Source organism: Candidatus Symbiopectobacterium sp. NZEC151 (assembly GCF_025962655.1).
Lineage (GTDB): Bacteria > Pseudomonadota > Gammaproteobacteria > Enterobacterales > Enterobacteriaceae > Symbiopectobacterium.
In genome coordinates this window covers 403,352-518,694 of the sequence record NZ_JAGFPE010000002.1, presented here as the reverse complement: position 1 = coordinate 518,694, position 115,343 = coordinate 403,352, and the positions used below count along the sequence as shown (strand labels likewise).

At 53.7% G+C, this 115,343-nt stretch carries 107 protein-coding genes, 4 tRNA genes and 2 pseudogenes (2 of these 113 running past the window's edge); 70 read left to right on the top strand and 43 right to left on the bottom strand.

The window, feature by feature from the left end; all coding sequences use genetic code 11:
* The 5 genes from J5067_RS10435 to J5067_RS10415 all read left to right on the top strand — a co-directional run.
* On the top strand, positions 1-487 hold the 3' portion of the coding sequence (locus J5067_RS10435) for an ABC transporter ATP-binding protein (RefSeq protein WP_264644289.1). It extends 299 nt beyond the left edge of the window; the window shows 487 of its 786 coding nt (coding positions 300-786); its start codon lies beyond the left edge, outside the window; it ends in the stop codon at positions 485-487.
* A gap of 198 nt (positions 488-685) precedes the next feature.
* A complete protein-coding gene (gene hutH / locus J5067_RS10430; protein ID WP_264651060.1) occupies positions 686-2,230 on the top strand; it encodes a histidine ammonia-lyase in 1,545 nt (514 codons plus the stop codon).
* Between the two features lie 45 nt (positions 2,231-2,275).
* Positions 2,276-3,964: a urocanate hydratase gene (gene hutU, locus J5067_RS10425; RefSeq protein WP_264651059.1), complete on the top strand. Its 1,689-nt coding sequence runs from the start codon at positions 2,276-2,278 to the stop codon at positions 3,962-3,964.
* Positions 3,965-3,987: 23 nt separating this feature from the next.
* On the top strand, positions 3,988-5,100 hold the full coding sequence (hisC, locus tag J5067_RS10420; protein ID WP_264651058.1) for a histidinol-phosphate transaminase: 1,113 nt from the start codon (positions 3,988-3,990) through the stop codon (positions 5,098-5,100).
* A 41-nt stretch (positions 5,101-5,141) separates the two neighbouring features.
* Positions 5,142-6,224 (top strand): iron-containing alcohol dehydrogenase family protein, encoded by a 1,083-nt coding sequence (locus J5067_RS10415; protein WP_264651057.1) that lies wholly within the window; start codon positions 5,142-5,144, stop codon positions 6,222-6,224.
* Positions 6,225-6,258: 34 nt separating this feature from the next.
* On the opposite strand, the gene J5067_RS10410 is transcribed toward J5067_RS10415, so the two are convergent.
* On the bottom strand, positions 6,259-6,894 hold the full coding sequence (locus J5067_RS10410; RefSeq protein ID WP_264644294.1) for a two component system response regulator: 636 nt from the start codon (positions 6,892-6,894) through the stop codon (positions 6,259-6,261).
* Positions 6,895-6,924: 30 nt separating this feature from the next.
* A complete protein-coding gene (locus J5067_RS10405) occupies positions 6,925-9,687 on the bottom strand; it encodes a two component system sensor kinase (RefSeq protein WP_264644295.1) in 2,763 nt (920 codons plus the stop codon).
* 179 nt (positions 9,688-9,866) lie between these two features.
* Between J5067_RS10405 and J5067_RS10400 the strand changes: the two genes are divergently transcribed.
* The 27 genes from J5067_RS10400 (at position 9,867) to J5067_RS10270 (ending at position 29,423) form a co-directional block, all read left to right on the top strand.
* Complete coding sequence (locus tag J5067_RS10400) at positions 9,867-10,319, top strand: pathogenicity island protein (protein ID WP_264644296.1); 453 nt, start codon at positions 9,867-9,869, stop codon at positions 10,317-10,319.
* On the top strand, positions 10,306-11,781 hold the full coding sequence (locus J5067_RS10395; RefSeq protein ID WP_264644297.1) for an EscC/YscC/HrcC family type III secretion system outer membrane ring protein: 1,476 nt from the start codon (positions 10,306-10,308) through the stop codon (positions 11,779-11,781). Before J5067_RS10400 ends, J5067_RS10395 begins: the two co-directional genes overlap by 14 nt.
* A 7-nt stretch (positions 11,782-11,788) precedes the next feature.
* Positions 11,789-12,976: a type III secretion system inner membrane ring subunit SctD gene (gene sctD / locus J5067_RS10390; RefSeq protein ID WP_264644298.1), complete on the top strand. Its 1,188-nt coding sequence runs from the start codon at positions 11,789-11,791 to the stop codon at positions 12,974-12,976.
* Between the two features lie 11 nt (positions 12,977-12,987).
* The gene (locus tag J5067_RS10385; RefSeq protein ID WP_264628848.1) at positions 12,988-13,230 is read left to right on the top strand and encodes an EscE/YscE/SsaE family type III secretion system needle protein co-chaperone; all 243 of its coding nucleotides are present in this window, start codon (positions 12,988-12,990) and stop codon (positions 13,228-13,230) included.
* Positions 13,231-13,287: 57 nt separating this feature from the next.
* The gene (locus tag J5067_RS10380; protein ID WP_264628847.1) at positions 13,288-13,551 is read left to right on the top strand and encodes a hypothetical protein; all 264 of its coding nucleotides are present in this window, start codon (positions 13,288-13,290) and stop codon (positions 13,549-13,551) included.
* 40 nt (positions 13,552-13,591) lie between these two features.
* A complete protein-coding gene (locus J5067_RS10375; RefSeq protein ID WP_264644299.1) occupies positions 13,592-14,194 on the top strand; it encodes a hypothetical protein in 603 nt (200 codons plus the stop codon).
* A complete protein-coding gene (gene sscA / locus J5067_RS10370; RefSeq protein WP_264644300.1) occupies positions 14,191-14,655 on the top strand; it encodes a CesD/SycD/LcrH family type III secretion system chaperone SscA in 465 nt (154 codons plus the stop codon). Before J5067_RS10375 ends, sscA begins: the two co-directional genes overlap by 4 nt.
* Positions 14,648-16,087 (top strand): type III secretion system translocon subunit SctE, encoded by a 1,440-nt coding sequence (gene sctE / locus J5067_RS10365; RefSeq protein ID WP_264651056.1) that lies wholly within the window; start codon positions 14,648-14,650, stop codon positions 16,085-16,087. Before sscA ends, sctE begins: the two co-directional genes overlap by 8 nt.
* A 9-nt stretch (positions 16,088-16,096) precedes the next feature.
* Complete coding sequence (locus tag J5067_RS10360) at positions 16,097-16,774, top strand: type III secretion system effector protein (protein ID WP_264651055.1); 678 nt, start codon at positions 16,097-16,099, stop codon at positions 16,772-16,774.
* Positions 16,774-17,208 (top strand): secreted effector protein, encoded by a 435-nt coding sequence (locus J5067_RS10355; RefSeq protein ID WP_264651054.1) that lies wholly within the window; start codon positions 16,774-16,776, stop codon positions 17,206-17,208. The genes J5067_RS10360 and J5067_RS10355 overlap by 1 nt, the downstream gene beginning before the upstream one ends.
* Before the next feature lie 115 nt (positions 17,209-17,323).
* Entirely contained in the window at positions 17,324-17,539 is a 216-nt protein-coding gene (gene sctF / locus J5067_RS10350; protein ID WP_264628777.1) for a type III secretion system needle filament subunit SctF, read from the top strand.
* Complete coding sequence (locus J5067_RS10345; protein ID WP_264651053.1) at positions 17,536-17,787, top strand: EscG/YscG/SsaH family type III secretion system needle protein co-chaperone; 252 nt, start codon at positions 17,536-17,538, stop codon at positions 17,785-17,787. The genes sctF and J5067_RS10345 overlap by 4 nt, the downstream gene beginning before the upstream one ends.
* Positions 17,788-17,830: 43 nt before the next feature.
* Positions 17,831-18,100, top strand: coding sequence for a type III secretion system inner rod subunit SctI (gene sctI, locus J5067_RS10340; RefSeq protein WP_264651052.1), 270 nt, complete (start codon positions 17,831-17,833; stop codon positions 18,098-18,100).
* On the top strand, positions 18,097-18,849 hold the full coding sequence (gene ssaJ, locus J5067_RS10335; protein WP_264651051.1) for an EscJ/YscJ/HrcJ family type III secretion inner membrane ring protein SsaJ: 753 nt from the start codon (positions 18,097-18,099) through the stop codon (positions 18,847-18,849). The genes sctI and ssaJ overlap by 4 nt, the downstream gene beginning before the upstream one ends.
* Positions 18,804-19,418, top strand: a complete 615-nt coding sequence (locus J5067_RS10330; protein WP_264651050.1) for a type III secretion system domain-containing protein — start codon at positions 18,804-18,806, stop codon at positions 19,416-19,418. Before ssaJ ends, J5067_RS10330 begins: the two co-directional genes overlap by 46 nt.
* The gene (locus tag J5067_RS10325; protein WP_264644308.1) at positions 19,394-20,092 is read left to right on the top strand and encodes an HrpE/YscL family type III secretion apparatus protein; all 699 of its coding nucleotides are present in this window, start codon (positions 19,394-19,396) and stop codon (positions 20,090-20,092) included. The genes J5067_RS10330 and J5067_RS10325 overlap by 25 nt, the downstream gene beginning before the upstream one ends.
* Positions 20,079-21,083, top strand: coding sequence for a SepL/TyeA/HrpJ family type III secretion system gatekeeper (locus J5067_RS10320; protein WP_264644309.1), 1,005 nt, complete (start codon positions 20,079-20,081; stop codon positions 21,081-21,083). The genes J5067_RS10325 and J5067_RS10320 overlap by 14 nt, the downstream gene beginning before the upstream one ends.
* 56 nt (positions 21,084-21,139) lie before the next feature.
* Positions 21,140-21,508, top strand: a complete 369-nt coding sequence (locus J5067_RS10315; RefSeq protein ID WP_264644310.1) for a type III secretion system protein SsaM — start codon at positions 21,140-21,142, stop codon at positions 21,506-21,508.
* The gene (locus J5067_RS10310) at positions 21,508-23,553 is read left to right on the top strand and encodes an EscV/YscV/HrcV family type III secretion system export apparatus protein (protein ID WP_264651109.1); all 2,046 of its coding nucleotides are present in this window, start codon (positions 21,508-21,510) and stop codon (positions 23,551-23,553) included. Before J5067_RS10315 ends, J5067_RS10310 begins: the two co-directional genes overlap by 1 nt.
* A 10-nt stretch (positions 23,554-23,563) precedes the next feature.
* Positions 23,564-24,865, top strand: a complete 1,302-nt coding sequence (locus tag J5067_RS10305) for a FliI/YscN family ATPase (protein ID WP_264651108.1) — start codon at positions 23,564-23,566, stop codon at positions 24,863-24,865.
* Positions 24,814-25,245 (top strand): hypothetical protein, encoded by a 432-nt coding sequence (locus J5067_RS10300; protein WP_264628017.1) that lies wholly within the window; start codon positions 24,814-24,816, stop codon positions 25,243-25,245. The genes J5067_RS10305 and J5067_RS10300 overlap by 52 nt, the downstream gene beginning before the upstream one ends.
* Before the next feature lie 10 nt (positions 25,246-25,255).
* Positions 25,256-25,657: a hypothetical protein gene (locus J5067_RS10295; RefSeq protein ID WP_264628018.1), complete on the top strand. Its 402-nt coding sequence runs from the start codon at positions 25,256-25,258 to the stop codon at positions 25,655-25,657.
* Entirely contained in the window at positions 25,605-26,582 is a 978-nt protein-coding gene (locus J5067_RS10290) for a YscQ/HrcQ family type III secretion apparatus protein (RefSeq protein ID WP_264628019.1), read from the top strand. Before J5067_RS10295 ends, J5067_RS10290 begins: the two co-directional genes overlap by 53 nt.
* 94 nt (positions 26,583-26,676) lie before the next feature.
* Positions 26,677-27,324 (top strand): type III secretion system export apparatus subunit SctR, encoded by a 648-nt coding sequence (gene sctR / locus J5067_RS10285; RefSeq protein ID WP_264644314.1) that lies wholly within the window; start codon positions 26,677-26,679, stop codon positions 27,322-27,324.
* Positions 27,321-27,587 carry an EscS/YscS/HrcS family type III secretion system export apparatus protein gene (locus J5067_RS10280; RefSeq protein WP_264651049.1) on the top strand — a complete coding sequence of 89 codons (267 nt, stop codon included), beginning with the start codon at positions 27,321-27,323 and terminating at the stop codon, positions 27,585-27,587. The genes sctR and J5067_RS10280 overlap by 4 nt, the downstream gene beginning before the upstream one ends.
* Positions 27,584-28,357 carry an EscT/YscT/HrcT family type III secretion system export apparatus protein gene (locus J5067_RS10275; RefSeq protein ID WP_264651048.1) on the top strand — a complete coding sequence of 258 codons (774 nt, stop codon included), beginning with the start codon at positions 27,584-27,586 and terminating at the stop codon, positions 28,355-28,357. The genes J5067_RS10280 and J5067_RS10275 overlap by 4 nt, the downstream gene beginning before the upstream one ends.
* Positions 28,350-29,423, top strand: a complete 1,074-nt coding sequence (locus J5067_RS10270) for an EscU/YscU/HrcU family type III secretion system export apparatus switch protein (RefSeq protein WP_264651047.1) — start codon at positions 28,350-28,352, stop codon at positions 29,421-29,423. The genes J5067_RS10275 and J5067_RS10270 overlap by 8 nt, the downstream gene beginning before the upstream one ends.
* A gap of 100 nt (positions 29,424-29,523) precedes the next feature.
* On the opposite strand, the gene J5067_RS10265 is transcribed toward J5067_RS10270, so the two are convergent.
* The 3 genes from J5067_RS10265 to murP all read right to left on the bottom strand — a co-directional run bounded on the left by J5067_RS10265 (position 29,524) and on the right by murP (position 33,729).
* A complete protein-coding gene (locus tag J5067_RS10265) occupies positions 29,524-29,856 on the bottom strand; it encodes a hypothetical protein (protein ID WP_264651046.1) in 333 nt (110 codons plus the stop codon).
* Positions 29,857-29,939: 83 nt separating this feature from the next.
* Entirely contained in the window at positions 29,940-31,589 is a 1,650-nt protein-coding gene (locus tag J5067_RS10260; protein ID WP_319802387.1) for a methyl-accepting chemotaxis protein, read from the bottom strand.
* Between the two features lie 688 nt (positions 31,590-32,277).
* Positions 32,278-33,729 (bottom strand): PTS N-acetylmuramic acid transporter subunit IIBC, encoded by a 1,452-nt coding sequence (gene murP, locus J5067_RS10255; RefSeq protein WP_264651044.1) that lies wholly within the window; start codon positions 33,727-33,729, stop codon positions 32,278-32,280.
* A gap of 136 nt (positions 33,730-33,865) precedes the next feature.
* Here murP and J5067_RS10250 point away from each other — a divergent pair, with 136 nt between their 5' ends.
* Together J5067_RS10250 and J5067_RS10245 are read left to right on the top strand one after the other, a co-directional pair.
* Entirely contained in the window at positions 33,866-34,804 is a 939-nt protein-coding gene (locus J5067_RS10250; RefSeq protein ID WP_264627560.1) for a cation diffusion facilitator family transporter, read from the top strand.
* Between the two features lie 173 nt (positions 34,805-34,977).
* Complete coding sequence (locus J5067_RS10245; protein ID WP_264627557.1) at positions 34,978-35,349, top strand: hypothetical protein; 372 nt, start codon at positions 34,978-34,980, stop codon at positions 35,347-35,349.
* Positions 35,350-35,415: 66 nt separating this feature from the next.
* Here J5067_RS10245 and J5067_RS10240 read toward each other — a convergent pair whose 3' ends face one another.
* Complete coding sequence (locus J5067_RS10240; protein WP_264627558.1) at positions 35,416-36,024, bottom strand: ATP-dependent Clp protease proteolytic subunit; 609 nt, start codon at positions 36,022-36,024, stop codon at positions 35,416-35,418.
* A gap of 91 nt (positions 36,025-36,115) precedes the next feature.
* Positions 36,116-36,271: pseudogene (locus J5067_RS10235) on the bottom strand (ethyl tert-butyl ether degradation protein EthD); the annotation flags it as partial.
* 670 nt (positions 36,272-36,941) lie between these two features.
* On the opposite strand from J5067_RS10235, the gene J5067_RS10230 reads away from it, so the two are divergent.
* Complete coding sequence (locus J5067_RS10230; RefSeq protein WP_264627559.1) at positions 36,942-38,669, top strand: ABC transporter ATP-binding protein; 1,728 nt, start codon at positions 36,942-36,944, stop codon at positions 38,667-38,669.
* An 84-nt stretch (positions 38,670-38,753) separates the two neighbouring features.
* Here J5067_RS10230 and J5067_RS10225 read toward each other — a convergent pair whose 3' ends face one another.
* Positions 38,754-39,521, bottom strand: a complete 768-nt coding sequence (locus tag J5067_RS10225; protein WP_264651043.1) for a helix-turn-helix domain-containing protein — start codon at positions 39,519-39,521, stop codon at positions 38,754-38,756.
* 102 nt (positions 39,522-39,623) lie between these two features.
* Here J5067_RS10225 and J5067_RS10220 point away from each other — a divergent pair, with 102 nt between their 5' ends.
* Positions 39,624-40,787: an MFS transporter gene (locus J5067_RS10220; protein ID WP_264651107.1), complete on the top strand. Its 1,164-nt coding sequence runs from the start codon at positions 39,624-39,626 to the stop codon at positions 40,785-40,787.
* Here J5067_RS10220 and J5067_RS23290 read toward each other — a convergent pair.
* The 3 genes and pseudogenes from J5067_RS23290 to J5067_RS10210 form a co-directional block, all read right to left on the bottom strand.
* Entirely contained in the window at positions 40,759-40,938 is a 180-nt protein-coding gene (locus J5067_RS23290) for a type II toxin-antitoxin system CcdA family antitoxin (RefSeq protein WP_369076101.1), read from the bottom strand. The two genes, J5067_RS10220 and J5067_RS23290, sit on opposite strands and share 29 nt — an antisense overlap.
* A gap of 127 nt (positions 40,939-41,065) precedes the next feature.
* Positions 41,066-41,476, bottom strand: a pseudogene (locus J5067_RS10215) (tyrosine-type recombinase/integrase); the annotation flags it as partial.
* Positions 41,477-41,647: 171 nt separating this feature from the next.
* Positions 41,648-41,723 (bottom strand) — tRNA-Phe (locus tag J5067_RS10210).
* A gap of 647 nt (positions 41,724-42,370) precedes the next feature.
* Here J5067_RS10210 and J5067_RS10205 point away from each other — a divergent pair.
* A complete protein-coding gene (locus tag J5067_RS10205; protein WP_264651042.1) occupies positions 42,371-44,524 on the top strand; it encodes an ornithine decarboxylase in 2,154 nt (717 codons plus the stop codon).
* A gap of 52 nt (positions 44,525-44,576) precedes the next feature.
* Here the strand turns inward: J5067_RS10205 and ansP are convergent, their stop codons facing one another.
* Positions 44,577-46,043, bottom strand: coding sequence for an L-asparagine permease (gene ansP, locus J5067_RS10200; RefSeq protein ID WP_264644328.1), 1,467 nt, complete (start codon positions 46,041-46,043; stop codon positions 44,577-44,579).
* A gap of 333 nt (positions 46,044-46,376) precedes the next feature.
* On the opposite strand from ansP, the gene J5067_RS10195 reads away from it, so the two are divergent.
* Positions 46,377-47,414 carry an alpha/beta fold hydrolase gene (locus J5067_RS10195; protein WP_264651041.1) on the top strand — a complete coding sequence of 346 codons (1,038 nt, stop codon included), beginning with the start codon at positions 46,377-46,379 and terminating at the stop codon, positions 47,412-47,414.
* A gap of 52 nt (positions 47,415-47,466) precedes the next feature.
* Here J5067_RS10195 and mltC read toward each other — a convergent pair whose 3' ends face one another.
* From mltC to mutY, 3 genes are all read right to left on the bottom strand, one after another.
* Positions 47,467-48,540 (bottom strand): membrane-bound lytic murein transglycosylase MltC, encoded by a 1,074-nt coding sequence (mltC, locus tag J5067_RS10190; protein ID WP_264644330.1) that lies wholly within the window; start codon positions 48,538-48,540, stop codon positions 47,467-47,469.
* A 90-nt stretch (positions 48,541-48,630) separates the two neighbouring features.
* Complete coding sequence (locus J5067_RS10185; protein ID WP_264644331.1) at positions 48,631-48,903, bottom strand: oxidative damage protection protein; 273 nt, start codon at positions 48,901-48,903, stop codon at positions 48,631-48,633.
* A 29-nt stretch (positions 48,904-48,932) separates the two neighbouring features.
* The gene (gene mutY / locus J5067_RS10180; protein WP_264651040.1) at positions 48,933-50,015 is read right to left on the bottom strand and encodes an A/G-specific adenine glycosylase; all 1,083 of its coding nucleotides are present in this window, start codon (positions 50,013-50,015) and stop codon (positions 48,933-48,935) included.
* Positions 50,016-50,184: 169 nt separating this feature from the next.
* Between mutY and trmB the strand changes: the two genes are divergently transcribed.
* The 5 genes from trmB to J5067_RS10155 all read left to right on the top strand — a co-directional run bounded on the left by trmB (position 50,185) and on the right by J5067_RS10155 (position 55,535).
* Positions 50,185-50,904 (top strand): tRNA (guanosine(46)-N7)-methyltransferase TrmB, encoded by a 720-nt coding sequence (gene trmB / locus J5067_RS10175; protein ID WP_264651039.1) that lies wholly within the window; start codon positions 50,185-50,187, stop codon positions 50,902-50,904.
* Positions 50,904-51,251 carry a YggL family protein gene (locus J5067_RS10170; RefSeq protein ID WP_264651038.1) on the top strand — a complete coding sequence of 116 codons (348 nt, stop codon included), beginning with the start codon at positions 50,904-50,906 and terminating at the stop codon, positions 51,249-51,251. The genes trmB and J5067_RS10170 overlap by 1 nt, the downstream gene beginning before the upstream one ends.
* A gap of 24 nt (positions 51,252-51,275) precedes the next feature.
* Positions 51,276-51,989, top strand: a complete 714-nt coding sequence (locus tag J5067_RS10165) for a DUF2884 domain-containing protein (protein ID WP_264644335.1) — start codon at positions 51,276-51,278, stop codon at positions 51,987-51,989.
* A gap of 365 nt (positions 51,990-52,354) precedes the next feature.
* Complete coding sequence (gene katE / locus J5067_RS10160; protein WP_264651037.1) at positions 52,355-54,628, top strand: catalase HPII; 2,274 nt, start codon at positions 52,355-52,357, stop codon at positions 54,626-54,628.
* Between the two features lie 31 nt (positions 54,629-54,659).
* Entirely contained in the window at positions 54,660-55,535 is an 876-nt protein-coding gene (locus J5067_RS10155) for an SDR family oxidoreductase (RefSeq protein ID WP_264644337.1), read from the top strand.
* A 51-nt stretch (positions 55,536-55,586) separates the two neighbouring features.
* On the opposite strand, the gene J5067_RS10150 is transcribed toward J5067_RS10155, so the two are convergent.
* The 5 genes from J5067_RS10150 to J5067_RS10130 all read right to left on the bottom strand — a co-directional run bounded on the left by J5067_RS10150 (position 55,587) and on the right by J5067_RS10130 (position 59,160).
* Positions 55,587-56,627, bottom strand: coding sequence for an NADP(H)-dependent aldo-keto reductase (locus J5067_RS10150; protein ID WP_264644338.1), 1,041 nt, complete (start codon positions 56,625-56,627; stop codon positions 55,587-55,589).
* Positions 56,628-56,757: 130 nt separating this feature from the next.
* Positions 56,758-56,976, bottom strand: a complete 219-nt coding sequence (locus J5067_RS10145; protein WP_264644339.1) for a YgdI/YgdR family lipoprotein — start codon at positions 56,974-56,976, stop codon at positions 56,758-56,760.
* Positions 56,977-57,170: 194 nt separating this feature from the next.
* The gene (locus J5067_RS10140; protein WP_264644340.1) at positions 57,171-57,887 is read right to left on the bottom strand and encodes a TerC family protein; all 717 of its coding nucleotides are present in this window, start codon (positions 57,885-57,887) and stop codon (positions 57,171-57,173) included.
* A 95-nt stretch (positions 57,888-57,982) separates the two neighbouring features.
* Positions 57,983-58,663 carry a DNA mismatch repair endonuclease MutH gene (gene mutH, locus J5067_RS10135; RefSeq protein ID WP_264651036.1) on the bottom strand — a complete coding sequence of 227 codons (681 nt, stop codon included), beginning with the start codon at positions 58,661-58,663 and terminating at the stop codon, positions 57,983-57,985.
* Between the two features lie 194 nt (positions 58,664-58,857).
* On the bottom strand, positions 58,858-59,160 hold the full coding sequence (locus J5067_RS10130) for a hypothetical protein (protein WP_264651035.1): 303 nt from the start codon (positions 59,158-59,160) through the stop codon (positions 58,858-58,860).
* A gap of 207 nt (positions 59,161-59,367) precedes the next feature.
* On the opposite strand from J5067_RS10130, the gene rppH reads away from it, so the two are divergent.
* From rppH to recD, 12 genes are all read left to right on the top strand, one after another.
* Positions 59,368-59,895, top strand: a complete 528-nt coding sequence (gene rppH / locus J5067_RS10125) for an RNA pyrophosphohydrolase (protein ID WP_264644343.1) — start codon at positions 59,368-59,370, stop codon at positions 59,893-59,895.
* Positions 59,896-59,907: 12 nt separating this feature from the next.
* Positions 59,908-62,154: a phosphoenolpyruvate--protein phosphotransferase gene (gene ptsP, locus J5067_RS10120; protein ID WP_264644344.1), complete on the top strand. Its 2,247-nt coding sequence runs from the start codon at positions 59,908-59,910 to the stop codon at positions 62,152-62,154.
* A gap of 214 nt (positions 62,155-62,368) precedes the next feature.
* Entirely contained in the window at positions 62,369-63,226 is an 858-nt protein-coding gene (lgt, locus tag J5067_RS10115) for a prolipoprotein diacylglyceryl transferase (RefSeq protein WP_264644345.1), read from the top strand.
* An 89-nt stretch (positions 63,227-63,315) separates the two neighbouring features.
* Complete coding sequence (thyA, locus tag J5067_RS10110; RefSeq protein ID WP_264651034.1) at positions 63,316-64,110, top strand: thymidylate synthase; 795 nt, start codon at positions 63,316-63,318, stop codon at positions 64,108-64,110.
* Between the two features lie 240 nt (positions 64,111-64,350).
* Positions 64,351-64,845 carry a prepilin peptidase-dependent protein gene (locus tag J5067_RS10105; RefSeq protein ID WP_264644347.1) on the top strand — a complete coding sequence of 165 codons (495 nt, stop codon included), beginning with the start codon at positions 64,351-64,353 and terminating at the stop codon, positions 64,843-64,845.
* The gene (locus J5067_RS10100) at positions 64,803-65,408 is read left to right on the top strand and encodes a prepilin peptidase-dependent protein (protein ID WP_264644348.1); all 606 of its coding nucleotides are present in this window, start codon (positions 64,803-64,805) and stop codon (positions 65,406-65,408) included. Before J5067_RS10105 ends, J5067_RS10100 begins: the two co-directional genes overlap by 43 nt.
* On the top strand, positions 65,405-65,857 hold the full coding sequence (locus J5067_RS10095; RefSeq protein WP_264644349.1) for a YgdB family protein: 453 nt from the start codon (positions 65,405-65,407) through the stop codon (positions 65,855-65,857). Before J5067_RS10100 ends, J5067_RS10095 begins: the two co-directional genes overlap by 4 nt.
* Positions 65,850-66,266 (top strand): prepilin-type N-terminal cleavage/methylation domain-containing protein, encoded by a 417-nt coding sequence (locus tag J5067_RS10090; RefSeq protein ID WP_264651033.1) that lies wholly within the window; start codon positions 65,850-65,852, stop codon positions 66,264-66,266. The genes J5067_RS10095 and J5067_RS10090 overlap by 8 nt, the downstream gene beginning before the upstream one ends.
* A 44-nt stretch (positions 66,267-66,310) precedes the next feature.
* Complete coding sequence (gene recC / locus J5067_RS10085; protein ID WP_264651032.1) at positions 66,311-69,703, top strand: exodeoxyribonuclease V subunit gamma; 3,393 nt, start codon at positions 66,311-66,313, stop codon at positions 69,701-69,703.
* A gap of 62 nt (positions 69,704-69,765) precedes the next feature.
* On the top strand, positions 69,766-72,765 hold the full coding sequence (gene ptrA / locus J5067_RS10080; protein WP_264651031.1) for a pitrilysin: 3,000 nt from the start codon (positions 69,766-69,768) through the stop codon (positions 72,763-72,765).
* Positions 72,762-76,373, top strand: a complete 3,612-nt coding sequence (recB, locus tag J5067_RS10075) for an exodeoxyribonuclease V subunit beta (RefSeq protein WP_264651030.1) — start codon at positions 72,762-72,764, stop codon at positions 76,371-76,373. The genes ptrA and recB overlap by 4 nt, the downstream gene beginning before the upstream one ends.
* A complete protein-coding gene (gene recD, locus J5067_RS10070) occupies positions 76,370-78,223 on the top strand; it encodes an exodeoxyribonuclease V subunit alpha (protein WP_264651029.1) in 1,854 nt (617 codons plus the stop codon). The genes recB and recD overlap by 4 nt, the downstream gene beginning before the upstream one ends.
* A 4-nt stretch (positions 78,224-78,227) precedes the next feature.
* Here recD and J5067_RS10065 read toward each other — a convergent pair whose 3' ends face one another.
* From J5067_RS10065 to argA, 3 genes are all read right to left on the bottom strand, one after another.
* Entirely contained in the window at positions 78,228-78,794 is a 567-nt protein-coding gene (locus J5067_RS10065) for a carbapenem biosynthesis protein CpmH (RefSeq protein ID WP_264644355.1), read from the bottom strand.
* Positions 78,784-79,650 (bottom strand): formylglycine-generating enzyme family protein, encoded by an 867-nt coding sequence (locus tag J5067_RS10060; protein ID WP_264651028.1) that lies wholly within the window; start codon positions 79,648-79,650, stop codon positions 78,784-78,786. Before J5067_RS10060 ends, J5067_RS10065 begins: the two co-directional genes overlap by 11 nt.
* Before the next feature lie 180 nt (positions 79,651-79,830).
* Complete coding sequence (gene argA / locus J5067_RS10055; RefSeq protein WP_222158421.1) at positions 79,831-81,156, bottom strand: amino-acid N-acetyltransferase; 1,326 nt, start codon at positions 81,154-81,156, stop codon at positions 79,831-79,833.
* Positions 81,157-81,573: 417 nt separating this feature from the next.
* Here argA and amiC point away from each other — a divergent pair, with 417 nt between their 5' ends.
* Positions 81,574-82,818 (top strand): N-acetylmuramoyl-L-alanine amidase AmiC, encoded by a 1,245-nt coding sequence (gene amiC, locus J5067_RS10050; protein ID WP_264651027.1) that lies wholly within the window; start codon positions 81,574-81,576, stop codon positions 82,816-82,818.
* Positions 82,819-82,901: 83 nt separating this feature from the next.
* Here the strand turns inward: amiC and J5067_RS10045 are convergent.
* The 3 genes from J5067_RS10045 to J5067_RS10035 form a co-directional block, all read right to left on the bottom strand.
* Positions 82,902-82,978: transfer RNA gene (locus tag J5067_RS10045), tRNA-Met, on the bottom strand.
* Between the two features lie 46 nt (positions 82,979-83,024).
* A tRNA-Met gene (locus J5067_RS10040) sits at positions 83,025-83,101 on the bottom strand.
* Between the two features lie 48 nt (positions 83,102-83,149).
* Positions 83,150-83,226, bottom strand: a tRNA-Met gene (locus tag J5067_RS10035).
* Between the two features lie 214 nt (positions 83,227-83,440).
* Between J5067_RS10035 and mltA the strand changes: the two genes are divergently transcribed.
* Both mltA and J5067_RS10025 read left to right on the top strand, forming a co-directional pair.
* Positions 83,441-84,571, top strand: a complete 1,131-nt coding sequence (gene mltA / locus J5067_RS10030) for a murein transglycosylase A (RefSeq protein WP_264651026.1) — start codon at positions 83,441-83,443, stop codon at positions 84,569-84,571.
* 262 nt (positions 84,572-84,833) lie between these two features.
* Entirely contained in the window at positions 84,834-85,550 is a 717-nt protein-coding gene (locus tag J5067_RS10025) for an oligogalacturonate-specific porin KdgM family protein (RefSeq protein ID WP_264644786.1), read from the top strand.
* Positions 85,551-85,619: 69 nt separating this feature from the next.
* On the opposite strand, the gene J5067_RS10020 is transcribed toward J5067_RS10025, so the two are convergent.
* The 8 genes from J5067_RS10020 to J5067_RS09985 are packed head-to-tail and all read right to left on the bottom strand — an operon-like array spanning position 85,620 to position 94,597.
* Positions 85,620-86,537 carry a 4-hydroxy-tetrahydrodipicolinate synthase gene (locus tag J5067_RS10020; RefSeq protein ID WP_264644787.1) on the bottom strand — a complete coding sequence of 306 codons (918 nt, stop codon included), beginning with the start codon at positions 86,535-86,537 and terminating at the stop codon, positions 85,620-85,622.
* A 5-nt stretch (positions 86,538-86,542) separates the two neighbouring features.
* Positions 86,543-87,292: a TetR/AcrR family transcriptional regulator gene (locus tag J5067_RS10015; protein ID WP_264644788.1), complete on the bottom strand. Its 750-nt coding sequence runs from the start codon at positions 87,290-87,292 to the stop codon at positions 86,543-86,545.
* Between the two features lie 15 nt (positions 87,293-87,307).
* On the bottom strand, positions 87,308-88,504 hold the full coding sequence (locus J5067_RS10010; RefSeq protein WP_264644789.1) for a M20 aminoacylase family protein: 1,197 nt from the start codon (positions 88,502-88,504) through the stop codon (positions 87,308-87,310).
* A 9-nt stretch (positions 88,505-88,513) separates the two neighbouring features.
* On the bottom strand, positions 88,514-89,293 hold the full coding sequence (locus tag J5067_RS10005; RefSeq protein WP_264651025.1) for an SDR family oxidoreductase: 780 nt from the start codon (positions 89,291-89,293) through the stop codon (positions 88,514-88,516).
* A complete protein-coding gene (locus tag J5067_RS10000) occupies positions 89,290-91,017 on the bottom strand; it encodes an ABC transporter ATP-binding protein (protein ID WP_264651024.1) in 1,728 nt (575 codons plus the stop codon). The genes J5067_RS10005 and J5067_RS10000 overlap by 4 nt, the downstream gene beginning before the upstream one ends.
* Complete coding sequence (locus J5067_RS09995; protein WP_264644792.1) at positions 91,014-91,901, bottom strand: ABC transporter permease; 888 nt, start codon at positions 91,899-91,901, stop codon at positions 91,014-91,016. The genes J5067_RS10000 and J5067_RS09995 overlap by 4 nt, the downstream gene beginning before the upstream one ends.
* Positions 91,902-91,950: 49 nt before the next feature.
* Complete coding sequence (locus J5067_RS09990; protein ID WP_264644793.1) at positions 91,951-92,937, bottom strand: ABC transporter permease; 987 nt, start codon at positions 92,935-92,937, stop codon at positions 91,951-91,953.
* Between the two features lie 55 nt (positions 92,938-92,992).
* Positions 92,993-94,597: an ABC transporter substrate-binding protein gene (locus J5067_RS09985; RefSeq protein ID WP_264651023.1), complete on the bottom strand. Its 1,605-nt coding sequence runs from the start codon at positions 94,595-94,597 to the stop codon at positions 92,993-92,995.
* A 573-nt stretch (positions 94,598-95,170) separates the two neighbouring features.
* On the opposite strand from J5067_RS09985, the gene J5067_RS09980 reads away from it, so the two are divergent.
* Positions 95,171-97,423: a molybdopterin-dependent oxidoreductase gene (locus J5067_RS09980; protein ID WP_264651022.1), complete on the top strand. Its 2,253-nt coding sequence runs from the start codon at positions 95,171-95,173 to the stop codon at positions 97,421-97,423.
* Between the two features lie 90 nt (positions 97,424-97,513).
* Positions 97,514-98,335, top strand: coding sequence for a tRNA cyclic N6-threonylcarbamoyladenosine(37) synthase TcdA (gene tcdA, locus J5067_RS09975; protein WP_264644796.1), 822 nt, complete (start codon positions 97,514-97,516; stop codon positions 98,333-98,335).
* Between the two features lie 142 nt (positions 98,336-98,477).
* On the opposite strand, the gene csdE is transcribed toward tcdA, so the two are convergent.
* On the bottom strand, positions 98,478-98,930 hold the full coding sequence (gene csdE, locus J5067_RS09970; protein WP_264651106.1) for a cysteine desulfurase sulfur acceptor subunit CsdE: 453 nt from the start codon (positions 98,928-98,930) through the stop codon (positions 98,478-98,480).
* A gap of 43 nt (positions 98,931-98,973) precedes the next feature.
* Positions 98,974-100,179 carry a cysteine desulfurase CsdA gene (csdA, locus tag J5067_RS09965; protein ID WP_264651021.1) on the bottom strand — a complete coding sequence of 402 codons (1,206 nt, stop codon included), beginning with the start codon at positions 100,177-100,179 and terminating at the stop codon, positions 98,974-98,976.
* A gap of 173 nt (positions 100,180-100,352) precedes the next feature.
* On the opposite strand from csdA, the gene J5067_RS09960 reads away from it, so the two are divergent.
* The 4 genes from J5067_RS09960 (at position 100,353) to rlmM (ending at position 103,502) form a co-directional block, all read left to right on the top strand.
* Positions 100,353-100,574: a YgdI/YgdR family lipoprotein gene (locus J5067_RS09960; RefSeq protein WP_222158408.1), complete on the top strand. Its 222-nt coding sequence runs from the start codon at positions 100,353-100,355 to the stop codon at positions 100,572-100,574.
* A 467-nt stretch (positions 100,575-101,041) separates the two neighbouring features.
* On the top strand, positions 101,042-101,965 hold the full coding sequence (locus J5067_RS09955) for a transcriptional regulator GcvA (RefSeq protein WP_264651020.1): 924 nt from the start codon (positions 101,042-101,044) through the stop codon (positions 101,963-101,965).
* Between the two features lie 48 nt (positions 101,966-102,013).
* Positions 102,014-102,409: a DUF423 domain-containing protein gene (locus J5067_RS09950; RefSeq protein ID WP_264644799.1), complete on the top strand. Its 396-nt coding sequence runs from the start codon at positions 102,014-102,016 to the stop codon at positions 102,407-102,409.
* Complete coding sequence (gene rlmM / locus J5067_RS09945) at positions 102,402-103,502, top strand: 23S rRNA (cytidine(2498)-2'-O)-methyltransferase RlmM (RefSeq protein ID WP_264644800.1); 1,101 nt, start codon at positions 102,402-102,404, stop codon at positions 103,500-103,502. The genes J5067_RS09950 and rlmM overlap by 8 nt, the downstream gene beginning before the upstream one ends.
* Positions 103,503-103,668: 166 nt before the next feature.
* Here rlmM and xni read toward each other — a convergent pair whose 3' ends face one another.
* From xni to queF, 3 genes are all read right to left on the bottom strand, one after another.
* Positions 103,669-104,430 carry a flap endonuclease Xni gene (xni, locus tag J5067_RS09940; protein WP_264651019.1) on the bottom strand — a complete coding sequence of 254 codons (762 nt, stop codon included), beginning with the start codon at positions 104,428-104,430 and terminating at the stop codon, positions 103,669-103,671.
* A 66-nt stretch (positions 104,431-104,496) separates the two neighbouring features.
* Positions 104,497-105,861 carry a nucleotide 5'-monophosphate nucleosidase PpnN gene (gene ppnN / locus J5067_RS09935; protein ID WP_264651018.1) on the bottom strand — a complete coding sequence of 455 codons (1,365 nt, stop codon included), beginning with the start codon at positions 105,859-105,861 and terminating at the stop codon, positions 104,497-104,499.
* Between the two features lie 174 nt (positions 105,862-106,035).
* On the bottom strand, positions 106,036-106,887 hold the full coding sequence (gene queF / locus J5067_RS09930; RefSeq protein ID WP_264644803.1) for an NADPH-dependent 7-cyano-7-deazaguanine reductase QueF: 852 nt from the start codon (positions 106,885-106,887) through the stop codon (positions 106,036-106,038).
* A 68-nt stretch (positions 106,888-106,955) separates the two neighbouring features.
* Between queF and syd the strand changes: the two genes are divergently transcribed.
* The 6 genes from syd to J5067_RS09900 all read left to right on the top strand — a co-directional run bounded on the left by syd (position 106,956) and on the right by J5067_RS09900 (position 110,563).
* The gene (gene syd / locus J5067_RS09925; RefSeq protein ID WP_264651017.1) at positions 106,956-107,504 is read left to right on the top strand and encodes a SecY-interacting protein; all 549 of its coding nucleotides are present in this window, start codon (positions 106,956-106,958) and stop codon (positions 107,502-107,504) included.
* A gap of 679 nt (positions 107,505-108,183) precedes the next feature.
* Positions 108,184-108,531: a YqcC family protein gene (locus J5067_RS09920; RefSeq protein ID WP_264651016.1), complete on the top strand. Its 348-nt coding sequence runs from the start codon at positions 108,184-108,186 to the stop codon at positions 108,529-108,531.
* Positions 108,524-109,315, top strand: a complete 792-nt coding sequence (gene truC / locus J5067_RS09915) for a tRNA pseudouridine(65) synthase TruC (protein WP_264651015.1) — start codon at positions 108,524-108,526, stop codon at positions 109,313-109,315. The genes J5067_RS09920 and truC overlap by 8 nt, the downstream gene beginning before the upstream one ends.
* A gap of 54 nt (positions 109,316-109,369) precedes the next feature.
* Complete coding sequence (locus J5067_RS09910; RefSeq protein ID WP_264651014.1) at positions 109,370-109,825, top strand: flavodoxin; 456 nt, start codon at positions 109,370-109,372, stop codon at positions 109,823-109,825.
* A 94-nt stretch (positions 109,826-109,919) separates the two neighbouring features.
* Entirely contained in the window at positions 109,920-110,150 is a 231-nt protein-coding gene (gene vapB, locus J5067_RS09905; RefSeq protein WP_264628354.1) for a type II toxin-antitoxin system VapB family antitoxin, read from the top strand.
* The gene (locus tag J5067_RS09900; RefSeq protein WP_264628353.1) at positions 110,147-110,563 is read left to right on the top strand and encodes a type II toxin-antitoxin system VapC family toxin; all 417 of its coding nucleotides are present in this window, start codon (positions 110,147-110,149) and stop codon (positions 110,561-110,563) included. The genes vapB and J5067_RS09900 overlap by 4 nt, the downstream gene beginning before the upstream one ends.
* A gap of 103 nt (positions 110,564-110,666) precedes the next feature.
* Here J5067_RS09900 and J5067_RS09895 read toward each other — a convergent pair whose 3' ends face one another.
* From J5067_RS09895 to map, 4 genes are all read right to left on the bottom strand, one after another.
* Entirely contained in the window at positions 110,667-111,056 is a 390-nt protein-coding gene (locus tag J5067_RS09895) for a DUF3461 family protein (RefSeq protein WP_196905956.1), read from the bottom strand.
* Positions 111,057-111,113: 57 nt separating this feature from the next.
* Positions 111,114-111,938, bottom strand: coding sequence for a 2,3,4,5-tetrahydropyridine-2,6-dicarboxylate N-succinyltransferase (gene dapD, locus J5067_RS09890; protein WP_222158397.1), 825 nt, complete (start codon positions 111,936-111,938; stop codon positions 111,114-111,116).
* 32 nt (positions 111,939-111,970) lie between these two features.
* A complete protein-coding gene (gene glnD / locus J5067_RS09885; protein ID WP_264644811.1) occupies positions 111,971-114,652 on the bottom strand; it encodes a bifunctional uridylyltransferase/uridylyl-removing protein GlnD in 2,682 nt (893 codons plus the stop codon).
* A 110-nt stretch (positions 114,653-114,762) separates the two neighbouring features.
* On the bottom strand, positions 114,763-115,343 hold the 3' portion of the coding sequence (map, locus tag J5067_RS09880) for a type I methionyl aminopeptidase (RefSeq protein ID WP_264651013.1). 214 nt of this gene lie beyond the right edge of the window; the window shows 581 of its 795 coding nt (coding positions 215-795); its start codon lies off the right edge, out of view; its stop codon occupies positions 114,763-114,765.

Below are 115,343 nucleotides of genomic sequence, written 5' to 3'. Positions count from 1 at the left end.
CTGCTTTGGTTTGCAGGAGCGCGGCATCAGCAAGGCGCAGCAGCAGGAGCGTTGTGACTACTACATTCATCAGGTTGGCCTGAAAGGCTTTGAGCATCACTATCCGCGCCAGCTTTCTGGCGGCATGCAGCAACGCACTGCGATTGCGCGTGCACTGGCAAACGATCCCAAAGTGCTGTTGATGGATGAACCTTTTGGCGCGCTGGATAACCAAACGCGCGTCATGATGCAGGAACTTTTACTTTCGGTGTGGGAAGCGTCACGAAAGACGGTGATGTTTGTCACGCACGATATTGATGAAGCTATCTTTATGGGTAACCGAGTAGCGATTTTTAGTGCTCGCCCGGGACGCATCAAAACCGAAGTGGCGGTTGCCTTTGACGGGCATCGTGATTACACCCTGAAAACCTCGCCGGAATTTATGGCGCTCAAAGCGCGGGTGACCGAAGAGATACGTGCCGAAACGCTCCAGGCGCTGGCGCATTAGTTTGCTGTGAAGAAACAGGACGGTAAAGCCTTTTTCGCTATGTCCGTGTTTCCCGGTGAATCACGACGAGGGGCACTCCGGCGGCTAACGCCGCTACGACCCCATCGCCGCACTTCACCTAATAACTGACTTTGTCATCAGTCTGAAACGCCCATGGCGTTTTTACTTCAGCTTAACTTGTCTATACAGGAATAGATTATGACAACAACACCCCTGTCGATTTGCCTCACTCCCGGCGCGGTCGATCTGGCGACGCTGCGGGCGATTTATCACGGTGGCGTCACGCTGACGCTCGCCGAAGAGGCCTGGGCTGATGTGGATGCCGCGTGCCAGCAGGTGGCGGATATCGTGCGGCAGAATCGGGTGGTCTATGGCATCAATACCGGGTTTGGCAAGCTGGTAAGCACCTCCATTCCGGCCGACCGTCTGGCGGAGTTGCAACGCAACCTGGTGCTGTCGCACAGCGTCGGCGTGGGTGAACTGCTGCCTGATAACGTGCTGCGTCTGGTGATGGCAACCAAAGTGGTCAGTCTGGCGCGGGGCCATTCCGGCGTGCGCCGTCAGGTGATAGAAACCTTGCTGACGTTGTTTAATGCGGGCGTGATGCCGTGCGTGCCGGAAAAAGGCTCGGTAGGGGCCTCGGGTGATTTGGCTCCGTTGGCCCATATGTCGCTGATGCTGCTGGGAGAAGGGCAGGTCAAAATCAATGGTGCACTGCTACCGGCACGAGAAGGGCTGGCGCTGGCTGGCGTCGAGCCGCTGGTGCTGGGGCCGAAAGAAGGGTTGGCGCTGCTCAACGGGACGCAAGTTTCCACCTCGCTTGCTCTGCGCGGCCTGTTTGGCGCAGAGCAGGTGCTTGGGGCCGGTCTGGTTGCCGGTGCACTGTCGCTGGAGGCTATTCGCGGTTCGGCCAAACCATTTGATTCGCGTATCCATAAAGCGCGCGGCCAGCTGGGTCAGATTGCGGTGGCAGCGGCGATGGATACGCTGCTCAAAGGCAGCGGCATCATGGATTCGCATATTCACTGTGGCCGGGTGCAGGATCCCTATTCCATTCGTTGTATTCCGCAAGTGATGGGGGCCTGTCTGGATAACCTGACGCATGCGGCGCGCATTCTGCAAATTGAAGCCAACGCGGCGTCTGACAACCCGCTGGTGTTTACCGACAACGGTGATGTGATTTCTGGCGGTAACTTCCATGCCGAACCGGTGGCATTCGCCGCTGACATTATTGCTCTTGCCGTCGCGGAAATTGGCGCGATTTCTGAACGCCGTTTGGCGCTGTTGCTGGATACTGGACTGTCGGCACTGCCGCCCTTCCTGGTGGCTGAAGGCGGCGTGAACTCTGGCTTTATGATAGCCCAAGTGACTGCCGCCGCCTTGGCATCGGAAAACAAATCTCTGGCACACCCCGGCAGCGTTGACAGCCTGCCGACCTCCGCCAATCAGGAAGATCACGTTTCGATGGCTACTTATGCGGCTCGTCGTTTAGGTGCGATGTGTGACAACACGGCGGCCGTGGTGGGTATTGAGGCTATGGCGGCCGCGCAGGGTATCGAATTCCACCGCCCGTTACGCAGTTCCACCTTGCTGGAACAAGAGTTGGCGCGCATTCGTCAGGCGGTGCCTTTCCTCGATAAAGACCGCTATCTGGCACCGGATATCGCCGCCATGTGTCGCTGGGCAAGCCAGGCCGAGTGGCCGGAACAGGTGGCTGCATTGCTGCCTTCTCGCGCCCAGTGAGCTGACAGGCTACGGACATTAACCGAATATCAAAGGAACAGCATTATGACCTCATCTGTAGAACAGACGGGTGCGCGTGAAGTGAGAGCACCCCGCGGCAGTGAACTGCATTGTGAAAACTGGCTGATCGAAGCGGCGTACCGCATGATCCAGAATAACCTGGATCCGGACGTGGCCGAGCGGCCCGAAGATCTGGTGGTGTACGGTGGGATTGGCAAGGCAGCGCGTAACTGGGCCTGTTTTGACGCGATTTTAGCCTCTCTGCGCGCCCTCAAAGGGGATGAAACCCTGTTGGTGCAGTCCGGCAAACCGGTGGGGGTGTTCCGTACCCATGAAAACGCGCCGCGCGTGCTGATCGCCAACTCGAATCTGGTGCCGCACTGGGCCAACTGGGATCACTTCAATAAGCTGGACCGTGACGGATTGATGATGTACGGCCAGATGACAGCGGGTTCATGGATCTACATCGGTGCGCAGGGCATTGTGCAGGGAACCTACGAAACCTTTGCCGAAGCAGGACAGCAGCACTACAACGGCGATTTGCGCGGGCGGTGGATCCTGACTGCCGGCTTGGGCGGCATGGGCGGTGCGCAGCCGCTGGCGGGGGTGCTGGCCGGTGCCAGCGTGCTGGCGATCGAGTGCCAGGAGTCTCGTATTGATTTTCGCCTGCGCACACGTTATCTCGATTACAAAGCTACCGATCTGGATGAGGCGCTGGCGATGATCGATGAAGCGTGCAAAGCGGGACGCGCCATTTCTGTGGGCCTGCTGGGTAACGCGGCGAACGTGGTGCCGGAGCTGGTGAAACGCGCCAAGGCCGGTGGTATGCGTCCGGATATCGTGACCGATCAAACCTCGGCGCACGATCCGATTAACGGCTATCTGCCGCAAGGGTGGGACGTGGCGCACTGGACAGAGATGCGCACCCGCGATCCGAAGGCGGTAGAAAAGGCAGCCAAAGCCTCAATGGCGGTGCATGTGCAGGCGATGCTGGAATTCCACCATATGGGCATCCCGACGGTGGATTACGGTAACAATATCCGCCAGATGGCGCTGGAACAGGGCGTGGCTAACGCGTTCGATTTCCCCGGTTTTGTACCTGCCTATATTCGCCCGTTGTTCTGCCAGGGCAAAGGCCCGTTCCGTTGGGTGGCGCTGTCTGGCGACCCGGAGGATATCGCGCGTACCGATGCCAAGCTTAAAGCACTGTTTCCCGAGAATACGTCGTTACACCGCTGGCTCGACATGGCGCAAGAGCGCATCGCCTTCCAGGGATTACCGGCGCGCATTTGCTGGCTGGGATTGGGCGAGCGCCATCTGGCCGGGCTGGCTTTCAATGAAATGGTGCGCAATGGTGAGTTGAAAGCGCCGATTGTGATTGGCCGCGATCATCTGGATTGCGGATCGGTTGCCTCACCCAATCGGGAAACCGAAGCGATGCGTGATGGCTCGGATGCGGTATCCGACTGGCCGCTGCTCAATGCGTTGTTAAACACGGCGGGTGGCGCAACCTGGGTCAGCCTGCATCACGGCGGTGGCGTTGGCATGGGCTTCTCACAGCATGCGGGCACGGTGATCGTGTGTGACGGTAGCGAACAGGCCGATGAGCGTCTGGCGCGCGTGCTGTGGAACGATCCGGCTACGGGCGTGATGCGCCACGCGGATGCGGGCTATGAGAGTGCTATCGCGTGTGCTGCACAGCATGGGTTGAACTTGCCGATGGTGAAGGGTTAACCGAGCGCGCCGCTGAGGTCATCATGAAACAAACGATTGAACGACTGGCGCGGCGCGAAGCCCGCCAACTGGGGCGCTATAACGCCGGATTGTCTGACGATGCGGTGCGCCAGCGTTTTGCTGTGACGGATATTGCCCGCCTTGCCAGCAATGAAAATCCGCTCGGCATGAGTCCGTTAGCCGACGCGGCGCTGCGGGCAGAGGTGACGCGCACCGCCTGTTATCCCGATCCGGCCAGTCTCCAATTGCGTGCGGTGATTGCCGCGCGCACCGGCGTGACGTCGGAGCAGGTGGTGATGGGCAACGGCTCGGAAAACCTGCTGGAAATGCTGTGTCTGGCTTTTCTCAATCCGGGCGATCGGGTTGTCACGCTGGTGCCCTCTTTTGGCCTGCATCACCTGTATCCCAAAATGTTAGGGGCAGAGGTGACGCTGGTAACGGTGAATGCGCAAATGGAATACGACCTGGATGCCTGGGCGCAGGCGCTGTCACAACCGGCCAAAATGGTGGTGTTCAGTAATCCCTCCAACCCCGTGGGCTGCATGTTGGGGCGTGAAGGGTTTGAACGCCTGATTGCCATGACGCCGCCGGACTGCGTGTTGGTGATCGACGAGGCTTACTACGAGTATTGCGCTGCACACCCTGATTATCCCGATAGCCTCTCCGTACTACGTCAGCAGACGCGACCGTGGATTGTGTTGCGCACCTTTTCCAAGGCATACGGTCTGGCTGGCCTGCGCGTGGGGTATGGTTTGGCGTGTCACGCTGAGATGGTAGAACTGCTCGATCGCGTGCGCACGCCGTTCAATATCAATCGTATGGCGCAGGCTGCGGCGCAGGCGGCACTGCTGGATGTGGCGCATGTGGCTCGCAGCGTCACGCATGTCACGCAGCAGCGCGCCTGGCTCCGAGAGCAACTGCACGCCCTGGGATGGTGTGTGGCGCCGTCGCAGGCCAATTTCCTGTTTGTGAATGTCGGGCAGGATAGCGCTGCACTGGCTGAGCGTTTACTGCATTTCGGGGTGATTGTGAAGCCCTGGCTGGAAGCCGGATACACCCAATGGATCCGGATCTCGGTGGGATCAGAGGCCGCCAACCAACAGTGTATCGCGGCGTTGCGCCAGTGTGCGCAGTAATCCCTGCGTCGGCCAATTGACAGAATATTCATGGAGATAACATGCAACAGGTCTACTTTCCCGCGCGCGTGGTACGCGGCGCGGGCGCGATTAACCAGTTGGGCATCCTAGCCGCTGCGCTGGGTAAACGTGCTGTGGTTTTGGGTGGCAAGACTGCGCTGGAGGGGACATCAGCCCTGATTGATGCACAACTGGCGGCTGTCGGGGTGGTCAAATGCGCTGATGTCTGGTACGGCGGCGAGTGCAGCGAAACACAGATTTTACGTCTGGCACAAGCAGTACGAACCCATGCTGCCGATGTGATTATCGTCGTGGGCGGCGGGAAGGCATTGGATACCGGCAAAGCCGTCGGGCTGGAAACTTCCCGCCCGGTTATCACCCTGCCGACGATTGCAGCGACCTGTGCCGCGGTGACGCCGCTGACCATTCGCTATCATGATGACGGTCACTTTCGCGATCTGTACCCTCTGCCGGTGGCACCCGCCGCGGTGATTATTGATTCCGATATTCTTGCCACAGCGCCGCTGCGCTGGCTGGCGGCGGGGCTGGGCGATACGCTGGCAAAATGGTATGAACTGCGTGCCATTAGCGGTGATAGAGATGTCACTGGTTTTGGTGCGTCCTCCATGGCAAACAGCCAGCTCTGTTATCAACAGATTGCCCGGTTTGGTGCCGCCGCCTGTGATGCAGTGCGGCAACGGCAGGCAACACCGGCGTTGGATCAGGTGCTTGATGCCGTCTTCTTGTTTGCCGGGTTGACCTCGTTGATGAGCAATGGCGCTCATGCGGCGGCAGCCCATGCGCTCTACGAGGGCTTTACCGTGTGCGATAAAACGCGTGCTTACGGCCATGGTCTGTTGGTGGGATTTGGCAATCTTTGTTTGCTGGCTCTGGAAGGGCGTAGCGATGAGGAATTGCTTGAGGCCATTGCGTTGGCGAAGGCGTGTGCCATTCCGACATCACTGGCAGCGATTGCACCAACCCTAACCCCTGAGGAAAACGCAGCCATCGTCAACGCGGCCGTGACGGCACCGGATATGGGCAATATGCCCCATGTCGTTACCTGTGAGACGCTACGCGAGGCTATTCATCGCGTAGAACGTCTGGTTATTAGCGCCTGTTAACAGGCGCGATAAAGCATGACCTGGTATAAAAAACTCAATCAGTTAGCCCTAAGCGCCTCGAGCAATTAAGCAACTCTGTCACTTTATGTACATTGAGCTTTTTCATAATGTTCAGTCGATGGGTTTCGACCGTTTTAACGCTGATGCACAGTTGTTCGCCGATAAGGCGGTTGGTGTAGCTGTTGGCAATAAGTCTCAGAATTTGCCGTTCACGCGGTGTCAGCAACTCCGGGCTGTCCCCTTCGGTGTTCAGGGCGGAGTTGATGGCATCTCGGTTGAGTGCCGGGTCGATATACCGTTTTCTGACGGCCATGGTCTGGATTGCCGCCAATAATGTCTTTTGGCTACTGTTTTTCAATACGTATCCCATGGCACCTGCCGACAGGGTGCGTATTGCCATAAACTCCTCGTTGTGTGCGGTGTAGGCGAGGATCGCCATTTTAGACCAGCGCGAACAGAGCTGCGGGATAAGATCCAGCCCATTGATACCCGGTAATCCCAGATCGAGGATCACAATATCAGGTTCGTGCAGGCGGCAGGCGTTATAGACCTCAAGGCCATTTTCAGTGTGCGCAATAATACGAAAGCGCGGATAGGGCACCAGCAAATTGATAATGCCGTTTATGATCAACTCGTGATCGTCCACCAGCAAAATTTTATGATCGTTCATTTTCCATTCCTCTCAACAAAACATTGTCCTTTACGATGAGCACTTCAAACGTAAAGCGACATCCAGCGTAAGACGCAGTTCTGCAATTTCCGCTTTGGACAATGGCAGCCCACGTTTAACGCGGTTCTCCATATCGATCACATCGCACAGCAATGGACCGAGACCAGCCTGCCCGATGCATCCTTTTAGGGTATGCAACAGCGTGATAGTTTTTTTCTGATCGCTTGAATTTTGTTCAATGCTCGACAGCAACACGCGAAGTGAACGACGAATTTTTCGTCGCATGGTGGGGTGAGTGATATCAATGATGGCCTTGTCCATCAGATTATCTTGTTCTTGCAGATCAATTTCTCGCTGGAGCTGATATTCGGCGGCGATGCTGATGCCATCGGCCAAATGCGCCAGCGTGACGGGTTTGGTCAGGTAGTGGTGCATACCGGCCTGCTTGCAACGAAAAATTTCTTCCGATGCGGTATTGGCTGACAGTGCCATGATGGCGCATTCTGGATCCTGATTCTTGCTGTCTTGACGCCACTGCCGGGTGCAGGCCAGGCCATCCATCTCCGGCATGCAGACATCCATCAGCACCAGATCAAAACGTTGCTGTCTCCCACACGCCAGGGCTTCTCGGCCATTACAGGCGGTAGTGACGTCTTGCCCGAGCAGGGTCAGCATGGCACCAATGATGTCGCGGTTTATTGTCGCGTCATCGACCAGCAGGATGTGCAAGCGCCAGGGTTGAACCGGGATAACCGCCTTGTCGGTATCGGTGATGCCTGACGTTATCTGAGCGGCCAGCGTGTAGAGTTTGCCAGGCAGAAAGCCAAGCTCGTCGGCACACAGGGCATTGTCATGCGCGGCGGGATGGCATGTCAGTCCCCACTCGCTCAGTTGCCGGTGCAGCGCCAACGGCGCGGCGATTTCGCCGCTTAATGGCGTCGTCGTGCCGTGTTTGCCGAGCGGCAGCATAAAAGAGATGCAGGTGCCGAGCCCTACCGAGCTGTTGAGATCCAGCCAGCCCCCCATCATCCGGGCCAGATTCGAGGCAATCGCCAGCCCAAGCCCGGTACCCTGAATGTTTGCCTGGCTTTGAAAGAAGGGGGTGAAAACCGCATCGCGATCGGCAGAGGCAATGCCTTTGCCACTGTCGCAGACGGCAAATATCAGCGTGTTGTCGTTGCGTGTGACGCTGAGCGTTATCCCTCCATTTTCCGTAAATTTGACCGCATTTCCCAGCAGGTTCACCAGAATTTGCCGTACGCGTGTCGCGTCCATATCGATAAGCAAGGGCACATCACCGCTGACCGTGGTGCGCAGCATCAATCCTTTGCTTTTTCCCGGTCCCTGAATGGTATACATCGCGCGATCGATCAACGGAAGCAGCGCTGTCTGCTCAACGTGCAGCGAGATTTGTCCTGACTCTATACGCGAGAAATCCAACAGATTGTTAATGATATCCAGCAATGAGAGGGTGCAAAGCCGGGCCGTTTCCGCCAGATGGCTCTGCTTGGCGCACAGCGGGGTGAGTTGGAGAAGCTCCAGCGCGCCCAGTGAACCGCTAAGCGGCGTGCGCAGTTCATGACTGATGGTTGTCAGATGGCTGCTTTTGCGTTTGTTGGCCTGTTCTGCCTGCTGCTTGGCGATAATCAACTCGCGCGTGCGCTCAACCACGGTATTTTCCAGGTTGTCATGCTGCGTGCGCAGATCGTTCAACAGCCGATTGTAAGCCTGAGCAATGCTGCCGAGTTCATCCTGACGGTTTTCCGGCAGACGCAGTGACAGCGGTGCCCGTTTAGTCTTATTGATGATATCAACAAAGTCCTGCAACGGGCGGGCCAGATGACGATGGAGCAGGCCCAATAGCATCAGTGCAAGCAGGACTAACGTCGCCAATGCGAAAGGCAACTGGCTGATGACGATAGACAGCGCGCGATTGATGATATCCCGGGTTGGATACAGGATAACCTGCTGCCAACCGGGCCCTTTCAACTGGGTGCGCAACACCAGATAGCCGGGAATTTCCTGCCAGCCGTCATGCAGCGTTACGTCGTTGAACCGCGTTTGTAATGCGTGACCGTGCTTCTCATCGAGCTGGGAAAAAGGCAGGATGTGATTTTGCTTATCCAGCCAGAGGCTGATATCGCTGCCGGAGAACAGTTGGCCGTACGAGAGCACATCGCTGAGTTTTACTGAAAGCCCGGCGAGCGTACCCTGTGCGCTGGTGGCCGCAACAGAGACGCTCCAGCCCACGCCCTCGGTGTACTTGGGTTCGCCCCAGTGCATATTGTGGTTGACGGGGCTGCCTAGTAATTCCGTTAACTCAGTGCGTCGACGAGAAAAATAGTCGGAGGCGTGCTCGCGAGGGGGCAGCAGCGAGATGCCATAGCGGCTATCCAGCACAAAGCTGTCGAGATAATAGGTTTGCCCGGCCGTACCGTAAACCTGGATAAAGCTGCGATCCTGCTCTTGAACTGCTTTGGGGATACACGCGCTGGTATCAATCGGTAAGTAACAGCTTTCACTTTTGTCGACAACGGCCGTGTCTGCGGCTCCGCTGTGGTACAGAAGGTAACGGTGTGCCAATATCTGCGCATCCCGTTCTGCACCTTCAAAACGGTGATTGGTTAACGTGGCCCGAAGGGTGGAAAAGTGCGTTAGATTTTCAATTAAATAATGTTTTTCCTGGTTGAGTGAGGCGTAGGTCGCAGCAAAAACAGAAACCAGCCAGATAATAAATAAGCACAGTGATATAAATAATGTCGGTTTACTCACCAATGAGCGTTTTCTTTTCATTGTCATACCCGAGAATGGTGTCTAAATGAAATTGCCCCTGTGGGCGAATGAATTCACATCTGTCGGTTTTCTCTAACACGGTAATTTTCACTAAAACTATAATAGGCTTTAGCGCCGTGATTGTTTTAATTTGTAAATATATATAACGTCTCCGTAAGTAAAAATCAGGTATTAGGTTGATGTCTAAGATTCTCATTGCGTTTGAGAATAAGATTATCCCACGGAGGTTGTTCTACATGCTTGATTTACTAAAAAGTATCCCCTTGATTCAGGATATATCCATGCCTAATAGTAAAGGAGAAATCGCGATGAAAATAGCGGATCTTCCTGCGAAAGGCTATTCATGCAATCTCTCTTGGATTCTGGCAATTTATCTCGTTGACTCTTGTGATTTATCATTAGAAACATTGTGTTATGTTTCATGTCTGCTGGGGGGACATCATGATATTCACGATTTTTCCTGCTACTTCTCCGATGAGAAAAGTTGGCTGTGTTGTGTCTACGATAAGAAAATCTCTGCCGAAGTAATGGCACGTGAAATAGAGATACATCTGGCGCTAACACGTTATTTTCGATACCTCATTTTGAGTAAACAGCACCCATGCCAGGTAAAAGAATATGAAGCTATATAAAATCGCCCATTTGGTTTTGTTTTTTTTCTGTTCGGTTTCTTATGCCGAAAACTTACCGTGGAAGGGCAATGATTTTTCACTGAGAGCACAAAATATGTCGCTTTCTTATCTGTTGAAGGATCTCGCGGAAAACTATTACACATCAACGAATATCGATCCGGCGATTGTACAAAATTTCAGCGGTGTTATCTTGCCCGGACCGCCGGTGAATATCCTGTGTAGGCTGATGAGCCAATATAATCTGGTTTCTTATTACGATGGCAATACGCTGTTTATTTACCCCGCGCAGCGTCTATCACGCCATCTTGTAACACTTAATGTGCTATCCGCCACGCGTTTTGCAGCAAATTTACGCAGACTGAATGTTCCTGAAGATCGAAGCTGTGTCATTTACCCGGTGTTGAATGAACATGCGCTGGAAATCAGCGGAGTACCTGCGTGTCTGGCGCGCGTAACGCAACTGGCAACCTCCCTTGATGCGGATATCAGCAAACGTCAGGATGACGCGGTGAGCGTGGTGGTATATCCGTTGAAATATGCCACGGCGATGGATGACCACTATCAATACCGCGATCAGACTGTTGTGGTGCCCGGTATTGTCAGCGTGCTGCGTGATATGACGCGTGGCGGCACGCCTGCGCCAGCCAACAATACCGCTGCGACTCAGGGACTACCGATGTTTTCTGCGGACCCGCGCCAGAATGCGGTCATCGTGCGCGATCGCAGCGCCAACATGGCGGGGTATCGTCAACTGATTACCCAGTTGGATCAACGGCCTCAAATGATCGAAATATCCGTGACCATCATTGATGTGGATGCCGGTGATATCAGCCAGTTGGGCATTGACTGGAGTGCGGCGACCTCTATCGGTGGCGGCATGCTCAGCTTCAACAATACCGGGGGGAGTCTGGACAGCGGATTCTCCAGCGTGATCAAAGACACGCCGCACTTTATGGTGCGCCTTAGTGCGCTGGAAAAGAACTCGCGAGCCTATGTGCTATCGCAGCCTTCAGTGGTGACGCTCAACAATATTCAGGCGGTGTTGGATAAAAACGTCACCTTCTACACCAAGCTTGAGGGCGACAAGGTCGCCAAACTGGAGTCCGTAACGACCGGATCGCTACTGCGCGTTACGCCTCGGCTGTTAGAGCAGAATGGTAAGCAAAATATCATGTTGAACCTGAATATTCAGGATGGGCAACAAAGCGAACCCATCAGCCAGGATGAACCTCTGCCCGGCGTTCAAAATGCGGAAATTGCTTCACAAGCCATGTTGCAGGCGGGGCAGAGCCTGTTGTTGGGCGGGTTCAAACAGGATAAGCAGATACAGTCGGAAAAGAAAATCCCCTTGTTAGGCAGCATCCCTGTGCTTGGCCATCTGTTCAGCACCAAAACCAATCAAATGCATAGCGTTATTCGCTTGTTCCTGATCAAGGCATCCGTTGCCAATAGACAACAGTGAAAAGCGTATGGAAAACACGTGGAAGATCCGCCTGTTAGGCGGGGTATTGCATGGACGGGAAGTGTGGCTATCGGAAGGTCGACTCTCTATTGGTGAGCGGGAATGCGATCTGTGCATCCCTTTGCGGGCCGCAAGTCGCATCGAACTGACGATCGCTGACGGGCAACTCTATGTCAACGCGGAAAAGGTGTCGGTGCGGGTAAATGGCCGCCGCCATGCACAGCAGCATCCGTTACCGTTGCAGGGCGTCTTGGAGGCGGCAGGGTTGGCGATGGCATTTGGGCCGCAGCACGCAGATCTTGCTGGTTGTTGCTTGCCGGTTCGCCGGTTTTCAAGCGGCTGGGTGCTGGTGCCAGGCATGCTTATGCTGATCGTTGCCCTACTGTTTTTCTCCGTGGAATGGGCCCCGTCACCCTCGACGGCGGCACCTGTAACGGTGGACGCGCTGTTGCAGCAGACCGGGTTGACGCAGCTCGTGGCGCAATGGCAGCAGGATGGCGTGCTGCATCTGTCCGGGTATTGCGAATCGAGCGATACGTTGACGCCATTGTGGGTTGCGCTGCAATCCCACGATATTCGTTACCAGGATAACGTGATTTGCGCCGATCAACTGGTCCGGAACGTGAAAGATGTGCTGATTCAGGCGGGATACACCCAGGCTCAGGTTGTCAGCCGGGGGCAGGGCAACGTTGCGATCGATGCGGATATTCATATGGGAGAGCAGTGGGCGGCGGTTCAGCCGCTGTTGGCCGACATTCCGGGATTACGGCATTGGCAGATAGAAAACGCCTACGACGAGATCGCGAATGCGCTGATCGGCGCGCTGCTACAGCAAGGGTTAGCCGGCAAGGTGAATCTGACGAGTGCGGGGCCGCGTTTCATCTTAAGCGGCGTGTTGAACGCGCAGGATAAGCAGACTTTGACGCAACTGATGCAGGAGATGCGAGCGAGCTATCCAAGCGTGGCGCTGAGCTATCAGGATGTTCCCCTATCCAGTGAGTTTTCCAGGCAGTTGCCAGCGCCTGTCACTGGCATTGTTCATAGCCGTCGCGGCGATTATCTGGTGCTGGGTAATGGCGATACCTTGTCCATCGGCAGCCGATTGGCCGATGGCAGTGCGGTTGTGGCTATCAGTGATAGCGCAGTGACGTTCAGACAAGGGCGTACGCTGATTACGCTTCCATTCAATTTTTAAAGGGAAACTCGATGGCGACGCTGACGGCATTGGAAGATCGTATACAGGGCTCGGCTGACGATGCCCAAAAGGCATTGCTGGAGCTGCGTGCCGCCCGTCATCGATTAACCTGTGCCATGACGAAACCCATTACGCCAGAACAATATCAGCACTTTGCCTTATTGCTGGAAGCGGTGATACAGAGCGAAGATATTATCAAGATCATTTACTTTCGTTATCACAATACAGCGCTAGAGGCTGGGTTAAGTCAGTAGAGAATACCCATCGACCTATCAACGGCTGAGCTATTCGTGAACGATGAGAGGTGCAACATGTCAGGCAATATACAGAGTCAGTTTAAAAAGTTCGAAGTAGAGTATGAACGTTTATTAAAATGTTTTTCCGAATTTGAAAAGATCAAAAGCGAACTGACCTCCGCAGGTCATACCGTTTCTCCTCATGATGCACAGGCGGTAAAACCGCTGGGTATCCACCACATGAACATTATTGCGGAAAATGCAAAAAAAGATTTGAAAGCATTAACTATCTCCTTGAAAAAAATCGAGACGCATATTAAGCACAGCGTCAATAAATAATGTTCATATCTACACTATTTTATATTCCAGGAGGTTTATAATGGAGACTACGCCAGTTTCTTCATTGCCAGACATTAATTCTACTGTACTTGAAGACAAAGAAAGACGTGTCAGAAATACCACTCAAGAAAAGACGCCTCGCTATGGGACTGCCGATAATATTTTCGCCTATGCCTATGAAATAATGCTGTTGTTGCAGGATGTGCAGTCTTCCCGCGCCTATGCCCAATTCAATGATATTCAAAATGCATCCAATCGAGCCCGGGATACCCAGGAAAAGGCAAACCAGATGGATGAAGCCATTGCGGCGGCATCAAAAGGCGATGGCAACGCCAAGGAAGCAGTGCCTGCCGACGTTATCGAGTATATGAAGACACACGGTATCCAGGTGGATGGCAAGTCGATAGAGGACTATATCAAACAGCACGCGGGGGCTGACGGTAAATTGGACAAGGGCAGCCTCCAGGCCGTTAAAGCGGCATTGGATAACAGCGCGGGCCGCGACAGCGATCTCTCCTCTCAGGCGCAACTGACGATTCAAAAAGCGATACAGATGCTTAACGCTGCCATTTCGCAGGCGACTAACCTGGTCAGCAAATGGGGTGAAATTCTGCAAATGATCACCCAAAAGACCTATTCATGACGCAAGACGACAGTCTGACCATGCTGCAATTTTTGCGTCGCGGTGGCGCGATGCGCATGTTGCTGAAAAAAGAGGTAAGCGTCGAACTGGACACCCTTTTTCGCTATGCCAGACAGTTATCCAACGCCGGGGATTATCGCGCAGCGGCCAACCTGTTACGGATATTGACCGCTTACGACGATTGGTCTTTTGACTACTGGTATCAACTTGGGGCGACGTGCCATGCGGCGCACGCCTGGTCAGATGCACTCTATGCCTATGGTCGGGCAGCGAAAATTAACGTATCGGCCGCACAGGTACCTTGTGCCGCTGGGGAGTGTTTTCTGGCCTGCAATGAGAAAGCATTGGCACGCAAAGCCTTTAAGGCCGCCTTGCTGATTTGCGGTGAACATCGGTCATTACAGGCGATACGCCGTCAAGCGGAGCAAGGACTATCTCGAACAGGAGAGCCTGATGGATAGTGTACAAGCCAGAGCGGGGATGCATTACCCGCTACCCTATGATGATGGTGAAGAGATGCTCGTCTCTTCGTCAATGAAGCAAACCACACACCCAACACGCGCTGTTGTTGGCCTGCACGATAGGCAAGACGATGCAGGAAAGAACGCGGAAACTGAACGTCAACCGAGGGCCGCGGCGCAGTCGGTGAGCGCGCCGCAGGCAGAGGCTGCCTGGCAACGGCTGCTGGCGGCTGGGTATACCGGCTCCGCCTCGGCCTCGCTGCAAGAGGTCATGAACATGGACCCGCTGCTGTTGTCGATGCTGGTGACGCAGCAGGTGATGAGTGTGTCCAGCAGCAACGCACTGGCGCTTTGTGAACAGTTGAACCGTGCCACAGAGCTGCAAACTTTCCTTCGCAATAAGCAGGTTGAGAAATACCAGGAGCAGATCAACAAGTCGATTGAACAGGCGAATCAGGTGCGTAAATCCGCGCTGTGTAGCGCCGTGTTTGATTGGATAAGCAGCGCCATTGAGATTGGTATCGGCGTGTTAAAACTGGTTGAAGCCGTGGCAACGGCAGATCCACTCGCTTTTGCTGCTGGTATCGCTTACTGCTCGGCAGGGGCTGCCGGAATCGTAAAAGGCGGCGCTGAGTTTGCTTTGGGGTTGGGGGCAAATAAAGCCGATTGTGAAGCGATTATTCACGCGGCAGGTTCGGTACAGAGCACGTGCGAATACGTCGCGATGGGATTGGATATTCTGCAAATCTGCCGTGGTATCTACGTGGCTCGCGGTTTGATCTCTGCGGCAGAAAAGGAGATGGGCAGCGGCGCGGGTAAAACGCTGGTGGAGGCAGCAAGCCAAAATAGCGGTGAGGTGGGTCAGCAGATCAAACAGATTGCTGAAAACACGGCTAAAGGCTTTGTCACTGAGCTCGAAGCCAGGTTGGAGGGGAACGCCAGTCAGTATTTGGCACGCACCATGGGCCGCAGTGCCACCGCTCAGGGAATTGAACAGCTTGTAGAAAAAACGTTGGAAAGCGCCCTCAAAAATGTGGCGACAGAGGTGTTGGAAAAGGGCGCTGCCGCCGCGGAAAAAGCGTTGCGTAAACGTTTTATGGTCTCGTTAGGCAAAGCGCTAGCCTCCGGCATCATTAAAAATGTCACCTTTCCCTGGTTAAGCACGGCGCGCTTGGCGCTAAGCGGTGGGCAAAAAATAACATCGGGTGTTGCCCAATGGAAAGCCGCTGATTTGCGCAAAGAAATTGAAGAATTAATCGTTATGCAACGCATTAACGATATTAAAGATAATTGGACGCAGGAGCGTAAAAAAGATCAGGAAAAACAGCTTGGCGATTATTTGCAACAGAGTGGCACCGCCGTGAGCAACGCGACTTCAATAATGGAAGATTACGGTACGGTATTGGCCAAAATTGCCTGTAACCGTGCCTGAGGATATGTTATGAGCCAAAATACGCTTATGAATCAAAATACTCTTTCGATAGACGTATTTCCTGTCAACGTCACTCCAGGCCACCTTTCCTCTGTCTTATCATCAAAGATGGATGGTGTAATGGCGGCCAAGGAAAAGACCGGTAGTGATGCAGATTTAAATGACTTTTTCGCGATGTTTGATCAACTGTGGGGAACACTATTAAATCTTGCCCGGCGTTTGCGTGACGTGATGCGCATGTATAACGAAAAGAAGCAGATATTAGGGTGGGGGCTTGAAATGAATGCGCTTTCCACCAGTTTAAACGCGATAGAACATAGTTTCACGGCGGCAAAGAGTAACGCATTAGGCACCTGTTTGAGCGGCTTAATGCAGTGTACGGGCGCGCTGACGGGCGGAATAATGGGGGAAATCAGCGGCGCTGGCGCCAGAGAGCTCACTTCGATGGGATTCAACGGTTCGGGATCGATAGCCAACGGGCTCTGTTCCTTTGAAGCGGCGACGGAAAACCGTGAAGCAGAAATAGAGCGGGCGCAGGCGGATTTTCAAAGTAAAAACGCACAATCCTACATCCGAAATCTCGACGATATTGTGCAAAAGGCGGTCGAAGTCATGCAGCAGATGATGGAAATGGGCCGCAAGATGGTCGAGGTGTTCAGCCAGACGCTTCATTCCCTTGCGAAGTAATGATGGAACGGCTGGAGGCACTTTTTAGCAGGCAGTTGCAAGCGGTGGGATTAGCGCCGCAGCCGGCGTTTTTGCCCGGGTGCGGACTACGCCTCGGGCAGCACATTACGTTGCTTCCCTATCGCCTTGTTTTTCGTGTTCAAAACCACGCGCTGCTTATCTGTAGTTTAACCCGGTTGCCCGATTGCGCCTCACAACCTGCGTCATTACTGCAGCTATGGCGGCTGTTGCACGTGGCGTTGTCTGCGGTTTCTGAGTTGAAGCATATCCGTATGTTAGTGATAACCGACGTCCTGCCCCAGAGGGTGGCGCTCCAGCGCCAAAAGCTGGTGCGCCGACTGTGTAAAAAAGGCGCGGTAACGCGATCTTTTGACGGCGAGCGTTGGTTAGAAATCGGCATAGATCAGATTTTTCGTGGAAAAGTCTGTGGTTAGGTTAAACACCGGATAGGCGCTGTGGCGGGTTAAAACCATAGTAGATACCAGCCAGCAACGTAGCAGGCAAGCAGCTATCTCAGGCAATAAGCCGACATTCTACCGGAGGATGACGATGGATGTTCAACAACTCATCGATACGTTGTCCCGCCTGGCAAACCAGGCAGGGCAAGCCGTCAAAGACAAAATGAACGGCGAAGATTTAACTAATCCCGACGCCATGCTCAAGGCGCAGTTTGCCGTGCAGCAGTATTCCACTTTTATCAACTATGAAAGCGCGATGATCAATACCATCAAAAATCTGCTCAGCGGGATTATCTCGAAGATATGAGCGTACTGACGTCTGCTGAACGACGGCTATTGCTTGAAGCCGCATTCGCTGGGGTTAATCACGGCTTGCTGCGTCAAGTGCGAGCGATAGTGCCGGTGGTACCGAGTCTGGTTACCGATAGCGATGCTTGTGCGGTGTGCATGGCCGTCCTGCTGTTGGGGCTGAATGCGCCGGAAGAGGCGAAACGCGTATTGCAACACGTGAATACGCCGGACGCAGACGTGGTCAAGCACTGCTTTTCATTATGAGTTTTTCACCGTGATTACGAGGTACCCCATGGAGATAACACCCATGACGCTTTCTCAGAAGATATCGCCAGATAGCCGTTGTGACAGCATCGATACGGTGTCTGCGATGGATGCACCGGACAGTCAGGCGGCGCAGACCTTCAAGCAGATGCTGTATGCCGGAACGGTGTCCGGCGCGGTAGAAACCTTATCACCGGAGCAGATGTTGCAGCAGCAGGCGAAGATCTTGACGTTGAGCGTCGGCGTCGATCTTGGTGCTAAGGTCGCCGGTTCTGCGGCGCAAACGGTCAACAAACTGGCCAATATGACATGAACGCATTGCGCTGTCTGGGGATGGCAATACTGGTTTTCATGCTGGCGGGCTGTCGTGTCGAACTCTACAACGGCCTGTCTCAGAGTGATGCCAACCAGATGTTGGCGATCCTGATGAACAACAACATTGATGCAGATAAGCAACCTTCGCCGGACGGCGGGGTAACGCTGCGCGTCGAGCAATCCCGGTTTATTGATGCTGTTGAAGTGCTGCGCATGGACGGCTTCCCGCGCAAGCGCTACACCACGGTAGAAACCATGTTTCCACCTAACCAGTTGGTGGTTTCTCCCCGGGAAGAGCAGCAGAAGATTCTGTATCTCACCGAGCAGCACATTGAAGAGATGCTCAGCCAAATGGATGGCGTTGTGCAAGCGTCTGTCGCGATAGCGTCCCATCCTCCCAGTGACGACGTCGCCACCCGTTCTGGTGATACCACCTCGGTGGCTGTCTACATTAAATTTTCCCCACGGGTGAACCTGGAAGCGTTTCGCGTACAAATCAAGAGCCTGATTGAAAAAGCGATACCCGGTGTCCAGTACGATCAAATCAGCATTTTGATGCAGCCTGCTGGCTATCGCGCTCGGGTGGCTCCGCCGCCGAAATCCGTTGAAGAGAGAGCGATCCTGAAATGGCTATCCCGTTATCGACAACATGTGATGTTAACGCTGATTTTACTGGCTTCGGTGCTGTTGATACTGGCGGCGTGGCGTGTGTTTCAGCGGACGAGTCCAGCAGACCGGATGCGTTGATCCTGCTGCTGCACCGCTCGGTCTGGCAGCCCGCCCGTTATGCGCACCCTGACTGGTTTGCCTTGTTAGGGTTTCATCGCAATCAACGGTGGCGTTATGGCGAGTCTCCGGTTTTAGACAGCGCGCTGAACCGCGCGTTACGAGCGCGGCGTGGCGGGATTTGTCTGCCGGGGCGGCTTAATGAACGTCAGCGCCGTTTGGCCATGCTGGCACCGAACATGCCGAAATATGCGCTGGCGCTTGGGCTGCTGACGCTGGCGTGCGGTGATTACTTTCTGCTGCCTGATTATCGTCACGCGCTTCGTCGCTGGCTGGATAACGATCTGATCTGGCATCTGTTTGGCATGTGTGACAACAAACGCCCTGCCTTATTTTCACCGGAACAGGTGATCGACGCGGCGAATCGCATTGGTATCGCCATGCTTTACCGTGCTGCAAGGGAGGAACCCGTGCTCCAGGCGCTGTTGATACAGCTGCCGCCGCTCAGGCAAGCGTTGTATCCCGTGACGTCTCTGACCACGATGAATTTACTGGAGCGTATGCTATGCCGCTGTGCCGACTCCCGTTGATTGAGCTTGATGGGCAACTTCCCGATTTCCCCGTGATTCCTGCTGAAAGGCTAAACACCCAACTGGCTTATGCCCACACCCTGCGCGATGCCCACCAAGAGGCCGCAACCATCGTGAAAGCGGCGAGCCGTAAGGCAGAGCACATGATACGCCAGGCGCGCAAAGCGCAGCGCCAGATACAGAATGAGGCTTATGCCGAGTTTTCTCGCCGTCAGCAGGAGATCCTTACTCGCTGCGAGAATCAATGGTTGGCGCGCCACGTTGTGGCGCTGTGTGAGGCGGCCTCGGTGGAACAGTGCGTGGTGCAGGCGGTCACGTCACGTATCCGCCTGGCTATGCGGAACGTATTGAGCGCCTGGTTTTCTCAACAGCCGGTTGATGACCTGCTGTGCGACCGTTTGTCGCAGCAGGTGGCACAGCTGGCGGCGGCGGGGTGTACCACGTTGCAGATTCATCCCGAGCGAGAGGCCAGAATGCGCGAGGCCTTCGGGGAGCGGTTAGCGATAGCCTGCAACCCGCAGTTGGCTGTGGATGAAGCCGTTCTGACATCTTCACAGCTCAGCGTTTCTTTTTCGCTCAGCAGACATTTTCAGCAGGTGTTGGCATGGATAGATACCGAGAACGAGCTCGGCATCCATCAACGGGAGGTAAGGCGTGACGATGAAAATGCCTGAATATCAGAATCTGGCAGGCCAGGCTTTATCCACAAACAATGATCCCCATCAGGCACACTCCCTGCCGCGTAATGAATACAACCTGCCGCTGACAGACATGGCGTTGGAAGAAATTGCAGACGAATCGCTGGATTCAACGCTGGCAGAGATGAGTTTGCTGCTTTCTGGTCGAATGCGCGATGAAAAGCGGCTGGCATCGTCAGAACGGCAGCTACGTAGACAACAAGAGCTAATTGCACTGATGCAACGTTTGCATGAGCAAGAAGGCGGCCTTCCAACGTTTCTCGCCTCCTCGGCTGAGAATAACAGCGAGGCGCTGGAGGGGCTGCGGCGTATTTTTACGATTGCTCAACACCTTGCATCAACGGCATTGGATGAAAAGCGGAAAAAGGCGCTGAATGCGCAGTTGGCCCAGCTTATTGAAGAAAACGCGTATGAAACTGCACTCTTTGGCCTGATGGAGCTCGGCACCGTCAGCAAGGCGGTGCTGGCACCCATTGGTCGCTTATTCCAGCGCGCGATGGATGAACAAGACATATCGTTATCGGAATGGTTTAAACGCATCCTGGACTGGTCCGATCGCCAGCGTCGGCTGCGCGTCCTGTTGCAAATGGCGGCGTTTGAACTCTCACTGTCTGTCGGGGGTGCTCAGCAAGCCAGGTTGGCGACGGTACTGGTTCGCCTGCGGCGCTTGTTGCTGTTTCTGGGCCTGGAACAGGAGTGTGAAGAACAGGAAAAGCGTTATCCATTACCTGCCGATTCACTCCTGACCTTGTTGATTGATATTACACAGGAAAGCTGGCTGTTTGAGGATTGGCTTATCGCACGAATTTCCTCGTTGACGCCCAGCGCAACGGTATTCAAGCACATCGTGCGTTATCTGGATGTGCAATTCAGAGTGATGCCGGATGCGTGTTTTAGCGATGAAGATCAGCGAGAAAGCATTCTTACCGTACTGCAAAAACTGAAGGGTAATCAGGTGTTGTCTTGATTTCTCCTCCTTGTCTTCTCTGGGATTCTGTTACCGGACGTGAGAGGAAAGACATCATGACATTAGATCTGTTCATCGAAAGAAACATCCAGCGCTTTATACAGTTGGCCGAGCTGGCGGAACAACCGCCCTCTGCCGAAATGCAATGGGTCGATCGAGGATTTCAAACCTTCCTCACCTTTCGTCAGGGACGCATGCATATCAGCCAATGTCTGCTGGATCCTTGGTGTGATAATGCGTTACTGGTTCTTGCACTGCAACGTGCCCATCCCGCCTGGTTTGCGGGTATTCCTCAGCGTGTTTTCACGCTACGTCAAGGCATGGTGATCAGCTGTGCCCCAATGGCAGACAGCGTGGCGGAACAATGGCTATGGTTGCACCGTCGCCAGCGAACATTTCTGGAAAAATTATGCAAACCAACGTGATGAAAAAAGATAGCGTCCAACGCTGGTTGCAAATGTGCGCCGGCAGGCAAGATATTATTCTCGCCTTGGTGATGCTCATGGCGATTGTCATGATTACCCTGCCGTTGCCTACGTTTGTGGTGGATATTCTGATCGCCATTAATCTGACTTTTTCCATCATCCTGCTGCTGTTTGCCATTTACATCAACGATCCGCTGGAACTGTCGGTGTTCCCCTCACTGTTGCTGATTACCACGCTTTACCGGCTGTCGCTGACCATCAGCACCTCGCGACTGGTGCTGTTGCAGCACGATGCGGGCGATATCATCGACGCGTTTGGTCGCTTTATGGTGGGGGGGAACTTGACGGTGGGGCTGGTAATTTTCGCCATCATCACCATCGTGCAATTTATCGTCATCACCAAGGGCACGGAGCGCGTGGCCGAGGTAAGCGCCCGATTTTCTCTCGATGGCATGCCGGGCAAGCAGATGAGTATCGATGGCGATCTGCGCGCTGGGGTGATCGATGCCGATCAGGCGCGCCAATTGCGTCTGCACGTGCAGCATGAAAGCCGTTTTCTTGGCGCGATGGACGGTGCCATGAAGTTTGTGAAAGGGGATGCCATCGCCGGTATTATTGTCGTGCTGGTGAATATTCTGGGTGGCATTACCATTGCCGTGGTGCAATACGGCATGTCGCTCGGGGATGCGGTGCAAACCTACAGCGTGCTCTCCATCGGTGACGGCCTGTGCGGACAGATCCCCTCTCTGCTGATTTCGCTCAGTGCCGGTATTATCGTCACCCGCGTACCGGGTGAGAAACGGCAAAATCTGGGGCGTGAGCTGAGCGCGCAATTAGGGAAACAGCCTCAGGCGCTGATCCTCGCAGCGGTGGTGATGTTACTGTTTGCCGTCATTCCCGGCTTCCCGTTTATCTACTTTTTCATTATGGCGGTGCTTACCGCATTGCCCTGTGCGCTGCTGTGGTATCGCGCCCGGCATCCGCAGTCGGTATCCGCGCCGCAGGGCAGCGCAGATGACGATCTGATGGTGCCGGGCGCACAGCCTCTGACGCTGCGTCTTGCACCGAGCCTGCATTCAGAGTCTCTTTCACTGGAGATTGATGCCCTGCGCAAAACCCTGTTTGACACCGTGGGTGTCCCCCTGCCGGATGTCTCCATCATCGTTGATGCTTCAATGACGGAGAACAGTATGGCGGTGCTGGTCTATCAGGAGTCCGTGTTCTCGCTGACGCTCCCCCTGGCAGCATCCTGCATGATGTTCACCGCATTGGATGCGTCCGCTGCTACGCCAGAGGCTCAGGTGTTGCCGCAGGGAATGGGGCGGATCGCATGGCTGTCTGCGGCTGAGGGACAACGTGTGCAACAGGCGGGGCAAACGGTGTATACCGGTGACCAGTGCCTTGTTGCGTTGTTGCACAAGGTGTTGGTGAACCATATGGCAGAGTTTATCGGGGTGCAAGAAGCGCGCTACCTGATGGATGCGATGGAGAAACGCTATGCCGAGTTGGTGAAAGAGCTACAGCGGCAGATGCCCATCAACAAAATTGCCGAGGTGCTCCAGCGATTGGTTTCGGAGCGTGTCTCTATCCGTGATTTGCGTCTGGTGTTCGGCACGCTGATTGAGTGGGCACCGCGGGAAAAAGATGTCCAGATGCTAACGGAATATGTTCGCATCGCGTTGCGACGCCATATTTTACATCGCCTGATGCCAGAAGGAACGCCGCTACGCGTGCTGCGCATTGGGGAGGAGATGGAGAATGTGATTCGTGAGTCTATTCGGCAGACAGCAATGGGCACCTATACCGCGTTGAGCCATGCACAGTGTGCCGAGATATTGCAGTTGATTGCCGAGGCACAAACGGCCCACGGTGAGTTTGTGATTGTCACCTCGGTGGATGTGCGTCGTTTCCTGCGTAAGGTCATAGAGCAACAACATGCCGACATTGCGGTGCTGTCGTGGCAGGAAGTGGGTGAGCACTGCCTTATCCAGGTGGTGCACAGTATTGACCTGGACCCCGAGCACTTACTCGATGATGAAGACTGAGTTTTCCTCTCTGGTGGATGCGGTGAGCCAACGGCTGGCATTGTGCGGTAAGCCGCCGGATGGCATCGACATGACGGGACAGGTGCTGCACATCAGCGCCACCTTGTTGAAAGTGCGGTTGCCCGGTGTGTTTATGGGTGAACTTTGCCAGATTTTACCCGGCGGCACCTTGGCCGAGGTGGTTGCGGTAGACGGCGATGATGCGCTGTTATCTCCCTTCGCCAGCACGGTTGGTCTGTTTTGCGGCCAGAAGGTGCGGCCGCTCAGACGACGCCAGCAGGTTCCGGTCGGCGATGCGTTGCTGGGCCGGGTCGTTGATGGCCTTGGGCTGATGCTGGATGGCAATGAGACGTGGCCGGGGCCGTGGCGCGATTTTGACGCACCACCTCCGGCGGCGCTGGTCCGTGGGATTATCGAACGCCCGGTGCTAACCGGCGTGCGGGCGATAGACAGCTTACTCACCTGCGGTGAGGGGCAACGTATAGGGATTTTCGCGGCGGCGGGCGTGGGGAAAAGCACCTTGCTTTCCATGCTGTGCCACGGCGCAGACTGCGAGGTGATCGTTCTGGCGCTTATTGGCGAGCGTGGCCGCGAGGTGCGGGAATTTTTAGAGCATTCGCTCGACGAGGAGACACGACGTCGCTGTGTCGTCGTCGTCGCCACCTCAGACAGGCCGCCGCTGGAGCGCATGCGCGCGCTGTATGTGGCGACCACCATTGCCGAGTCGTTTCGCGATCGGGGCAAACGCGTATTGTTGATGGCAGACTCACTGACGCGCTACGCCCGCGCTGCGCGGGAAATCGCCATCGAGGCGGGTGAGCGTGCGGTTGCAGGCAGCTATCCCCCCAGCGTGTTTGCCGCGCTGCCGCGTTTGCTGGAGCGCAGTGGTAACGGGCGCTGTGGCAGCATTACCGCGTTCTACACCGTGCTGGTGGAGGGAGACGATATGAATGAGCCGCTGGCGGATGAGGTGCGTTCGCTGCTTGATGGGCACATCGTCCTGTCGCGACAGCTGGCCGAGGCGGCGCATTTCCCGGCGATTGATGTGCTCGCCAGCGTGAGCCGCACCATGCCGAATGTCACCAGCCAGATGCACCTGTCGCTGGCCCATCAGGTACGCCGTTTGCTCAGCGTATATCGCGATGTCGAGTTGCTGGTACGGGTAGGAGAGTATCAGCAGGGTGAGGATCCGCTCGCCGATCTGGCGGTTGAAAAGCACGCGGCGATCAATGCGTTTTTACAACAGCAGGAGAATGAACCATGTCATCGCGATCTGTTACTGCAACGGCTAAGTGCGCTGGTCACGCCATGACGCTGCGGGCGTTATTGGCTATCAAGCAGCGTCGGGAAATCGCCTTGCGCCGACAACTGGCACAGCAACGTTCTCAACTTCGTCAACTGGAACAGGATATCTACACCTGTTCGACCCATCGCGCGTTGCTGGCAGAAAAACGAAACGCCTGGCTGGGCTGGTCCGGCACGCGCATCAGCGATGAACTGCTGGCGCATAAGCAGACACTGATGGCACTGCGCGATGAGGATCAGCAGTGGATGGCTAACCAGATGGCGTTGTCTGAGGAACAGCGAGCCGTATTGGCCCAGCAACACGCGGTAAGGCAAGCGCTGAATGTTGTCATGAAAAAAAAGGAAAAACTGCACAGTGTGCTCAACGATACAGGCTGTAGACGATGAGTCGCTATCCATGAGTACCACACGCATTGAAGGGAGTCTGTGGCACACGCTGCCGGAACAGGAGGCGATCGACGCGGAAACCGCGATGGACGCTCAGAAATTTATGCAACTGATAGCCCAAAAGGCAACGCATTGCGCCTCTTCTCCGCTTTCACCGCATGCGCATCGCCGGCAGCGTTATCGCATGGTGACTGGCGATGGGGAAGTGATCCTGTGTGAGATCAGCGAGCGAGCCGGTGAACTTCATCTTTGTATTCAGGTGTCTCAGCGCGAGCTGTTCGACACGTTGAGCCTTATTTCGTCCTGGCTCTGCGCCCGTTTGCGCGAGGCAGGACATGCCGTTGTACTGGAGGTTGACTATGTTAAGGACGACCCGGGAAGCGTGGAGCCTGGCACAGCATCTTCCTCCTGAGGGCGTGACCGCGGGTGAATTGCATCTCGGCTTACAAACCTGGACCCGTGCTCAAACCGGGGTAGTCATTGCGCTCTCTTTTGCGCAGGACGCAGCGGTGAGCCACGTTTGGCTGGAGGATGCCGGGTGGCGGACACTGTGCGAGCAAATGCTGGGCACTGCTGAGGTGGCAATGGTGGATACGCTATTGCTTGAGGACATCGCGCAGTGGGCGTTGTCGCCGTTGCTGGCACAGTGCCAAGCCAGCATGGTGCGGCAGAATGCGGCACCACGCCCTTGTAGCATTCTGCCCGAACAATGGGACATCGTCGTTACCTGGCAGGTGGAACAGGTTGCCTTTCAGGCTGTGTTGTTTGGCAATACCGACGTTGGTTTTAAGCACCTGCATGCGTTGATCGTGCCTGATGACATCCCCACAGGCCCATTGCCGCCGTTGCAGTGTGCGCTTTATGCCGGGGAGTGTGAGCTGCCGCTTTCTGCTTTGCAGCGGCTGACGTTGGGGGACGGGATCGCGATACAGGCGTATGGCGATCTGCGTGCAGGACATTTCGTTTTATCGCCGCTGCTGGGGCTGGCGGCGTATGTCCAGATAAACGGAGATAACACGATGCACTGTAGAGCGTTAGGCGCTGAACTCGAAAACCGCGCGATTGACATACCAGATCAACCCACCGGCGCAGAATCCATGTCGGTGGATCTTGCGGCGCTGCCGCAAAAACTGTTGGTTGAAGTGGGCCAGGTCACACTGACACTGGGATCGCTGCGAACGTTACAGGTGGGCGATACGGTGGCGGTGAATACCGAGTTCTCTCCAGAAGTAACATTGAAGTTGAATGGACGTGCCATCGGCAAAGGTGCGCTGATTGGCTGCGGCGACCGCTTTTTGGTGCAAATCCGGCAATGGTATCTCACCGCACAAGATTGAACGCGGGTGGGGTAAAGATAGGGTGAATGCCGGGTAGGTGCGTCTGGTTTAGCCGAGGTATAAGGGGGCGTGAACCCTACACTGTGGATATAACATGTCACTACCTGACTCTCCCTGGCAGTTAATTGCGCTGCTGTTTGTGCTCTCGCTGCTGCCGCTGATTATCGTTATGGGGACCTCGTTTCTCAAACTGGCGGTGGTCTTTTCCATCCTGCGTAATGCGTTGGGGATCCAGCAGGTGCCGCCGAATATGGCGCTGTATGGCCTTGCGCTGGTGCTCTCGCTGTTTATCATGGCGCCGACGCTGCTGGCGGTAAAGGCGCAGTGGCATCCGGTTGCCGTTGAGGGCGAGCCCGCCTGGATGAGCGGTTGGGACAGTCAGGCGCTAACGCCCTATCGCCACTTTCTGATTAAAAACACCGAAGATAAGCAGGTGCATTATTTTCAGAACCTGATTGCGAAAACCTGGCCGGAAGAGGCGCGTCGTGCGGTGAAGGACGACTCCTTACTCATTTTGCTGCCTGCATTCACGGTCAGCCAATTGACCCAGGCGTTTCGTATCGGCTTATTAATTTATTTGCCGTTTCTCGCCATTGATCTGCTGGTGTCCAATATCCTGCTGGCGATGGGGATGATGATGGTCTCTCCCATGACCATCGCCTTACCGTTCAAACTGCTGATTTTTCTCTTGGCCGGCGGCTGGGATCTGATCCTTTCCCAGTTAGTGCAGAGTTTCGTATGAATGAAGCCACTCTGACGCACCTGATGACCCAACTGTTGTGGATCGTCTTGCTGACCTCATTGCCGATCATTGTTGTCGCGTGTGTGGTGGGCGTATTGGTCAGTTTGTTGCAAGCGCTGACGCAGATACAGGATCAGACCCTACAGTTCATGATCAAACTGCTGGCCGTGGCGCTGATGCTGATGGCTACCTATCACTGGCTTGGCGGCATCCTGCTGGGATATACGCGCCAGGTGTTCTTGCAAATAAGTGCGCATGCATGAATCTGGCGCTTAACGAAGAGATTGTGCATCTGGCGTTTCTCATGATACGTCCACTGGGGATGACCTTGCTGTTTCCGTTGTTGCAGGCAGGAAACCTGGGGTCGCCGTTAGTGAGAAATGCGGTGTTAATGGCGATCGCATTGCCCATGATGGCGGTGGTGCCTGTGCCACAGGATATCGGCGAGGGGTGGACATGGTTGAGTTATATCCCCGGTGAGTTGCTGATCGGGCTGGTATTGGGCTTCTGCGGTGCGATTCCTTTTTGGGCCGTGGATATGGCGGGGTTTATTATCGATTCACTGCGTGGTGCAACCATGAGTGCGGTATTCAACCCCGCGATGTCCGTCCAGTCTTCACTTTTTGGTTTGTTGTTCAGCCAGTTCCTCTGTGCGCTGTTTTTTATTAGCGGCGGCATCAATTTGCACCTGAGCGTGCTGTATGACTCTTACCATTACCTCCCCCCCGGCAATACGCTGGCGTTTAATCAGCCTTTGCTGGATTTTATCAAGGTGGAATGGCAGGCGCTCTATCAACTGTGTTTAAGCTTCTCCTTACCGGCCGTGTTGGTGATGGTATTGGCGGATATGGCGCTGGGGTTGTTGAATCGCTCGGCGCAGCAGTTAAACGTGTTCTTTCTGGCTATGCCCATCAAAAGCCTGCTGGTATTGCTGCTGCTGATCGTGTCACTACCGTATGCGCTGCATCACTATCTGATGGAAAGTGAACGTCTCTACCAGCATGTTGGCGAGTGGTTTGCTCACCATGAGTGAGAAAACGGAGCAGCCCACCCGCAAAAGGCGGCAGGATGGTGAAAAAGAGGGCCAGGTGATCAAAAGCGTTGAGCTGACCTCCGGTGCACAACTGCTCGCCTTATTTCTCTTTTTTCATTTTTTTACTGATGTGCTGGTACAAAACATCACCTTGTTAATCCAGGAATCTCTGCGCGTTATCAATGCCCCTTTCTCCTATGCGCTGGGCACCGTTGCACGCGCGCTGGTAAAAGAGTGCGCGCTGGTGCTGCTCTATCTCGGGGCGATGGTAAGCGTTGCCACCGTTTTCAGCGTGCTGATTCAAATAGGTTTTGTGGTTGCCAGTAAGGCAGTGGGTTTCAAGGGGAGCAAACTTAACCCGGTGAACAATCTTAAACAGATTGTTTCCTGGCGCAGCGTGGTTGAACTCCTCAAATCCTGTTTGAAAGTGGTGCTGTTGTGCGCGATTTTTCTCTTGCTGTTCTATGCCTATGCGTCGACGTTTCGCGCATTGCCCTATTGTGACCCTCACTGTGCGTTACCCACTTTTTCCGCCATTATGCGTTTTATGTGGCTTGGCATGCTGGGCTTTTATCTGGTATTGGCGGTGGCGGATTACAGCTATCAGCGTTTTCATACGTTGAAGCAGCAGCGCATGAGCAAGGAGGATATCAAACAGGAAAACAAGAACAGGGAAGGCGATCCTCATATTAAACAGCGGCGTCGCGCGCTACAGCGCGAAGTGCAGAGCGGCAGCCTGGCACAAAACGTCAGGCAATCGGCGGTGATTGTGCGCAATCCGACGCATTTGGTGGTTTGCTTGGGATACGATCCCGAGACGATGCCCGTACCGCGCGTGTTGGAGAAAGGCAGGGATGCCATGGCGCAACACATTGTCGAGTTGGCGCAACGTGAGGCCATTCCGATGGTAGAGAACATCCCCCTGGCGCGTACGCTGTTTTATGATGTGAAGCGCGGCGAACGTATCCCTGATGCGCTGTTCGAACCCGTTGCCGCGCTGCTGCGTATCGTCTTGCAGATCGATTACGCCTCTCGCGAGAAGGCCGGTGGTGAGGAGCACAACTGACAGGCAAAAAAAAGACCGGGCCAAGGTACGGTGCCGGTCAAAGCGCAAAGAGAACCATAATGGAGTTGTGCTCTTTGCAAAGTCGATAAATACCGCGCGCTTACTGACTGTCAGCGTGCGTGTTGAATCCCTGGTGTAGGCCGCAATTGGTCAAGAGATTTTCATACAGCCTTATTCCGATAAGCAGGCTGGTGTATTTGTTGTATAACGCGTCATGGTGCGTCTTGAGATAAGTAGAAAATGACTCTTCAGCCAGCAACTTGTTGATTTTCAGATAGCTGATTTTCAGGTGATTACAGTTGTTGATGTATACATCCAACGAGTGATACTTTTTTTGCATCATCTGCGAAAGCAGGGCCGTAATCTGCTCAAGCTCCGATAAGAACGTATCGTAATCGGTCAATATTTTCTGACGCTCTCCATGACTATCCATATCTTTTTCTTATATTTATCGTTGTATCGGGTTTTACCATAGCGTCCTGAAAGCCAGACTGTCAGGACGCGGTGCACTGTGTATCAGAAGCTTGTCCAATCGGACGTGTTTTTCTCTGTTGATCGAGATGCCGTCGGTAACATGGCGACGGGCGTTGAAGCCTGTGCCACTCTCAGCGATGACGGTGCAGTGGCATAACCAGCAACGTTGAAGACGGACACTTCTCTGACAAGCTGATCGGCTTGCTCTTTGAGACTTTGTGCCGCGGCAGCAGATTCCTCTACCAGCGCTGCGTTCTGTTGGGTGGTCTGGTCCATTTGGCTGACGGCGATCCCCACCTGTTCAACCCCGGTCGATTGCTCTGCGCTGGCGGAGCTTATCTCAGCCACGGTGTCGGTTAACTGGCGAATGGACGTGACAACCTGTTGCATCGTTTCCCCTGCCTTATTCACCAGCGAAGAGCCTTGCCCAACCCGCTCAACGCTTGCGGTAATCAGGCTTTTAATCTCCTTCGCGGCGTCTGCACTTCGCTGTGCCAGATTACGAACTTCTCCCGCCACCACGGCGAATCCACGCCCTTGTTCCCCTGCGCGGGCGGCTTCAACGGCGGCATTGAGTGCCAATATATTGGTCTGGAAAGCAATGCTATCGATAACGTTGATGATATCGGCAATGCTGCGTGAGCTCTCATTGATGGACTTCATGGTCTCCACCACATCATCCACGACATGGCCGCCTTGCTGCGCTACCGAGCTCGCATTTTGCGCCAATACATTTGCCTGACGAGCGTTATCCGCATTATTTTTCACCGTCATCCCTAACTGCGTCATGGTTGATGAGGTCTCTTCCAGCGCACTTGCCTGCTCTTCTGTACGCGACGACAGATCGGCGTTGCCTTGGGCTATCTGCATGCTGGCGGTGGCCACGCTTTCGGCGTTGTTTCTGACGCTGACAACCATCCGCGTCAGTGCTGCCTGCATCTCCTTCATTGCCTCCAGAAGTTGTCCGATTTCATCGTGACTGTCTGCCACTATCGAACCACTGAGATCGCCGACACTGATACGCTTTGCAGAAGAAAGCGCCATGGCTAATGGGGTTGTGACGCTGCGCGTTAAGCGCCAGGCAATCAGGCACCCTACTAGCGTTGAGATAATCGACAGCAGCAACATCCAGTACAAGGCTTTGGTAATATAATCCTTGGTGATTTGCTTTGCGGTATCCACATAGGCTTCTTGTAATTCGGTAAACTCAGTAAGTTTACTAAAATAAATGCCTTGAATGTTGGCTATTTCACCAAAGACTAACGCTGTTGCCTGGTCATCCCTATCTTCCATGGCATAGTTAACGGCTTTATTAATATGGATGCTGTATTCTTTTCTAATCTCAGCGAGTTGATTAAATAAATCCCTGCCTTCCTTAGTGTTGATGGTTACATCAAGTTTTTTATATATATCACTCGCGGTGTTGGTGGTTTTGGCGATAATATCTTTGAGGTTTTGTTTTTCTTTCGTCTGCTGTTCTGGAAGTAGAATAATGTCACGCAGAGTGCGTATATTGGTGTTAAGGATATCCTGGATGTCACGTAACATATCCACCTTCATCATCCGATCCTCAGTGATCTCTTCAAGTTCAATTTCAATGTTCTTTATGAAGAAATAACTGAGTGAGGATAATGAGAGCGTTAATATGATTAACACGCCAAACCCTGAAAAAAGCCGATTACCAATGCTCATATTTTTAAAAAAATTCATGCCAATTCCATCTGTTCTATTTATTTAATAACGTGTTTTCCTACGATGATTATCTGACAGATTACCCATAAATTCCTTGCGAGGTGGATAATGTTTCATTTAATTACAATAGGTTCCCTGGATGTTCGCAAATTCCTGATTACCGATGCATGTAGCAAGACACTAGTATAAGAAATCTGTTTGGCTATAAGCCGGAAAACATTTTTTCCATCTAAGATGAATACGGTTTTGAACCACTTATCACCTTACTGCATTTAGCTATATGTTAATTTAATGTTGATTTTTGCGCTTGTTGACATTATCCAGATATCAAAGCGAAGCACGGAGTGTTGTATAGTCTCACGCTATTATAAACACAAGATCGATCGAAAAAAAACGATCGTTAAACCGTTTAATTTTTCTTATTCGATCGGTTTTTTCTATCAAGAAAATAAAAATGAATCGATTCAGCTTTGACAATCATTAAGTTAAATTAATAATTTAGAGTGCTAATTATTTCATAATGTTGTTTGGCCGAAAAATAAGATCGCTAGTCTCGAGTTCTCAAAAGACGTCAGATAATGAGGAGAGGAGGGCGATAGCAGGCTTTTTAATTGTTTGTACTTTCATGATAGTACAATACCCCTCTCCCGACAATAACTGTTGAGCGAAGAGAGGGGCAGATAACGCATCAGGTTAAATCAACATTCTTGCTGGCGAATAACCAGGTTAAAATAAACCCAGTAATATAAGAGATGATAAGGCCAGCAATATAAACGGCCATGCCGACAAAAATGCCCTGTGCCGATGTCATCAACGGGATGGAGACCAAACCGGAGGGGCCGAACACCGTATTCAGGCCGATCGGCAATCCCATCCAGGCCACCGTACCAATAAAGAAACCGCCCATGGCACCACCGCAACAGGCGGTCACAAAAGGTTTCAGACGTGGCAGCGTAACGCCATAAATCAGCGGTTCACCAATGCCCAACAGACCTGGGAAAATGGCCCCTTTGATTTGCGTACGTAACAGAGAACCTTTATCAGCGCGAACAAAAAGGGCCAGCGCTGCCCCGACTTGCCCGGCGCCTGCCATGGCGAGAATGGGAAACAGGGAGTTGAAGCCTTGTGCATCCATTAACGCGAAATAGACCGGCACAAAACCCTGGTGGATGCCGAAAACCACCGCAATCAGAAATAAGCCTGCCAAAATGGCGCTGCCAAACGGGTTGCCGTTTAAGTGCAGGAACAGCCATGACATGCCTTTAAACAGTTCGCCACCGATGGGCATGATAACGACAAAGGTCACCGCGCCGGTAATCAGCAACGTTAGGGTGGCGGTGAGGATCATATCAAGGTTGTCAGGCATGATGCGGCGCACCTGCTTTTCTACCCAGGCACCCAGCATACACGCCAGTAATACGCCGATAATATTTCCGCGCGGGTCGATAGCCAGACCAAAAAAGTTCGACATCCCGGCGTAATAGCCGGTAGTACCTTCCGGCACGTAGCGCAAGATAAACAGGGAAGCAATGATTGCACCATTGACCCCCGTTCCGCCAAAAGCCTTCTGGGTATTAAAACCAATCAGGATGCTAAGGAAAGTAAACAAACCAATGCTAAACACTTTCATGTAAGCAATCAGGCTTTTTAACCAGGCGGCCTGTGCGACACCTTCTACTACCAGCGTTTGCTGTAATAAGGTGGCAATTCCCAGTAATAAACCTGCCGCAATAAAGCCTGGAATAAGCGGTGTGAAAATCGTGGCAAACTTGGTCAGAAAGTTGTGTACTGCGCTTTTCTGCTTGGCTTTTATCTGCTGTTTGTTTTGGCTTGCCAATTGACGTAAATCGGGCGCTGTTTCACCCGTGGCTGCCGCTGGGGAAGGGGTAATCAGTAGCGCATTCATCATCTCACTGGCGGTTTGCGCTTTACCGGGGCCAAGAATGACCTGCAACTGATCGTCGCCATTTACCACTCCCAGGACGCCAGGTATTTTTTTCAGCGCGTCTAGCGCGATTAATTGGCGATCCTTTAACGTAAGTCGCAGCCGGGTCATGCAGTTACCGCAGAGAATGATATTCTCTCTTCCACCGATGAGATGTAAAATCTCTTCGACCATCGAAACGGTTATTTTTGCCATGATTATCGTTATATCTCCTGCAATGTTAGGGGGCTAGCGGCCCAAACATCGAGCCAAAAGAGAGTGTTGTATACTTGACGGTGAGTCACGTTCTGGTTTTCCATCGCAACGCTCATTTGTGGATAAGACTATGACAATGATAACGGCAACTCCCCCCAAAAATCATGCGTCACACAGCACCGAGATAGAGCAGAAAGTCCTTAAACGTTCAATTTTATGCACCTTTTTTATTGCAAGTGCGGGGATCGTTGTTGGCCTGGTTTGCGGATCAATATCGATTATTTTTGACGGCATGTTTTCCATCCTGGATGCCGGAATGTGTTCGCTCTCTTTATTAGTCTCTCGACTGCTGGGGCAGCCCCATAGTCGTCGATTCCAATTCGGGTTCTGGCATGTTGAACCGATGGTTCTGGCATTTAATGGTTGCCTGTTGGTTATTCTGTGTTTATATGCCTTTGTTAATGCCATCAAAGGGATCATCGACGGCGGGCGAGAATTAGAACTTGGCTGGGCTATCGCTTATGCGATTACTATCAGCACCTTTTGTTTTGTGCTCTACTTCACACAGCGTCGACTGAACAAAAAAATCAAATCAGAACTGATCGCGCTGGATACTAAAAGCTGGCTAATGTCTGCCTGTATCAGTAGCGCTTTGTTATTTGCTTTTATAATTTCCTGGTTGATGGAGGGCACTCGCTACGAATACCTTACTGTTTATGCCGATCCTCTCGCACTGGCGGTTCTGACCTTACTATTAATTCCCGTCCCGGTGAAAACGGTTCTGTCCGCCGTTCGGGAAATTCTACAAATGACGCCGGACAGCCTCGACTGTAAAATTGAATCTATCATGGCACAGTTAACGCTGGAATATGGTTTTCTGGATTATTCAAACTATGCGACGCGTATCGGGCGTGGCTTATTTGTTGAAATCCATATTGTCATTCCCGAGAGTATGGCAAACAGCGGTGTGCGAAAATTTGATAAGATTCGCGATGACATTGCGCAATCCATCGGCGAAGATGGCCCCCATCGTTGGTTGACCATCTCCTTCACGCAAGATGCCAAATGGCTGTAGTAGGGCGAATCGGGGGTAAGGGGGACGATGGTTGCCGCCAGTAAACCGGTTGCGTGGTAGTAATACCTTATCGTGGACGCTACTATCCCGGTTATCGGCATAGGGGCAGTCCAAAGCATCAGTAGGGTGCTTTAAGGGTTGATGGCACTTTCATTGTGGAGAGGGATAACCAGATGTTTAAAGCAGGTTTTATCACTGGCGCTATTTTGCTGTTTTGTCAATTTCCCGCTCAGGCGGCAACCGACTGGCAAGTGGGTGATTTTGTCCGCCAAACTCACCGTTGGGATGAAAAATCAAACCGCTTTCTGTCGGGAGCGGCTGAAGGGGAAGGTGACGGTTGCTGGCAGATTACTGCCACCACGCCAGAAAGCATCACCATGAAACTGATAAGTGGCGTTTTTAAGCCCTGGTGGACGGATAAACCCATCGCGCTTGGCGAAGTCGATGATTGGTTTGATAGCGGCGTATACAAAGAGGCGAATCCTACTATGCCTCCGTTGTCTGAAATCAAAGCAACGTTTTCTACCGTCGCTTCTTGTCGTTAATGCGGCTTCTGGGGATTCAGTGTTGGTCGACGATCGCGACTGAATCCTCCAGAAATAAACAAAGGCTTAATCCAGATTTAGCTCGCCGTAGGTTTTGACCACGCGGGAAATAATTCCGTAATCGATCGCTTCTTGGGTGTTCATCCAGTAATTGCGATCGGTATCCTGTTTCACTTTCTCGACGGGCTGGCCGGTGGCATCGGCAATCAGATGGTTGACGCGATCGAGCATCCTGATGATTTCTTTGGCTTCGATTTCAATATCGCTAGCCTGACCGCGCACGCCGCCCAAAGGCTGGTGGATCATAAAGCGGGTATTCGGCAGCGCGTAACGGTGCTCTTTTTTAGCCGCAAGGAAAATGGTGGTGCCGGCGCTGGCAACCCAGCCGGTGCCAATAATATGGACTTCCGGTTTGATAAACTTAATCATGTCATGGATGGTGTCTGCCGCCTCAACGTGACCCCCCTGACTGTTAATATAGATTTTTATTGGCGCATCGCTGATGCTTTGCAACAGCAGAAGCTGGGTAACGACCTTCTCGGTCAGCGCCTGATTCACTTCACCGGAGATAATGATCGAGCGCGCATCCAGCAGCTTTTGCTGCATGAGGGTGCTTGTATTGGCGGAGTCCGCTTCTTTCTTATCGTCCTGTTCTTTACTCGTAATAAATTGCATGCTGTGCTTTCCTTTTCTGATGATAGCGCTAAGCATAGTCCACGGAAGGCTAAGCGGAAATAACAAGTTGTTATCTTCATTCATGGGGTTTTTACCCGGCAATCACACACCGTTCTTCGCCATACCAGAGTTGTGAATGTGCTAAATCTACGAATTTACGCTCATCCTCAATAAGCTCCTGAAGCGCGCGTAAGCCGTTCTCTGTTTTCCGGGCTGCAAGATGCGACTCCATATCGTCCCACCATAGCTCGGCACAGCCATCAAAGTCGACAGACTCTGTATTCCTGGTGCGCTGAAGTGCGTGCGGGCGCTACTCCCTGTGACACCTTGAAAATCAAAATACGGGAACAGCTCGTGTTGATCGATTGTCAGGTTGACGCTTTGGGGCAGAGCCGGGAATTGCTGAAAGGGTTGCTTAATGGATAATGCAGAGATAGCCTTCCTTAAAATAAGTCATTAAAGGAGGGAAGGGGCCCAATAAAGAAGTACTATCTGGCAACGGCTAACTGATCGGGTGTGAGTTCTCCGACCGGGCGTTGTCCTCACTATTACTGAGTAAAATTAGTGAGGGCAATACCTGATACATACAACAACAATGAATTTTTATTTCATATAATTTTAACTTAATTATATAGCCATGATCTGAATCAAGCGAACAGTGACATGCATATGTGTTTTACATATATGCAAATGATAATACTGGAATGACTATATATTCTATTGACTTGCTGCAAAAAAAGGACAAGTGTTAATGAGCGATTAAATTGCAGGTATTTACCAATGTTAGAATAATAAGGGAAGGTGTTTATAATGGGAAGAAAAGATCTGAGTTAATTTTCGAAGATACGAGAGGGATAAGCATAAATGCTATTTGCATAATTGAGAATTGTTAATAAGTGAGTAAAGGGATAACTTCAGTGAATGATCTTGTTACGGCGATAAAAAAACAAAAAATCAGATTTATCATGGTGTTGGCTCTCATCTTGCTAGTGAAGATCTCATCAACACTGCCCGCTATTATTTTAGGGAGAATTGTGGATGAATTTACCTTTATAGGGCATGAGAATGGATATCATACATTAGCACAATATCTTGTTCTTTTTGCTTTTATAGGGTTTTTTAATGCGGTTTTTTCTCCTTTGCAAATAACCTTTCTGACAAGATTTGTACAGAATACGCTTTGTTTTTTCTCTATAAATTGGATAGGGGAAATTTTTAAAAAGGACTTTGAGATTTTTAGCTCTCTGAATATAGGGAAATTAATAAAATCAATCGAAAGAGGTATTCTCGCTTACGAAAAAATCATAACATATTTCTTTAGTGTGTTATTACCGTTGATCATCGAACTCATCATTCTAAGCGCTTGGTTGATAAAAATTTCCAATCTTTACTTTTTAATTTTCATCTTTTCTTTTTCATCAATATATTTATATATCACGCATAAAATAATAAAGTGGAGAAGGAGTCATATAGATCAGCTCAATGAGATAGAGGATGAACAAACAGGCGTACTATCCAATACGTTATTGGCGGCAAAAAGCATTAAACTTGAACAAGCGTACGATTCTGCGCTAAAACCCTTAAACGCCATGTTGGAAGAATATGCGAAAAGTGCTATCAGGGTTAGCTTTTCAGGTTCTCTTTTAGTATCAGCAAAAATATTGTTTCTTACCATTACGACTTCTGCCATCATTGTATATGGCATCATGAGTGGCTATTTTTTATCTGAATCGATAACTGCTGGAGAGTTTGTATCATTGTTCACACTATCAACGATGCTATTGAATGATGTTTTTTCAATTGCTGAATCATATAGAGTGGGTGATCAGTTTTTTTCTGATAAAAAGAGCTTCGAAAAAATATTATCATTCAGAACTTTTAAAGGAGATAAAAAAAGAAGAATCGATTTAAATAAGAGTGGTCACTCTATTGTTGTTAAATCTTTTATTTATAGTAGATATGGAGAGGTGGTATTAACGATTGAGGATGACGTTGTCATAAACTCAAAGGATAAAATAGCCATTATTGGCCCCAGTGGTTCTGGGAAAACAACCTTTTTAGAATTAATTGTTGGGGTTGATAAAAATAAAGAAGGTGTTAAGGTTTTTCTCGATGAGATATTACTCGATGATATTGTAGAGGAAGACCATTTGTCTGTTATTCGCTATGCTCCTCAACAACCCAAGTTCACTGTTGGACCTGTCAAAGATGCGGTGTTTTTTGGTAAGGTATTACCAACGAATGTTAAGGACTATTTTAGTTCTCTTTCTATTGAATATATTTGGAGTGGAGATAAAGTTATTGATCATGACGCTAATGGGATTTCTGGAGGGGAAAGTAAAAAACTTTCTATTTTACGTATCCTTTGCAATCCAGGGAAGTTCAATTTCTTCGATGAGCCGACATCATCTGTGGATACCAAAGGGGCTGAAGGAATATGGCATTTTCTCATGCAACATCTCAAACAATATGCTGTGATTTGCGTTACCCATGATCTGAGTATTTTGAATCGGTTTGATAAAGTTATTGTCATAGATAAAGGAAAGATTGTCGCTCATGGGGCTTGGGATTCTATCTCAAAACACGCGAATGTTATCGATACTCTGACTAGATTAGAGGAAGAAAATAATGTGGCATCGAAATAAAAAAGGGTAATAACCCCAGTATCTCCCAGAGATACTTCTGCTCACGATAAGTATATTGATGATGGGGTAAGTCTTTTTATATGGTCATCTCCTTTGCCCCATATAGGTGCGAGGAGTACTCCCAGTCATATTCTTAAAAAAGGTGGTGAAAGCACTATCACTGGAAAATGCTAGAAAACTAGCCACTTCAGAAATCGGTTGTGCTTCGGCTAATAATTCAATCGCCTTAAATAGTCGCCATTGTTGGCGCCATTGCTGGTAGTTGAGCCCTGTTTCTTTCATCATAATGCGACTGATAGTTTTTGCGGTTGCTCCAGTGTTAACGGCTAGCATTTGTAGTGGTGGTGGCATTTCCATATCACTCAAACAACGTAAACGTCGATCTTTTGGTAGTGGCAGAATTGTTGGTTCGCGTTGGGTACTATTAATTTCATCCTTACACACAGCCCAAATATGGGCTGCTGCGCCGTATCGCCAGTTCATTGAAAAATCTGCAAAAGCAATACGCTCTACTGTTTCACGTAATAGTGCTGTCACGTTCAATACTTCTACATCAGGGCTGAATACAGGATGGCGTTGGTTATCAACATAGATGGAACGATACCCCACAACACCACGAATTTGAACACGGTGCACAACTCCTGGGGGAATCCAGGCAATACGCCCTGGCGGCAACAGGCAAATACTGTTGTTAAGCGTAATGCGCATACATCCTTGTTGGCTAAACAGTAATTGTCCCTTTTTATGATAATGATTACCTGAATCATGTTGGGTCAGCTCAGACGCTATACCTACGACATCATTGTCATGCTCATCAGGATTAAATGCGGAATCTGCGGGTATCCATGCCATAAATTGTCCGATTCTGTAAGTTTTATGTCTTCTATATAGTAATAGGCAAAACAATATTATGTTATTTTTAAAAAAATTAACACAATGGCAATATAGATGGTTATGCAACGAAAACTAACTCTGACTTTGGCAACGTCGATGATGATGTTTCCTCAGGTGGTAGAAACCATATACAGTCCAGCTTTGACGCATATTGCCGATGGCTTTCATGTCACAGCGGAAGTCGCAGCACAAACGTTATCCAGTTATTTTTTTTCTTTTGCACTTGGCGTGGTGGTTTGGGGGCGGTTATGCGATGTGATGGGGAGGCGACCGGTAATTTTATTGGGTCTTGGGATATACCTGCTTGCTTCAATTGTCGCCGTGCTAAGTCATTCCTTTACTGTATTGCTGAGCGCGCGCGTTGTCGCGGCTTTTGGTGCAGCAGTTGGATCAGTAGGAACGCAAACAGCGATACGAGATTGTTTTAACGGAAAAGAACTGGCGCAGGTGTTTTCTCTGATGGGAATAGCAATGGCGATCAGTCCGGCAGTGGGAGTATTGAGTGGCACAGTGCTGACGCATTACTGGGGGTTCCAAGGGGTATTCTCCGGCCTTGCTGTGTTAGCTGCCACACTTCTCAGCTACGCAGCATGGCAATTGCCAGAAACCCGTCCTCTACAGAGAGTACAGAGTCCCTTTTTTCGTACTTTCAGATGCATGTTAAAAGACGGTGATATCTGGCGTAGCGCTGTGCTGATCGCATTGCTCAATATTTGCATGTTTGGCTATTATCAGCTTGCTCCCTTTCACTTTGAAGCACTGGCTATTCCACAGCAGTGGTTCGGTTATACCGGCATGGTCTTGGCTTTTGGCGTGGGCATAGGTGCGGTAATTAATAAGGTTTTAGTTGCGAGAAACTGGATGTTTATATCGCTATTGATGCTAGCTTGTGGGTTAGGGGGCTTGGGCGGAGTATTAATGTGGGTAATGGAAAATTCGTTGTGGTTTGTATTGGCGATGATACCAGTTGTCATGGCCTATGGTATTGCGATACCCAATATTCTGGCTCGGGCGCTGCGTCGTTATAAGGATGGTGCCGGAACGGCGGGAGCCATTCTGGGCCTGATGTATTACACGATGTTAGGTGGTGGCTTGGTGCTGGCCGGTTTAACACAACGTCTGAGCTTGGTATTAGTTCTAAGCAGTCTGTTAATGGGGCTGATGGCGTTGAGTATTGCGCGAGGAGAACGGAGGACTAGCATTGAGAATATTGGAGATATTTGACGATAAGCTTAATCAGGAGACACTGTTCAACTTTTATGCGGCGGGTTTCTTTGCCAATGACATCATTCTCCAGCCTTGAAATATTGACCCCAGAAGCACTCAGAACCTGATAATTGTCTTTGTCCCAGGCAACGCTGACGCAGCGTTTCATGACAGTACTCCTCCATTATGCATGCGTTGAGTACATACTCCACGTAGCTGTTCAGTAATTAGCCAGCATTCAACTCTAATCGTTTAAGTCCCCCATAAAACGAATAAACTCGAAAAACATCAAGAGCGATATCCATCGCGCCAATAGCAGGAAAAACGTAGCGTTTCAGGCAGGTAAGGATTTTATCGGCGTGCGTGTCCGACCAGAGTTTACGACTGCTGGAATGCCAGCCAGTGGCGATATAGCGAAATGTTCTTGATTCATCCACTGCGGATTTTTCTGCCTTGCGAGACAGCGAAGGGCAGACACCGGATGCCAGCAACTTACGCGCCGCATCGCGCTTTTCACGGGCTGCTGCTAATGAGATCAACGGGTAAGCGCCAAGGGCGAGGCGGTTCTCTTTACGGTCGAAGGTGTAGCGGAAATACCACCGCTTAGCACCATGAGTAGATATCGTTAGATAAAGCCCTAACGAATCAGTGAGCTTGTATGATTTTTCTAGGTTTTTGGCTGAGCGGATCTTGCTATCAGTTAACATGGGCGGGTCACTCCGTTCATCGAACTGAATGACCCGTAATTTGACCCACTTTTTTCCGGATACCTAGGGATAACTAAGAATGCATCGGGAAAGATTTTTATGCCACTTTGGTTACATTACAAACACATAGGGATTTATAGGAACGCATAGGGAGGCATAAAAAAGGAGAAGTGGTGCCCGGACTCGGAATCGAACCAAGGACACGGGGATTTTCAATCCCCTGCTCTACCGACTGAGCTATCCGGGCAACGGGGCGCATTAAACCGTATTGGGTCATTGCCGTCAATGAGTTTATATCACATTCCCGTACGAATGCTGTGAATTCGAGCAGTAACGTGCGTTTTTGCAGCAAAAATGGTTTTCTGGGGTTGATAACCTGCCAGGCAAACGTTTTCTTATTCGGCGCAATCGCTGTTGGGCGTATTGTGTTTGCAAAAAAACCGTGCCACTATGACGCCGTTTTTTACTCCCCATTCACGAGCGGTTAAAGAGGGCGCCACTATGTCAGATTCATTGTGCAAGGTGCAGGCTGTACGCGCCGGGCTGTCGATGATACCTGCCTGTGGGTTCGGTTTCCGCTTGTCTGCATTCTCGCGATTATCCTCCTTCACCATGCGGTGAGGCGTTCAAATGCTCACTGTTAGGCATGAGTAAGAACAGCGCATCGCTCTGATTTTACTGATGTCTATCGGACGGGGCTGGATCCAGTTTCTCCTTACGTGTTAAGCCGTATAGGCAAAAAGCGGTATTTGTCAGTCGCACCGTCTGGTCTTGTCATAAGATTAATGTATATCTGTTTTACTATGCGGATATGCCATCTAGGCCTGACAGTGATGACGCTTTACACGGTGCCTTTGCGCCACTACTCATCCTTAAGCGTTTGGGTTTGGTTACATGAAACAGTTAAAAATTGCAGCGAACGCGACGGTTGCGGGCCGTCTTCATACCCAGCGAGAAATTGTCTCCCTGAGTCAAACCGACTTTACTGATGTGGCAGCCGTAGTCGTTTCTCTTGACGAGGCGCGATGTGGAGTGTTGTCGCTGTTGCAGCACACCGGTTTCGGCATTCCGGCGTTCGTGGTGAACGAGCCTTGGTATTCAGCACAGGAAGCGTTGCCGCCTGGCAGCAACTGGTTGCGCGTGGACGGTGCGGGTGAGCATGCTCCGCTGCTGGAGAAAGCCGCCGCGGATTACCAGTCAGGGCTATTGCCGCCGTTTTTCGATACGTTGTCCAAATATGTCGGCATGCGCAATTCCACCTTCGCCTGCCCGGGGCATCAGGGCGGCCAATTTTTTCGCAAGCACCCCACCGGACGCCAATTCTTTGAGTTCTATGGCGAAACGCTCTTCCGGTCCGATATCTGCAATGCGGATGTGAAACTGGGCGATCTGCTGATTCACGAAGGGGCGGCGAAAAAAGCGCAGAAGTTTGCGGCCAAAGTGTTTAATGCCGACAAAACCTACTTTGTACTCAACGGCACCTCGTCAGCCAATAAAGTGGTGACCAACGCGTTGCTGACGCCGGGCGATTTGGTGTTGTTCGATCGCAATAACCATAAATCCAACCACCATGGCGCGTTGATTCAAGCCGGTGCAACGCCAATCTACCTCGAGACGGCACGAAATCCGTTTGGCTTTATTGGCGGGGTGGATGCGCATTGTTTTGATGAAGCTTATCTGCGCGGTTTGATTCGGGAAGAGGCTCCGCATCGCGCGGATGCACCGCGTCCGTTCCGGCTGGCGGTGATCCAGCTCGGCACTTACGATGGCACCATTTACAACGCGCGTCAGGTGGTGGATAGCATCGGCCATCTGTGTGATTACATTCTGTTTGACTCTGCCTGGGTGGGCTACGAGCAGTTTATCCCGATGATGGAACAGTGCTCGCCGCTGTTGCTGGAGTTGAATGAGAACGATCCGGGCATCTTTGTTACCCAATCGGTTCACAAGCAGCAGGCGGGCTTTTCGCAAACCTCTCAGATCCACAAAAAAGACACGCATATCAAAGGACAAAAGCGGTTTTGCAACCATAAGCGCTTTAACCACGCTTTTATGCTGCATGCTTCGACCAGCCCTTTTTATCCGCTGTTTGCCGCGCTCGATGTTAATGCAAAAATGCACGAAGGCAGCAGTGGTCGTCGCTTGTGGCTCGAATGCGTCAAGCAGGGCATCGATACTCGTAAGCAACTGCTGGCTCGCTGTTCGTTGATCAAACCCTTTGTTCCGGATCTGATCGACGGTGTGCCGTGGCAGGATCACGCCACGGACGACATTGCGCAGGATGTCCGTTTCTTCAATTTCGAGCCCGGAGCAGCGTGGCATGCCTTTGAGGGATATGCGCAAGGCCAGTACGTTATCGATCCGTGCAAACTGTTGCTGACTACACCGGGTATTGATGCCAGCAGCGGTGAATATACCGATTTCGGCATTCCAGCCACCATTTTGGCCAACTACCTGCGTGAGCATGGCATCATCCCGGAGAAAAGCGATCTTAACTCGATCCTGTTTCTGCTGACGCCTGCGGAAGACAGCGCCAAGCTGTCGCATCTGGTGGAGGCGCTGGTGCGTTTTGAGACGCTGATTGCACGCGATGCACCGTTAAGCGAGGTGCTGCCGAATCTCTATCACAAATACGAACAGCGCTACTCCGGCTATACGCTGCGCCAACTGTGTCAGGAAATGCATAACTTCTATGTAAGCCATAACGTGCAATATTTGCAAAAAGCCATGTTCCGCAAAGCGACATTGCCGCGTGCCGTGATGCTGCCGCAGGCGGCAAACAATGCCTTTGTGCGCGGGGATGTGGATTTGATCCCACTGGCCGAGGCTGAAGGTCGTGTCGCGGCAGAGGGTGCGCTTCCTTATCCGCCGGGCGTGCTGTGTGTGGTGCCGGGAGAAATTTGGGGCGGGGCGGTGCTGCGCTACTTCCTGGCGTTAGAAGAAGGCATTAACCGGATGCCGGGCTTCTCACCGGAGTTGCAAGGTGTCTACAGCGTTGAGCAGGAAGATGGCGCTAAGCGCCTGTGCGCCCATGTGATTCAGGAATAATTGTTATTAATGGTATTAGTGGCGCGAGGGGTAAACCCTCGCGCCGTTTTTTTTATTCGGTTGCAGACGCGGGTGTTGCCGCGATTTCGCCATTAGCCGCAGCGCGACGCTTTTTCAGCCCGTACCATCCCACAATCAGCAAGATAGCCAGCACCGGAGTGGAAGCAATGGTCCAGGTGCCGTTCGGGTAGTCAAACGCCATCAGCACCACCACGCCCAGCAAGAACACTAGCGTCATCCAGGAGGTAAACGGTGCGCCGGGCATCTTGAATGAAACCGGCTCAGCTTTACCCTGTTTGATGGCCTGACGCAGCTTCATCTGGCATAAAATAATGAATGCCCAGGAACAGATGATGCCGATAGAGGCCATATTCAGCACAATCTCAAACACCTGTGACGGCACAATATAGTTAAGGAATACCCCAACGATATGGATCGCCACCGTCACCATAATGCCGGTATAGGGAACCGACTGCGCGCTCATTTTCGACAGGAAGTGCGGCGCTGAGCCACCCTGTGACAGTGAGCGCAGAATGCGTCCGGTCGAGTAGAGGCCGGAATTCAGGCTGGATAATGCTGCGGTAAGCACCACCACGTTCATCACATCACCCATGTAGGGCACGCCCAGCTTGCTAAAGAAGGTGACAAATGGGCTTTGCCCGGCCTGATAGGCGTTCCACGGCAGCAGACACACTAGCAACACAATAGAGCCCACGTAAAACAGGGCGATACGCCAGATAACGCTGTTAACGGCTTTAGGCAGAATGCGCCGGGCGTCTTTGGCTTCACCGGCGGCAGTGCCGATGATTTCGATACCGGCGAAGGCAAAGATCACGCCCTGAACCAGCACCAATGCGGGCAATAATCCGTGGGGGAACAGGCCGCCGTTATCACTGATCAGATGAAAACCGGTTGGGTTGCCCGCGACAGGGTGACCGCTTGCCAGAAACACCGTCCCGACAATCAGAAACAGCGAAATGGCCGCTACCTTGATCAAGGCAAACCAGAATTCCATCTCGGCGAACCATTTCACGCCAATCAGGTTCATGGTAGTAACAATGGAGAGCGCACCCAAAGCCAGCACCCACTGCGGCACATCGGCAAACGTTCCCCAGTAGTGCATATAGAGCGCAACCGCCGTGATATCCACAATGCCGGTCATCGCCCAGTTAAGGAAGTACATCCAGCCCGCCAGATACGAGCCTTTTTCGCCGAGAAATTCTCGCGCATAAGAGACAAAACTGCCGCTGGAGGGGCGATGAACAATCAACTCACCGAGTGCACGCAAGATAAAGAAAGAGAAGATACCGCAGGTCAGGTACACCAGCGCCAGTGAAGGGCCTGCCAGTTGCAGGCGAGCTCCTGCGCCTAAAAACAGTCCGGTACCGATAGAGCCGCCAATGGCAATCATCTGTACGTGGCGTTTGCTGATGCTTTTTTGATAACCTTTTTCGTGGGAGTCGAGCCAGCGCGCTTTGCTGGTCTGACGCGTCACATCTGTTGTGTTGTTGTGTGTCATGCTCTGTTTGTGTTCCTGCTGGTCTCTCATGCCTGATGGCGTTTGGTATGACGTTGCGGTCATGCAGGTGCGCGGTGTGCTACTCCTCGCTCCGCAGTCATAACCCTTTGTTATGTTTGTTTCGGGCAGCGATGCTACCCTTTCTCGCCTGTGCTGGCAAAAAAAGTGTTGGGATTGTGTGCAATGGTATGGAGTGCAGTGACATTGTGCTGCATGGGAAGTGATGCGCCGCTGCCCTGGCATCGAAATTAACAGCACATTGGAGGCGTTCACTTTCTTATTTCGGCTATTTGCTGGCACAATTTGTCCGCTTTCTAACAGGAGGAACGAAAGATGGTATGGCGTACTGGTTTTTTGCTCGGAGCAGGGCTGCTCTGTGCAACGGCATTGGCTTCTCCCCAAGTGGGATTTCGTCAATTCAACCTGACAAATGATGTTCCCGAACGCGCGCTTAATGTTGTAGTGCTTTATCCTGCTGCACCGAGTGAGATACCGGTTAAATCGGTAGGGGACAATTCGGCTTTTGTCGGTGTCGCTGTGCAAGAAAATGCTCAACCAGCGCACGGTATGCATCCCTTTATTGCGCTCTCACATGGGTTTGGCGGCAATTGGCGTAATCAACTCTGGTTGGCGCACGCGCTGGCGCAACAAGGTTATATTGTTGCTGCCACTGACCATCCCGGTACCACGTCAATGATGATGAATAAGGCGATTGCAGCCAAACTTTGGTTGCGGCCAGATGATGTTCGTCGAGTGATTTCAGCCATTCAAAACAAACAGAACGTCGTTGGGACTATTGCGTCAGGAAAGATTGCCGTTATTGGGCATTCACTCGGGGGATGGACGGCTATGGAACTGGCAGGAGGGCGCTTTGATACCCAACAGTTTGAAACCGATTGTCAAACGCATACTGAGCTGGCTTCTTGTATCGTGTATCAGAATATGGGGATACCCCAAGAAGCGCAAGCGAATACCCTGTTAGGGCAACCAGAGCGAGATGCGCGTGTGACCGCTGTTGTCTCATTAGATTTAGGATTGGCGCGTGGCTTCACTTCGCAAAGTCTGTCGGCTATTAATATCCCAGTATTGGTTATCAGTGCTGGGCAGCCGGATCCGCAGTTACCTGCCACGCTCGAGTCCTATTCTATGGCGCAGAAAATGCCCCAGCGACAGACCCATTATTTGGAGGTGAATGACGCTTCACATTTTAGTTTCATGCAGTTGTGTAAGCCGGGGGCGATAGAACTGCTCGAACATGAGCAACCGGGAGAGGGCATCATCTGCGTTGACGGAAACAAGCGATCTCGTGAACAAATACACCATCAGATAATTGCAACCATCAGCGATTTTCTGAATAAAGCCTGGCATTAACCTTATGTACCTCTGGCGTACCAATACGCCAGAGGTCAGTGCAACATCCCGATTAACGGCGATAGTTTTTCTGCGTCGAGTTGACCTTGTAGAGATAGCGCCGCGATTCGGATGACGGGTGCTTGGTGGTCAAGGTATCGTAGACTTCGCCCGGTGACATCTGGTTGATGAGGCTAAAGGCCCTGTCTTTGTCGCTGGAGAATACGCGCAGCACGCTGCCTGCCCCACCGTTGTACGCCGTAATCACGGCATAGCGGCGTGAGGTTGGGTTCTCGATACCACCCAGGTAGGTGTTTTTCAGAATAGCCAGATAGGCCACGCCGGTGTCGATGTTATTCTCAGGATCGAACAGGTAGCTGCGGCTAGGCTGCCCCCATTTCCCCTTGCTCTTGAACACGTCACGTCCGGCGCTGTGCTGCACCACCTGCATCAGCCCCAATGCGTCAGAACGGCTCACCGCGTAAGGGTTGAAGCTGGATTCGGTTTGCATGATTGCCAGAATCAGCGATTCTTCGATGCCATAGCGCGCGGAGGCCTGACGAATCAACGGCAGGTATTTATGCGCACGCTTGTCCAAGTGGTTTGGTACCAGTTGGAAGGTGACAGACCAGATCACATGCAGTCCGGAGGTCCGTTTCTGCAAGCGGTTTTGCAGCAGGTAATCGGCAAAGCTGGCGGCACGGCCTTCCCAACGAATCGGTTGTCCGGTGTTGTCTAACACCTGGCCGTATAGCATCGGCTCACGGCTAATCTGGATGTCATTGGCATCCGAATAGAGATCGGTGTTGCTGGCGTTGTCACCCATCAGCAATGTGGTGATGATCGCCTGACGCAAGCTCGGCGCGTAATTGGTTGCTGATATGGTTTCAATGGTAATCGTACCGGCATCGAAGTTGATGTGACTACGGGTTTGATATTGATCGGTATATTTAACGTAGTCTTTCGGGCCGGCAATCAGCACTTCGTTCATGCCCCAGATATTCTCGATGTTGTGGGCGAACTGCCCCATCAGAATGTCAAAGGCGTTGGTATCCTTGATGAATTCTTCATTATTGAGATCGCCGCGCTTGCCGGAACAGGAGATCAGCAAGGGCGCAACGAGCAACAACGCTAGCAATTTCTTCATAAATGATTCGTTATAAGTATCTTGTTATCAACGGTTCATTAGCAACGCGGTGCCAGTATAAAGAGACAATAGGGCCGTAAGGCCCTGACGTTATGCGCTAGGCGGGGTAAAGCCTTCAATATGCACATCTTTCCCTTCAAACAGGAACTTAACCATCTCCTGTTCCAGCAGTTTACGGTGCTCCACGTTCATCATGTTGAGCTTTTTCTCGTTGATCAGCATGGTCTGCTTGGTCTGCCATTGCGCCCACGCCTCTTTCGAAATTTCCTGATAGATGCGTTTGCCCAGTTCTCCCGGATAAAGCTGAAAATCTTGCCCTTCGGCTTCACGTTGTAAAAAAGTACAAAAAATGCTTCTGCTCATGCTGATTCCTCTTGGATAACGCGTGCGGGTCAGATCAAACTGCCGCCGGAGTGTTGCGTTAACATGCGTAATAGTCGATCCACCGGTGCAGCCAGCCCGACGGCGGGCGGTTGCGCTAAGTTATACCAGAGACCGGTTTTTTCCTCCATGCAAGCATTGTGCAAAGCGCGAGGAATGTCAGTGGGTAATGCGAGCCAGAGCGGAACAATATCCAGATGGAAATGGCTAAAGGTGTGGCGAAACGACACCAGTTGCTGCACGTCTGTGGTTTTCAGACCACGTTGTTGCAGCCAAGGTTCCACATCATCCTGCGTGTTGAACTGCGGAAAGCAAAACAATCCCCCCCACAGCCCGGTCGCAGGGCGCTGTTGCAGCCATACGTCATTGCCCCGTTGCAGCAATAGAAACCAGGCACTTTTTTCCGGTAACGTCTGCTTCGGTTTTTTACCCGGATAGTTGGCCCAGTTGTGATTGGCATAAGCCATGCAACCGTTGCTCAGCGGGCAAAGTTCGCATTTCGGGCGGCTGCGGGTGCACACCATTGCGCCCAAATCCATCATCGCCTGATTAAACTGACTAACGCCCACTGCGGGCGTGATCTGCTCGCTATGGGACCAGAGCTGGTGCTCAACCTCTTTTTTACCCGGCCAGCCAGCTACCGCGTAGCAGCGTGCCAGCACGCGTTTGACATTGCCATCAAGAATCGGGTGATGCTGACCGAGAGAAAGGGACAGTACCGCGCCTGCGGTAGAACGCCCGACACCCGGCAGCGCACAGACGGCTTCCAACGTGGTCGGAAACTCACCGCCATACTGGTCCATGATGGTCTGCGCGGCTTTATGCAGGTTGCGCGCACGCGCGTAATAACCCAGCCCGGTCCACAGGTGCAGCACCTCATCCAAGGGGGCTGCCGCCAGGGTGCGAACATCAGGAAAGCGTGCGATAAAACGTTGAAAATAAGGAATGACCGTGGTGACCTGCGTCTGCTGTAGCATGATCTCGGAAAGCCAGACGGTATATGGCGTTTTCTCTTGTTGCCACGGCAGTGTCTTGCGGCCATAGCGCTCATACCATGCCAACACCTGCTGCGCAAACGGCTGCGCTTGCATCATAAAAAAGCCACTCTCTTGCCGGGTGAAAAGTCTGACAGCGATTCCAGCACAGAGTTAATGTGCTGTAAACCGGAACTTTCCGAGGTATCCCCCTTGCCAAACCGCGGTATCCTTGCATAATGTGCCTTTCTTTAGGCGAATTTGAACAGGCCATCGGCACACGTTTTCTATGATCAATAACGTCATTTCACCGGAATTTGATGAGGATGGGCGTCCGCTGCGCCGTATTCGCAGTTTTGTGCGCCGTCAGGGGCGTTTAACCAATGGACAACAGCAGGCGCTGGATAACTACTGGCCCGTAATGGGGGTAGAGTATCAGGCGCAAGCGCTCGATTTTTCCGTGCTTTTCGGTCGCGAAGCGCCGACGGTGCTGGAGATCGGGTTTGGCATGGGGGCGTCGTTGGTCACCATGGCAGAGCAACACCCTGAGCAGAATTTTTTAGGGATTGAGGTGCATCTTCCCGGCGTCGGTGCCTGCCTGGCTGCCGCGCAGGAAGCCAATCTGAGTAATCTGCGTGTGATGTGCCATGATGCGGTGGAAGTGCTGGAGCAGATGATTCCCGATGGGTCACTGGCCATGGTACAGCTCTTTTTCCCTGACCCTTGGCACAAAGCGCGCCATAATAAACGTCGTATTGTACAAAAAGCGTTTGCGGAGCGGGTGCTGCGCAAGCTGGCGAGTGGTGGCGTGTTTCATATGGCGACAGACTGGGAGCCTTATGCGGAACATATGCTGGAAGTCATGCGCGATGTGGCGGGATACCGTAATCTTTCCGCCACACAGGACTATGTTCCTCGCCCATCGTCTCGCCCGTTAACCAAGTTTGAAGCGCGCGGCCAGCGGTTAGGCCACGGAGTATGGGATCTTATGTTTGAGAGGATAAAATAATGGCACAACAACGCAGTCGTCGTTTGCGCAAAAAGTTACACATTGATGAGTTTCAGGAACTGGGCTTTTCGGTAAGCTGGCGTTTCGCTGAGGGCACGTCGGTAGAAACCATCGATGCGACTCTGGACAAGTTTGTTGACGATGTGATTGATCCGGCGGGCCTGGCATTTGAAGGCAGCGGTTATCTGCAATGGGAAGGCTTGATCTGCTTGCAGAAGACGGGCCATTGCACCGATGCGCACCGTGAGCAGGTCTCTGCCTGGCTGAAAGCGCAGCAGTTGCAAGACGTTAAAGTCAGCGAACTGTTCGATATCTGGTGGGATCTGCCGGAAAATCTGCTCTCCTGATTCTGTAATTTATAGGAAGACGACATGTTGCGATCGGTAATGCTTTCTCTGCTGGCTTTGTTGTCCTGGCAGGCACAGGCGGCGTATCAATGTGAAGTGAATCCGCAGGATGATATCTTCATCACACCGCAACAGGTGCAGGTGGTTGGTGCGAGTGGCAATCTGGTGATTTCGCCGCAGGGCGATGTCACGCGCAACCAGACGGCGTTAACGCTTACTGCGACACAGCGTCAGCAGGCGAAAGCGTATCAAGCGGATTTGCGTCAGCAACTGCCGTGGATTGAGCAGGGTGCACAAGCGCACCTGGAAAAAGCGCGTGTGGCGCTGGACGGCGTCATCGCTAAGGAGCTGGGGAGTGACAGCAATGTGCGCACCCGGCTGGTTTCGTTGGATACCCAACTCAAGCAGCAGATGGCGCGCATTCTCGAGCCGCGTAGCGATGGCATTGCGTTTCATCACCAGGCCGTCAAACAGGTGGAGCAGGATGGTCGCCAGTTGGTGCAGCAAGCGCTTGGCGGCGTGTTGCAAGACAGCCTGAACGAGATGGGCGTGAAGCAGCTTTCCGGTGGAGGCAATCCGTTGCAGGCGATGATGGGTAACCTTGGTAACCTGCAACAAGCGATTCAAACCGAGTGGAATAACCAGGAACTCACGTTTCAGCGCTTTGGCAAGGATGTGTGCCAGCGGGTTATTGCACTGGAAAACCAACGTAAGCAGTTGCTCAAATCCCTGCCGTAATCGTATCTACAGCGCCACTCTGGTGAAAACACCTATTTCGCCAGAGTGGCTTTTTTTATGCCCCCGCTTCATCCTCAAAATTGCTGGGTGGGGCTTCCCGTTGCTGATTGATAAGTCGGCTTAACGTATCTTGAAGCCGAAGGGTACTGGTGCCTCCTGGGCTGACGCTCTCAACAGTCCTGATTCGGCGGCGAACCGTCGCCGCTGCTGCCAACCATCACCCTGTCAATCACCTTTCCCCGCCAAATCTATCGATCAAATCAAATCATTTCGTAGCTAATATATTAAAAAAAATTAACTATACTGAATGTGTGTCTAGAGGTTTTTTTTAATCTGCTGATTTTAATCAATATTTAGAGGTGAGTATGAAAGGGGATACACATCATGAGTCAGAGAATCATAAAAAAAATGAACCAGATAGCACGGCGTCATCGCACAGTAACGCTGAGATTGCACAAGGGGCGTCATTGAAGCTCTCTGGAAGCACCAATCCACCCGGTACTGCTCCCATGTCCCCTGGCATTGAGAAATCGCCTGAAATCAGCAATGACAAACTGCGTCAGTTAGAAAAATCAAAGGACTTCCCAGCGGGTGAGGCGTTAACCACCAACCAGGGGATCAAAATTGCTGACAACCAAAACTCACTGCGCGCGGGAGAAAGAGGCGCAACCCTGCTCGAAGATTTTATGCTGCGAGAAAAAATTACCCACTTCGACCACGAGCGTATTCCTGAACGGGTGGTGCATGCGCGAGGGGCTGCGGCACACGGGGTTTTCCAGGTTTATAAGCCGCTGACACATTTGACCAAGGCCGGGTTTTTGCAACAGCCTGATAGTGAAACGCCGGTGTTTGTGCGCTTTTCCACGGTTCAAGGTTCGCGCGGTTCGGCTGATACGGTCAGGGATATTCGTGGTTGGGCAACGAAATTTTATACCCATGAGGGCAACTTTGATTTGGTCGGCAATAACACGCCAGTCTTCTTTATTCAGGATGCCATCAAGTTTCCCGATCTGGTCCACGCCGTTAAGCCTGAGCCGCATAATGAGATCCCACAAGGCCAAAGTGCTCACGATACTTTCTGGGATTTTATCTCGCTCCAGCCGGAAACGCTGCACAACGTGATGTGGGCAATGTCAGATCGTGGCATCCCGCGCAGTTACCGCATGATGGAGGGGTTTGGCATCCACACATTCAAGATGATCAATGCCGAAGGGCACTGCCACTTTGTGCGTTTTCATTGGAAACCACTTTATGGCGTTGCCTCCTTGTTGTGGGATGAAGCCCAACTGATTGCAGGACGGGACCCAGATTTCCATCGGCGTGAGTTATGGGAAGCCATAGAGGCAGGGGATTACCCTGAATACGAACTGGGTTTACAAATCATACCGATGCAGGATGAGCATCGCTTTGACTTCGATATTCTCGATCCCACCAAACTGATCCCTGAATCGCTGGTTCCCGTGCAGCGCGTCGGGAAAATGACGCTTAACCGCAATCCGGATAATTATTTCTGCGAGACCGAACAGGTCGCATTTTGCCCGGCAAACCTGGTGCCCGGGCTGGATTTTTCTGACGATCCACTGCTTCAGGGGCGGCTGTTTTCCTATCTGGATACGCAAATCAGCCGGTTGGGTGGCACTAATTTCCATGAGATCCCCATCAACAAACCACTTTGCCCCTTTCACAATCACCAGCGCGATGGTCAACACAGAATGCGTCTTTCTGGTGCCGCCAATTATGAACCTAACTCCATTGATAACAACTGGCCAAGAGAAACGCCATCCGCCGCGCATCAGGGGGGCTTCTCCACCGCCCAACAGCCGGTAAACGGTGAAAAAATCCGCCAGAGAAGCGCCTCATTTTCAGATCACTACTCGCAGCCGCGCCTGTTTTGGTTAAGTCAAACGGACTATGAGCAGACCCATATTGTCGATGGATTCAGCTTTGAACTGGGCAAGGTTCAGCGACCGTGGATCCGAAAACGCGTGGTTGACCAACTGTGCCACATCGATAAAGACCTGGCTAAACGGGTCGCGCAGCAAGTGGGCCTCTCGCTCGCACCCGCACAGCTTGCCTACCCGATCCCAAGCGCCGTCAATGGGCTTACGGCTGAACCTTCGCTCAGTATTTATGCTGAAAATGCGCGTGAGGTGGCTCTGGACTACCGTATCAAATCGCGTCAGGTTGCACTGCTGGTGGCTGACGGCGTGTGTGGCGATGCCGTTGCCAGCATGATCCGTTGCCTGGAGCAACAAGGGGTACACGCCAGAATCTTAGCCCCCCGAGTCGGGGGGATTACCACGCTGCAAGGCCATCACCTTGAGGTTAATGGCTCGTTTGAGGGCAATCCCTCGGTGCTGTTCGACGCAGCGATTGTCCCAACCGGAAAACAGGCTGTCGCAACATTGATGCAAAACGGTGCTGCCAAATATTTTCTTATCCAAAGCTTCAAACACCTCAAAGGGATTGGCCTGCAAGGAGACGCGTCAGCGCTGTACTCCGCGTTATCACTGCCTGCTCCCGATGAAGGCGTTATCGTCAATAACACCTCGCAACACCTGGTGGATGAACTTACCGCCGTTATGAAAAAACACCGTGTGTGGTCGCGGGAGAAGGTCGCTGCGGCTATTGCTGGTTAACGTTGATAAACTCACCAAACAGGAGTCGATTATGAAGCACGACGAACTTCACTATTCCATGCCCCCGTATCCTCAACAAAGCCAGCCTGAACCGGGCCTGGCGGGGAAAATGACGCCTCGCCCCGATCATGGTGAAACCAGCTACCAGGGAAGTGGTCGCCTGGCGGGGCACAAAGCGCTGATTACGGGAGGCGACTCGGGTATCGGCAGAGCGGTTGCCATTGCTTTTGCCCGTGAAGGTGCCGATGTGGTGATTAATTATCTACCCGATGAACAGCAAGATGCCGATGAGGTTATTGCGCTTATTCGAGAAGCGGGTCAGCAAGGGTATGGTATTGCAGGCGATCTGCGTGATGAAGCGTTCTGCAAGTCGCTGATTGAAGAGGCGCATCGTTGCCTGGGCGGGTTGGATATTCTGGTCAACAACGCCGGAAAACAGCAGTTCGTGGAATCCATCGTCGATCTCTCGACCGAGCAGTTTGATGCTACGTTTAAAACCAATGTCTATGCGATGTTTTGGCTCTCGAAATATGCGTTGAGCGTCATGGAGCCGGGCGCGTCAATTATCACCACTGCCTCGGTACAAGCGTATGCCCCATCTGCTGGGCTGCTTGATTATGCCCAGACGAAAGCCTGCAACGTGGCGTTTACCAAAGCGCTGGCCAAGCAGTTAGGGCCTAAGGGCATCCGTGTCAATGCCGTTGCTCCAGGTCCCTATTGGACGCCACTGCAAGTGTGCGGTGGGCAGCCGCAAGAGGCGCTACCGCAATTTGGCGCTGACAGCCCGCTGGGACGATCCGGGCAGCCGGCAGAGATCGCGCCGCTTTACGTGACACTGGCGTCGAAAGCCTGTAGCTACACCTCGGGGCAGGTCTGGTGTTCAGACGGTGGCACCGGGACACTTTAGGCGAAAAAAAGGCCCAACATGCTGGGCCTTGATCGATATTTTAGCCGCGCATCAAGGTGCCGGGATGGTAAAACGGCGGTGAATCTCTTCCAGCTCAGCCAGCACGTCGGCATTCAATTGCACTTCAAGGCTGGCAAGGTTGATGTCGAGTTGTTCAAGCGTGGTTGCCCCCAGAATGGTACTGGCGACGAACGGCTGCTGACGCACAAACGCCAACGCCATCTGTGCCGGATCCAGCCCGTGACGTTGTGCCAGCGCCACGTATTCGGCAATAGCTTGCTGGGTGTGCGGCGCGCTGTAGCGCACAAAACGACTGAACAGCGTATTGCGCGCACCGGCAGGCTGCGCGCCATTCAGATATTTCCCGGTTAATGTGCCAAAGGCGAGGGGCGAATAGGCTAACAGCTCCACCCCTTCGTGCTGGCTGATTTCGGCCAAACCCACCTCGAAGCTGCGGTTGAGCAGGCTGTACGGGTTTTGGATGGAAACAATGCGCGGTAGATTATGTTTTTCGGCCAGTTGCAGATAGCGCATCACGCCCCAGGGGGTTTCATTCGACACCCCGATATAGCGGATCTTGCCCGCTCGCACCTGTTCTTCAAGGGCTTCCAGCGTTTCCAGCAGTGTCACCGTCGCTTTGTCATCGGTGTATTGATAGTTCAATTTGCCGAAGCAGTTGGTTTGTCTCTGCGGCCAGTGCACTTGATAAAGATCGAGGTAGTCGGTGTTAAGGCGTGTGAGGCTGGCGTCCAGCGCGGCGCGGATATTTTTTCGATCCAATGCCTGTTGCGGACGTATACCAACGTCGCTGCCACGGCTTGGCCCGGCGACTTTACTTGCCAAAATCAGTTTTTCTCTGCCGCCACGCGAGGCTAACCAAGAGCCAATATAGCGTTCCGTGAGCCCCTGTGTTTCCGGTCGCGGCGGCACGGGGTACATTTCTGCGGTGTCAATCAGGTTAACGCCGGCTGCCACTGCGCGATCGAGCTGCGCGTGCGCCTCCGCTTCACTGTTTTGTTCACCAAACGTCATGGTGCCCAGACTGAGCACGCTGACTTCTAAAGCACTATGGGGAATACGGTGATAGAGCATTGCCAGCTTCCTTAATGTCTGAAAATCCCGGCGTCCTCATCCCTTACGCAAAGGGAAAAACCAGCGCCTGTTTCTGACTATAACCAAGCAATGCTATGGGGGGAAGCACCTTTAATGGCTTGTCCTGCCGTTAACGCTGAACAATCTGGGAGACAACTTCATTATTGATCTGTCGCCACTGCCCATCTTCATCAAGATAACTGAGTAGGCCAGTATCTTTGTCCAACGCCGGCTTGTTTTTCGTCAGCAACATCTGCCCCTCTTTCGTGGCAATAACATAGTTGCTGCTACACCCGCTCACCAACAAGGCAAAAAAGCATAACGCGATGGCTTTGTGTCTAATCGTCATCAGGTAATCCACTCGAATAGTAAAAAACGGGCGATGGCTCTCTGTCAGAACCTAATCTCTATCAAAAAACATGAATATACAAGATGAGTCTAGCAAAGCGTGAAAAAGAAGAATGTAGGAATAATGGAAATAATCGATGATTTACGCGTAAAAACAGGGGGGGAGAGCGGGCAGCAATGCTACCCGCTGGGGCGTTACTCTGCGCTTGTCGCTTTTTTGCCGCGCATCAGATTCAGCGCTTCAACCGACATTGAGAAGAACATGGCGAAATAGATATAGCCCTTGGGAACGTGGACATCGACACTTTCCAGAATCAGCGTAAAGCCCACCAGAATCAGGAAAGAGAGTGCCAGCATTTTCACCGATGGGTGACGATCGACAAATTCACCGATAACGCGGGCGGAAAACATCATCACACCCACGGCAATCACCACGGCGGCCATCATGATAAACAGATGATCGGAAAGGCCGACGGCGGTGATGACGGAGTCGAGGCTGAAGATGATGTCCAGCAGCATGATCTGCACAATCGCCCCAAAAAAGGAATGCACCTGGCTGGCATGAGCTTCAGAGCCACCCTCTATGGTCTCATGAACCTCGCGGCTGGATTTCCAGATCAGGAACAAGCCGCCGAAAAACAGGATCAGATCGCGGACGGAGATTTCATTATCCATCAGCGTAAACAGCGGGTTGGTAAGGCGAATCACCCAGGCGATCGAGGCGAGCAGGCCAAGGCGCATCAGCATGGCCCCCAGAAGGCCGATACGGCGCGCTTTATTCTGCTGGGCTTTGGGTAACTTGGCGACAACCAGAGAAAGGAAAATGATGTTGTCGATACCTAGTACGATCTCCAAAATGGTCAGTGTGCCGAGCGCCAACCATGCATTCGGATCAACAATCCAATCAAACATTATATCAATCACACCTAAACGAAATGTAAACGTAGATTATACGCTTTGCTTTCGGCTTTCTGGCAAGAAAAAATGATACGCATTATCTATGGTGTTTAAAGATGAAAGTGGCGAGCTAACAGTGGGCCGGTAAAGGTCTTCTTTAAATAGAAACCGCGTGGCAAGGTCATGATAGGCTGACCAAACTCGCCGATCGCTTGTGTCAGCGCCTTGCTGTTGGCCGCTTTGGGCCGTAATTGTAATACCTCGCCGTGACGTGCGGTGATGCTCTCCACTTTGCCAAGCACAATCAGATCCATCAATTCCTCCCAATCCCGACGCAGCAGCATCTCTTCCTCGGGAGAGGGGCTCCAGATAAGCGGCGTGCCGATATGTCGTTCGCCAAGCGGAATCTCGCGCGACCCTTCCACCGGGATCCACAGCACCCGTGCCAACTTGTGCCGTACATGGCTGCTTTCCCAAGTGACACCGCTGTTGCCGGTCAGCGGAGCCACCGACACGAAGGTGGTTTCGAGCGGTCTGCCCCTGTCATCAATCGGAATGGTTTTTAGCTCCACGCCGATATCGGGAAAATCCTGCTCGGGTTTGCTGCCCGCGCTGGCACCGAGAAAGCGCTCAAGCAGTACGCCGATCCACCCCTTGTCGCGTTTGAGGTTGGCAGGCAGCGGCAGATTTGCCCGTACAGCAAGCTCCGCCAGCGTGTACCCGGCAAGCGCTTGTGCGCGCTCGAGCAGCGTATGCTCATCGGCAGGGGGTGTCGAAATCGGGTTGGGCATATTCACCTATGAAAACAGGTCGTCAGATTGACTAAAAAAAATACAGCATCCGTCAGGTTTTTCAACAGGGCGCTACCGTGCCGAAAGAAAAACAATAATAGCATGATTCATAGCGTATTTTTTTATTTATCCCGCCAATGTATTGCGTCGGTTTTATCGTTGTTCAGGGATAGACACCGAAAGTAAACAGGATCTTACACCAGGTTATCCACAGATTTTTGGGATAACCGGGATAAGTCATCACTACTGGTTTGATTTACAGCCTTGACGTCACGGTTTTTTGCGATTTTTGGTATTTTATTATGCGATTCTTGCGCTGCGGCTGTGGATAAAACCGTCGTGGAGCAATCTTTCACCACTCTGCCGAACACCGGTTTTCTGCGCTGTTTATTTGCAGTGAATATGCCGTGGGTTAAATCGGTATTTTTTTGAAAATAAAGGAAGATTTTTTGGGTTGCGCGCAGCGGTTTTAACGACAAAGAAAATGTTTTCCGCATGCTTTCATTTGGTTCTGCACAGTGATATCCACAAAAATAGTGAATAAAAGCGCTATGGCTGCCGCGTGCTGTTTATAACTCTACCCCTTTCTGTGGGTTAGCGGCAGGTTATTAGTAGAATCAATGCTGTTAAGCAGGAGTTTACCGGGTGGCGGGAGTGTGAAACAATCAGGTCATCTTTGCATTGAAAGTTTTCGAGGTAGTCCGGTGATCGATGATGATGGCTACCGCCCTAACGTTGGTATTGTAATCTGCAATCGGCTTGGTGAAGTGCTCTGGGCGCGCCGTTATGGTCAGCACTCCTGGCAGTTCCCGCAAGGGGGCATCAATCCGGGAGAAAGCCCTGAACAGGCCATGTATCGCGAACTGTTTGAAGAAGTGGGACTCAGGAAAAAGGATGTCCGTATTCTGGCTTCAACCCGTAGCTGGTTACGTTACAAATTACCAAAACGTTTGGTGCGTTGGGATACAAAACCGGTTTGTATCGGTCAAAAGCAGAAGTGGTTTCTGCTACAGTTAATGAGCAACGAATCTGATATCAATATGCAAAGCAGCGGCACGCCGGAGTTCGACGGCTGGCGCTGGGTGAGTTACTGGTATCCTGTGCGTCAGGTGGTGTCGTTTAAACGCGACGTTTACCGTCGGGTGATGAAGGAATTTATCAGCCCGGTTATACAACTGCAAGAGAACGCCGCGGCGAGGGCGCCTTCGGTGCCTCGGCGCAAAAGAGGATAAGTCGCGCTCATCATGCTCACGCGTTTGCGAGAAATCGTTGAGAAAGTGGCGGCGGCATCACGCTTGAATGATGCGCTGGATCTGTTGGTCAATGAGACCTGCCAGGCGATGGATACGGAAGTCTGTTCTATCTATCTGGCCGATCACGATCGCCAATGTTACTACCTGATGGCGACACGCGGTTTGAAAAAGCCGCGTGGTCGCCTTATCACGCTGGCCTTTGGTCAAGGAATTGTCGGATTGGTGGGGCAGCGTGCTGAACCCATCAACCTGGCCGATGCGCAGGCCCACCCCAGTTTTAAATTTATTCCTTCCGTTAAAGAGCAGCACTTTCGTTCTTTCCTTGGTGTGCCCATCATTCATCGCCGACAACTGCTCGGGGTGCTGGTGGTGCAACAGCGCGAACACCGCCAGTTTGATAAAAATGAAGAGTCTTTCATGGTCACGCTGGCGGCGCAAATGGCCGCCATCCTTTCTCTGACGCAAATCAAGGCGCTGTTTGGTCAATATCGGCAAACGCGGCTCAAAGCGCTGGTGGCATCGAGCGGCGTGGCGATTGCGCCGGGCTGGATGGACAGCAGCCAGCCCTCACTGGAGCTGGTTTTTCCTGCTTCAAGCCTGGATAGCGAGCGCGAGCGTTCGCGCCTGACGCAGGCGCTGGAAGAGGCCAATGCAGAGTTTCGCCGTTTCAGTAAACGCTTTAGCGCCAGCGCGCAAAAAGAGAGTGCGGCCATTTTCGAGCTCTACTCCCATTTGCTGAGCGATGCACGCCTCAAGCGCGAATTGTTTCAGGAAGTGGATGACGGAAATGTCGCCGAGTGGGCGGTAAAACTGGTGATCGAGCGTTTTGCCGCGCAGTTTGCTGTGCTTCAGGATGCCTATTTGCGTGAGCGCGCCGGGGATTTCCGCGCGTTGGGTCAGCGTCTGTTGTTCCACCTTGACGACAGTGTGACCAGCAGCGATCGCTGGCCGCCACATTTTATTCTGGTAGCCGATGAACTGACGGCGACGCTGCTGGCGGATGTGCCGCAAGACCGGCTGGCGGGCGTGGTCGTGCACGACGGTGCCGCTAACTCTCATGCGGCGATTATGGTGCGGGCGATGGGGATCCCCACCCTGATGGGGGCGGATATTCAGCCGGAGTTATTGCACCAGCGTACCCTGATCCTTGATGGTTATCGGGGTGAACTGCTGGTGGATCCTGAGCCGATGCTTTTACAGGAATATCAGCGCCTGTTGAGTGAAGATAATGCGCTGACGCGTCTGGCCGAAGACGATATGCAACGGCCTGCGGTACTGAAAAGCGGCGAAAGCATGCAGGTGATGCTCAACGCCGGGCTCAGCGCCGAACATGAGCAGCGTTTTATCAATCTGGTTGACGGCGTGGGGCTGTACCGTACCGAAGTGCCTTTTATGCTACAGAGCGGCTTTCCCTCTGAAGATGAACAGATGGCGCAGTACCAGGGCATGTTGCAGCTTTATCCCTCACGCCCGGTGGTGTTGCGCACGTTGGATATCGGTGCCGACAAACAGCTTCCCTATTTGCCGATCAGTGAAGAGAACCCCTGTTTGGGATGGCGCGGTATTCGCGTTACGCTCGATCAGCCGGAGATCTTCTTGATCCAGGTGCGGGCGATGCTGCGCGCCAACGCCGAAACTGGCAACCTGCGCATTTTGTTGCCGATGGTCAGCAGTCTGGACGAGGTGGACGAAGCATGTCGGCTTATCGCTCAGGCCGCCGCCGAGGTACGCGAACTGGTGGGGCATGCCTTGCCGCAACCGCGCATCGGTGTGATGATCGAAGTCCCGTCTATGTTGTTTTTGCTGCCGCACCTGGCCTCGCGTATCGATTTTGTCTCGGTAGGCACCAACGATTTGACCCAATATTTGCTGGCGGTGGATCGCAACAACCCGCACGTGGCATCGCTCTATGACAGCCTGCATCCGTCCATGTTGCAGGCGCTGGCAGGTATCGCACGCGAGTGCCAACACCTTGATCTTGAAGTCTCCGTCTGTGGCGAAATGGCCGGTGAGGCCATGGGATCGCTGGTATTGACCGGGCTGGGCTATCGTACGTTCAGTATGAACGGCCGTAGTGTGGCACGGGTAAAATACCTGCTGCGTCAATTGGTGCTGACCGAGGTGCAAGCGCTGACCCAGCGCCTTTTGCTAGCGCGGAGCGCCAGCGAAGTGCGCCAGTGGATTGCACTTTTCCTCGAAGAGCGCGGTTTGGGCGGGTTGGCCCGCGGTGGACGCTGACAAAGTGTTTCAACGGTAACATCCTGTTTACATAACTTTTCCTGAGCTTGCACGCTGCGTAGCGGCTGCTCTGTGCTATCATGCGCAACCGCCGCCAGTGCGTCAGGCGTTAATGCCGAGAGTGCGCTGGCAAACAAGGTTTCCCCTTTCCCGACTTCCCACACCGTGGGATAAACAACGTCGTGAGATAAAACAAACAAGCATGTGGTGATCGATGACAACGAGTTACTTGGCGTTTCCTCAATTTGATCCGGTGATTTTCTCCCTTGGACCCGTTTCACTCCATTGGTATGGACTGATGTACCTGGTGGGCTTTGTGTTCGCCATGTGGCTGGCTGTGCGTCGGGCGAACAAACCGGGCAGCGGCTGGACCAAAGAAGAAGTGGAAAACCTGCTCTACCTCGGGTTCCTCGGGGTGTTCGTGGGCGGCCGTCTGGGGTATGTCCTGTTCTATGCGTTCCCCTCGTTCATCAGTAACCCGCTTTACCTGTTCAAAGTATGGGATGGCGGCATGTCGTTCCACGGCGGTTTGGTTGGGGTGATTTGCGTCATGCTGTGGTTTGCCCGTCGCACCAAACGCCACTTCTTTCAGGTTGCCGATTTTATCGCACCGCTGATCCCTTTTGGGCTGGGCGCGGGGCGCTTGGGGAACTTTATCAACGGGGAGCTGTGGGGCCGCGTCACTACCGATACGCCATGGGCGATGCTGTTTCCCGGTGCGCGTAGCGAAGATTTGATGCTGGCGGTAACCAACCCGCAATGGCAGGCGATCTTCAATCAGTACGGCATGTTGCCGCGCCATCCGTCGCAGCTTTATCAGATGGCGCTGGAAGGCATTGCGCTGTTTATTCTGCTAAATCTGTTTATTCGTAAACCGCGCCCGATGGGTAGCGTTTCCGGCCTGTTCTTGATTGGCTACGGCATGTTCCGCATTATCACCGAATTTTTCCGCCAGCCGGATGCTCAGCTTGGCCTGTTCGGTAATTTCATCAGCATGGGGCAGATTCTGTCGCTGCCGATGGTGTTTGCCGGTATCCTGATGATGGTCTGGGCCTATCGCCGTAAGGCGTAAAAACAGCAACTGCTTGCCGTGAGCGGCGTCCTTGCTGACATCAGCGGGACGCTGTACGGTAAATTTTTTAATCGTGTAGTGAGGGTGAAATGAAACAGTATCTGGAATTGATGCAGAAAGTGCTTGATGAGGGAACGCCGAAGGAAGACAGAACCGGCACCGGAACCTTATCGATTTTCGGCCACCAGATGCGTTTCAATTTGCAACAAGGCTTTCCGCTGGTGACCACCAAGCGCTGCCATCTGCGCTCAATCATTCACGAGTTGCTGTGGTTCCTCAACGGTGACACTAACGTTGGCTATCTGCACGACAATAAAGTCAGCATTTGGGATGAATGGGCCGATGAAAACGGCGATCTCGGGCCGGTATACGGTAAACAGTGGCGCGCCTGGGGCGCGGCAGATGGTCGTCAGATTGACCAACTGCAAACCGTGCTGCAACAGTTAAAGCAGGACCCGAATTCACGCCGTATCATTGTTTCTGCGTGGAACGTGGGTGAGTTGGATCGCATGGCGCTGGCACCGTGCCACGCGTTTTTCCAATTCTACGTGGCGGATGGCAAGCTCTCCTGCCAGCTTTACCAACGCTCGTGTGATGTGTTCCTGGGGCTGCCGTTCAACATTGCCAGTTATGCACTGCTGGTACATATGATGGCGCAGCAGTGCGATCTTGACGTCGGCGACTTTGTCTGGACCGGTGGTGACACTCACCTTTACAACAACCATATGGAGCAGACGCACCTGCAACTGAGCCGCGAGCCAAAAGCGTTGCCGAAATTAATTATTAAACGCCGTCCTGCCTCGCTGTTTGACTATCAGTTCGACGATTTCGAAATAGAAGGTTACGACCCGCACCCCGCCATCAAGGCTCCGGTGGCGATTTAATCAGCGATTCTGCACTTTTTCTATCAAGGCTGCTTTGGCAGCCTTTTTTACACACTGTTTTCACACCAATCCTTTCTCAACCCGCATTTCTTTAATCCGCATTTCTTCAACCTGCATTTCTTCAACCTGCATTGTATCTGCGTTGTAATGCCGCGCTATCGGGCCCGTTTTGTTGCGAGCAGACAGGCATTCCCGTTTTTTTTTGCCAGGGCACTGCCCGATTCTGGCTACACTGCCGTCATGGATAAAAGCACCTTTGTTGATGCGGGTTTTAGCCTGCCGGAATTGCTGATTGCACTGACGCTCATCGCGTTGTTATCCGCAGGAGGAATACAGGGCTGGACCGCCCATCAACAGGCTGTGCGCCTCGAGCAGCAAACGCAGTTGGTGATGCTGTTTCTGCAACGTGTGCAGGCTAATGCCTACTGGTATAACGATACGCGCTCGGTGAGTGTCATTCAGGCCGGTGAGGCGTGGTGTTTGCGCGAAGGGACAGGGACATCGTTGAGCTGCCATGAGGGCTCTGGCGGGCGTCTATTGCCCTCTGCGCCCGATGTGCGCATTGCCGCAATGGCGCGCCCGACGGTCACCTTTTATGGGCTGCGCAATACCGCACAGGCAGGGCATCTGGTGTTAGAGAATGGTGCCGGTCGCCTGCGTATCGTGATATCGATCTGGGGGAGGATTCGGTTATGCAGCGATACGCAGCCAGTCTTGGGCATTCCACGTTGTTAGGCCGGAGAATCGGTGGGTTTAGCCTGCTGGAGGTGCTGCTGGCAATGCTGATTGGCAGTGTGATGGTTATCGTCTCCATGCAGATTTACCCTACGCTGCGCAGGCATAGCCAGAATACGCTACGCCACTTCTGGCTGGAGCAGCGTATCCATCAGGCACTGTTTGCGCTGGAAAAAGATCTGCGCCGCGCGGGGTTTTGCACCAGTCGCTGTCACGATAATGTCGTAACCTTAGGGCAATTTCCCGGTGAAGCGGCGAACAGTTGCGCCATCGTCACCTATGATTTTAATCGACGTGGCGGTGCCCCGCAGAGCCGGGAAACGTTTGGATATCGGTTGCGTGCGGGAGCATGGGAAACGCAAGTCAGCATTAACGATTGTGGCGGCGGCGGATGGGAGCGGCGGCTTGATCCGCAGGAAGTGACGGTAACGCGTTTCGAGGTGATCGCATGGCGTAATGTGGCCGGACTGACGCTTTATGAAGTGCATCTGGCGGGGCACTGGTTTCGTCGTCCTGAGATCGCGCGCCATACGGTACGCTGGATTGCAGGGCATAACGCATGAAACGCTGGAGCCAGCAGGGCAACGGTGCGCTCTTGATGGTGATGTTGCTGGCAGCCGCGGGGTTGTTGTTAATGACGGGGATGCAACGGCAGTTGGACAGCGCACTGTCTCTTACCCATGATGAGCGCCGCTATTGGCAAACGCTGGTGTTGGCCGAATCGTCGCTACAATGGGGCATTGGGCAGATGTGGTTTATGGGCAACCGTTCCGACGAACAATGCTTCGCCTATGCAACTGAAGGGTTGCGAGTCTGTTTGCGGCAAGTGCCCGGTGAGCACTATATGTTGCTGCGCGGTGAGGGGCATCTTCCCGCTTCCTCATCGGTGATGGTGCTCTATCAGCGCGTGGTGCCCATCGAGCCTGAAGGTGAGACGAGCCTGCTGAAGCCCATCGCCGGGGGCTGGCTGGATTTTTGCCCCGAAAGGCAGGAGGCGATTTGTGGTGGCTAGCCTGCGAAGGCCTTGTGGGTGGTGTCGCCTAAGACAACGTCAACAAGGGTTTGGGTTGGTGGAAACCGCCATCGCCGCGCTGTTTTTTGCCGTATCGGTGTTAGGATTACTGCAATATCATCAGCGCTTGCAGCAGGCCTTTGTACATCAATGGCAGCAACGGCAGGCATGGCATCTGGCATATCAGCAGCTTGCCATTTATGCTGCCGGTCGGGGAGGGGAGTCATCGGCGTTGCTTGAACGCGATCTTCCTCCGGGATGGCAGTTGCATTTGACGGAGCAGTTCCAGTCGGCAGCGTGTCTGCGCGTCTCCTCAACGGTGACAACGCCGCAGCACTATCAGGCACGCTTGTACCGTTGGTTTTGTTTTACTGAGACGACTCAGCGAACCGTGCCAGAAGGCAATTGAATTGACGGTGAGCAGGGTTTGCGGGCACCGAAACGGGAATCATCATGTTCAGGGTTTATCACTCAAACCAGTTAGATATTTTGAAAACGCTGATGGTGACGCTGATAGCGCGCCAACCGTTGCAGGATCCATTTCAGCCTGAAACGATCCTGGTTCAAAGCCCTGGTATGGCGCAATGGTTACAGATCGAACTCGCGACTCACTTTGGGATTGCTGCCAATCTGCATTTTCCTTTGCCCGGGGTTTTCTTGTGGGACATGTGTCGGCGCGTGTTGCCGGATATTCCGGCGGAAAACACCTTCAGCAAGGAAGCGATGGCCTGGAAGTTGATGCATATTCTGCCTCAGCAGCAAGATAACCCGTCATTCTTGCCGTTGAGTCACTATTTGCAAGATGACGCGGATAAACGCAAACGGCATCAACTGGCACAGCGGGTTGCGGATCTGTTCGATCAATATCTGATTTATCGACCTGAGTGGATCAAACAGTGGCAAGCCGGTGCGCTGGTGGACGGGTTGGGTGATGCGCAGGTGTGGCAAGCCGAACTGTGGCGTGCGCTTTTGCAATACAGTGCGCAACTGGAACAGAAAGAGTGGCACCACGCTCGCCTCTATCAACGCTTTATCGAGACGCTGGAGCAGACCAATACCTGCCCGCAAGGGCTACCGCCGCGCGTGTTTATCTGCGGCATTTCAGCGTTACCGCCAGTTTACTTGCATGCGTTGCGTGCATTGGCGAAACATATTGATGTGCATCTGCTGTTTACTAACCCATGTCGGGATTACTGGAGTGATATTCAGGATCGCCATTTTTTGGCGAAGCTGAAAAGTCGTCAGCGTCGTTTGCACAGTCATAGCCACGGCGCGGAAGATCAATACCGTCCGCTGTTTCGCGATCCCGCCAATGTCGATGCGTTATTTAACGATCAGGGCGAACAGCGCATTGTGAATCCGCTGCTGGCAAGCTGGGGAAAACTGGGGCGAGATCATCTCTATCAGTTGGCGCAGATTGACGAAGTAGATGATATCGAAGCCTTTGTCGAGCTTGATGGCACAACGCTATTGCAGCAAATGCAGCGCGATATTCTGGAGCTTGACGACGGCAGCGTTATTGCCGATAGCGCACAGGCGCAGGCCAGCAGTGAGCGCAAGCGCCTGCTTACGCCGCAGGATGCTTCGCTCACCTTTCACGCCTGTCATAGCCCGCAGCGTGAGGTCGAAGTATTGCACGACCAACTGTTGGCGATGATGGCGGAGGATGAAACACTCACGCCGCGTGATGTTATCGTTATGATGGCGGACATTGATAGCTATACGCCTTTCATTCAAGCGGTGTTTGGCAATGCGCCGACAGCGCGCTATTTGCCTTTTGCCATTTCCGACCAGCGAGCACGCCACGCTCATCCGGTTCTGCCTGCGTTTCTCAGCCTGCTGGAGTTGCCACACAGCCGTTTTACCGCCGAGCAGGTGTTGTCGCTGCTTGAAGTCCCGGCGCTTTCTGCCCGTTTTGGTATCGATGAAGAAGGACTGCGCCGTTTGCGGCTGTGGGTGATGGAATCTGGCGTGCGCTGGGGACTTGATGACGACAACGTGCGCGATCTTGATTTGCCGGTTACCGGCCAGCACACCTGGCGTTTTGGCCTGACACGCATGCTGCTGGGCTATGCGATGAACAGCAGCGCCGGGGCCTGGCAGGGCGTGTTGCCCTACGATGAATCGAGCGGCTTGATTGCCCAACTGGTAGGGCAGTTGGCGGAATTATTGGCGCAGCTCAGTCAATGGCGTCAGCGTCTGCGGGTAGCGCGCACACCAGCACAATGGTTGCCGATGTGTCGGCAACTGTTGGACGATCTCTTCATTGCGGATAGCGACAGCGATGCGGCGCTCTCTCTGATTGAGCAGCAGTGGCAGGCGATGCTGGGGGCGGCAGTCGCCAATGCGTTTGATGAAGCGATCCAGGTGGCGTTGCTGCGTGACGACTTGGCCCAACGCTTGGATCGGGAAAAACTGAGTCAGCGCTTTCTCGCCGGTGCCATTAACTTCTGCACACTGATGCCTATGCGCTCGATTCCCTTCAAAGTGGTCTGCCTGCTGGGGATGAACGACGGTGTTTATCCGCGAACGTTGCCTCGGCTGGGGTTTGACCTGATGGCGCAGAAGGGGCAGCGTGGTGACCGCAGCCGTCGTGATGATGACCGCTATTTGTTTCTGGAAGCGCTCATCTCGGCGCAACAGCGGCTTTATATCAGTTACATCGGTCGCGCCATTCAGGATAATAAGAAGCGTTATCCCTCCGTGTTGGTAAGCGAACTGATGGAGTATTTGGCGCAAAGCTATCATTTGCCAGGGGATGAAGCGCAGGATCTGGACACCAGCGCTGCACGCGTTTGTGCCCATCTGTGCCGCGAACATACGCGTATGCCGTTTGACAAGGATAACTTCCTTGAGCACGCTCAGCCATGCAGCTTCGCCAGCGAATGGCTGGCCGCTGCCGGGCGCACCGGGCTGCCACAGCCGTTGTTTGATACGCCACTGGCGTCGGTCACTTATCCCGATATTACGTTGGATGCGTTGAAACGTTTTTATCGTCACCCTGTCAAAACCTTTTTCCAGGCGCGTCTGGGCGTGAACTTTGTGGTGCAGAACGACGAACTGCTCGATGAAGAACCGTTCGCGCTGGATAACCTCAGCCGCTATCAGTTGAATGCACAACTGCTCAATACCCTGATTGCGCAAGAGGATGCCGATGAACTGTTACACCGCGCGCGCGCGGCGGGCGAACTTCCTTATGGTGCTTTTGGTGAGTTGTATTGGCAAAAGCAGCGTCAGGAGATGCAGGCGCTGGCTGATAGCGTCAGCGCGGAGCGTGATGCGGTGGGAATGACCAGCCTGGAACTGGACGTGACGCTAGACGGTGTACGCCTGAGTGGCTGGGTGATGCAGGTACAGCGTGATGGGTTGTTGCGCTGGCGACCGGCGCGATTAGGCATGAAAGATGGCGTGGCCCTGTGGTTGGATCATCTGGCGTACTGTCTGGCGGGAGGCTTGGGAGAGAGCCGCATGTATGGCCGTGAAGAGACGGTCTGGCGCTTTGCTGCGGTTTCTGTGGAGGAAGCACAACGCCAGATGGCGCATATGATTAAAGGATATCAACAAGGCATGAATGCCCCACTATTATTACTGCATCAGAGCGGCGGGGCTTGGCTGCAAGCATGTTACGATGCATCAAGCGGCACGCTGAACGATGCACCCGATGTGGTGCATAACGCATTGAATAAGCTGCAACAAAGCTGGGCTGGCAACGTGATGGTGCCCGGTGAAGGCGAGGATTTCTATTTGCAGCGTATCGTGCCGGAACTGGATGAAGCCCGCATTGAGGCGATTGTTACAGCGGCAAAAACCTGGCTGTTGCCGATCCTGCGCGCCAATCAGGCATAAGCGAACGGATGTGATGGCAGTGAATCAAGAACGACGAGATTGACGTGAGAGAAAGGACGGTAATGAAGAGAGAATGGCGTAAACAGTTTGCCTGTTGTATCGGCATGATGATGTTGCTGCTGAGCGGTGTGTCCTCAGCGTGGGCGCAAACCGCAGGGTGGCGTCCTTTGGAGCAGGTTATTCGCAAGGGAGAAAACGATCCGCGTAATTATCAGGCGATCACGTTAGATAACGGCATGACGGTATTGTTGGTGTCCGATCCTCAGGCGACCCGTTCGTTGGCATCGCTGGCGCTGCCTATCGGTTCACTCGACGATCCCAACAGCCAGTTGGGGCTGGCCCACTATCTGGAACACATGGTACTGATGGGTTCCAAACGCTATCCGCAGGCGGATGCGTTGGCCGAATTCCTGAAAAAACACGGTGGTAGCCACAATGCGAGTACTGCACCGTACCGTACTGCCTATTATCTGGAAGTCGAAAATGCGGCATTACAGCCTGCGCTCGATCGTCTGGCGGATGCCATTGCCGAGCCGCTGCTCGATCCGGTTAATGCGGATCGCGAACGCAATGCAGTCAATGCTGAACTGACCATGGCGCGCTCGCGCGACGGACACCGCATGGTACAGGTGGGCGCGGAAACGCTAAATCCGGCGCACCCGGCATCACGTTTTTCCGGCGGGAACCTGGAAACCCTTAAGGACAAGCCCGGCAGCAAGCTGCATGATGAACTGCTGGCGTTCTATCAGCGTTACTACTCGGCTAACCTGATGAAAGGGGTGATCTACAGCAACCAACCCTTGCCGGAATTGGCGAAAATGGCGGTAGAGACTTTCGGGCGCATCGCCAACCGTCAGGCCAAGGTGCCTGCCATCACAGCACCGTCAGTGACGGACGATCAGCGCGGTATCATGATTCATTACGTGCCAGCGCAGCCGCGCAAGCAACTGCGTATTGAATTTCGCGGCGATGTCATGGAACAGACCGACCCTACCAGTCAGGCATTCCGCAGCCAAACCAACACCTATATCAGCTATTTGATTGGCAATCGCAGCCAAAATACCTTGTCGGACTGGCTGCAAAAGCAAGGATTGATCGAGTCTTTGGGCGCAGGCGCTGACCCCATTGTTGATCGTAACGGTGGCCTGTTTAACATCTCTGTTACCCTGACCGATAAAGGGCTTGAGCAGTATGACGTGGTAGTGGCTGCCATTTTCCATTATCTGCAATTGTTGCAGCAGGAAGGGATCCAGCAGCGTTATTTTGATGAAATCTCCCGCGTGATGGCGCTCGATTTCCGCTATCAGTCTGTTAAGCGTGACATGGGCTATATCGAATGGCTGGTGGATACCATGATGCGCGTGCCGGTGGAACATACGCTGGATGCCGCCTATCTGGCCGATCGCTTTGATCCTGATGCGATTAAGCAACGTTTGGCCAGCATGACACCGGAACGTGCGCGTATCTGGCTGATAAGCCCCGATGCGCCGCACAACAAAGAGGCGTATTTTGTCAATGCGCCGTATCAGGTGGACAAAATAGCCCCGGCGCAGTTTACCCGCTGGCAAACGCTGGGTGAGAAAATGGCGCTCACGCTGCCGACGCCAAACCCGTATATCCCGACTGATTTTTCGCTGATCAAGCGCGGTGAAGTGCAGAACTACCCCAAAATGGTGCTACAGCAACCGGGGTTGCGTGTGCTTTACATGCCGAGCCGCTATTTTGCCGATGAACCGAAAGCTAACGTCACGGTGTTGCTGCGTAACCCGATGGCGCAGGATACGGCACGCCATCAGGTGATGTTTCAGCTTAATGACTATCTGGCAGGTTTGGCGCTGGATGAGTTGAGCTATCAAGCCTCGGTGGGAGGCATCAGCTTCTCTACCCGTGGGAACGATGGGCTCACCATCAACGCCAATGGCTACACGCAACATTTGCCCAAGTTGATGCTGGCGCTGGTCGAAGGGTATGCAAGCTATACGGCGACCCCTGCACAGTTGGAACAGGCGAAATCCTGGTATATTCAGCAGTTGGACGCCGCTGAAAATGCCAAAGCGTATGAGCAGGCACTGGAGCCTGTCCAGGCGATCTCTTCCTTACCTTACACCGAGCGAGAAGAGCGGCGTGCTCTGCTTAAGGATATTTCGCTGGACGATGTCATGGCCTTCCGTGACGCGTTGCTGCGTGATGCCGCACCGGAAATGCTGGCCGTCGGTAACCTCACCGAAGGCCAGATAACCAAACTGGCGCAGGATATCAAAGCGCGTCTGGCCTGTTCAGGGCAAATCTGGTGGCGTTCCCCGAATGTGGAAGTCGCGCGTACTCAGCTTGCCAACCTGCAACGTACGGGGAGCAGCACTGATTCTGCATTGGCTGCGGTGTATATTCCCACCGGTTACGGTGAAGTGCAGGGCATGGCGTACAGTTCGCTACTCAATCAGATCATTCAGCCGTGGTTCTATAACCAACTGAGAACGGAAGAGCAGCTCGGTTATGCGGTGTTCTCCTTCCCGACCATTGTTGGCCGCCAGTTCGGTATCGGGTTCTTGCTGCAAAGTAACAGCCAACAGCCTGCTTACCTGTATCAGCGTTATCTGGATTTCTTCCAGAAGGCCAAGCCGCGCCTGCGTGCCATCAAAGCCGATGAGTTTGAACAGTACAAACAGGCGTTGATTACCGAACTGAGCCAGCGTCCACAAACGATGAACGAAGAGGTTGGCCGGTTGCGTAACGATCTCGATCGCGAAAACTTTGCCTTCAACACCCGTGAAAAACTGATTGAGGCGCTTAAACCGCTGACGGTAGAGCAACTTGCTCGTTTCTTCGAACAAGCTCTGGCACCACAGGGGCTGGCGGTGTTGTCGCAAATTTCGGGCAGCCACCACGATAAGGCTGACTACGCTGCGCCGAAAGGCTGGACGCTTTACCCCAATGCCTCAACGCTGCAACAGACGCTGCCGGTGAAACAGCGCGTGATTGAAAAACCGCGTAGCGGCGTGTTGTCTGCCGAAAAAGTCTCGGCGGTTGAGAAAAAAAATGTAGTTGAGAAGGTCGCTCCATGAGTGAGGATACGCCGCGTACGCTTGATGTGCTTACGCTCCCCCTGTTTGGTGAGCGGTTGATAGAAGCCTCCGCCGGTACGGGTAAAACCTATACGCTGGCGGGGCTCTATCTACGCCTGTTATTAGGGCTGGGCGGCGAGGCGGCGTATCCTAAACCCCTGTTGGTGGAAGAGATCCTGGTGGTGACCTTTACCGAGGCGGCCACTGAGGAACTGCGCGATCGTATTCGCGCTAACATCCATGCGTTGCGTCTGGCTTGCCTGTCTGGTGACAGTAAAGATGCGCTTTTTTCGGCGCTGCTGGCGCAACTGCCGGATAAACAACTGGCTGCTGAGTGGTTGCTCAATGCCGAGCGGCAAATGGATGAAGCTGCCATCTACACTATCCACGGCTTTTGTCAGCGCATGCTCGGGAGCCATGCCTTCGAGTCCGGGTCGCTCTTCGATCAGGAATTGATCGAAGATGAACAGCTTCTTACCCGGCAGGCCTGCGCCGATTTCTGGCGGCGTTATTGTTATCCCTTGCCGTTTGATGTGGTTAGCGTTATTGGTCAACTCTGGAGTGGGCCGGATGCGTTACAGCGCGAGCTTGCCCCCTATTTACAGGGCGAAGCGCCACAACTGCATAATCCTCCCGCACCGGATGAGACGCTGTTACAACGTCATCAGCAGATTCTGGCGCGCATTGATGACATCAAGCAGCAGTGGCGACAGGTGGCAGCGCAGGTGGAGACGTGCATTCTTGAATCGGATGTGGACAAGCGCAGCTACAGTAACCGTTATCTACCGGGCTGGGTAGAAAACGTTAGCTTTTGGGCCGACGCGCAAACCACCGACTATGCGTTGCCAAAAGCGCTGGAACGGTTCGCTCAATCCACGTTGAACGAGAAAACCAAGAAGGGCGCGCCACCCGTGCTTCCGGTGTTTTCGGCTATCGAAACGCTGCTTACCACACCGCTGTCACTGCGCGATATTGTTATCGATCGGGCGTTGCATGATATTCGCGCGACGGTACGCCGCGAGAAATTGCGCCGCGCTGCCTTGGGATTTGACGACCTGCTGAGCCGTCTGGATGAGGCGCTGTGCCAGCCGCTGGGTGAGCAACTGGCGGCCGCGATACGTCAGCGCCATCCGGTGGCAATGATCGATGAGTTTCAGGATACCGATCCGCAGCAGTATCGTATTTTCCGCGCCATCTACGGTGAACAACCCGACAGCGGCATGCTGTTGATCGGTGACCCGAAACAAGCTATCTATGCCTTCCGTGGCGCGGATATTTTCACTTACATGCGGGCGCGTGCCGATGTTAAGGCGCACTACACGCTGGAAACCAACTGGCGCTCTTCCCATGAGATGGTCAGCGGTGTCAATCGCCTGTTTCAATGCGTCGACAATCCGTTTATTTTTTCGGCGATCCCTTTTTTGCCGGTTAAGCCTGCTCCGGGTAAACAGGGGCTGCGTTTCGAGATGGACGGCGTGTCGCAGCCCGCACTGCAATTTTGTCTGTCGGGTTCGACGGCGTTGGGCACCGGCGAGTATCAGCAACTGATGGCGCAGCAGTGTGCCATGCAAATTCGCGATTGGCTGCAAGCGGGTCAACGCCATACCGCCTGGCTGGATAATGGCCGCGTGCGCTCTCCGGTGCAGGCATCGGATATTTGTGTCCTGGTGCGTAGCCGCCATGAAGCAGCGTTGGTGCGCGATGCGTTGCGCCGTCTTGCCATTCCCTCCGTCTATCTCTCCAACCGAGACAGCGTTTTCACCACACCGGAAGCGCGTGAGGTGCTGTGGCTGTTGCAGGCCGTGCTGGCGCCCGAACAGGAACGCACGTTGCGCAGCGCGCTGGCGACCTCCTTACTGGGATTCAGCGCGCAGCAGATTGATGCGCTAAACCAGAGCGAGGCGGATTGGGATGCGCAGGTCGATACCTTTGCCGCGTTTCGCGATCTTTGGCAGCGGCGTGGCGTGCTCCCAATGCTGCGCTCACTGATGTCGCATTACCGTTTGGCGGAAAATCTACTGGCTAGCCGTGAAGGTGAACGTCGGTTAACCGATTTCTTGCATCTGGGCGAACTGCTGCAACACGCTGGAGCCACGCTGGAAAGCGAGCATGCGTTGGTGCGCTGGCTGGCGCAGCAGATTTTGCAGCCCAATCCGCAGGCCGAAAACCAGCAATTGCGTTTAGAGAGCGATCGCCATCTGGTGCAAATTGTCACCATCCATAAATCCAAAGGACTGGAATATCCGCTGGTCTGGCTACCGTTTATTTGTCACTTTCGTCCTCAGTCTGATGGTATCTACCATGACAGGCGCACCTTTCAAGCGTTGCTCGACGTCAATAAGGGGGAAGAAAGCCAGCAGTTGGCTGAGGAAGAGCGGCTGGCGGAAGATTTACGGCTGCTGTACGTGGCGCTGACGCGCTCGATTTATCACTGTAGCGTGGGGGTGGCACCGCTACAGCGCACCCGGCGCAAAAGTGAAACGACAGACATGCACCTCAATGCGCTCGGCTATTTGCTGCAACGCGGCAAGGAGGCAGATGCGGATACCCTGGTCGCGGCACTGCATACGCTGGCAGGGGCGGGTGATGGCGTTGCGGTAAACGCCGTACGCGAATGGGATGGCATTCCCTGGCAAGACACTGCGGACACGCCAGCAGTGCTGCGCGCCAGTGAGTGTGAGCGCCTGCTTACCAATAACTGGCGAGTGACCAGCTATTCGGGTTTACAACAGCATGGCTCGCAACAACATCCTCTACAACTGGGTGCGGCAATGGCACAAGAGCTGTTTCCCCGCCTGGACGTTGATGCCGCGTTGGACCCGCGCAACCTTGCACCCGAAGAGAGTGAGCAAGCGCTCACCCCGCACAGCTTCCCCAAAGGCGCGGGGCCGGGAACCTTTTTGCATAGTCTGTTTGAAACCTTGGATTTTAGCCAACCCGTCAGCGTTGACTGGCTGGAAGCGCAGTTGATAGCACATGGCATGGCAAGCGGGTGGGCACCCACCTTGCAGGTGTGGTTTTCGGCCTTGCTGCATGCGCCGCTCAATGCGGATATGCCCGCCTCGGATGCCCCGTTGACGTTGGCAAGCGTGCCCGCGCAGCAACGTATCGCCGAGCTGGCTTTTTATCTGCCGATAGATGCTCCGCTACAGGCAACCGCGCTGGACGCTCTGGTGAAACGCTACGATCCGCTGTCAGCACAGTGCCCACCGCTCTCCTTTCAGCAGGTGCAGGGAATGCTGAAAGGCTTTATCGATCTGGTGTTTTGCTGGCAGGGCCGTTACTACCTGCTGGATTATAAGTCCAACTGGCTGGGAGAAAACGCCAGTGCCTACACGCAGTCTGCCATGCAAGCAGCAATGATGGCGCACCGTTATGATTTGCAGTACCAACTGTACACGCTGGCTCTGCATCGCTATTTGCGCCATCGGGTGCCGGATTATGACTACGACCGCCACATCGGTGGCGCGATCTACCTGTTTTTGCGCGGTGTCGACCCGGTACTTCCCACGAATGGTATTTTCACCCAGCGCCTGCCGCGAGAATTTGTCGAACACCTCGACAGCTTGTTCAGCGGTGAAGTGGCTCTGTCAGGAGAACGCCAATGATGGACTTGCTGGCGACGGCTATGGAACGCCAACTGCTGCGCCCTCTGGATGTACAGTTTGCGCGGATGCTGACCGATGGGCAGCCTGCGCCGGTGCAACTGGCGGCGGCGTTAGTGAGCGCAGCGGCGGGTGCGGGCAACGTCTGTTTGCCTTTGGCGGAATTGCACCCTGAAACCCTGTTTGATGGACGCGATCCTGCACTGGCGCGTGCGCTGTGGGAGCTCGCTGGGCTGCCGGATAGTAAGGCGTGGCAGCAAATCCTGCTGGCTTCGCCCGCCGTGAGCGATGGACATGAGACAACGCCGCTGGTGTTGCAACACCAACGGCTTTATCTGCAACGCAATTGGCTGAGTGAAGTGCAGGTGGCGGCCTTTTTTACCGAGAGCCATGTTGTTGATATTCAACCTGATCCCCTTGCCGTGCGTCGTGTGTTAGACCGCTTGTTTTCGCCGCTTGACGCCGAGGTGGATTGGCAAAAAGTGGCTGCTGCCGTAGCGCTTACGCGTCGGGTATCGGTGATTTCCGGCGGGCCGGGCACGGGAAAAACCACGACGGTAGCTAAACTGCTGGCCGCCATGCTGTTGCTGCATCAAGGGGATAAGCCGTTACGCATTCAACTGGCGGCCCCGACAGGAAAAGCGGCGGCGCGTTTGACGGAGTCATTGCGCAGTGCGTTAAGCAAACTGCTGCTGGAGGAGGCACAGCAGCGTCATTTGCCGCGGGAAGCGACCACGCTGCACCGCCTGTTAGGGGCGGTACCTGACAGTCAACGCTTGCGTTATCACCAGGGCAATCCGCTCCATTTGGATGTGCTGGTGGTGGATGAAGCCTCGATGGTGGATCTGCCGATGATGGCAAACCTGGTATTGGCACTGCCTGCGACAGCGCAGGTGATTTTCCTGGGCGATCGCGATCAGTTGGCCTCCGTTGAAGCCGGGGCGGTACTGGGCGATATCTGCCGTTTTGCCGCGCGGGGCTATAGTACTCAACGCGTTGAGGAACTCGAACAACTGACGGGCTACCGGCTGGTGGCGTCATCCGACGTGAGCCCTGCGGTGGCAGACAGTTTGTGCCTGCTGCAAAAGAGTTACCGGTTCGATCAGCACTCCGGCATTGGCATCGTGGCGCGAGCGGTAAACGCTGGCGATGAACGTCAGGTCCGGCTGGTGTTGCAGGATGAACGTGACGATTTACACTGCCTGCCGCTGGAGCAGGAAGCGGATTACCAGCAGATGTTGGCGCAGTGTGTGGCGGGGTATCGTGACTATTTGCAGGCGGTTGCGCAGGGGCAGGAGGCCGCACCGGTGCTGGCTGCATTTAACCGTTTTCGCTTATTGTGCGCGCTGCGTGATGGGCCGTTTGGCGTCGCCGGATTAAACGTGCGTATTGAGCAGGCGCTGCAACAGGCTGGGCTGATTCATCGCGGCCGTAATCCGGCGAATCCCTGGTATTCCGGGCGTCCGGTCATGATTGCACGTAACGATGCGCTGCTTGGCGTGTTTAACGGCGATATCGGGATTGCCATGCCGAATGAGGCAGGGGAGTTGCGCGTTTATTTCCAACTGCCGGATGGTCAGATGAAGCCGGTCAGCCCGAGTCGCTTGCCGCCGCATGAAACCGCTTACGCCATGACCGTGCACAAATCTCAAGGATCGGAGTTCGATCATACCGCACTGGTGTTGCCGAACGGCTTTTTGCCGGTGTTGACGCGCGAGTTGGTATACACCGCGGTTACTCGTGCGCGCACGCAATTGTCGCTCTACGCGGAGATAAACATCTTGTGTCGCGCGGTGAGAACACCAACGCGTCGCTTTAGCGGGCTGGAAACACGTATCCTTTCCGGTACCTGAAACGCTAGAAATCCAGCTCTACCGGAATCGGGGGGCTGTGAAGCATCAACTTTCCCTGCTTGGTGATGCGAAACGTGGCGGAATAGCGCGTTTTGGTGCTGCCTGCGATCAGGTTATCCGCTTCGCTAAATGCAAAACGCAGCGAGGCATTGCTGGCCCAAGGTGCCAGTTGGGTTAAGCGGTAGGTGAAATAGACCGCACTCATCCCCTGTGCGACCGGCTCAATAGCGATGACGCTGTCAAGTTCCATGCGCCCAAAGCAGAGATCGCCTGCGGTGCGCCACGCGTGCTCGGCCTCCGGCGTTAACTGATAAACAATGTTCTCTCCCTGACGTGTCTCCAATGCTAATCCCGCATCTACCAGTGCCTGCATGCGTCCGGTAATCCAGGGGGCATCCTGGGCGTGGCTATATACCGGCCATTGCTTTACGCCGAGGCAGTGCGGAGGCTCTGCGGCAAAATAGTCACGTAAAGCCCGCTGATAGTCACTGTTTGTGGGTTGTGCCCAGAGGTTGTCTGGAAACAGTGCAACCCAGGATAACAAGAGGAACAACGCGTATTTAAGGTGCATGCAGTGTCCTTACCAGACGAAAACCGATATCCGACATCATAAAACCCGGCGTATGTGCATCACACCCGCTGCGCAGGTTGCCTTGTGTCATATAGCTTCCGCCGCAGAACAGGTAGAGCGTTTTACCGCCTTCAACCGCAACGGTATCGTTAAGCCACTGAGACACATTTCCGCTCATGTCATACAGCCCGAGGGCATTAGGACGTTTTGATGCGACGGGGCGAGTGCCGAAGGTGGTGGCTTCCTGAGAGGCGAAATGTGCCACGCTCTCTGGCGCGTTACTGCCAGCATAAAAGAAGCCATAGGTATGATTCGCCAAACCGGGTGCACCGCCTCTGGCCGCCACTTCCCATTCATCGCGTGACGGCAAACGGTAGCCTGACGCATCAGGATCGGTGCGAATGGTGTGTTCTGCGTCTGGCTCAGGTTGTTGTTTAAGCGGCTGCCCATCGTTAGTCAGATAGTAGGGCGTTAATCCCTGTCGAGCACTCAACGCATTGGCAAATATAACGGCATCCCACCAGGAGACATTGGTGACAGGATGTGTGCCGCCGTCTTGTTCGGGCGCAAGGCAATCTTCGAAGTGTGCGCCGTTGCATCCGCCTTCAATCATGTAGCCTTGCTCCGTCGCCCATGTCAGCAAAGTGTGATAAAAGCGATAGGTGACAGCGGTGGTCATGATGTTATAAGCGGTGAGTGAGGTGTTGGCGTGCTCGGCGTAGGCGTGCTGACCAAAAACCGGACCAACGTAGTAGTGGCCTGTTTTAACAGTGACTTCGTCAATGTGCAGCGGCGTGGCGCAAGCGGCCTGAAACATCAGCCCCATGCCGAGCAGCATAAAGAGTGCTTTGATCATGGTATTCCTGTACCGGTGTTACTGTCCTGTATGGCCGCTGTCGTGGCCGGGCAGTGACGTGCATAACGCGAGCATTCTACGCGCTGAGGCGCGATAAGTCTCTGCGCGATTGCTCAGGGTGGGGAGATAATGGCAGTGCCGGTACACAGGGTTGCATACCGGCGTCGTGGTGCGCAAGAACTACAGGTCGATCACCAGGATCTTTGAACGGCGCTGGTAGTTATACAGCTCCTGTTTGCGTTTGGGCAGCATCTCCACTTCGGCGGGCTGAAAGCCGCGCTCCTGGAACCAATGGATGCTGTGCGTGGTGAGGACGAACAGTTTCTTCAGCCCCTGTTGACGCGCCTGTGCCGCAACGCGTTGCAGCAACATGTCTCCGCGCGAGGAACTGCGGTAATCAGGATGTACCGCGACGCAGGCCATTTCTCCGATGCTCTCTTCAGGGAACGGATACAGCGCGGCACAGGCGATGGTCAGGTTATCGCGGACCACCACGGTAAACTTGTCGATCTCCATTTCCAACTGTTCGCGCGAGCGGCGCACCAGTATCCCCTGCTGTTCCAGCGGGCGGATCAGTTCGAGAATGCCGCCAATATCGTTGATGGTGGCACGACGCACTTGCTCCGCGCTCTCCATGACGATCTGCGTACCGATACCGTCGCGCGAGAACAGTTCTTGCACCAGCACCCCGTCTTCCTGATAGCTGATCAGGTGACTACGGCGCACGCCGCTGCGGCACGCGCGCACCGCACCGCGCAAGAAACGCACCGTCCCCGAGTTGTAATCGCCATCGGCTTCACGCTCTTCAATGCAGCGCTGGGCGTCGTCGGGGAACAATTCAGAAATGATGGTGCCATCCTGCGTGGTAACCCCTTGAGACGAACAGAAGCCGATCATTTTCTCGGCCTTCAGCTTGATGGCCAACTGGGTAGCCACTTCTTCAGACGTCAGATTGAAACTCTCGCCCGTGACAGAGACGGCAACCGGGCCGAGCAGCACAATGGCACCACTGTCTAGCTGGCGATGTATCGCCGCTTCATCGATACGCCGGATGCGACCGCTGTGGCAGTAGTCCACGCCATCATCCACCCCCAACGGCTGGGCGATAATAAAGTTGCCGCTCACCACGTTGATGTGCGCGCCCTGTAGCGGCGTATTATTCAAACTCATGGAAAGGCGCGCGGTGATATCCAGTTGCAGCATGCCTGCGGCCTGTTTCACCAGATCCAGCGTGTTGCTGTCGGTGACACGGGTATGCTTATGATAACGCGGCTCGAAATGGTGTGTGGTCAGGCTGGCATCAATTTGCGGGCGGGCGCCATAAACCACTACCAGCTTGATGCCGAGGCTATGCAGCAGACCAATATCGTTGACGATGTTGGCGAAGTTTTCATGTTCAATCGCCTCACCGCCCAGCATGATGACAAAGGTTTTGCCGCGATGCGCGTTGATATAAGGAACCGAATGGCGGAAGCCTTGGACCAGTTCTGTACTGCGTTCCTTCACTGCGAGCCTCTCTGAGTGAATTTTTATTCGTAATTTATGTATTTTTATTCTAATTGAACGAAAAGGCAAGGAGTAAGTCTCACAATTCGGTCGTGTTCAACGTTATTACGACCTTTCCTGTGGCGGGCAGATTCTTGCCCTGAATGACGGGCTTGTTCTCTCCGGTGGTTATACGCCGACATGATGATTTTTACATGACAGAGGCAGGAAGATTCGTTAAAGTTTTCACTCCGTTAACACTGACTTCATCTTTTTCGCGTATTATCGCGGCGGATTGTCTGTTTGTCGGCGTTTTTTCTGCCTGATATTACCGTTTGAGCACTTTCGCCAGTGCCTGCTTGCGACAGCACAACCATAACTACAGCATCACATTAACTACAGCACCACAATACTCACAGCATAACGAATTGGAGTGGCATGTCTTATTCGAATCACAATCAGACTCGCCGCCGTCTCCTGCAAGGCGCGGCGGCAACCTGGTTATTGAGCGTCAGCGGCGCTGGATGGGCCGCTGACGCCCAGGTGATCGCCGTTCGCGTCTGGCCTTCTTCAGCCTATACCCGCGTCACCCTAGAGTCTAACCGCACGCTAAAATACAAGCAGTTTATGCTAACCAACCCCGACCGGCTGGTCGTGGATATCGACGATATCCAACTCAACAGCGTGTTGAAAACGGTGTCACAGCAGTTTCAGTCTGACGATCCGTTGATCAAAGAAGCCCGCATTGGGCAGTTTGATCCCAAAACCGTGCGGCTGGTGTTAGAGCTGAAGCAAGCCACTAACCCGAAAGTCTTTACCCTCGATCCCATCGCTGAGTTTAAACACCGATTGGTGTTGGATCTCTATCCTGCGGTTGGGCGCTATGACAATGCGGAAGATCCGCTGCTGGCGCTGCTGGAGGATTACAACAAGGGCGATCTGGAGAGTAAATTACCGTCGGAAGCGCCGTTGGCGGGCAAAGCGGGGCGCGATCGTCCGTTGGTTATCATGCTCGATCCCGGTCACGGCGGCGAAGATCCTGGAGCCATCGGTAAAAATCGCACGCGTGAGAAAGATATTGTGTTGCAGATTGCGCGGCGGCTACGCAGTCTGATTGAACGCGAACCCAATATGAAGGCGTACATGACGCGCAATGAAGATGTGTTTATTCCGCTGCGCGTGCGGGTGGCGAAAGCGCGTAAGCAGCGCGCCGATCTGTTTGTTTCGATTCATGCGGATGCCTTCACCAACCGTGCGGCGCGCGGTTCTTCGGTGTTTGCGCTGTCGAAGAAAGGTGCAACCAGCACCGCAGCGCGCTTTTTGGCGGAAACGCAAAACGAATCGGATCTGATTGGCGGCGTGGGCATGAGTGGCGATCGCTATCTCGACCATACGCTGTTTGATCTGGTGCAGACCGCCACCATCAGCGATAGCCTGAAATTTGGCGGCGAAATCCTCAAACGACTCGGCAGAGTGAACAAGCTGCACAAGAACAAGGTCGATCAGGCCGGGTTTGCGGTGTTAAAAGCGCCCGATATTCCCTCTATTCTGGTAGAAACGGCGTTTATCAGCAATCTGGAAGAGGAGCGTAAATTGCGCACCAGCCACTTTCAGCAGCAAATTGCGGAATCTATTCTGGCAGGGATTAAGGCGTACTTTGCCAGCGTGGGAAACCGTAAGTGAGGCGCTTGCGGTATTGACAGGACAAAAACAAAAAAACACCCGTCAGGGTGTTTATTGTTGGTAAGCTTCTTGATTCAAGAAGTTGGTTGCGGGGGCCGGATTTGAACCGACGACCTTCGGGTTATGAGCCCGACGAGCTACCAGGCTGCTCCACCCCGCGTCCGTCTTACACTTCTCTAACTTTATGTCATGCCGTAGCATGATATTGGTTGCGGGGGCCGGATTTGAACCGACGACCTTCGGGTTATGAGCCCGACGAGCTACCAGGCTGCTCCACCCCGCGTCCGTATTACACTTTTTTCTTACTTTATATCATGCCGTAGCGCGATATTGGTTGCGGGGGCCGGATTTGAACCGACGACCTTCGGGTTATGAGCCCGACGAGCTACCAGGCTGCTCCACCCCGCGTCCGTGGAAGCGCACTATACACTCCATAGGAGGGTATGCAACCTCTATTTGAAAAAAAGAGGATCTTCCCAACATGTATGTCGGTTTTATCTGCTAATTGTTTGTTTTTTGTTCGATTTGAGGCTGTTTTGGAATTCAATACGTTTTCATATGGAAATGTGTTTGTTATTGTGCGCTCACTGATTTGCCATGCTGTAATGAGAGCGTAAGAGAAATGAGAGGATGTTGGGGTAAGTATGTGCTGACCGGAGTAGTGATTGCTATTCTGGCCGGGTGTCAGTCCAGACCGACTGACCGTGGGCAGCAGTATAAAGATGGGCGGCTTGAGCAGCCACTTGCGCTCGTTAATGAACCCAACGCCACCGGTAAGCCGGTGAATGCAGGCGACTTTGTTAATCAGGTGACTGAGATCAAGAACGCCTCCCCCGCGCTGTATGCCCGCAATCAGGACATCTTTCAGGCCATTCAACGTTGGATGCAGGCTGGTGCCGACACGCGCAATCTGAGTCAGTTTGGCCTTAATGCCTGGCAAATGGAGGGCGTGGACAATTTTGGCAACGTGCAGTTTACCGGGTACTACACGCCGGTAGTGCAGGCGCGTTACACCCGTCAGGGTGAATTCCGCCATCCTCTTTATGGTATGCCTGCCCCCAACAAAAAGAGTCGTCGCTTACCCGATCGGGCGGGCATTTATGCTGGTGCGCTGGGCGAACGCAATGTCCTCGCCTGGACCAACTCGCTGATGGACAATTTCTTGATGGAAGTGCAGGGCAGCGGGTATATCGATTTTGGTGATGGCCGACCGCTGACCTTCTTTGCCTATGGCGGCAAGAACGGGCACGCCTATCGCAGTATTGGTAAAGTGCTGATCGACAGAGGCGAAGTGCCTAAAGAAGAGATGTCGATGCAGGCGATCCGCCACTGGGGCGAGACGCACTCCGAATATGACGTGCGTGAACTGCTGGAGCAGAATCCTTCCTTCGTTTTCTTTAAACCGATGTCATCTGCGCCAGTGAAGGGCGCAAGCGCCGTACCGTTGATTGCCAAAGCCTCTGTGGCGTCCGATCGTTCGCTGATCCCGCCGGGCACGGCTTTGCTGGCAGAAGTTCCGTTACTCAACAACGAAGGGAAGTTTACCGGCCGCTACGAGATGCGCATGATGGTAGCGCTTGACGTTGGCGGTGCCATCAAGGGCCAGCATTTTGACATCTATCAGGGGATCGGGCACGAGGCAGGTCATGCCGCCGGGTATTACAACCACTATGGCCGCGTCTGGGTGCTGAAAAATAATGCAGCGTCTCCCTTCAGCACTGCGCCTTTAATAATGCAAAGCGCCGCGCGTTAACGCATTCCTTACTGATGCCGGGAAAGAATATCTTTCCCGGCATTTTTATTGAGCAACGGTTTATTTTATTATTAATGCTTATGCCATATTCTGGATAAGGTAATAAATATAACTTTGTTTGCAAAAATGAACTTATTGTTACACTCCTCAGGCGCATCAATTTGATACGCCGTCATTTATCGCGGAAGGGACTCCCTTCGTCTGTGAAGTTGTTGACGTCATCATAATAGCAGTAATGCAATTTGATTCTCGGGGAAATACCATGAAATTAAAATTAATCACGCTGGCAATCACTTCGTTGGTTACGCTCAATACGCTTGCGGCGACCATCGATTATCGTCACGAATTCAAAGATACTTCAAACGGTGACCATAAAGATCGTTTGCTGTTTTCTCATCGTTTTGAGCAAGGTTTTGGCCTGTCAGTGGAAGCGCGTTGGGGGCAACACACCAATGATAAGACGCCAAACAAACCGTTTAACGAAAGCGTCAGCAACGGCACGGAAGTTGTCGCCAGCTATCTGTATAACTTCAATAAAACCTTCTCGTTGGAGCCGGGCTTTTCGTTAGATTCCACCTCTAACTACAATAATTATCGTCCATACCTGCGCGGTAAGGCGAATATTACCAACGATCTGTCGGTGTCGCTGCGTTATCGCCCTTATTATAAACGCAACAGCAATAATATTGGCACGTCGAGTAAAACTTCGGAAAATGGCTATAACCTGACATCAGTGATTGCTTATAACTTCCTCAAAGATTATACGCTTGAATATGAATTGGATTATCAAAAAGCCAACGCGGCAAGAATAAAACTATCCGATAATGACAATTACTCTTTCGGCCATGATGTGAAGTTGAGTTATAAATGGGATAAAAACTGGCGTCCTTTCGTGGCGGTGGGGAATGTTCCTGAATCATCAGGTATCACGGATAACCGTCAAACCCGCTACCGTGTCGGGGTTCAATACAGCTTCTGATGAAGCATGTGGTGATAAAATAAAAGCCGCCTGATTATTCAGGCGGCTTTTTTATGAACAGCTAATTTATCAACCTTTAAAACCGTACTTCTTGCTCAGGCCCAGTTCGTTGACGATACGAATACCGTTTTGTAACGCATCGCCTTGCAGGTCACGCAGCGGTCGACGCAGGCTGCCCGCCGGCAAGCCGATGGCTTTCATCAGCGATTTTACCGCCACCGGGTTGATGGCCGAATAGGTGTAGTGCAACAGCGGCAGCAAGTGCTGGTAAGCGGTGCGGAAGCGTGCAGCGTCGTCGCCGTTTTTCCACGGGCGTGAGATTTCTGCCAGCTCTGCCGGCGCAATGTTGCCCGTCATGTTGGCGGTGCCGTGTCCACCGAGTGACATGGTCGGAACCACCAGTCCCAGATTCGGGGAGTCGCAGCACATAACCGAAACGTCCGGGTTGCCTGCCAGTACTTGCGCTACCTGCCCCACGCGGGTGGTGGATTCTTTATGTACCACATAGTTCGGGTGCTTGAAGATACGCAGCAGTGATGTCCAGTGCAGATCGGACTTCACGCGCGGTGGGTTGTTGTAGATGCCGAGCGGCAAATCGGTGGCATCCGCCACTTCAAGGAAGTAACTTTCGATATCGCTTTCCGGTGCACAGATATAGGCCGGTGCTGCGATGATCGCGCCGTCTGCGCCGTTGTCTTGCGCATAGCGAACATAATCGATGGTGGTGTCAGTGTTATTGCCGGTGCAACCGAAGAAAATCTTCATGTCGCCCTGACGGAATTGCGCCGTGCGGTGAATAATGGCCTTACGTTCTTCCGCTGACAGCATCGAGACTTCACCGGTTGATCCCATGATCAGCACGGCGGAGGTGCCGTTTTCAGCCTGGAACTGCAACAGCGTCTCAAATGCGCCGAAATCGACGCTGCCATCCTCGTTGAACGGGGTAATCAGCGCTACAAAGGAGCCTTCAATTTTTGGTTTACTCATGGTTTTCAGCCTGCATTATTTCCTGACGGTGTGAAAAACGGCACGGACGACGCGTGTGACGGCGTTTCCATGCGATGAATGTGAGAGATATCGTTATGGGAAGGCGCGCAGAAACCGGTGCTGACGAAGGTGAGCAAATGCGCCAGCACCTGTTCGTCGTCACGGTTATCGCACAGCCCTTGTGACAGTAAAGCCAATCTGCCCGAACGAGGATCGGCATCGGTCAGCACATGCATGGCGGCACCGCGGGCAAATTCATAACGCCAAATCACTTCCGCACGCGCCAGATGTGGCAAGGTGCGCGAAAGTGCATCAATAAACCGATGTGCTACATGGTCGAACTGGGCGGAAAGCAATGACGTGACGCTGTGTTCCGGTGTGGCGCGCAAGTGTTGCAACAGCCGCACCACAATGCGACCACCATCGGGCGTTTTGGCGGTTTGTACCAATGGGCGCAACAGCGCATCCAACAGCGCGTCTATCGGAATGGGGCGATCGCCGTAGCGGGCTTCGGCGGCATCCAACAACTGCGCGCGCGCCTCGCTCAGCGGGCCCAACACGGCGTCCAGCACCGCGTGCAGCAGGCCATCCTTGGAGCCGAAGTAATAGTTTACCGAGGCCAGATTCACCTGCGTGGCCTGAGTAATTTCACGGATAGTGGTCAACTCAGAGCCTTTATGGGCAAAACGCGCAATCGCCTCTTGCAGGATGCGCTGACGGATTTCCGGTTGTTTCTCTCTTGTCGCTGTGGTCATGGCAGTATCCTTGATTCAGGCGCTTTTCAGCTCCTGATACACCAGCGCGGCCCAATACTGGACGCCGACAGGAATCAGGTCATCGTTAAAGTCGTAGTGTGGCGTGTGTAGCGCAGAAGTATCGCCGTTACCGACCATCATGAATGCGCCAGGGCGCTGTTCCAGCATGTAGGCGAAATCCTCTGCGCCCAGTAGCGGTGTCATGTTCGGGTTCACGCTGGCGACCGTATGCGCGGCGCGGATCGCACGGTCGGTGGCGTCGGCATCGTTCACCAGCACCGGATATTGATAGTCATAAGTGACTTCCGCGCGCGCGCCGTAACCCTGGGCACAATGCTGTGCCAACGTTTCAAGGCGGGAAGCCAGCAGTTCACGAATTACGGGCGAATAGCTTCGTCCCGTGCCTTTGATACGCACCGTGTCGGGAATGACGTTCGGCGCATTGGCATCACCCGCCTGAATGTGACCGATACTCAACACGGCGGACTCCATGGCCGGCACGTTACGGCTGACGATGGTCTGCAACGCGCTGATAAACTGCGCCGCGGGCAGCGTAGGGTCGATAGACAGGTGTGCGCCCGATCCACCGTGTCCCCCCGTGCCGCGAAACACTACCTGCCAGGTATCGCTGGCGCACAGCATCGGCCCGGCGCGCAGCGCAAACGTGCCGAGAGGGACGCCCGGTTTGTTGTGCAAACCGTAAAGGGCATCGCAGGGGAAGCGTTCCAACAACCCATCGTTGAGCATGGCCGGTGCGCCGCCCAACCCCTCTTCTGCCGGTTGAAAAATAAAGTGTACGGTGCCTGCGAAGTCGGGATGCAGCGACAGGTAACGCGCCGCACCCAGCAGCATAGCCACATGGCCATCGTGGCCGCAGGCGTGCATCTTGCCGGCGTGCGCAGACGCATAAGGCAGCCCGGTTTGTTCATGGATATAGAGTGCATCCATATCGGCACGTAGGCCGAGACTGCCCGTGCCGGGATAACGCCCTTTTAGCGTGGCGACAACGCCGGTCCCGCCGATATCGGTGGTAACCTCAATGCCCCATTCGGTTAAGGTGCTCGCAATCAAGCGAGCGGTTTGCCACTCTTCAAAACCGATTTCCGGGTGCTGGTGAATCTGGCGGCGCAGTGCCGTCAATTCGGGCAATAAGGTCTCTACTGTCGCCTTATTAACGCGCGGCGTCTCTGTTGATGGTGCAGATGGCGTCATGATGATTCCTTAAAACGTACCGGGATAGCTGCCGCCATCAATCAACAGGTTTTGTCCGGTGATAAACCCGGCTTGCTGTGAGCAGAGAAATGCGCAGGTGGCACCAAACTCTTCGGGTTGCCCATAGCGCTGAGCCGGGTTAGCCGCCGCTCGTTCCTTGTGGATTGCCGAAAAGTCGCGTCCGGTCTGTTCGCTCAGCGACTGAATATGGTGCCATTGGCCTTCGGTATCGAAGATGCCCGGCAGGATATTGTTGATCGTCACGTTGCGGTGCACTTGCGTGCGCGCCAATCCGGCGACAAAACCCGTCAGGCCGGAACGTGCACTGTTGGACAAGCCCAGTTCCAACTGCGGGATCTTGACGCTGCGCGAGGTGATATTGATGATGCGACCAAAACCGCGCTCTGCCATGCCGTCAACCGTGAGGCGCATCATGGCAATCGGGCCGAGCATCATGCTGTCGAGGGCATCGAGCCAATCTTGTCTCTGCCATTCGCGAAAATCACCCGGCGTTGGGCCGCTGGCGTTATTGATCAGAATGTCGGGGGTAGGGCAGGCAGCAATGGCCGCCTGTCGGCCCGCTTCTGTGGTGATATCCGCCACAACAGCATTCGGACGCACGCCGGTTTGCAGCAAAATGCTCTCTTGCGCTTCGTGCAAGGCCTGAGGGGTGCGTGACAGTAGCGTGACTTCAACCCCTTCCTGAGTCAGTTGCAGCGCGGCTGCTTTTCCCAGCCCACGGCTGGCTCCCCACACCAATGCTTTTTTTCCTTGAATGCCCAAATTCATGCCGTTTGTCTCTCTGTCAGGTGGACGGTTGGGGACGTGCTCGACGGGAGTTCTTGTGCAGTACGCGGCGTCGCGCCCGGTACTGCATCGATCAGTTTTCGGGTATACGGGTGTTGCGGCTGATGCCAGATGCGGTAACTGTCGCCTTGTTCCACGCAGTTGCCGTTGTGCATCACCATCACGTTATCGGCGATATAGCGCACCACGGCCAAATCGTGCGAGATAAACAGCAGCGCCAGCCCCATCTCGTTTTTTAGTTCCACCAGCAGGTTAAGAATTTGTGCCTGAATGGACACATCCAGCGCCGAGACCGGCTCATCACAAATGACCAGCGAGGGTCTGATCACCAGCGCGCGGGCAATGCCGATGCGTTGGCGCTGGCCGCCAGAAAATTCGTGCGGGTAGCGTTCCAGACTGCGTTGCGGCAGCCCGACTTTATCAAGGATTTCACGCACGGCGCGTTGGCGTTCGGCGCGCGAACCCATGCCGTGCACCACCAATGGCGTTTCCAGAATGTGTTGAATGCTGTGGCGCGGGTTAAGCGACGCGTAGGGGTCCTGAAATATCATCTGCACACGCTGGCGCAGTGACGCCAGGCGTGACGCTTTGTGGTGGGTGATATCCTCACCGTCGAAAATGATGCTGCCCTGCGAGGTGGGCAGCAGGCGCAGGATGGTTTTTGACAAGGTCGATTTTCCGCAGCCGGATTCGCCGACCAGCCCCAGGGTTTCCCCCGGATGGATATCCAGCGATATGCCGTTTACCGCGCTGACTGTCCCTTGTGCCGTCTGGTATTCGGTGTGGACGTCGCGCAGCGACAGCAGCGGCTGTTGATCGGTCTGACGCGGGCTGTGAACCAACGGCGGCGGGGTGAGCAGTGTGAAAGCGGAACCTTGCGCGTCCTGCTGATGATGAATTTCCGGCAGACGTGAATCCCGGTAATGCATGTCCTGATCCATATGCAGCGAGGTGCCAAGCAGTCCGCGCGTGTAAGGATGCTGCGGTGCGCTAAACAGTTGCGCGGTGGGCGCTTCTTCGACCTTTTGCCCGGCATACATTACCGCCACGCGATCCGCCCACTGTGACACCAAGCCGAGGTCGTGCGTGATCAGCAGCAGCCCCATCGACAATTCGCGTCTCAATCGATCCAGCAGTGCCAGAATCTGCGCCTGAATGGTGACATCGAGCGCCGTGGTGGGTTCATCGGCAATCAGTAAACGCGGCTGGCAGGCAACCGCCATGGCGATCATCACGCGCTGGCGCTGTCCGCCGGAGAGGTTATGCGGGTAATCATCAACGCGTCGCGCCGGTTCGGGGATCCGCACCAGATCGAGTAATTCAATGGCCCGCTTGCGCGCAGCGGCTGGGGTTAATTGCTGGTGCACATGCAGCGTTTCCACGATTTGCTGACCGATGCTCAACACCGGGTTTAGCGATGTCATCGGCTCCTGAAAGATCATCGAGAGCTGATTGCCGCGTCGTTGGCGCATTTGTGCATCGGACAACGTCAGCAGGTTTTGCCCGTCAAACAGTATTTCCCCCTGCAAACGCGCGCTGTCAGGCAGCAGGCGCATCAGCGACAGGGCGGTGGCTGATTTTCCGCAACCGGATTCACCGACCAGTGCCAGCGTTTCACCGGCATTCAGGGTCAGGTTCAAACCACGCACCGCCTCATGGCCGGGAAAGGTGACGCGCAGATCGTTGATAGTGAGTAGCGAAGTCATGATGCTCTCCTGCGCAAACGGGGGTTCAACGCGTCGTTAAGCGCATCACCGACCAGATTGAGTGACAACACCGTCAGCACCAGCGCGCCGCCGGGCAATGCAGTGAGGAACCAGGCGGTGCGCAGCGATTCGCGTCCGGCACCGATCATGCTGCCCCAACTGACCCGGTTGGGATCGCCAAAACCGAGAAATGCCAACGCGGATTCAATCAGAATGGACGACGCCACCATGACCGAGGTGGTCACGATGATGGACGGCAGGGCGTTTGGCAGCATTTCCTGAAAGATAATGCGCAGCGACGAAAAACCCTGACTGCGGGCTGCCATCACAAAATCGCTGGCGCGCAGCGAACGAAACTCAGCGCGTACCAGACGGGCAATGGTTGGCCAGGAGGCAATGCCGATCGCGCTGGATATCAGGCCAATCGAGGGATTACCAATGGCGACCAACACCACCACCAATAAGAAGGTGGGAAAGGTTTGGAACAGTTCGGTGATATGCACCAGAACATCGTCGATTGTGCCGCCAAAATAGCCTGCTAATGCACCGACGACGGTGCCGATAGCAAGGCTGACCAACACGGCGCTGAAGCCTATCTGCAACGAAACCTGTGAACCGTGCACAATACCGGCGGCCACGTCACGGCCCAGCGAATCGGTTCCCAGTGGGAACTGGGGATCCTGTCCGGGCCACAAAAACGGCTGTGCCACCATATCCAGGGGATCGCCCGGATAGATGAGCGGGGCGAGAAACGCCATCACCAAGACCGCCAGTAGCATCAGAAAACCTGCCATGCCGGAAGGATTACGCAAAAAGGCGTTCACTTCAGGTGACAGGCGGAACGTGCGGCGCACAGGGCCTTTTTCATCAACAAGGTTACTCATGTCGGGAATTACCTATTTCATTGTATTCTGGTGTGATTTTCGACCAGACTCAGTGCGCTTTGATGCGCGGATCCAACCAGGACTGAAGTAAGTCCACCAGAATATTCGCCACAATCACCAGCAGGGCGGACAGCAGCAGTACACCCAGCAGCACGTTAAAATCACGTGCCATCACAGCTTCCAGCGCCAGCCTACCCAGGCCAGGCCAACTGAATACGGTTTCTACGACGGCAGCGCCGCCAAGCAGGTTGCCAAAGTGCATACCTGCGACGGTAGTGATCGGCAGTAACGCGCAGCGCAGAATGTGACGCACGGTGACAAACCACGGCGCAAGGCCTTTGGCATGGGCGGTGCGGACAAAATCCTGCTGGGCGATTTCCAGCATCGCCGCGCGGGTTAAGCGGGCGTATATCGCAATAAAAAAGCTGCTCAACGCCAGCACTGGCAAAATGGCGTGACGCAGCATATCCGCGACGTAGGCCCAGCCAGTGAGATCGGCGCCGATGGTGATGTTGCCGCCGCTCGGCAGCCAATCAAGCTGTACCGAGAACAGAATCAGCGTCATCAGCCCGATCCAGAACCCCGGCGTGGAGTAGAGCAGCAGCGCCAGCAGCGACAGCAGACGGTCAGGCCATTTCCCGGCCCATACCGCCATCACCGCGCCCAGCGCGATCCCGAGCACGATAGCGATGGTCTGCGACAGCAGCATCAACAGCAGCGTGCTGGGCAGACGCGACATGATCAGGTCCATCACCGGTGCGTTATAACGCGGTGAGAAGCCGAGGCTGAAGTGGCTGAGATTGCCAAGGTAGCTGAGAAGTTGGGAAAGAATAGGCTGATCCAGCCCGAACTGGGCGCGCAGCATTGTCATGGTTTCTGCGGTGGCACTGCCCGCTTCGGCAGCCAGCACGTCGGCGGCATCGCCCGGTACCAGTTGCAGCAGAAAAAATACCACGATCACGATGCCGAGCGTCGTGGGCAGCGCATGCAATAGCGTGCGTTGCAAAATACGTCGGGTGCGTTGCAATCTGTTCATCGCCCTACCTCTATCAAAAAAACACAGCCCCGCCGTCGCGGGGCTGTCGTATTACTTACTGTTCAATCCAAACGTCAGCCAGGCTGCCATTCACACCCTGAATACCGTTGATAAAGCCGTGGACGTGTTTGTTGTAGATAGTCAGTCGGTTGATCTGCAACAGGTTCAGGTCCGGGATCTCGGTGGCGATGATGTGTTGGAACTGTTTGTACAGCTCCACGCGTTTCGCCTGGTCGGTCTCAACGGCGGCTTGCTCCAGCAGACGGTCTACTTCCGGGTTGCTGTAGTGCGAGCCATTACCAAACGGAACGCCCGGTGAGTAGGTTTTCGACCAGTAGAGGCGCTGCACGCCAACAGCCGGATCGAACAGGTTGGAAATGGAGCCGTTGTTGAAGTCAAAGTCGCGGTCGGTATAGACGCGTTTAACAAAGGTGGCGAAATCCTGAGAACGGATGGTGACGTCAATACCCACTTTGGCCAGTGCGGATTTCAGGTATTCAGCGACGCGTTTAAAGCTGTCACCGTAAGGCATAAAATCGTGCACCAGTTGGAAACGGATACCGTTGGCTTGACGCGGGAAGCCCGCTTCATCCAGCAGTTTGTTGGCTTTGGCGATATCGAAATTGTACGGTGACGGCGTGCTGTCGTGGAATTGCGTCAATTCCGGCGTGATCCCGGTAGGGGAGTTCGAGGCATAGCCATACCACACCACTTTTTTCAGCACGTCGAGATTGATGCTGTGCGCGATCGCCTGACGAACCTTAAGGTTTTTTAGATAAGGGTTATCCAGGTTGAACTCGATACGGGTTTGCGTCGGGCTGTAGCCATAACCACGGGTTTCGATACCCAGTTTCGGGTTCTTCTTGATGCGCTCAATTTCACTCATCGGGATGGGCGTATCACTGCCCAGATCCAACGCGCCGGTTTCCAAGGCAATGGTGCGCGTGGCGGCATCAGGAATGATTTTTACCACTAAACGATCGATATAAGGCTTGGGCTTATCCCAGTAGTTCGGGTTGCGTTCATACAGAATGTGGCTGCCGCGTACCCACTCTTTAAACACAAACGGGCCAGTACCGACCGGTGCCGTGTTGTAAGGGTTGGAGAGAATATTGGTGCCTTCATAGAGATGCTTGGGAACGATAGGCGCTTCGTTGGCAGAAAACGCGCTCAACAAATAGGGCGCGGGCTGCGACAGCTCGATGATAGCGGTATAAGGATCGGGCGTTTTCACCTCGGTGACGTTAGCAAACGTGCCTTTACCCCGGGAGTTATACTGTTTCACGGTGAGAATGGAGAAGGCGACGTCCGCAGAGGTGAAGTCTTTGCCATCGTGCCATTTTACGCCGTGACGCAAATGGAAGGTATACTCTTTGCCATCCGGACTGACAGACCAACTGGTCGCCAGTTGCGGCACCGGGTTCATGTTGAAATCGTAATCCAGCAACCCTTCGATCACTTTGGCGTTAACCTTCATCACCGCACCGCTGGTGCTGACCAGGCTGGTCAGCACGGGGGGTTCCGGCTCCGCCAGGAAATTGAGCGTTCCGCCGCGTTGTGGGGTAACACCCGGTTGCGGCGTTGCCGTATCGGCTAACCCCGGCAGACTGAATAATGAGGTTGCCATTATCAGCGCAGATAATATCGCTTTATGTTTCATGGTATTTATCCGTATTTTTCAGGGATATTATCCCTGTCGATTATGCGGTTTTATGTGAGCGTTTTTTCCGCTGATATACCAGCCTGACAGCGTAAGCATTCGACGCGCTATTCAGAGGAAAAGTGCGGTAATCACGGTGATCGTGAAATAACTGTCAGGAAACTAACATCGGGTCATCAATAAAGGGATTGTCTGTGCGTGAGTCATTGTGAATTCCTGGCTTTGGTGTTTGCTATTTAATAAAAACTAACTAAAACAAGTGATTATTTATTATTTTCGCATGGTGCGAATCAATCACAGCCCGTTGCTGAGGCAAACTTTCTGACTGTGCTTATTGAGGCTAAACCCTATCCTAACGTGCGTTTTAAACAAACGTTTAAATCTGCATAAGCAAAGCTATATTCCGCATAACCCGCGTACTTGATGTATCTGGGGTATTTCTTTTATAACTGTGGCATTGTTTGTTGCGACAATGTTTTTACGATTTTTTTAACGCCGTATTTGGCGTTGTTTCTTACCAGGGCTGCGTTGTTGCGCTATCCAGCGTGACACGAGAAAGTATTGAGGTTGCGAATGGCTATTAAGCGTTATCCACATCTGGCGCATTGGGGCGCTTTTACCGCCGTCGTGGAGGACGGAAAACTGATCCGCTGCGAGCCGTTTGCCAGCGATCCGGCCCCCTCTGCGATGCTTGATTCTATCGTGCCGTTGGTCTATTCGGACAAGCGCATTCGTCGCCCGGCCGTGCGCCGTTCCTGGTTACAAAAGCGTGAAAACAGCGACGGTGCGCTGCGCGGCAAAGAGGATTTCGTTGAGGTGGACTGGGATGTTGCGCTCGATCTGGTGGCGCAGGAGAACCGGCGCGTACGCGATCGCTACGGCGCAGATGGCCTGTTCGCCGGATCCTACGGCTGGTCCTCTGCGGGGCGCTTTCACCATGCGCGTTCGCAGGTGCGACGTTTCTATTTTTCCGGCGGCGGTGCCGTTGATCAACAGGGCAACTACAGCTGGGGCGCGGCGCAATTCTTTTTGCCCTACGTCATCGGCACCTTTCAGCCGTTAACCGGGAAGGTGACAGAGTGGCGTAGCGTGTTAGAACACTGCAATATTTTTCTCGCGTTTGGCGGATTGGCGCTGAAAAACGCGCAGGTGGCTTCCGGCGGGGCGGGGTATCACAGTCTGGAACCGGCGTTGCGTCAGTTGGCTGAGAAAAAAATTCCGGTTATCAACATCAGCCCGATGCGCGACGACTGTCCGGCCTTTCTCGGTGCCGAGTGGATCCCGATTCGTCCAAATACCGATGTGGCGTTGATGCTGGCGCTCGGTTATGAAATTCAGCGGCAGGGCGCGGATGACACCGATTTTCTCCGGCGTTATTGCGTGGGCTATGAGGCGTTACGTCACTATCTGACCGGTGAACGCGATGGTGTGCCGAAGACGCCGGAGTGGGCCAGCGCCATCACCGGCATTCCCGCCGAGCGCATTCGTCGTCTGGCGCAGCAACTGATTGGCGTGCGCAGTTTCATCACCTGTGCCTATTCGGTGCAGCGTGCCCATCGTGGAGAGCAGCCGTATTGGATGATGATCGCGCTGTCGGCCATGCTGGGCCAGATTGGCCTGCCGGGCGGCGGTTTCTCCTTCGGCCACGGCTCCATGAATGGCGTCGGCAATGAGCGTATCGCAAGCCCCGCACCAGAATCTCCCTCGGTGAAGAACCCAGGGCGAGCCATTCCGGTGGCGCGTATTGCCGATATGCTGCTGCATCCCGGTCAGCCCTATACCTTTAAGGGTGAAACCCATCGCTACCCCGAGATCCATCTGATTCACTGGGCCGGTGGCAATCCGTTTCACCATCATCAGCAGCTTAACCGTCTGGTTGAAGGCTGGCGCAAGCCTGAGACGGTTATCGTACAGGATATTGTGTGGACGCCCGCCGCGCAGATGGCCGACATCGTGCTGCCCGTGACCACCACGCTTGAACGTAACGATCTGGGCGGATCGTCGCGCGATCGTCATTTGTTCGCCATGCATCAGGCGATTGCGCCGCAGCATCAGGCGCGTAATGACTATGATATTTTCAGCGAACTGGCGGAACGACTGGGTTATGGCGATGCCTTTACCCAAGGGCGTGATGAGCAGGCATGGCTGGAAGCACTGTATGAGGAGTGCCGTGGGCGTCAGCAGGGCGTGGAATGGCCTGAGTTCGGCGAGTTTTGGCAGCGCGGGCATCTGGATGTGCCACAAGGTGAGAAGCCGTTTGTGTTCTTTGACGCGTTCCGCGATAGCCCCGAACAGCATCCGCTGCAAACGCCGAGCGGCAAGATTGAACTGTACAGCGATACTATCGCCCGTTACGGCTATGAGGATTTCGCCCCGCATCCGGAATGGCGTCCGCCGGTAGAGTGGCTCGGGGCCGAAACCGCAGAGCGCTGGCCGCTGCATTTTATCTCTATCCAGCCATCCGATCGTTTGCACAGCCAACTGGCCGCGACGCCGCAGGTGGCGGCGAACAAAACCGCAGGGAAAGAGACGCTTTATATGCACCCGCAGGATGCAAACGTGCGCGGCATTGTGGATGAGCAGCAGGTGGAAGTGTTTAACGCGCGCGGTCGCATTTATGCCGGGGTCCGCGTGACCGAAGGGGTGGCACCCGGCGTGGTGATCATGTCTACCGGTGCCTGGTTCGAACCGGGTTTCGGTCAGAAAGAGTGGCATGCGGTGGAACAGTCCGGCAATGCCAACGTGCTGACGCTGGATATTGGCACCTCACCGCTGACGCAGGGGCCGAATGCCATGAGCTGCCTGGTGGACGTGGCGGCAGCCTGATTTTCATTTCATCAGTAGCGCAACAGGCTCGATCGCTTTATGATCGGGCCTGTTTTTTTTAGCGATTATCAGAGTCAAGGGTTGGTGGTCATGAGTGGTACGTTATCCGAAGCCTATCTGCAACGCTTCGGCGGCACAGCGCGGTTATACGGTCAGCAGGCGCTGGCGCTGTTTGCACAGGCGCACGTGTGCGTTATCGGCATTGGCGGCGTGGGCTCCTGGGCCGCAGAGGCACTGGCGCGCACCGGCATTGGTGCGATTACGCTGATTGATATGGATGACGTCTGTGTCAGCAACACCAACCGGCAGATTCACGCGCTGCGCGAACATACCGGGCAGGCGAAAACGGAAGTGATGGCGGAGCGTATCCGTGCCATCAATCCTGAATGTCAGGTCACCTGCGTGGATGATTTCGTCACGGTGGATAACGTGGCGGAGTATCTCAACCGTGGCTTTAGCTATGTGATTGATGCGATTGACAGCGTGCGTCCGAAAGCGGCGCTGCTGGCCTACTGTCGGCGTTATAAAATTCCGGTGGTGACGACCGGTGGAGCGGGTGGGCAAATCGATCCGACACGCATCAGCGTGGTGGATCTTGCCAAAACCATTCAAGACCCGCTGGCGGCCAAGCTGCGTGAGCGTCTCAAACATGATTTCAACGTGGTCAAGAACAGCAAAGGTCGGTTAGGCATCGATTGTGTGTTTTCCGATGAGCCGCTGATGTACCCGCAGGCCGATGGCTCGGTGTGCGCGTCGCGCAGTACCGCGGAAGGGGTGAAACGTATGGATTGCGCCTCCGGTTTCGGGGCTGCCACCATGGTGACCGCGACCTTTGGTTTTGTAGCGGTATCCCACGCGCTAAAGAAAATGATGGCGAAGGCGGCGCGCGAGGCGCAGCAGGTTGCTTCCTGAGTAGTGCTTGGCCCGTGATACCTTAATCCATCATTCCTGTATACCCCTCGTCATTCCCGCGCAGGCGGGAATCTCCCACAGGCTAAACGCCTTCTTCCTGGCAGAGATCCCCGGCTTACGCCGAGGATGACATAGGTGTGGCCTAGCTGGGATCCCTTGTCGCCTGCGCGGCTATGGCCTGAATCCGCTGTGCCAGCGCGGACAACCCGCTGGCGCGTGAGGCGCTGAGCTGCGCGCGCAGGCCAAGTTGATCAAACAGGGACAACGGATCTTGCCCGAGCACATCGGCAGCCTGTTTGCCCTCTACCGACGTGAGCAGAACGGCAAGCAAACCGCGCACGATACGCCCGTCGCTGTCGCCGTAAAAGTGCAATCGACCATCCTGCTGTTTCTCATAGCCTAACCAGACGCGGTTTTCACAGCCGGACAGGGCGATGGTGTCATTTTTCAACGTGTCCGGCAGGGCAGGAAGCTGTTTAGCCAGCAGGATCAGTTGCCGATAACGCTCTTCCCACGAGCGGCAGGCATCGAAGGTGTGCTGTAAGGTCTCTGCCGTGATGGCGCTGCCAAAAGGGTGAGCGGTGTGCTCAGTCATGGAGTGTTCTGTCATGGTGTAAGCCAGTCCCATTTTTTTGCTATCAATCCAGCAGTAAATCCAACGCATTGCCAACGGCCGTCACCAGCGCGGTGACATCGTGCTCGTTATTATAAGGCGCGAAAGAGGCGCGTACTGCACCATCAAAGCCCAGTGCCGTGAATAACGGTTGAGCGCAATGGTGCCCGGCGCGAATGGCAATTTGCTGCTCTGCAAGAAGCGTTGCCAGATCGTTCGGGTGCACGTCGGTCAGGGTAAACGACAGGATGGTCGCGTTGGGACTGCGCAGTGAGCGAAAACCGGGGAAACGCGCCAACTGCTGTTCAGCCAACTGGGCCAACCCTTGGCTATATCGCTCCGCTGCGCGCCAGTCATAGCCTTGCATCCATGTCAGCGCCGCCCCTAATCCGAGCACTTCAGCGATAGCCGGTGTGCCTGCTTCAAAGCGTTGAGGAATGGCCTGCGGTGTAAATCCATCAAAAGAGACCGCGCTCATCATTTTCCCCCCGCCGTGCCAGGGCGGCATAGATTCCAGCAGGTCGGCCTTGCCGTACAGCACGCCAATACCGGTCGGGCCAAAAAGCTTATGGCCGGAGAACGCGTAAAAATCGATATCCAGCGCCTGTACATCCGGTGCGCTGTGCACAATGCCTTGCGCGCCGTCGATCATCACCACGGCACCGACCTGATGCGCCAGCGCGATGGCTCGCGCCAGATCGGGTTGACCCCCTGTCACATTAGACATCTGGCCCAGTGCCAACAGCCGTGTGCGTGAGGTCATCAGGTCGGCTAATGCCTCCAGATTGGGCTGTGCATCCGCGCCAATCGGCAGTTTGACGACGTGGGCACCGGTTTGCTGCGCCACCATCAGCCAGGGAATCAGGTTGGCGTGGTGCTCCGCTTCACTGACGATGATCTCATCACCCGGCTGCAAACGTGGACGCGCATAGCTCTGCGCCACCAGATTGATGGCCTCTGTCGTTCCGCGCGTCCACACGACACAACGTGGATCGTCGGCGTTGAGTAGTGTGGCTACTGCGCATCGAACCTGCTCGAACCGCGCTGTCACCTGCTGCGCGTGGGCATGTTGGCTGCGGTGCACATTGCCGGTCTCGGCGGTGTAATACTGCGAGATAGCATCAATGACCGGCTGCGGCTTAAGCGCCGTTGCCGCGCTGTCCAGATAAACGCCGGATTGCGCGAGTGCAGGGAAGTCATTACGAAAGGTTGCGGGATTGAATGCTGTCATGGTGTTCCTCTTCTGGCAGACGATCCTGTCGCATTTTTCACGGGGAAACAAGTTTTAGGACGATCCCTAAACGCATATTGAAATGATTTTGCTAGGCTTAACAGTGTCAATAAACGGAACTATCGTTCGGTAGTGGCGAGATAAGTAACTTAAAAATTTACTTGGAGTACACTATGAAGAATAAAATAGCAATTATTGCCATTGCGATGGCCGCGCTCTCTTTAACTGCCTGTTCGAGTAATTATGTGCTGCATACCAACGACGGGCGCACCATTGTCGCTGAAGGGAAACCGAAAGTGGATGAGGATACCGGGATGATCCGCTATATCGATGCCTACGGTCACGAGCAGCAGATCAACCGCGATAACCTGAGGGAAATGGTGGAAGCCAAGTAGTTTTCCTCTGGTGTAACCTGTGTCTAGATTCCCGCACTGCCATTTCGCTGCTTACCTACCGGGTAGGGCTAGTCTGAAATGTCAGCGCGGGAATTGTCATTTCTGGCGCACGGCGCGTCGTCGATGAGTCGCCTGTCAGGCAAAAAAAAAAGCACCGCTAAAAAGCGGTGCCACATAAAAATCACTATGGACAGACAGGGTAAATGTACAGGAAGTGAAAGGTAGCCTTGGCTACCATGTCTGAAAAGCAGACAATAAATAGCAAACACAACATCACAACCACAAGCCAAAAGCACTTCAGGAAACGCCTGCCGCACCTTTCGTTCCGGCTCAAGGAAGTGGCGCTAATATAGGTATTTGCTGGTGCATCCTCAACGGACAAATTATAATGTCTCGGATAAAAAAAACTAATGGCTGGAACGGTGCTGCCTCCGTGCACCTCTTAGGAAAAAGAAGAACATTACCCTATGTCAAAGCGACTCCCTCCGCTCAATGCGTTGCGTGTATTTGATTCCGCCGCCCGCCATCTCAGTTTCACCAAAGCGGCGGAAGAACTGTTTGTCACACAGGCTGCCGTCAGTCATCAAATCAAGTCATTAGAAGATTTTTTGGGGCTCAAGCTGTTTCGTCGCCGCAATCGCTCGTTGCTGCTGACGGAAGAGGGGCAAAGCTACTATCTTGATATAAAAGAGATCTTCTCTTCACTCAATGAAGCGACGCGCAAGTTACAATCACGCAGCGCCAAAGGGGCATTGACAGTCAGTTTGTTGCCCAGCTTTGCTATCCATTGGCTGGTGCCGCGGTTATCGAGCTTCAATGCGGAGTTTCCGGGGATTGATGTGCGAATTCAGGCAGTGGATCGCCAGGAAGATCGCCTGTCAGACGATGTGGACGTGGCGATTTTTTACGGGCGTGGCAACTGGCATGGATTGCGCGTTGAAAAGCTCTATACCGAATATCTATTGCCCGTCTGTTCTCCTGTCTTGCTAACGGGTAAACATCCGCTTAAAACCCCGCAGGATCTGGTAGGGCACACCTTGTTGCACGACGCGTCTCGGCGTGACTGGTTGGCCTACACCCGGCAGCTTGGCGTGCAGATTAACGTACAGCAAGGGCCGATATTCAGCCACAGCGCGATGGTGTTGCAGGCGGCGATCCACGGGCAGGGGGTCGCTTTGGCCAATAACGTGATGGCCCAGACTGAGATTGAAGCGGGTCGGTTAGTGTGTCCGTTTAACGACGTTTTGGTCAGCAAAAATGCTTTTTATCTGGTTTGTCATGACAGTCAGTCTGAACTGGGTAAAATAGCCGCCTTTCGCCACTGGATTTTGGCGCGTGCGGCGAGCGAGCAAGAGAAGTTTCGTTTCCGCTATGACAACGCCGCGCGTTGAGATGTGGCGTTCGGGTGGTATTTGATTCGATTTACTGTGGAAAATACGATGAACAGTCGTTTTATGCTGATGTTTTCCGCGATCAGCGGGTTTGTGTTTGTGGCATTGGGCGCCTTTGGTGCACATGTGCTCAGCAAATCGCTGGGCGCTGCCGAAATGGCCTGGCTAAAAACCGGGCTTGAATATCAGGCGTTTCATACGCTGGCGATTCTGGCGCTGTCGGTATTGATGCGCCAGCGTCGTAATGTGTGGTTTTATTGGAGCAGCATTGCGTTGGCGCTTGGCACCGTGCTGTTTAGCGGCAGCCTTTATTGTCTGGCGCTGTCGCACCTGCGGTTTTGGGCGTTTGTCACGCCGGTTGGCGGTCTGTTCTTCCTGACCGGATGGGTATTGATGTTGGTTGGCGTGCTGCGCCAGACGAGAAAGGCGAAAAGTCATGAATAAGGTAATTTTATATTGCCGCCCCGGTTTCGAAAAAGAGTGTGCGGCAGAGATAACGGAAAAAGCCACCGCCCACGAGGTTTTTGGTTTTGCCAGGGTTAAAGAAAATTGTGGCTATGTGATGTATGAATGCTATCAGCATGAAGATGCCGATCGCTTAATCAAAACATTGCCGTTTGATACGCTGGTTTTTGCCCGGCAATGGTTCGTGTGCGGTGAGCTGTTGCGCGATTTGCCGCCGGAAGATCGCATTACCCCGATCGTCGGCATGCTGACCGGGGCGATTGAACGGGCAGGGGAACTGCGCGTTGAAGTGCCGGACACCAATGAAAGCAAAGAACTGCTGAAATTTTGCCGCAAGTTCACCGTGCCTTTGCGCGCCGCCCTGAAAGAAAACGGCATTCTGCTGCCGTATGAAAAGGCCCATCGCCCGGTTGTCCATGTGCTGTTTATTGCTCCGGGGCATTGCTATGTGGGCTATTCCTACAGTAATAACCACTCGCCGTTTTACATGGGTATCCCGCGCCTGAAATTCCCTTCCGATGCCCCAAGCCGTTCTACGTTGAAACTGGAAGAGGCGTTTCACGTCTTCATTCCGGCAGATGAGTGGGATGAGCGTTTGGCAAGCGGCATGTACGCGGTGGATTTGGGGGCGTGCCCCGGCGGTTGGACTTATCAACTGGTGAAGCGCAGCATGATGGTGCACGCCGTGGATAACGGCACTATGGCGCAAAGTCTGATGGATACCGGGCAGGTAACACACCACGCCGTCGATGGTTTCCGCTTTGAGCCGCCGCGTAATAACGTGACTTGGTTGGTGTGCGATATGGTGGAGAAGCCGGCGCGGGTGGCCAACCTGATGGCCGACTGGCTGGTGAAGGGCTGGTGCCGGGAAGTGATATTCAACCTTAAGCTGCCGATGAAAAAACGCTATGAGGAAGTGACGCAAAATCTGGCGTTGCTGAGCGAGCGCTTGAGTGAGAATGGCATTAATTTTGAGATCCGTGCTCGCCAGTTGTATCACGATCGCGAGGAAGTGACGGTACACGCGCGGCGCATATGGGGCGCGGTGCCGGGACGGCGCGACGAGCGTTAATTTTTATATTCGTCATCCTCGGCGAAAGCCGGGGATCTCTGCCAGAAGAAACGTGTTTTACCGGCCAGAGATTCCCGCATTCGCGGGAATGACGGAGGGTGGCGGGAATGACTGTTCTAGTAGGTTTGTCACCAACCTCATGCGTCGTTCGAGAAGAATGGCGTGTTTATTTCCCCGCTGTCAGCCGTAACTGCTGTAAATTCCCTTCCAGTGCCAAATCCGTGCGTAACGTTGCCACCTGACGACTCGCAAAGGCCATCTCACGCTGTGATTCCAGCTTGTGCCGCCATTTTTCCGGTACGGCATCCAACTGCTGATAAATCTGCTCCAACGTTCCCGCTTGGGCAAGCAGTTGACTGGCGCTTTTGGGGCCAATGCCCACTACACCGGGTATTTTGCTGCTGCTGATGCCTGCCAGCCCCCAGAAATCAGGCAGTTGCTGTGGTGAAACGCCAAACTCCTGGGCGATAAAAGGCACATCCAGCCAGCGCTTTTGAAAATAATCGCGAATCTGGATAGTTGGCGCCAGCAGTTGGCAGTAGCCCTTGTCGGTCGAGACAATTGTCGCCTGATGGCCAGCCTGGGCGACTTTGGTGGCGAGCGTTGCCGCCAAATCATCGGCTTCATTGCCTGGCGTATGCCAGCAGACAATGCCCATCGTTTCCAGCGCTTGCCGTATGTGCGACAGTTCCAGCGCCAGATTCTCTGGCATGGGCGGGCGGCCCGCTTTGTAGTCCGGCAGTAACTGGTGCCGCCAACTGTCGGCGCGCTGTTCATCATCAAACACCGCGACGGCGTGCGTCGGCTGGCTATGCTGTAGCAGTTGGGTAACGGCGTGCTGACAGGCTGTCACACAGGGCGATCCCTGCACGGCATGGATACGACGAATCAGGTTTAATGCATCGATAATCAGCAAATGTACAGGCATCAGGCGGTCCCGGCGTGAAGCGTGGTGAAGGTGGCGGGAAAATCCGGTTTTCCCGCCAGCATGGCATCAGGAGCAGATCTCATAGCAAGGGATGTAGGCGCTGCCCGGCAGCTTCATCCTTTGCTGCGCAACGAACCCTTGCAGCAACTTATCCATGCTTTGCATCAGTTGCGCATCGCCGTGGATCTTGTACGGGCCGTGCTCTTCAATCGCCTGAATGCCAACCTCTTTGACGTTGCCCGCCACAATGCCGGAAAACGCTTTGCGCAGCGCAGAGGCCAGCGCTTCCGGTGCTTGATTGGGGTGCAGGTTGAGGTTTGCCATATTCTCGTGAGTGGGCTCAAACGGCAATTGCAGATCGGGTGCGATACGCAATGACCAGTTGAAGCTGTATGCATCACCGGTATGGCGGCGATGATCTTTCACCTGCGGCATTGCTTTCTTCATCTGCCGCGCCACTTCTGCCGCATCATTGATGATGATGGAGTAGTAACGGCGCGCCTGACGGCCCAGGGTGGTGATGATAAATTCATCCAGAACGTGGAAATAATCGGCACTTTCTTCTGGCCCAGTCAGGATGATCGGCAGCACCTGTTCGCTGTTTTCCGGGTTCATCATGATACTCAGCAGGTAGAGGAATTCTTCCGCTGTACCCACGCCGCCGGGGAAAATAATGATGCCGTGACCAATACGCACGAAGGCTTCGAGGCGTTTTTCGATATCGGGCATGATGATAAGTTCATTCACCAGCGGGTTGGGCGGCTCGGCGGCGATGATGGACGGTTCCGTCATGCCAATAAAGCGGCCTTCTTTATAGCGCTGCTGCGCATGGCCGACGGCGGCACCTTTCATCGGCGCTTCCATTGCGCCGGGACCGCAGCCGGTGCAGATGTTTAGCTCACGCAATCCCAACTGGCTGCCGACTTTTCGCCCATAGAGATATTCGGTTTCATTGATGGAGTGGCCGCCCCAGCACACCACCATGTTTGGTTCTTCACCAACGTGCAGCGCGCGCGCATTACGCATGATGGAGAACACCAGGTTGGTGATGTGGGCGCTGTTTTCCAGATTCAGGTTCTGATAGCGGCCTGCCGAGGTGATTTGTCCGCTAACAAACAGAATATCGCGCAGAACGGCGAACAGGTTGGCCTGTAATGAACGGATGATATTGCCATCGACGAACGCGTCTTCCGGAGGGTTGACCAGTTCCAGTTTCACGCCGCGCTCACGGCGTAACACGTTGATATCGAAATCTTCGTAGCGGGATAGCAGCTCTTTGCTGTTATCGGTTTGGCTGCCGGAGTTCAGCACGGCAAGCGAACAGTTGCGGAATAAACGGTAAAGATCGCTGCTGGCCGTGCTTTTCAACATGTCCACTTCCAACTGCGATAACAAATCCATAGACCCTAACGGGCTGATATGTGTAATCAATTTTACTCCTTGAGAACGCAGTGTATAACAACAAAATTTCCAGGCTACCCCTTGTCGCCGCTGCGGTGGCAAGACGCATAACACTGATTTTATGTATTACTCCACCTTAACCTGATGGTATCAGTTTTTCCAATAATGACGTTTCTGAATGGCGATATTGTATCGTATCCCGCACTATTGCCGGGGTAAGCGCCCGGTGTTTGCAATAAAGTCGGTGTTGCTGCGCCAGGGGTTGATGTCCAGCCCGCCACGGCGCGTATAGCGCGCGTAAACGGTCAGTGCTTCTGGCTGGCAAAAACGCATCAGGTCGTTGAAAATGCGCTCCACGCACTGCTCATGGAACTCGTTGTGGTGGCGAAAGGAGACGATGTAGCGCAGCAGGGCTTCTCTGTCGATACGTTTGCCCCGGTAGTGAATTTGGACCGAGCCCCAATCCGGCTGGTGAGTGATCAGGCAGTTGGATTTAAGCACATGGCTCACCAATGTTTCTTCAACAACGGGGCTCTGCGCGTGACAGGCGCGGGCGAGATGGTCGGCATTAAACGCATAATCCGCGATCTGAATATCCAGTCCGTCAATGCATTCCCCCTGGAACTGGCCCAGCGTCTGTCCCTGAAAGGTATCCAGTGAGAACAGCGTAACGCTAACCTTACCCTGCGCACAGGCGGCCAGATCGCGCGTTAACGTCTCTTGTACCCGTTGCCAATTTTCAAATACCGTCTGATTGAAGCTGTTCAGGTAGAGCTTGAAGCTTTTGGATTCGATCAGGTTCGGGCTATCAGCCTGCAAATGCATTTCGCCTACGGCAACCTGGGGCACCCCGTTGGGCGCCAGCCAGGAGAGCTCGTATAATGTCCAGATATCTTCACCGTGAAACGGCAAATGCGCGGCATCGATGCCCAACGGGTCGCGGTTTAAACTGCGAGGCACCGCTTGTAATAAGCCCGCATCGTAGCTGTCGTGGTAAGCTGTAGGCTTTCCTAACGGTAACGCACTGAGCGCATCCTGTTTGTCAAAAGTGGACATAACATGCCTTTGCAAAGTAAAAACGATATGCAGTAGTGTAACCGACTCGCCCAGTGAAGAGAAAAAGTATGGATGACAATGTGCAGCAAGCGCTCCAAGGGTTTACCCAGCGCTACATGGCGGCCTGGCGGCAAGCCTATGACCATTTGCCCGCCAGTGAGGCGTTGTTTGGTGTTGCTTCACCCTGCGCGGTGGAAAATGACGGCGAGCGGGTATTTTGGACGCCTCAGCCAGTGGCCGAGGGGGCAGCGCTTGACGGCGTGTCGCGTGCGCTGAATATTGCCTTGCATCCTGACGCTGAAGCCTTTTTTACCACGCAGTATGCCGGGGATATGGAAGCGCACTTTGCCGATATCGATTGTCTGCTACTGCAATCGTGGAGCGAGGATGATTTTGTGCGTATGCAGGAAAATCTGATCGGACATTTGCTGACGCAAAAGCGACTTAAACTGCCGCCGACGCTGTTTTTAGCCACGACGGAATCAGAAATGGCCCTGATCTCGTTATCCAATGTCAGCGGTGAAGTGTGGCTTGAAACCTTTGGTACACGTGAACATCGGGTGCTGGCCCCCTCTTTGTTTGTGTTCCTGCAACAGCTGCAACCGAGAGTAAGATGATTTTTGTCCGCGCTATCTGGCGGATATGCGTGTAAGAGATATCTTACATTTGTTGTGAGATATCTCTGTGTTTTACCCATTTTACGCGCTTTTTTTAAATTTTTATCCTTTTAAATTAATGTATTATATTTTTCTTTGCATTCAGGGTTTCAGCGTAAATATAAGAAAAAAACCGATCAGGGTCTTGCTGTTCGTCGCCATTTAATACATCTTAGTAACCGGTTACAGGATGTATCACTTTATCGCTAAATGTGGTGAAGAAGGATAGCGGCTTCAGGATGAAACCAAGGACACCTCCAGGAAGGAGATTGAGAGCCGTTACGGAGTGGCGGTGGGGCAGGAGCCTGAAAGGAATATCTTCACGGAAGATGCAGGAAGAACGGTCAGGACGAAAGTTGGACGCTTGCACGGAGAGCTGGTTAGGATAACCGCCAAGGAAAAGTTTTCACGGATGAGCAGGGACGCAGTGGTGTAGCGGGAAAGCTATAAAACGAACCGGGGGCACTGAATATCAGTGCCCCCAACTTTTTTGTCGCACAGTATCCGTTAACGCTATGCAGACACCGTCTCTTATTCTGCCGCCACCGCCACCGCCACCGCCACCGCAGCCCCGTGCCTGTTGGGCTCCTCTTGCTTCAATGGTATGCTTTGCCGTCCACGCAGCCGGTGAGAGGAAAGCATGACGCACCAAGACCAGATTCGACACGCCTTATGGGAAATTGAACGCACGTTACGCGACAGTGTGTTTTGGCAATCCACCCCGCCGCAGGCCAGTGCGTTTACCAGCACAGAACCTTTTTGCATTGACACCATGAGCGCCGAACAGTGGTTGCAATGGGTATTGTTGCCGCGATTGCATGCGATGCTGGATGGCGGCGTTCCCTTGCCCGAGGCGCTCGCGATTACCCCCTATTTTGAAGAAGCCCTGACGGGTGACATCAACGACACCGCGCCGCTGTTGGAGCAACTGCGTGCGTTGGATGCGCTGTTTGTGCCTGCCGCTGCGCAGGGAGATCGGGATGCTTGAAATTCTGTATCAGGATGAGCACTTGATCGCCATTAATAAACCCGCAGGATGGTTGGTTCACCGCAGTTGGCTGGATCGCAAAGAAAAAGTGGTGATCATGCAGACGCTACGCGATCAGATTGGTCAGCATGTTTTCACCGTCCATCGGCTGGATAGGCCAACCTCAGGTGTGCTGCTGCTGGGGCTTTCCAGTGACATTGCGCGCCTGCTTTCGCAACAGTTCGAGCAGCATCAGATTCAGAAAACCTACCATGCGGTGGTGCGTGGTTACCTCTCCGGCAGTGACACTATTGACTACGCGCTGACTGAAGAGTTGGACAAAGTGGCTGACAAGCTCGCACAGCGCGATAAAGAACCTCAGACGGCCATCACCGATTACCGCTCTCTGGCGCAGGTGGAGCAACCGGTGGCGGTAGGGCGCTATCCTACGGCTCGATACAGCCTGGTTGAGTTGATGCCGCAGACCGGACGCAAACATCAGTTGCGCCGTCATATGGTGCATTTGCGGCATCCTATTTTGGGCGACTCGAAACACGGTGATTTGCGTCAGAATCGCGCAATGGCTGCGCATTTCGGTTGTGGGCGCTTGATGTTACATGCCAGTCGGCTGGCGCTGTGCCATCCTGTAACGGGGGAACCCTTGGTATTACGTGCCGGGTTGGACATGGCCTGGATGCGGGTAATGACGCAATTTGGCTGGCAAGGCAGTCTCCCTGATGTTGAAAGGGTTGAGTTTCCGTCTGACTCGGGGCAGGATAACGGCCTTTCCAGTACTGCCGAATAGCGCGGATGCGCGTTATCGGGCACGCAGCGATACATTACACGTGGAGTCATCATCATGGCGCAAATTGGTATTTTTGTTGGCACGGTTTATGGAAACGCATTGCTGGTTGCAGAAGAAGCAGAGAACCTGCTGAGCGAGCGCGGCCATCAGGTCAAGGTGTTTGAAGATGCCGACCTGTCATCCTGGCTGGCGTATCGCGAGCAGTATGTGTTGGTGGTGACGTCCACCACCGGGCAAGGGGATCTGCCAGATTCCATCGCCCCGTTGTTTGTTGCGCTACGTGAAAAGGGTGGCCATCAGCCAGCGTTGCGCTATGGCGTCATTGCACTGGGCGACAGCAGCTATACCCATTTTTGCGGCGCGGGTCAGCAGTTTGACGCCTTGTTGCAAGAGATGGGGGCTCAGCGTGTGGGAGATCTGCTCCAGATTGATGCGACAGAATGCCCGGAACCGGAAGTGCTCTCCTGCCCGTGGGTAGAGCAGTGGGCAGGGTTGGTTGAAGCAGGCTGATAACCGCGCATGGGCTATACATATGCTATGCATCTGCATATACTTGGGATATGCGTTGAAAGCATCAAGGCCGAACGGCCAGTGAGGTATAACCATGCGTATCGTTTCTGTGTTTAAAAATGGCAATAACCGGGCTATCCGCCTGCCTCGTGATATGGATTTTGAAGGCGTCACCGAACTGGAGATCGTGCGAGAGGGCGATACGCTCATCTTGCGCCCGGTCAAACCCAGTTGGGGCTCCTTTCTGCAAGAAGCAAAGGCGGATGCAGATTTCCTGACAGAACGTGAGAACGTTGTCTGCGATGAGGGCCGCTTTAAGCTATGAGCAACCTGTACATGCTGGACACCAATATCTGTTCTTTCATCATGCGAGAGCATCCTGAGGCGGTTATTCGTCGTCTGGAACAGGCTGTTTTACGCCGCCACCGTATTGTGGTGTCGGCGATCACTTATGCTGAAATGCGTTTTGGCGCTATCGGTAAAAAAGCCTCTCCGCGCCATACTGCGTTGGTTGATGCGTTTTGCCTTCGCCTTGATGCCGTAGTGCCTTGGGACCAGGCTGCCGTTGATGCGACGACTGCTATCAAGGCAGCGATGGCGACAGCGGGAACGCCCATCGGGCCAAATGATACCGCGATTGCTGGTCATGCCGTGGCTACGGGCGCGATTCTTGTCACCAACAATGTGCGGGAATTTGAACGCCTGCCCGCGTTGATGCTGGAAGATTGGGTACACTGACACCAGGTCAGTGACGTAAAAACCTGTCACAGTAAAAACAAAACCCCACGTCAATGCATGGGGTTTGTTAGCAGCCATCAAAGACGTGGAGACGTGCAGCGTATCAACGCCCTTTGGTCAGCTTCTCCAGATCGGACTCGATCTCATTAATTTTATTCGCCACCACGCTTTCCAGATGACGCAGATCGTCGAGGATTTTGCGTTTCAGATCGACTTCAACCTGATCGCGTTGGCAAATCTGGTCCAATTCATCAATGACATAGCGCAGGTTGGGGCTGATCTCATTGATCTCTTTAAAGCCTTGTCCGCTGTTATCCGCGACGATGGTTTTACGCTGGCGCGGATATTTAAATTTTACGCTTTTGGCGAAAAACTCCCCTTTATCCTTACGAAAATAGATTTTCAGGATGTCGTTGCTGGCCTCCTGGCGCAGGCTATAGCGATCAATTTCATCGGGATGGGAGATACCCAGGCTTTTTAGATTGTCATACATGGCGCCACCTTTTGGGGAGTGATAAAGAAAAGGCGGGTAACACCCGCCTTGTTCAGTTTAGTCGATGGTGCGAAGCAACTCATTGATACCCACTTTACCGCGGGTTTTCGCATCCACTTTTTTCACGATCACGGCACAGTACAGGCTGTAGCTGCCATCTTTCGACGGCAGGTTGCCGGAAACGACGACCGAGCCTGCCGGTACGCGACCGTAATGCACTTCACCGGTTTCGCGATCGTAGATTTTAGTGCTTTGGCCGATAAACACGCCCATGGAGATGACGGCGCCTTCTTCCACGATCACGCCTTCTACCACTTCAGAGCGGGCACCGATAAAGCAGTTGTCCTCGATGATGGTCGGGTTAGCCTGCAACGGCTCCAGTACGCCACCGATGCCGACGCCGCCGGACAGGTGAACGTTTTTCCCGATCTGTGCGCAAGAGCCGACGGTCGCCCAGGTATCAACCATGGTGCCTTCATCAACGTAAGCACCGATGTTGACATAAGACGGCATCAGCACCGTGTTGCGGGCGATAAACGCGCCCTGACGCACGCTGGCAGGGGGCACTACACGGAAACCTTCGCGTTGGAAGCGCGCTTCATCGTAACCGGCGAATTTCATCGGTACTTTGTCGTAGTAGCGGGTTTCCGTGCCTTCCATCAGTTGGTTGTCATTGATACGGAAAGAGAGCAGCACCGCTTTTTTCAACCATTGGTGCGTCACCCACTCGCCATTGATTTTTTCCGCCACGCGCAGAGCGCCGCTGTCCAATAAGCCAATCACCTGATTAACGGCTTCACGGGTTACGCTGTCCACGGAGGTCGGCGTAATGTCGGCACGGCGTTCAAAGGCGGTTTCGATAACGTTTTGTAATTGATGCATCCTGTTTCTCTTTCTGTGCTGTCAGTCAATAATTAATTCAGGGTTACTTTATCGTTTGGGTCGAGGGCTTCTGTCAACCGTTGTTGCAAGATAAGGCGCAATTCCGGAGATAATGCGCGTCTGTCTTTGTCTGCAAGGATAAAAAGGTCTTCTACCCGCTCGCCAATCGTGGAAATGCGCGCGCCGTGTAACGACACGTTGAGATCGGCGAACACTTTACCCAGGCGTGCCAGCAGACCCGGTTGATCGAGTGCGCTCAACTCCATGTAGCTGCGTCTGTCCGTGTGCGTCGGCAGGAAGGTGATTTCCGTGGGTACGCTGAAATGGCGCAATTTGGAGGAGGCGCGGCGCGGGCGAGGATGTTGGTAATCGCGTTGCGTGAGCGCCTGAACCAACGCCTGACGAATAAATTCGTGGCGATCCGGGGCGACCGGGCTGCCATCGGGCTCCAATACGATAAAGGTATCCATCGCCATGCCATCGCGGCTGGTGAAAATTTGCGCATCATGTACGCTCAGGTTACGACGATCGAGTTCGCCCGCTACGGCGGCGAACAGGTAAGGGCGGTCTGGGCTCCAGATGAAAATTTCTGTGCCACCGCGGCTGGCCTGATGGCTGATAAGCACCAACGGCTGATGCAAATCGTGCTCAACCAGATGGCGAGCATGCCAGGCAAGCTGATTTGGCGAATGACGCAGAAAATAATCCGCGCGGCAACGGCTCCAGATAGGGTGCAGCGCTTCTTCATCGATATTGTCCATGCGCAGCAACGCCAAGGCCTGAAGGCGATGATGGCGCACGCGATCGCGCACATCGGGCGTGTTTTGCATCCCGCGGCGCAACTGTTTCTCAGTGGCGAAATAGAGTTCGCGCAACAGGCTCTGTTTCCAACTGTTCCACAAGGTTTCGTTGGTCGCACAGATATCGGCCACCGTGAGACTCACCAGATAGCGCAGGCGGGTTTCGCTTTTCATTTCAGCGGCGAATTGCTGGATAACCGCCGGGTCCTGAATGTCGCGACGTTGTGCGGTAACTGACATCAACAGGTGGCAGCGCACCAGCCAGGAAACCAGTTGCGCCTCGCGTGAATTGAGCTGGTGCAGCGCGGCAAACTCAAGCACATCTTGCGCCCCCAGTTCCGAGTGATCGCCGCCGCGCCCTTTGGCGATGTCATGAAACAGGGCGGCAAGCAGCAGCAACTCCGGCTGCGGCAGACGCGGATACAACTCCACGCACAGCGGATGCTGCGCGCGCGTCTCTTCGTCGGCGAAGCTTTCCAGTTTGAGCAGCACGCGCAGCGTATGCTCATCTACGGTATAGGCATGAAACAGATCGAACTGCATCTGCCCGACGATATTGCTCCACAGTGGCGTATACGCTTCCAACACGCTATGACGATGCATCGGCAGCAGGGCACGGTTTACCGCGTGTGGATGGCGCAGAATAGCCATAAAAAGGTGCCGTGCTTCGGGAATGGTGCACAACGGTTGGGCCAGATGGCGACGCGCATGGCGTAACTGGCGCAGCGTGGTGGAGTAGATGCCGATAATCTCACCGTTGCGCACCATGGTGCTAAACATGCGCATAATGGCTTCCGGCTTGTGCATGAACAGGGTTTCATCACGCAGGTCGATCAGGTTGCCACGCAGTTGGAATTCGTCATCTATCGCGCGCGGCTTTTCACTGGCATCCAGCGCCAGGATGGCCTCATCGAACAGTTGCAGCAGCATATGATTAAGCTCGCTGACGCGGCGCGTCGCGCGATAGAAATCTTTCATCATGTGCTCAACCGGTGCATTACCCTCGCCACGGTAATTCAGCAGCTGTGCCACGTTGAGCTGGCGGTCAAACAGCAGGCGGTTGTCATAACGCGTCAGGATCAGGTGCAAGGCAAAGCGAATGCGCCACAGGAAGCTCTGGCATTCATTGAGCTCGTTGCGCTCGGCTTCGGTGAGAAAACCAAAACCGACCATTTCGTTGAGCGAGGTAGCACCAAAATGACGTCGGGCAACCCAGAGCAGGGTGTGGATATCGCGCAGCCCGCCGGGACTACTTTTTATATCCGGTTCGAGATTGTAGCTGGTGCTGTGGTAACGCTGATGCCGCTCTTGCTGCTCGATAATTTTGGCCGGGAAAAAGGCGGCGGAGGGCCAAAAATCTTCGCTAAAAATCTGTTTTTGTAAGGAGAGAAACAGCGCCACATCGCCGCAGATCAAGCGTGATTCGATGAGGTTTGTCGCCACGGAAATATCCGCTCTGCCCTCTTGCAGGCACTCATCCAGCGTGCGCACGCTATGGCCGACTTCAAGCTTGAGGTCCCACAGCAGCGTAATAAACGCGCCCACTTGCTGAGATTGGTGGGCGCTGAGCGACTGACCGCTGAGCACCAGCACATCAATATCCGACAGCGGGTGCAATTCACCGCGCCCGTATCCGCCAACGGCCACCAGCGCCGTTTGTGCGGCGGACTCGAAACCGTAAAACGTCCACAGGCGTTGCAGCAGATGGTCGATAAAAAAGGTTCTGGCGGTAATCAGCGTTTCGGCAGCTACCCCGGCGCGAAACTCAGCGTTCAGCCACGCCTGAAAACGCTCCATAGAGAGTTTTAGCGCTGAGCAATCCAATTCGCTATCGCTGTAGGTTAACGGGGAGGCGGGGGGCTGTATGTCAGCGGTGAACAGGTCGGCGGAGTGAAAAGCGTTGTTGTCATTCATAAATTCACAGCCCTTAAGCGTTGCCTGGCAAACGCCACAAAAGAGACGCCAGCCCTGTTAACGATATCCCTGGCCGCCGCCGAAAGATAACCCGTCGGGCTGGCGCACCATTATGCCGGGTGCGAAATGATGTTGGGGATGGTGTCGTCTTTCCTCAGCGTCATAATTTCGCAACCGTTTTCGGTTACCACAATAGTATGCTCGTATTGCGCCGACAAGCTGCGATCTTTGGTTTTTACCGTCCAACCGTCTTTCATGGTGCGGATGCGGAAATCACCGGCGTTAAGCATCGGCTCAATGGTGAATGCCATGCCCGCTTGCAGCACTACGCCGCCGTCATCGGCATCGTAATGCAGCACCTGAGGCTCTTCATGGAAACCGCGACCAATGCCGTGGCCGCAATATTCACGCACCACGGAGAAATCGTTGCTTTCCGCGAATATCTGGATGGCTTTACCCAAGGCGCGCAGCCGGATGCCCGGTTTGACCATTTTCAGCGCCAGATAGAGGCTTTCCTGTGTGATGCGGCACAGACGTTCGCCCAGAATGGTGGGGGTACCGGCGATGAACATCTTGGAGGTGTCACCGTGGAAGCCGTCCTTGATGACCGTGACGTCGATATTGACGATATCACCGTCTTTCAGCAGACGCTCATCGCTGGGAATGCCGTGGCACACCACTTCGTTGATAG

Bases quoted from the DNA above. Each gene is read 5' to 3' on its own strand.
- J5067_RS10245 (WP_264627557.1), top strand. From the start codon at position 34,978: ATGTTTAAAGCAGGTTTTATCACTGGCGCTATTTTGCTGTTTTGTCAA.
- J5067_RS09895 (WP_196905956.1), bottom strand. From the start codon at position 111,056: ATGTATGACAATCTAAAAAGCCTGGGTATCTCCCATCCCGATGAAATT.
- tcdA (WP_264644796.1), top strand. From the start codon at position 97,514: ATGAGTGGTACGTTATCCGAAGCCTATCTGCAACGCTTCGGCGGCACA.
- J5067_RS10325 (WP_264644308.1), top strand. From the start codon at position 19,394: ATGCCGCTGTGCCGACTCCCGTTGATTGAGCTTGATGGGCAACTTCCC.
- J5067_RS10280 (WP_264651049.1), top strand. From the start codon at position 27,321: ATGAATGAAGCCACTCTGACGCACCTGATGACCCAACTGTTGTGGATC.
- recD (WP_264651029.1), top strand. From the start codon at position 76,370: ATGATGGACTTGCTGGCGACGGCTATGGAACGCCAACTGCTGCGCCCT.
- J5067_RS10385 (WP_264628848.1), top strand. From the start codon at position 12,988: ATGGCGACGCTGACGGCATTGGAAGATCGTATACAGGGCTCGGCTGAC.
- J5067_RS10345 (WP_264651053.1), top strand. From the start codon at position 17,536: ATGAGCGTACTGACGTCTGCTGAACGACGGCTATTGCTTGAAGCCGCA.
- J5067_RS10265 (WP_264651046.1), bottom strand. From the start codon at position 29,856: ATGGATAGTCATGGAGAGCGTCAGAAAATATTGACCGATTACGATACG.
- J5067_RS10355 (WP_264651054.1), top strand. From the start codon at position 16,774: ATGATGGAACGGCTGGAGGCACTTTTTAGCAGGCAGTTGCAAGCGGTG.
- J5067_RS10400 (WP_264644296.1), top strand. From the start codon at position 9,867: ATGTCTAAGATTCTCATTGCGTTTGAGAATAAGATTATCCCACGGAGG.
- J5067_RS10150 (WP_264644338.1), bottom strand. From the start codon at position 56,627: ATGCTCTATCACCGTATTCCCCATAGTGCTTTAGAAGTCAGCGTGCTC.
- J5067_RS09990 (WP_264644793.1), bottom strand. From the start codon at position 92,937: ATGAACAGATTGCAACGCACCCGACGTATTTTGCAACGCACGCTATTG.
- J5067_RS10140 (WP_264644340.1), bottom strand. From the start codon at position 57,887: ATGTTTGATTGGATTGTTGATCCGAATGCATGGTTGGCGCTCGGCACA.
- J5067_RS10010 (WP_264644789.1), bottom strand. From the start codon at position 88,504: ATGACGCCATCTGCACCATCAACAGAGACGCCGCGCGTTAATAAGGCG.
- J5067_RS10240 (WP_264627558.1), bottom strand. From the start codon at position 36,024: ATGCAATTTATTACGAGTAAAGAACAGGACGATAAGAAAGAAGCGGAC.
- J5067_RS10310 (WP_264651109.1), top strand. From the start codon at position 21,508: ATGAAAAAAGATAGCGTCCAACGCTGGTTGCAAATGTGCGCCGGCAGG.
- J5067_RS10415 (WP_264651057.1), top strand. From the start codon at position 5,142: ATGCAACAGGTCTACTTTCCCGCGCGCGTGGTACGCGGCGCGGGCGCG.
- J5067_RS10360 (WP_264651055.1), top strand. From the start codon at position 16,097: ATGAGCCAAAATACGCTTATGAATCAAAATACTCTTTCGATAGACGTA.
- J5067_RS10195 (WP_264651041.1), top strand. From the start codon at position 46,377: ATGGTATGGCGTACTGGTTTTTTGCTCGGAGCAGGGCTGCTCTGTGCA.
- J5067_RS09955 (WP_264651020.1), top strand. From the start codon at position 101,042: ATGTCAAAGCGACTCCCTCCGCTCAATGCGTTGCGTGTATTTGATTCC.
- J5067_RS10375 (WP_264644299.1), top strand. From the start codon at position 13,592: ATGGAGACTACGCCAGTTTCTTCATTGCCAGACATTAATTCTACTGTA.
- J5067_RS10185 (WP_264644331.1), bottom strand. From the start codon at position 48,903: ATGAGCAGAAGCATTTTTTGTACTTTTTTACAACGTGAAGCCGAAGGG.
- mltA (WP_264651026.1), top strand. From the start codon at position 83,441: ATGAGAGGATGTTGGGGTAAGTATGTGCTGACCGGAGTAGTGATTGCT.
- J5067_RS09995 (WP_264644792.1), bottom strand. From the start codon at position 91,901: ATGAGTAACCTTGTTGATGAAAAAGGCCCTGTGCGCCGCACGTTCCGC.
- J5067_RS09960 (WP_222158408.1), top strand. From the start codon at position 100,353: ATGAAGAATAAAATAGCAATTATTGCCATTGCGATGGCCGCGCTCTCT.
- J5067_RS10295 (WP_264628018.1), top strand. From the start codon at position 25,256: ATGAGTACCACACGCATTGAAGGGAGTCTGTGGCACACGCTGCCGGAA.
- recB (WP_264651030.1), top strand. From the start codon at position 72,762: ATGAGTGAGGATACGCCGCGTACGCTTGATGTGCTTACGCTCCCCCTG.
- J5067_RS10025 (WP_264644786.1), top strand. From the start codon at position 84,834: ATGAAATTAAAATTAATCACGCTGGCAATCACTTCGTTGGTTACGCTC.
- mltC (WP_264644330.1), bottom strand. From the start codon at position 48,540: ATGAAGAAATTGCTAGCGTTGTTGCTCGTTGCGCCCTTGCTGATCTCC.
- ansP (WP_264644328.1), bottom strand. From the start codon at position 46,043: ATGACACACAACAACACAACAGATGTGACGCGTCAGACCAGCAAAGCG.
- thyA (WP_264651034.1), top strand. From the start codon at position 63,316: ATGAAACAGTATCTGGAATTGATGCAGAAAGTGCTTGATGAGGGAACG.
- ptrA (WP_264651031.1), top strand. From the start codon at position 69,766: ATGAAGAGAGAATGGCGTAAACAGTTTGCCTGTTGTATCGGCATGATG.
- hutU (WP_264651059.1), top strand. From the start codon at position 2,276: ATGACCTCATCTGTAGAACAGACGGGTGCGCGTGAAGTGAGAGCACCC.
- J5067_RS09900 (WP_264628353.1), top strand. From the start codon at position 110,147: ATGAGCAACCTGTACATGCTGGACACCAATATCTGTTCTTTCATCATG.
- amiC (WP_264651027.1), top strand. From the start codon at position 81,574: ATGTCTTATTCGAATCACAATCAGACTCGCCGCCGTCTCCTGCAAGGC.
- J5067_RS10155 (WP_264644337.1), top strand. From the start codon at position 54,660: ATGAAGCACGACGAACTTCACTATTCCATGCCCCCGTATCCTCAACAA.
- csdA (WP_264651021.1), bottom strand. From the start codon at position 100,179: ATGACAGCATTCAATCCCGCAACCTTTCGTAATGACTTCCCTGCACTC.
- dapD (WP_222158397.1), bottom strand. From the start codon at position 111,938: ATGCATCAATTACAAAACGTTATCGAAACCGCCTTTGAACGCCGTGCC.
- rlmM (WP_264644800.1), top strand. From the start codon at position 102,402: ATGAATAAGGTAATTTTATATTGCCGCCCCGGTTTCGAAAAAGAGTGT.
- J5067_RS10105 (WP_264644347.1), top strand. From the start codon at position 64,351: ATGGATAAAAGCACCTTTGTTGATGCGGGTTTTAGCCTGCCGGAATTG.
- J5067_RS10405 (WP_264644295.1), bottom strand. From the start codon at position 9,687: ATGAAAAGAAAACGCTCATTGGTGAGTAAACCGACATTATTTATATCA.
- katE (WP_264651037.1), top strand. From the start codon at position 52,355: ATGAAAGGGGATACACATCATGAGTCAGAGAATCATAAAAAAAATGAA.
- ssaJ (WP_264651051.1), top strand. From the start codon at position 18,097: ATGAACGCATTGCGCTGTCTGGGGATGGCAATACTGGTTTTCATGCTG.
- queF (WP_264644803.1), bottom strand. From the start codon at position 106,887: ATGTCCACTTTTGACAAACAGGATGCGCTCAGTGCGTTACCGTTAGGA.
- sctD (WP_264644298.1), top strand. From the start codon at position 11,789: ATGGAAAACACGTGGAAGATCCGCCTGTTAGGCGGGGTATTGCATGGA.
- J5067_RS10300 (WP_264628017.1), top strand. From the start codon at position 24,814: ATGTCATCGCGATCTGTTACTGCAACGGCTAAGTGCGCTGGTCACGCC.
- sctR (WP_264644314.1), top strand. From the start codon at position 26,677: ATGTCACTACCTGACTCTCCCTGGCAGTTAATTGCGCTGCTGTTTGTG.
- J5067_RS09985 (WP_264651023.1), bottom strand. From the start codon at position 94,597: ATGAAACATAAAGCGATATTATCTGCGCTGATAATGGCAACCTCATTA.
- J5067_RS10260 (WP_319802387.1), bottom strand. From the start codon at position 31,589: ATGAGCATTGGTAATCGGCTTTTTTCAGGGTTTGGCGTGTTAATCATA.
- J5067_RS10065 (WP_264644355.1), bottom strand. From the start codon at position 78,794: ATGCACCTTAAATACGCGTTGTTCCTCTTGTTATCCTGGGTTGCACTG.
- J5067_RS10275 (WP_264651048.1), top strand. From the start codon at position 27,584: ATGAATCTGGCGCTTAACGAAGAGATTGTGCATCTGGCGTTTCTCATG.
- lgt (WP_264644345.1), top strand. From the start codon at position 62,369: ATGACAACGAGTTACTTGGCGTTTCCTCAATTTGATCCGGTGATTTTC.
- xni (WP_264651019.1), bottom strand. From the start codon at position 104,430: ATGCCTGTACATTTGCTGATTATCGATGCATTAAACCTGATTCGTCGT.
- mutH (WP_264651036.1), bottom strand. From the start codon at position 58,663: ATGCCCAACCCGATTTCGACACCCCCTGCCGATGAGCATACGCTGCTC.
- J5067_RS10095 (WP_264644349.1), top strand. From the start codon at position 65,405: ATGAAACGCTGGAGCCAGCAGGGCAACGGTGCGCTCTTGATGGTGATG.
- J5067_RS09920 (WP_264651016.1), top strand. From the start codon at position 108,184: ATGACGCACCAAGACCAGATTCGACACGCCTTATGGGAAATTGAACGC.
- sctF (WP_264628777.1), top strand. From the start codon at position 17,324: ATGGATGTTCAACAACTCATCGATACGTTGTCCCGCCTGGCAAACCAG.
- J5067_RS10315 (WP_264644310.1), top strand. From the start codon at position 21,140: ATGACATTAGATCTGTTCATCGAAAGAAACATCCAGCGCTTTATACAG.
- murP (WP_264651044.1), bottom strand. From the start codon at position 33,729: ATGGCAAAAATAACCGTTTCGATGGTCGAAGAGATTTTACATCTCATC.
- sctI (WP_264651052.1), top strand. From the start codon at position 17,831: ATGACGCTTTCTCAGAAGATATCGCCAGATAGCCGTTGTGACAGCATC.
- mutY (WP_264651040.1), bottom strand. From the start codon at position 50,015: ATGATGCAAGCGCAGCCGTTTGCGCAGCAGGTGTTGGCATGGTATGAG.
- sscA (WP_264644300.1), top strand. From the start codon at position 14,191: ATGACGCAAGACGACAGTCTGACCATGCTGCAATTTTTGCGTCGCGGT.
- J5067_RS10250 (WP_264627560.1), top strand. From the start codon at position 33,866: ATGATAACGGCAACTCCCCCCAAAAATCATGCGTCACACAGCACCGAG.
- J5067_RS10020 (WP_264644787.1), bottom strand. From the start codon at position 86,537: ATGAGTAAACCAAAAATTGAAGGCTCCTTTGTAGCGCTGATTACCCCG.
- J5067_RS10005 (WP_264651025.1), bottom strand. From the start codon at position 89,293: ATGAATTTGGGCATTCAAGGAAAAAAAGCATTGGTGTGGGGAGCCAGC.
- J5067_RS10165 (WP_264644335.1), top strand. From the start codon at position 51,276: ATGTTGCGATCGGTAATGCTTTCTCTGCTGGCTTTGTTGTCCTGGCAG.
- vapB (WP_264628354.1), top strand. From the start codon at position 109,920: ATGCGTATCGTTTCTGTGTTTAAAAATGGCAATAACCGGGCTATCCGC.
- glnD (WP_264644811.1), bottom strand. From the start codon at position 114,652: ATGAATGACAACAACGCTTTTCACTCCGCCGACCTGTTCACCGCTGAC.
- J5067_RS09950 (WP_264644799.1), top strand. From the start codon at position 102,014: ATGAACAGTCGTTTTATGCTGATGTTTTCCGCGATCAGCGGGTTTGTG.
- J5067_RS10380 (WP_264628847.1), top strand. From the start codon at position 13,288: ATGTCAGGCAATATACAGAGTCAGTTTAAAAAGTTCGAAGTAGAGTAT.
- hisC (WP_264651058.1), top strand. From the start codon at position 3,988: ATGAAACAAACGATTGAACGACTGGCGCGGCGCGAAGCCCGCCAACTG.
- truC (WP_264651015.1), top strand. From the start codon at position 108,524: ATGCTTGAAATTCTGTATCAGGATGAGCACTTGATCGCCATTAATAAA.
- J5067_RS10395 (WP_264644297.1), top strand. From the start codon at position 10,306: ATGAAGCTATATAAAATCGCCCATTTGGTTTTGTTTTTTTTCTGTTCG.
- J5067_RS10060 (WP_264651028.1), bottom strand. From the start codon at position 79,650: ATGATCAAAGCACTCTTTATGCTGCTCGGCATGGGGCTGATGTTTCAG.
- J5067_RS09910 (WP_264651014.1), top strand. From the start codon at position 109,370: ATGGCGCAAATTGGTATTTTTGTTGGCACGGTTTATGGAAACGCATTG.
- J5067_RS10170 (WP_264651038.1), top strand. From the start codon at position 50,904: ATGGCACAACAACGCAGTCGTCGTTTGCGCAAAAAGTTACACATTGAT.
- J5067_RS10205 (WP_264651042.1), top strand. From the start codon at position 42,371: ATGAAACAGTTAAAAATTGCAGCGAACGCGACGGTTGCGGGCCGTCTT.
- hutH (WP_264651060.1), top strand. From the start codon at position 686: ATGACAACAACACCCCTGTCGATTTGCCTCACTCCCGGCGCGGTCGAT.
- J5067_RS10225 (WP_264651043.1), bottom strand. From the start codon at position 39,521: ATGGCATGGATACCCGCAGATTCCGCATTTAATCCTGATGAGCATGAC.
- J5067_RS10100 (WP_264644348.1), top strand. From the start codon at position 64,803: ATGCAGCGATACGCAGCCAGTCTTGGGCATTCCACGTTGTTAGGCCGG.
- syd (WP_264651017.1), top strand. From the start codon at position 106,956: ATGGATGACAATGTGCAGCAAGCGCTCCAAGGGTTTACCCAGCGCTAC.
- ptsP (WP_264644344.1), top strand. From the start codon at position 59,908: ATGCTCACGCGTTTGCGAGAAATCGTTGAGAAAGTGGCGGCGGCATCA.
- J5067_RS23290 (WP_369076101.1), bottom strand. From the start codon at position 40,938: ATGAAACGCTGCGTCAGCGTTGCCTGGGACAAAGACAATTATCAGGTT.
- J5067_RS10015 (WP_264644788.1), bottom strand. From the start codon at position 87,292: ATGACCACAGCGACAAGAGAGAAACAACCGGAAATCCGTCAGCGCATC.
- J5067_RS10320 (WP_264644309.1), top strand. From the start codon at position 20,079: ATGAAAATGCCTGAATATCAGAATCTGGCAGGCCAGGCTTTATCCACA.
- sctE (WP_264651056.1), top strand. From the start codon at position 14,648: ATGGATAGTGTACAAGCCAGAGCGGGGATGCATTACCCGCTACCCTAT.
- J5067_RS10220 (WP_264651107.1), top strand. From the start codon at position 39,624: ATGCAACGAAAACTAACTCTGACTTTGGCAACGTCGATGATGATGTTT.
- J5067_RS10145 (WP_264644339.1), bottom strand. From the start codon at position 56,976: ATGACGATTAGACACAAAGCCATCGCGTTATGCTTTTTTGCCTTGTTG.
- recC (WP_264651032.1), top strand. From the start codon at position 66,311: ATGTTCAGGGTTTATCACTCAAACCAGTTAGATATTTTGAAAACGCTG.
- trmB (WP_264651039.1), top strand. From the start codon at position 50,185: ATGATCAATAACGTCATTTCACCGGAATTTGATGAGGATGGGCGTCCG.
- csdE (WP_264651106.1), bottom strand. From the start codon at position 98,930: ATGACTGAGCACACCGCTCACCCTTTTGGCAGCGCCATCACGGCAGAG.
- J5067_RS10410 (WP_264644294.1), bottom strand. From the start codon at position 6,894: ATGAACGATCATAAAATTTTGCTGGTGGACGATCACGAGTTGATCATA.
- J5067_RS10290 (WP_264628019.1), top strand. From the start codon at position 25,605: ATGTTAAGGACGACCCGGGAAGCGTGGAGCCTGGCACAGCATCTTCCT.
- J5067_RS10000 (WP_264651024.1), bottom strand. From the start codon at position 91,017: ATGACTTCGCTACTCACTATCAACGATCTGCGCGTCACCTTTCCCGGC.
- J5067_RS09980 (WP_264651022.1), top strand. From the start codon at position 95,171: ATGGCTATTAAGCGTTATCCACATCTGGCGCATTGGGGCGCTTTTACC.
- J5067_RS10130 (WP_264651035.1), bottom strand. From the start codon at position 59,160: ATGCGGAAAACATTTTCTTTGTCGTTAAAACCGCTGCGCGCAACCCAA.
- J5067_RS10270 (WP_264651047.1), top strand. From the start codon at position 28,350: ATGAGTGAGAAAACGGAGCAGCCCACCCGCAAAAGGCGGCAGGATGGT.